102 protein-coding genes and 2 pseudogenes (1 of these 104 running past the window's edge) are annotated in these 115,343 nt (G+C 58.5%); 35 read left to right on the top strand and 69 right to left on the bottom strand.

Features of this window, described 5'->3' with window-relative positions; genetic code table 11:
• Positions 1-398, bottom strand: the beginning of a protein-coding gene (aegA, locus tag ABLU50_RS05410) for a formate-dependent uric acid utilization protein AegA (protein ID WP_004201961.1). Its footprint begins 1,585 nt before the window's first position; only the first 398 of its 1,983 coding nucleotides appear in the window; its start codon is at positions 396-398; its stop codon lies beyond the left edge, outside the window.
• 376 nt (positions 399-774) lie between these two features.
• On the opposite strand from aegA, the gene acrD reads away from it, so the two are divergent.
• Complete coding sequence (acrD, locus tag ABLU50_RS05405; protein ID WP_004201959.1) at positions 775-3,888, top strand: multidrug efflux RND transporter permease AcrD; 3,114 nt, start codon at positions 775-777, stop codon at positions 3,886-3,888.
• Positions 3,889-4,015: 127 nt separating this feature from the next.
• Here the strand turns inward: acrD and ypfM are convergent, their stop codons facing one another.
• Positions 4,016-4,075, bottom strand: a complete 60-nt coding sequence (gene ypfM, locus ABLU50_RS05400) for a protein YpfM (RefSeq protein ID WP_100181659.1) — start codon at positions 4,073-4,075, stop codon at positions 4,016-4,018.
• A 366-nt stretch (positions 4,076-4,441) separates the two neighbouring features.
• Here ypfM and ABLU50_RS05395 point away from each other — a divergent pair, with 366 nt between their 5' ends.
• Genes ABLU50_RS05395 through ABLU50_RS05385 form a run of 3 tightly spaced genes read left to right on the top strand, consistent with a single transcriptional unit; the run spans position 4,442 to position 6,156 of the window.
• Positions 4,442-4,795 (top strand): ArsC family reductase, encoded by a 354-nt coding sequence (locus ABLU50_RS05395; RefSeq protein WP_023290610.1) that lies wholly within the window; start codon positions 4,442-4,444, stop codon positions 4,793-4,795.
• 3 nt (positions 4,796-4,798) lie between these two features.
• Complete coding sequence (gene dapE, locus ABLU50_RS05390; RefSeq protein ID WP_004201953.1) at positions 4,799-5,926, top strand: succinyl-diaminopimelate desuccinylase; 1,128 nt, start codon at positions 4,799-4,801, stop codon at positions 5,924-5,926.
• A gap of 26 nt (positions 5,927-5,952) precedes the next feature.
• Positions 5,953-6,156, top strand: a complete 204-nt coding sequence (locus tag ABLU50_RS05385; RefSeq protein ID WP_002913768.1) for a YpfN family protein — start codon at positions 5,953-5,955, stop codon at positions 6,154-6,156.
• A gap of 48 nt (positions 6,157-6,204) precedes the next feature.
• Here ABLU50_RS05385 and ypfH read toward each other — a convergent pair whose 3' ends face one another.
• The 6 genes from ypfH to dapA all read right to left on the bottom strand — a co-directional run bounded on the left by ypfH (position 6,205) and on the right by dapA (position 12,856).
• A complete protein-coding gene (gene ypfH / locus ABLU50_RS05380) occupies positions 6,205-6,900 on the bottom strand; it encodes an esterase (protein ID WP_023318858.1) in 696 nt (231 codons plus the stop codon).
• Positions 6,901-6,976: 76 nt separating this feature from the next.
• Positions 6,977-8,980, bottom strand: a complete 2,004-nt coding sequence (locus ABLU50_RS05375) for a GNAT family N-acetyltransferase (protein ID WP_087832047.1) — start codon at positions 8,978-8,980, stop codon at positions 6,977-6,979.
• 9 nt (positions 8,981-8,989) lie between these two features.
• Positions 8,990-9,865, bottom strand: a complete 876-nt coding sequence (locus ABLU50_RS05370) for a neutral zinc metallopeptidase (protein ID WP_087832046.1) — start codon at positions 9,863-9,865, stop codon at positions 8,990-8,992.
• A gap of 119 nt (positions 9,866-9,984) precedes the next feature.
• Entirely contained in the window at positions 9,985-10,698 is a 714-nt protein-coding gene (gene purC / locus ABLU50_RS05365; RefSeq protein WP_002913801.1) for a phosphoribosylaminoimidazolesuccinocarboxamide synthase, read from the bottom strand.
• 228 nt (positions 10,699-10,926) lie between these two features.
• Positions 10,927-11,961 carry an outer membrane protein assembly factor BamC gene (gene bamC, locus ABLU50_RS05360; protein WP_004201942.1) on the bottom strand — a complete coding sequence of 345 codons (1,035 nt, stop codon included), beginning with the start codon at positions 11,959-11,961 and terminating at the stop codon, positions 10,927-10,929.
• Between the two features lie 16 nt (positions 11,962-11,977).
• Positions 11,978-12,856, bottom strand: coding sequence for a 4-hydroxy-tetrahydrodipicolinate synthase (dapA, locus tag ABLU50_RS05355; RefSeq protein ID WP_017900447.1), 879 nt, complete (start codon positions 12,854-12,856; stop codon positions 11,978-11,980).
• A 153-nt stretch (positions 12,857-13,009) separates the two neighbouring features.
• On the opposite strand from dapA, the gene ABLU50_RS05350 reads away from it, so the two are divergent.
• Positions 13,010-13,576, top strand: coding sequence for a glycine cleavage system transcriptional repressor (locus tag ABLU50_RS05350; protein ID WP_002913804.1), 567 nt, complete (start codon positions 13,010-13,012; stop codon positions 13,574-13,576).
• A 3-nt stretch (positions 13,577-13,579) separates the two neighbouring features.
• A complete protein-coding gene (gene bcp / locus ABLU50_RS05345; RefSeq protein WP_004201935.1) occupies positions 13,580-14,050 on the top strand; it encodes a thioredoxin-dependent thiol peroxidase in 471 nt (156 codons plus the stop codon).
• 60 nt (positions 14,051-14,110) lie between these two features.
• Here the strand turns inward: bcp and ABLU50_RS05340 are convergent, their stop codons facing one another.
• Complete coding sequence (locus ABLU50_RS05340) at positions 14,111-15,175, bottom strand: AI-2E family transporter (RefSeq protein WP_004201933.1); 1,065 nt, start codon at positions 15,173-15,175, stop codon at positions 14,111-14,113.
• A 54-nt stretch (positions 15,176-15,229) separates the two neighbouring features.
• Entirely contained in the window at positions 15,230-15,346 is a 117-nt protein-coding gene (locus ABLU50_RS05335; protein ID WP_032425793.1) for a hypothetical protein, read from the bottom strand.
• 51 nt (positions 15,347-15,397) lie between these two features.
• Here ABLU50_RS05335 and bepA point away from each other — a divergent pair, with 51 nt between their 5' ends.
• The 3 genes from bepA (at position 15,398) to ABLU50_RS05320 (ending at position 18,280) form a co-directional block, all read left to right on the top strand.
• Positions 15,398-16,861: a beta-barrel assembly-enhancing protease gene (gene bepA, locus ABLU50_RS05330; RefSeq protein WP_004201932.1), complete on the top strand. Its 1,464-nt coding sequence runs from the start codon at positions 15,398-15,400 to the stop codon at positions 16,859-16,861.
• Between the two features lie 9 nt (positions 16,862-16,870).
• Positions 16,871-17,230, top strand: a complete 360-nt coding sequence (gene arsC / locus ABLU50_RS05325; protein WP_004201931.1) for an arsenate reductase (glutaredoxin) — start codon at positions 16,871-16,873, stop codon at positions 17,228-17,230.
• Positions 17,231-17,356: 126 nt separating this feature from the next.
• Positions 17,357-18,280, top strand: a complete 924-nt coding sequence (locus tag ABLU50_RS05320; protein ID WP_032456455.1) for an Rpn family recombination-promoting nuclease/putative transposase — start codon at positions 17,357-17,359, stop codon at positions 18,278-18,280.
• On the opposite strand, the gene ABLU50_RS05315 is transcribed toward ABLU50_RS05320, so the two are convergent.
• The 5 genes from ABLU50_RS05315 to bglK form a co-directional block, all read right to left on the bottom strand.
• A complete protein-coding gene (locus ABLU50_RS05315; protein ID WP_020947395.1) occupies positions 18,277-18,978 on the bottom strand; it encodes a DnaA inactivator Hda in 702 nt (233 codons plus the stop codon). The genes ABLU50_RS05320 and ABLU50_RS05315 overlap by 4 nt on opposite strands.
• A 98-nt stretch (positions 18,979-19,076) precedes the next feature.
• Entirely contained in the window at positions 19,077-20,363 is a 1,287-nt protein-coding gene (gene uraA / locus ABLU50_RS05310; protein WP_017900445.1) for a uracil permease, read from the bottom strand.
• Between the two features lie 86 nt (positions 20,364-20,449).
• Positions 20,450-21,076: a uracil phosphoribosyltransferase gene (upp, locus tag ABLU50_RS05305; RefSeq protein WP_004201927.1), complete on the bottom strand. Its 627-nt coding sequence runs from the start codon at positions 21,074-21,076 to the stop codon at positions 20,450-20,452.
• A 226-nt stretch (positions 21,077-21,302) separates the two neighbouring features.
• Positions 21,303-22,733, bottom strand: coding sequence for a 6-phospho-beta-glucosidase (locus ABLU50_RS05300; RefSeq protein WP_087832045.1), 1,431 nt, complete (start codon positions 22,731-22,733; stop codon positions 21,303-21,305).
• Between the two features lie 9 nt (positions 22,734-22,742).
• Complete coding sequence (gene bglK, locus ABLU50_RS05295) at positions 22,743-23,636, bottom strand: beta-glucoside kinase BglK (protein ID WP_017900443.1); 894 nt, start codon at positions 23,634-23,636, stop codon at positions 22,743-22,745.
• A gap of 263 nt (positions 23,637-23,899) precedes the next feature.
• On the opposite strand from bglK, the gene purM reads away from it, so the two are divergent.
• The 4 genes from purM (at position 23,900) to ppx (ending at position 29,351) form a co-directional block, all read left to right on the top strand.
• Complete coding sequence (gene purM / locus ABLU50_RS05290; protein WP_023318861.1) at positions 23,900-24,937, top strand: phosphoribosylformylglycinamidine cyclo-ligase; 1,038 nt, start codon at positions 23,900-23,902, stop codon at positions 24,935-24,937.
• Positions 24,934-25,575, top strand: coding sequence for a phosphoribosylglycinamide formyltransferase (gene purN, locus ABLU50_RS05285; protein ID WP_004201920.1), 642 nt, complete (start codon positions 24,934-24,936; stop codon positions 25,573-25,575). The genes purM and purN overlap by 4 nt, the downstream gene beginning before the upstream one ends.
• 179 nt (positions 25,576-25,754) lie before the next feature.
• Positions 25,755-27,815 (top strand): polyphosphate kinase 1, encoded by a 2,061-nt coding sequence (gene ppk1 / locus ABLU50_RS05280; RefSeq protein WP_002913838.1) that lies wholly within the window; start codon positions 25,755-25,757, stop codon positions 27,813-27,815.
• Between the two features lie 3 nt (positions 27,816-27,818).
• Positions 27,819-29,351 carry an exopolyphosphatase gene (gene ppx / locus ABLU50_RS05275; RefSeq protein ID WP_004201914.1) on the top strand — a complete coding sequence of 511 codons (1,533 nt, stop codon included), beginning with the start codon at positions 27,819-27,821 and terminating at the stop codon, positions 29,349-29,351.
• Positions 29,352-29,406: 55 nt separating this feature from the next.
• Here ppx and ABLU50_RS05270 read toward each other — a convergent pair whose 3' ends face one another.
• Positions 29,407-31,635, bottom strand: coding sequence for an EAL domain-containing protein (locus tag ABLU50_RS05270; RefSeq protein ID WP_087832043.1), 2,229 nt, complete (start codon positions 31,633-31,635; stop codon positions 29,407-29,409).
• Positions 31,636-32,005: 370 nt separating this feature from the next.
• Between ABLU50_RS05270 and ABLU50_RS05265 the strand changes: the two genes are divergently transcribed.
• Positions 32,006-32,179, top strand: coding sequence for a YfgG family protein (locus ABLU50_RS05265; RefSeq protein ID WP_017900441.1), 174 nt, complete (start codon positions 32,006-32,008; stop codon positions 32,177-32,179).
• Between the two features lie 97 nt (positions 32,180-32,276).
• On the opposite strand, the pseudogene ABLU50_RS05260 reads toward ABLU50_RS05265, so the two are convergent.
• Positions 32,277-33,189, bottom strand: a pseudogene (locus ABLU50_RS05260) (LysR family transcriptional regulator).
• 73 nt (positions 33,190-33,262) lie between these two features.
• Between ABLU50_RS05260 and ABLU50_RS05255 the strand changes: the two are divergent.
• Positions 33,263-34,483, top strand: coding sequence for an MFS transporter (locus ABLU50_RS05255; RefSeq protein WP_087832041.1), 1,221 nt, complete (start codon positions 33,263-33,265; stop codon positions 34,481-34,483).
• 138 nt (positions 34,484-34,621) lie between these two features.
• Here the strand turns inward: ABLU50_RS05255 and guaA are convergent, their stop codons facing one another.
• Positions 34,622-36,199: a glutamine-hydrolyzing GMP synthase gene (guaA, locus tag ABLU50_RS05250; RefSeq protein WP_004201905.1), complete on the bottom strand. Its 1,578-nt coding sequence runs from the start codon at positions 36,197-36,199 to the stop codon at positions 34,622-34,624.
• A gap of 67 nt (positions 36,200-36,266) precedes the next feature.
• Positions 36,267-37,733 (bottom strand): IMP dehydrogenase, encoded by a 1,467-nt coding sequence (guaB, locus tag ABLU50_RS05245; protein WP_087832040.1) that lies wholly within the window; start codon positions 37,731-37,733, stop codon positions 36,267-36,269.
• A 158-nt stretch (positions 37,734-37,891) separates the two neighbouring features.
• Here guaB and xseA point away from each other — a divergent pair, with 158 nt between their 5' ends.
• Complete coding sequence (gene xseA, locus ABLU50_RS05240) at positions 37,892-39,283, top strand: exodeoxyribonuclease VII large subunit (protein ID WP_087832039.1); 1,392 nt, start codon at positions 37,892-37,894, stop codon at positions 39,281-39,283.
• Here xseA and ABLU50_RS05235 read toward each other — a convergent pair.
• The 12 genes from ABLU50_RS05235 to ABLU50_RS05180 all read right to left on the bottom strand — a co-directional run bounded on the left by ABLU50_RS05235 (position 39,267) and on the right by ABLU50_RS05180 (position 57,342).
• Entirely contained in the window at positions 39,267-39,485 is a 219-nt protein-coding gene (locus tag ABLU50_RS05235; RefSeq protein ID WP_004201901.1) for a zinc ribbon domain-containing protein, read from the bottom strand. The genes xseA and ABLU50_RS05235 overlap by 17 nt on opposite strands.
• Before the next feature lie 49 nt (positions 39,486-39,534).
• Entirely contained in the window at positions 39,535-40,614 is a 1,080-nt protein-coding gene (locus ABLU50_RS05230) for a Gfo/Idh/MocA family oxidoreductase (protein ID WP_057216600.1), read from the bottom strand.
• A gap of 117 nt (positions 40,615-40,731) precedes the next feature.
• Positions 40,732-42,210 (bottom strand): ribosome biogenesis GTPase Der, encoded by a 1,479-nt coding sequence (gene der / locus ABLU50_RS05225; protein WP_004144309.1) that lies wholly within the window; start codon positions 42,208-42,210, stop codon positions 40,732-40,734.
• A gap of 113 nt (positions 42,211-42,323) precedes the next feature.
• Positions 42,324-43,502, bottom strand: coding sequence for an outer membrane protein assembly factor BamB (bamB, locus tag ABLU50_RS05220; protein ID WP_004201895.1), 1,179 nt, complete (start codon positions 43,500-43,502; stop codon positions 42,324-42,326).
• 10 nt (positions 43,503-43,512) lie between these two features.
• Positions 43,513-44,133: a YfgM family protein gene (locus tag ABLU50_RS05215; protein ID WP_004201892.1), complete on the bottom strand. Its 621-nt coding sequence runs from the start codon at positions 44,131-44,133 to the stop codon at positions 43,513-43,515.
• Positions 44,134-44,167: 34 nt separating this feature from the next.
• Entirely contained in the window at positions 44,168-45,442 is a 1,275-nt protein-coding gene (hisS, locus tag ABLU50_RS05210; protein ID WP_004201891.1) for a histidine--tRNA ligase, read from the bottom strand.
• Between the two features lie 91 nt (positions 45,443-45,533).
• Positions 45,534-46,655 carry a flavodoxin-dependent (E)-4-hydroxy-3-methylbut-2-enyl-diphosphate synthase gene (gene ispG / locus ABLU50_RS05205; protein ID WP_087832037.1) on the bottom strand — a complete coding sequence of 374 codons (1,122 nt, stop codon included), beginning with the start codon at positions 46,653-46,655 and terminating at the stop codon, positions 45,534-45,536.
• Between the two features lie 26 nt (positions 46,656-46,681).
• A complete protein-coding gene (gene rodZ / locus ABLU50_RS05200) occupies positions 46,682-47,674 on the bottom strand; it encodes a cytoskeleton protein RodZ (protein WP_048295284.1) in 993 nt (330 codons plus the stop codon).
• A gap of 276 nt (positions 47,675-47,950) precedes the next feature.
• Positions 47,951-49,117 carry a bifunctional tRNA (adenosine(37)-C2)-methyltransferase TrmG/ribosomal RNA large subunit methyltransferase RlmN gene (locus tag ABLU50_RS05195; protein WP_002913894.1) on the bottom strand — a complete coding sequence of 389 codons (1,167 nt, stop codon included), beginning with the start codon at positions 49,115-49,117 and terminating at the stop codon, positions 47,951-47,953.
• Positions 49,118-49,475: 358 nt separating this feature from the next.
• A complete protein-coding gene (ndk, locus tag ABLU50_RS05190; RefSeq protein ID WP_004144312.1) occupies positions 49,476-49,907 on the bottom strand; it encodes a nucleoside-diphosphate kinase in 432 nt (143 codons plus the stop codon).
• A 160-nt stretch (positions 49,908-50,067) separates the two neighbouring features.
• On the bottom strand, positions 50,068-52,392 hold the full coding sequence (pbpC, locus tag ABLU50_RS05185; protein WP_087832036.1) for a peptidoglycan glycosyltransferase PbpC: 2,325 nt from the start codon (positions 52,390-52,392) through the stop codon (positions 50,068-50,070).
• Positions 52,393-57,342: an alpha-2-macroglobulin gene (locus tag ABLU50_RS05180; protein WP_087832035.1), complete on the bottom strand. Its 4,950-nt coding sequence runs from the start codon at positions 57,340-57,342 to the stop codon at positions 52,393-52,395. It lies immediately after the preceding gene.
• 206 nt (positions 57,343-57,548) lie between these two features.
• Here ABLU50_RS05180 and sseA point away from each other — a divergent pair, with 206 nt between their 5' ends.
• From sseA to ABLU50_RS05165, 3 genes are all read left to right on the top strand, one after another.
• Positions 57,549-58,406, top strand: coding sequence for a 3-mercaptopyruvate sulfurtransferase (gene sseA, locus ABLU50_RS05175; RefSeq protein ID WP_087832034.1), 858 nt, complete (start codon positions 57,549-57,551; stop codon positions 58,404-58,406).
• Between the two features lie 163 nt (positions 58,407-58,569).
• Complete coding sequence (locus tag ABLU50_RS05170) at positions 58,570-59,220, top strand: DUF5066 family protein (RefSeq protein WP_087832207.1); 651 nt, start codon at positions 58,570-58,572, stop codon at positions 59,218-59,220.
• 101 nt (positions 59,221-59,321) lie between these two features.
• Positions 59,322-60,164 carry a hypothetical protein gene (locus ABLU50_RS05165; protein WP_087832033.1) on the top strand — a complete coding sequence of 281 codons (843 nt, stop codon included), beginning with the start codon at positions 59,322-59,324 and terminating at the stop codon, positions 60,162-60,164.
• Between the two features lie 66 nt (positions 60,165-60,230).
• On the opposite strand, the gene sseB is transcribed toward ABLU50_RS05165, so the two are convergent.
• From sseB to trmJ, 11 genes are all read right to left on the bottom strand, one after another.
• Positions 60,231-61,007, bottom strand: a complete 777-nt coding sequence (gene sseB / locus ABLU50_RS05160) for an enhanced serine sensitivity protein SseB (RefSeq protein ID WP_004201877.1) — start codon at positions 61,005-61,007, stop codon at positions 60,231-60,233.
• A 96-nt stretch (positions 61,008-61,103) separates the two neighbouring features.
• On the bottom strand, positions 61,104-62,390 hold the full coding sequence (gene pepB, locus ABLU50_RS05155) for an aminopeptidase PepB (protein ID WP_004201874.1): 1,287 nt from the start codon (positions 62,388-62,390) through the stop codon (positions 61,104-61,106).
• Between the two features lie 107 nt (positions 62,391-62,497).
• Positions 62,498-62,698, bottom strand: coding sequence for a Fe-S cluster assembly protein IscX (iscX, locus tag ABLU50_RS05150; protein ID WP_002913954.1), 201 nt, complete (start codon positions 62,696-62,698; stop codon positions 62,498-62,500).
• Between the two features lies 1 nt (position 62,699).
• The gene (gene fdx, locus ABLU50_RS05145; protein ID WP_004201872.1) at positions 62,700-63,035 is read right to left on the bottom strand and encodes an ISC system 2Fe-2S type ferredoxin; all 336 of its coding nucleotides are present in this window, start codon (positions 63,033-63,035) and stop codon (positions 62,700-62,702) included.
• Between the two features lies 1 nt (position 63,036).
• The gene (gene hscA / locus ABLU50_RS05140; RefSeq protein WP_323084103.1) at positions 63,037-64,887 is read right to left on the bottom strand and encodes a Fe-S protein assembly chaperone HscA; all 1,851 of its coding nucleotides are present in this window, start codon (positions 64,885-64,887) and stop codon (positions 63,037-63,039) included.
• A 15-nt stretch (positions 64,888-64,902) separates the two neighbouring features.
• The gene (gene hscB, locus ABLU50_RS05135; RefSeq protein ID WP_004201868.1) at positions 64,903-65,418 is read right to left on the bottom strand and encodes a co-chaperone HscB; all 516 of its coding nucleotides are present in this window, start codon (positions 65,416-65,418) and stop codon (positions 64,903-64,905) included.
• 74 nt (positions 65,419-65,492) lie between these two features.
• Positions 65,493-65,816 carry an iron-sulfur cluster assembly protein IscA gene (iscA, locus tag ABLU50_RS05130; RefSeq protein ID WP_002913979.1) on the bottom strand — a complete coding sequence of 108 codons (324 nt, stop codon included), beginning with the start codon at positions 65,814-65,816 and terminating at the stop codon, positions 65,493-65,495.
• 17 nt (positions 65,817-65,833) lie between these two features.
• The gene (iscU, locus tag ABLU50_RS05125) at positions 65,834-66,220 is read right to left on the bottom strand and encodes a Fe-S cluster assembly scaffold IscU (protein WP_002913991.1); all 387 of its coding nucleotides are present in this window, start codon (positions 66,218-66,220) and stop codon (positions 65,834-65,836) included.
• A 26-nt stretch (positions 66,221-66,246) separates the two neighbouring features.
• Positions 66,247-67,461 (bottom strand): cysteine desulfurase, encoded by a 1,215-nt coding sequence (iscS, locus tag ABLU50_RS05120; RefSeq protein WP_017900428.1) that lies wholly within the window; start codon positions 67,459-67,461, stop codon positions 66,247-66,249.
• Between the two features lie 178 nt (positions 67,462-67,639).
• Positions 67,640-68,131 carry a Fe-S cluster assembly transcriptional regulator IscR gene (gene iscR / locus ABLU50_RS05115; protein WP_002913993.1) on the bottom strand — a complete coding sequence of 164 codons (492 nt, stop codon included), beginning with the start codon at positions 68,129-68,131 and terminating at the stop codon, positions 67,640-67,642.
• Positions 68,132-68,383: 252 nt separating this feature from the next.
• Positions 68,384-69,118: a tRNA (cytosine(32)/uridine(32)-2'-O)-methyltransferase TrmJ gene (gene trmJ / locus ABLU50_RS05110; protein ID WP_004201864.1), complete on the bottom strand. Its 735-nt coding sequence runs from the start codon at positions 69,116-69,118 to the stop codon at positions 68,384-68,386.
• Positions 69,119-69,238: 120 nt separating this feature from the next.
• On the opposite strand from trmJ, the gene suhB reads away from it, so the two are divergent.
• Complete coding sequence (gene suhB / locus ABLU50_RS05105) at positions 69,239-70,042, top strand: inositol-1-monophosphatase (protein ID WP_002913995.1); 804 nt, start codon at positions 69,239-69,241, stop codon at positions 70,040-70,042.
• Between the two features lie 46 nt (positions 70,043-70,088).
• Here suhB and ABLU50_RS05100 read toward each other — a convergent pair whose 3' ends face one another.
• From ABLU50_RS05100 to ABLU50_RS05090, 3 genes are all read right to left on the bottom strand, one after another.
• Positions 70,089-70,925: a hypothetical protein gene (locus tag ABLU50_RS05100; protein ID WP_087832032.1), complete on the bottom strand. Its 837-nt coding sequence runs from the start codon at positions 70,923-70,925 to the stop codon at positions 70,089-70,091.
• A 99-nt stretch (positions 70,926-71,024) separates the two neighbouring features.
• The gene (locus tag ABLU50_RS05095; RefSeq protein ID WP_004201862.1) at positions 71,025-72,005 is read right to left on the bottom strand and encodes a nickel/cobalt transporter; all 981 of its coding nucleotides are present in this window, start codon (positions 72,003-72,005) and stop codon (positions 71,025-71,027) included.
• Positions 71,996-72,634 (bottom strand): DUF1007 family protein, encoded by a 639-nt coding sequence (locus ABLU50_RS05090; RefSeq protein ID WP_087832031.1) that lies wholly within the window; start codon positions 72,632-72,634, stop codon positions 71,996-71,998. Before ABLU50_RS05090 ends, ABLU50_RS05095 begins: the two co-directional genes overlap by 10 nt.
• 124 nt (positions 72,635-72,758) lie before the next feature.
• Between ABLU50_RS05090 and csiE the strand changes: the two genes are divergently transcribed.
• The gene (gene csiE, locus ABLU50_RS05085) at positions 72,759-74,036 is read left to right on the top strand and encodes a stationary phase inducible protein CsiE (protein ID WP_032431112.1); all 1,278 of its coding nucleotides are present in this window, start codon (positions 72,759-72,761) and stop codon (positions 74,034-74,036) included.
• Here csiE and ABLU50_RS05080 read toward each other — a convergent pair.
• Positions 74,033-75,169, bottom strand: a complete 1,137-nt coding sequence (locus ABLU50_RS05080) for a 3-phenylpropionate MFS transporter (protein ID WP_087832030.1) — start codon at positions 75,167-75,169, stop codon at positions 74,033-74,035. The two genes, csiE and ABLU50_RS05080, sit on opposite strands and share 4 nt — an antisense overlap.
• A 300-nt stretch (positions 75,170-75,469) precedes the next feature.
• Between ABLU50_RS05080 and ABLU50_RS05075 the strand changes: the two genes are divergently transcribed.
• Positions 75,470-75,892, top strand: coding sequence for a DoxX family protein (locus ABLU50_RS05075; protein WP_004201855.1), 423 nt, complete (start codon positions 75,470-75,472; stop codon positions 75,890-75,892).
• A gap of 55 nt (positions 75,893-75,947) precedes the next feature.
• Here the strand turns inward: ABLU50_RS05075 and glyA are convergent, their stop codons facing one another.
• On the bottom strand, positions 75,948-77,201 hold the full coding sequence (glyA, locus tag ABLU50_RS05070) for a serine hydroxymethyltransferase (protein WP_002914027.1): 1,254 nt from the start codon (positions 77,199-77,201) through the stop codon (positions 75,948-75,950).
• Positions 77,202-77,526: 325 nt separating this feature from the next.
• Here glyA and hmpA point away from each other — a divergent pair, with 325 nt between their 5' ends.
• Entirely contained in the window at positions 77,527-78,717 is a 1,191-nt protein-coding gene (gene hmpA / locus ABLU50_RS05065; protein WP_087832028.1) for an NO-inducible flavohemoprotein, read from the top strand.
• A 74-nt stretch (positions 78,718-78,791) separates the two neighbouring features.
• Here the strand turns inward: hmpA and glnB are convergent, their stop codons facing one another.
• The 5 genes from glnB to purL all read right to left on the bottom strand — a co-directional run bounded on the left by glnB (position 78,792) and on the right by purL (position 87,136).
• Positions 78,792-79,130, bottom strand: a complete 339-nt coding sequence (gene glnB / locus ABLU50_RS05060) for a nitrogen regulatory protein P-II (RefSeq protein WP_002914032.1) — start codon at positions 79,128-79,130, stop codon at positions 78,792-78,794.
• 65 nt (positions 79,131-79,195) lie between these two features.
• Entirely contained in the window at positions 79,196-80,533 is a 1,338-nt protein-coding gene (gene glrR, locus ABLU50_RS05055) for a two-component system response regulator GlrR (RefSeq protein WP_004201849.1), read from the bottom strand.
• Positions 80,520-81,206, bottom strand: coding sequence for a two-component system QseEF-associated lipoprotein QseG (qseG, locus tag ABLU50_RS05050; protein ID WP_004201847.1), 687 nt, complete (start codon positions 81,204-81,206; stop codon positions 80,520-80,522). The genes glrR and qseG overlap by 14 nt, the downstream gene beginning before the upstream one ends.
• Positions 81,207-81,235: 29 nt before the next feature.
• A complete protein-coding gene (locus tag ABLU50_RS05045; protein WP_087832206.1) occupies positions 81,236-82,657 on the bottom strand; it encodes a HAMP domain-containing sensor histidine kinase in 1,422 nt (473 codons plus the stop codon).
• Positions 82,658-83,248: 591 nt separating this feature from the next.
• Positions 83,249-87,136 (bottom strand): phosphoribosylformylglycinamidine synthase, encoded by a 3,888-nt coding sequence (gene purL / locus ABLU50_RS05040; RefSeq protein ID WP_087832027.1) that lies wholly within the window; start codon positions 87,134-87,136, stop codon positions 83,249-83,251.
• A 175-nt stretch (positions 87,137-87,311) separates the two neighbouring features.
• Between purL and mltF the strand changes: the two genes are divergently transcribed.
• A complete protein-coding gene (gene mltF / locus ABLU50_RS05035) occupies positions 87,312-88,928 on the top strand; it encodes a membrane-bound lytic murein transglycosylase MltF (RefSeq protein ID WP_087832026.1) in 1,617 nt (538 codons plus the stop codon).
• On the opposite strand, the gene tadA is transcribed toward mltF, so the two are convergent.
• On the bottom strand, positions 88,925-89,434 hold the full coding sequence (tadA, locus tag ABLU50_RS05030) for a tRNA adenosine(34) deaminase TadA (protein WP_023318886.1): 510 nt from the start codon (positions 89,432-89,434) through the stop codon (positions 88,925-88,927). The genes mltF and tadA overlap by 4 nt on opposite strands.
• A gap of 62 nt (positions 89,435-89,496) precedes the next feature.
• Complete coding sequence (yfhb, locus tag ABLU50_RS05025; protein ID WP_017900418.1) at positions 89,497-90,132, bottom strand: phosphatidylglycerophosphatase C; 636 nt, start codon at positions 90,130-90,132, stop codon at positions 89,497-89,499.
• 211 nt (positions 90,133-90,343) lie between these two features.
• Here yfhb and ABLU50_RS05020 point away from each other — a divergent pair, with 211 nt between their 5' ends.
• Positions 90,344-91,192 carry a MurR/RpiR family transcriptional regulator gene (locus tag ABLU50_RS05020; RefSeq protein ID WP_004201837.1) on the top strand — a complete coding sequence of 283 codons (849 nt, stop codon included), beginning with the start codon at positions 90,344-90,346 and terminating at the stop codon, positions 91,190-91,192.
• Positions 91,193-91,248: 56 nt separating this feature from the next.
• Positions 91,249-91,509 carry a YfhL family 4Fe-4S dicluster ferredoxin gene (locus tag ABLU50_RS05015; RefSeq protein WP_004144350.1) on the top strand — a complete coding sequence of 87 codons (261 nt, stop codon included), beginning with the start codon at positions 91,249-91,251 and terminating at the stop codon, positions 91,507-91,509.
• A gap of 12 nt (positions 91,510-91,521) precedes the next feature.
• On the opposite strand, the gene acpS is transcribed toward ABLU50_RS05015, so the two are convergent.
• The 11 genes from acpS to rpoE form a co-directional block, all read right to left on the bottom strand.
• Entirely contained in the window at positions 91,522-91,902 is a 381-nt protein-coding gene (gene acpS, locus ABLU50_RS05010) for a holo-ACP synthase (RefSeq protein ID WP_004201835.1), read from the bottom strand.
• The gene (pdxJ, locus tag ABLU50_RS05005) at positions 91,902-92,633 is read right to left on the bottom strand and encodes a pyridoxine 5'-phosphate synthase (protein WP_004201834.1); all 732 of its coding nucleotides are present in this window, start codon (positions 92,631-92,633) and stop codon (positions 91,902-91,904) included. Before pdxJ ends, acpS begins: the two co-directional genes overlap by 1 nt.
• A gap of 11 nt (positions 92,634-92,644) precedes the next feature.
• Positions 92,645-93,382, bottom strand: coding sequence for a DNA repair protein RecO (gene recO, locus ABLU50_RS05000; RefSeq protein WP_064183412.1), 738 nt, complete (start codon positions 93,380-93,382; stop codon positions 92,645-92,647).
• Between the two features lie 11 nt (positions 93,383-93,393).
• Positions 93,394-94,299: a GTPase Era gene (era, locus tag ABLU50_RS04995; RefSeq protein ID WP_017900415.1), complete on the bottom strand. Its 906-nt coding sequence runs from the start codon at positions 94,297-94,299 to the stop codon at positions 93,394-93,396.
• Positions 94,296-94,976, bottom strand: a complete 681-nt coding sequence (gene rnc / locus ABLU50_RS04990; RefSeq protein ID WP_002914065.1) for a ribonuclease III — start codon at positions 94,974-94,976, stop codon at positions 94,296-94,298. The genes era and rnc overlap by 4 nt, the downstream gene beginning before the upstream one ends.
• 249 nt (positions 94,977-95,225) lie before the next feature.
• Positions 95,226-96,200: a signal peptidase I gene (lepB, locus tag ABLU50_RS04985; protein WP_004201827.1), complete on the bottom strand. Its 975-nt coding sequence runs from the start codon at positions 96,198-96,200 to the stop codon at positions 95,226-95,228.
• A 15-nt stretch (positions 96,201-96,215) separates the two neighbouring features.
• On the bottom strand, positions 96,216-98,015 hold the full coding sequence (lepA, locus tag ABLU50_RS04980) for a translation elongation factor 4 (RefSeq protein ID WP_004201823.1): 1,800 nt from the start codon (positions 98,013-98,015) through the stop codon (positions 96,216-96,218).
• 185 nt (positions 98,016-98,200) lie between these two features.
• A complete protein-coding gene (rseC, locus tag ABLU50_RS04975) occupies positions 98,201-98,680 on the bottom strand; it encodes a SoxR-reducing system protein RseC (RefSeq protein WP_004201822.1) in 480 nt (159 codons plus the stop codon).
• Positions 98,677-99,633 (bottom strand): sigma-E factor regulatory protein RseB, encoded by a 957-nt coding sequence (gene rseB, locus ABLU50_RS04970; RefSeq protein ID WP_004201821.1) that lies wholly within the window; start codon positions 99,631-99,633, stop codon positions 98,677-98,679. Before rseB ends, rseC begins: the two co-directional genes overlap by 4 nt.
• Entirely contained in the window at positions 99,633-100,283 is a 651-nt protein-coding gene (gene rseA, locus ABLU50_RS04965) for an anti-sigma-E factor RseA (protein WP_004201820.1), read from the bottom strand. Before rseA ends, rseB begins: the two co-directional genes overlap by 1 nt.
• A gap of 32 nt (positions 100,284-100,315) precedes the next feature.
• Positions 100,316-100,891, bottom strand: coding sequence for an RNA polymerase sigma factor RpoE (gene rpoE / locus ABLU50_RS04960; RefSeq protein ID WP_002914074.1), 576 nt, complete (start codon positions 100,889-100,891; stop codon positions 100,316-100,318).
• A gap of 420 nt (positions 100,892-101,311) precedes the next feature.
• Here rpoE and nadB point away from each other — a divergent pair, with 420 nt between their 5' ends.
• Positions 101,312-102,931 carry an L-aspartate oxidase gene (gene nadB / locus ABLU50_RS04955; protein WP_004201819.1) on the top strand — a complete coding sequence of 540 codons (1,620 nt, stop codon included), beginning with the start codon at positions 101,312-101,314 and terminating at the stop codon, positions 102,929-102,931.
• On the opposite strand, the gene ABLU50_RS04950 is transcribed toward nadB, so the two are convergent.
• Positions 102,916-103,653: a tRNA1(Val) (adenine(37)-N6)-methyltransferase gene (locus tag ABLU50_RS04950; protein ID WP_017900411.1), complete on the bottom strand. Its 738-nt coding sequence runs from the start codon at positions 103,651-103,653 to the stop codon at positions 102,916-102,918. The genes nadB and ABLU50_RS04950 overlap by 16 nt on opposite strands.
• A gap of 131 nt (positions 103,654-103,784) precedes the next feature.
• Between ABLU50_RS04950 and srmB the strand changes: the two genes are divergently transcribed.
• A complete protein-coding gene (gene srmB, locus ABLU50_RS04945) occupies positions 103,785-105,116 on the top strand; it encodes an ATP-dependent RNA helicase SrmB (RefSeq protein ID WP_004201817.1) in 1,332 nt (443 codons plus the stop codon).
• Between the two features lie 44 nt (positions 105,117-105,160).
• On the opposite strand, the gene grcA is transcribed toward srmB, so the two are convergent.
• Positions 105,161-105,544 (bottom strand): autonomous glycyl radical cofactor GrcA, encoded by a 384-nt coding sequence (grcA, locus tag ABLU50_RS04940; protein ID WP_002914084.1) that lies wholly within the window; start codon positions 105,542-105,544, stop codon positions 105,161-105,163.
• A gap of 311 nt (positions 105,545-105,855) precedes the next feature.
• Here grcA and ung point away from each other — a divergent pair, with 311 nt between their 5' ends.
• Positions 105,856-106,545: a uracil-DNA glycosylase gene (gene ung, locus ABLU50_RS04935; protein WP_004201816.1), complete on the top strand. Its 690-nt coding sequence runs from the start codon at positions 105,856-105,858 to the stop codon at positions 106,543-106,545.
• Between the two features lie 56 nt (positions 106,546-106,601).
• Here ung and ABLU50_RS04930 read toward each other — a convergent pair whose 3' ends face one another.
• Positions 106,602-107,687, bottom strand: a complete 1,086-nt coding sequence (locus ABLU50_RS04930) for a tRNA/rRNA methyltransferase (RefSeq protein ID WP_087832025.1) — start codon at positions 107,685-107,687, stop codon at positions 106,602-106,604.
• Between the two features lie 203 nt (positions 107,688-107,890).
• On the opposite strand from ABLU50_RS04930, the gene trxC reads away from it, so the two are divergent.
• From trxC to ABLU50_RS04905, 5 genes are all read left to right on the top strand, one after another.
• Positions 107,891-108,316, top strand: a complete 426-nt coding sequence (gene trxC / locus ABLU50_RS04925; protein WP_002914091.1) for a thioredoxin TrxC — start codon at positions 107,891-107,893, stop codon at positions 108,314-108,316.
• 69 nt (positions 108,317-108,385) lie between these two features.
• Positions 108,386-109,084 carry a tRNA-uridine aminocarboxypropyltransferase gene (gene tapT, locus ABLU50_RS04920; protein WP_087832024.1) on the top strand — a complete coding sequence of 233 codons (699 nt, stop codon included), beginning with the start codon at positions 108,386-108,388 and terminating at the stop codon, positions 109,082-109,084.
• 34 nt (positions 109,085-109,118) lie between these two features.
• On the top strand, positions 109,119-111,770 hold the full coding sequence (pat, locus tag ABLU50_RS04915; protein WP_023318891.1) for a protein lysine acetyltransferase: 2,652 nt from the start codon (positions 109,119-109,121) through the stop codon (positions 111,768-111,770).
• 120 nt (positions 111,771-111,890) lie between these two features.
• Positions 111,891-113,246 (top strand): CDP-diacylglycerol--serine O-phosphatidyltransferase, encoded by a 1,356-nt coding sequence (gene pssA, locus ABLU50_RS04910; protein ID WP_004201812.1) that lies wholly within the window; start codon positions 111,891-111,893, stop codon positions 113,244-113,246.
• 41 nt (positions 113,247-113,287) lie between these two features.
• Positions 113,288-113,611 (top strand): YfiM family lipoprotein, encoded by a 324-nt coding sequence (locus tag ABLU50_RS04905; protein WP_004201811.1) that lies wholly within the window; start codon positions 113,288-113,290, stop codon positions 113,609-113,611.
• Between the two features lie 3 nt (positions 113,612-113,614).
• On the opposite strand, the gene ABLU50_RS04900 is transcribed toward ABLU50_RS04905, so the two are convergent.
• A complete protein-coding gene (locus tag ABLU50_RS04900) occupies positions 113,615-114,913 on the bottom strand; it encodes an MFS transporter (RefSeq protein WP_004201810.1) in 1,299 nt (432 codons plus the stop codon).
• Between the two features lie 179 nt (positions 114,914-115,092).
• Here ABLU50_RS04900 and ABLU50_RS04895 point away from each other — a divergent pair.
• A pseudogene (locus tag ABLU50_RS04895) lies at positions 115,093-115,343 on the top strand (hypothetical protein); the annotation flags it as partial.

Here is a 115,343-nt window from a genome sequence, read left to right as displayed (position 1 = left end):
CAGGCCGGTCCCGCCTCGCGGCCCGCGCACAGATCGCATTTCTGCGCGCTGGCTTTCACCTGGCCTGCGGCCTGCGGCGTCACCACCACCTCCATCACCCCGAACGGGCAGGCCACCATGCAGGATTTACAGCCAATGCATTTCTCCTGACAGACCTGAACGCTGTCGCCAGTCTGGGCGATGGCGCCGTTGGGGCAGCTGCGGAGGCAGGGGGCGTCTTCGCAGTGGCGGCAGGTGATGGCGTTACGCTGCCCCTCTGCTTTAATCACGGTGATACGTGGCAAAAAGCGCTGCGGGGTCAGCGCATGTTGCTCCTCGTTATGCGCCATTACGCAGGCCACTTCGCAGGCCTGGCAACCGATACATTTTCGGCTATCGCTCAATATAAAGTGGTTCATGGCTTCCTTTTGTCTTATTGGTGAATAACCCCTTAATGCGCATGCCTATTTATTACCCGACAAGACGAGGCCGGAACAATGTTCATTTGCCCAGGATACCCTTTTTCTGGAAAGAATCCGTTTTGGATCAATTTTTTTGACTTATATGAAATCAGGTTTCACACCGGCAAGAGATAATGCGTTCCCGGGTGCGGCGGGCGAAGCGGTGTGGCCGACCTGGCGGCACGAAAGGTCGATGTTTCTTTACGATACGGCAAAAGCAACATGATAAATTACACTATCTCCTTAATTTCTCCACGATTGCCGGAGGCGCTGGCGCTAAAGTGGCACAGGCTGTGCAATAACAAGAACATGTGCATATGAGGTTTTCATTCTGATGGCGAATTTCTTTATCGATCGCCCCATTTTTGCGTGGGTGCTGGCAATCCTGTTATGCCTGACGGGCACCCTTGCCATTTTGTCGCTGCCAGTTGAACAGTATCCCGATCTGGCCCCGCCGAATGTACGGGTTACAGCCAACTATCCTGGCGCCTCCGCACAAACCCTGGAGAATACCGTCACCCAGGTTATCGAACAGAATATGACTGGCCTCGATAACCTGATGTATATGTCATCCCAAAGCAGCGCCACCGGCCAGGCGACCATCACCCTCAGTTTTACCGCCGGTACCGACCCGGACGAAGCGGTACAGCAGGTGCAAAACCAGCTGCAGTCGGCGATGCGTAAACTGCCGCAGGCGGTGCAAAACCAGGGGGTTACGGTACGCAAGACCGGCGATACCAATATCCTGACCCTCGCCTTCGTCTCCACCGACGGCAGTATGGATAAACAGGATATCGCCGACTACGTCGCCAGTAACATTCAGGACCCGCTCAGTCGCGTCAACGGCGTGGGGGATATCGACGCCTACGGCTCGCAATACTCAATGCGCATCTGGCTCGATCCGGCAAAGCTCAATAGCTTCCAGCTGACCACCAAGGATGTTACCGACGCTATCAGTTCGCAGAACGCCCAGATTGCCGTCGGCCAGCTCGGCGGCACGCCTTCCGTGGATAAGCAGGCGCTGAACGCCACCATCAACGCGCAATCTCTGCTGCAAACCCCCGAACAGTTCCGCAATATCACCCTGCGCGTCAATCAGGATGGCTCAGAGGTGACCCTCGGCGATGTCGCTACCGTGGAGATGGGGGCGGAGAAGTATGACTATCTTAGCCGCTACAACCGCCAGGCCGCCTCTGGCCTGGGAATTAAGCTCGCCTCCGGCGCCAACGAAATGGCCACCGCGGAGCGTGTGATCGCTCGCCTCAATGAGCTCTCGCAGTATTTCCCGCACGGGCTGGAATATAAAGTCGCCTACGAGACCACCTCCTTCGTGAAGGCTTCTATTACCGACGTGGTGAAAACCCTGCTGGAGGCGATCCTGCTGGTTTTCCTCGTGATGTATCTTTTCCTGCAGAACTTCCGCGCCACTCTGATCCCGACCATCGCCGTACCGGTGGTGCTGATGGGCACCTTCGCGGTGCTCTATGCCTGTGGTTACAGCATCAACACCCTGACGATGTTCGCGATGGTGCTGGCGATCGGCCTGCTGGTGGATGACGCCATCGTGGTGGTGGAGAACGTTGAGCGCATCATGAGCGAGGAAGGCCTGTCGCCGCGGGAGGCCACCCGCAAATCGATGGGACAAATTCAGGGCGCGCTGGTGGGGATCGCGATGGTGCTGTCGGCGGTGTTTGTGCCGATGGCCTTCTTCGGCGGCACCACCGGCGCTATCTATCGCCAGTTCTCTATTACTATCGTCGCGGCGATGGTCCTCTCGGTGCTGGTGGCCATGATCCTCACCCCGGCCCTTTGCGCTACCCTGCTCAAGCCGATTAAACCAGGTGAATCCCATGAGCGAAAAGGCTTCTTCGGCTGGTTCAACCGCACCTTTAACCGCAGCGCCAGCCGCTATGAAACTTTCGTCGGCAAGATCCTTCACCGCTCGCTGCGCTGGATGCTGATCTACATCGTCCTGCTCGGCGGGATGGTATTCCTGTTCCTGCATCTGCCCACTTCGTTCCTGCCGCTGGAGGATCGGGGGATGTTCACCACCTCGGTACAGTTGCCGAGCGGCAGCACCCAACAGCAGACGCTGAAAGTGGTACAGAAAGCGGAAGATTACTTCCTCAATAACGAGAAGCAGAACGTCGAGTCAGTGTTCGCTACCGTTGGCTCCGGCCCCGGCGGCAACGGGCAGAACGTAGCCCGCATGTTTGTGCGCCTCAAAGACTGGGACCAGCGCGATCCGCAAACCGGCTCCTCCTTTGCCATTATTGAACGCGCCACCAAAGCGTTTAATCAGATCAACGAAGCCCGGGTCATCGCCAGCAGCCCGCCGGCAATCAGCGGCCTCGGCAGTTCGGCAGGCTTCGACATGGAGCTGGAAGATCACGCCGGTAAGGGGCACGATGCGCTGATGGCGGCGCGCGATACGCTGCTTGAGCTGGCGGCTAAAAACCCGCTGTTGACCCGCGTCCGGCATAACGGGCTCGACGACAGCCCGCAGCTGCAGGTCGATATCGATCAGCGTAAAGCTCAGGCGCTGGGCGTCTCCATTGACGACATCAACGATACGCTGCAAACCGCCTGGGGGTCGAGCTACGTCAACGACTTTATGGATCGCGGGAGGGTAAAGAAAGTCTACGTCCAGGCGGCGGCGAAATATCGGATGCTGCCTGACGATATCAATCTCTGGTACGTCCGCAACAGCAGCGGCACGATGGTGCCGTTCTCGGCCTTCGCCACCTCGCGCTGGGAGACCGGTTCGCCGCGCCTGGAGCGCTACAATGGCTACTCGGCGGTGGAGATCGTCGGTGAAGCGGCGCCGGGCATCAGTACCGGTACCGCGATGGACATGATGGAGAAGCTGGCCGCGCAGCTGCCGACCGGCTTTGGCCTCGAATGGACCGCCATGTCCTATCAGGAACGCCTCTCCGGCGCTCAGGCGCCGGCCCTGTACGCGATTTCCCTGCTGGTGGTGTTCCTGTGCCTGGCGGCGCTGTACGAGAGCTGGTCGGTGCCGTTCTCGGTGATGCTGGTGGTTCCGCTCGGGGTGATTGGCGCTCTGCTGGCGACCTGGATGCGCGGCCTGGAGAACGACGTTTACTTTCAGGTGGGCCTGTTGACGGTGATCGGCCTGTCGGCGAAAAACGCCATTCTGATCGTCGAGTTCGCCAATGAGCTTAACGAGAAAGGCCAAGATCTGCTCAGCGCCACGCTGTCGGCCTGCCGTCAGCGCCTGCGCCCTATCCTGATGACCTCGCTGGCGTTTATCTTCGGCGTGCTGCCGATGGCCACCAGTACCGGCGCCGGTTCCGGCAGCCAGCATGCGGTCGGCACCGGGGTGATGGGCGGGATGATCTCCGCCACCGTGCTGGCCATCTTTTTCGTACCGCTGTTCTTTGTGCTGGTCCGTCGCCGCTTTCCGCTGAAGGAGCGTCCGCAATAAACCGTCGGGCGACGGCGGCGAGCCGTAATAACAGAAAAGGCGACCTGGATGGTCGCCTTCTTTATGTGTTCAGAACCATGACGCGCTTATTTACGTCGCGTTATTCCCCTGCTCACATTGCGGAAATTTATTTACGAAGCATGCCTTCAATAAAATCTTTCCAGTTCCCCAGTTCATGTTCAATCATAATAGCCTCTCTTATTATTATGGTCGATTCTATATAACTTCATTGCTGATGGGAAGTTGTGCTCCCCTATTGCTCTGATTGTCTTGTGGACCGCTGACAGAGATAAAACCTCTGGTTGCCGCCACTATGCCGTCTCGTATGTAAAAATTATGTGACACAGAGCACCATCAGGCAACATTTTAGTCATATTGTTATTGGCCTCACATCATGCCCGCGATTGGGCGAATTTTAATCACCCTAACGCATTGCATAAGTTACCTGGTAAAAAGTTATATTTATTCATCTGAATCACGTATTATTTCAATAAGGCTTATATATTCGGAAATATCTGAGTTACCCGCTTAATTGAATGTTAAAGGTTTATCTATGCTCACCATGTACGGAATTAAAAACTGCGATACTATTAAAAAAGCCCGCCGCTGGCTGGAAGCACATCAAATTGACTATCGCTTCCATGACTACCGCGCCGATGGCCTCGACCGCGCGCAACTGGATACCTTTATTGCCGAACTGGGCTGGCAGGCGCTGCTGAACACCCGCGGCACCACCTGGCGCAAACTGGACGAATCGCTGCGCAACAGCATCGATAATGCCGATGCCGCCGCCGCATTGATGCTGGAAATGCCGGCGATCATCAAACGCCCATTGCTCTGCGCGCCCGGTCGTCCTATGCTGCTGGGTTTTAGTGAAGCAAGTTATCAGCAGTTTAACGAGGTATAGTCTATGTCTTGCCCGGTCATTGAGCTGGCTCAGCAGCTTATTCGCCGCCCTTCCCTTAGCCCCGATGATGCGGGATGCCAGGCGTTAATGATTGAACGCCTGCGTGCGATCGGCTTTACCGTTGAACCGATGGATTTCGGCGATACGCAGAACTTCTGGGCCTGGCGCGGCCACGGCGAGACGCTGGCCTTCGCCGGCCACACCGACGTGGTCCCGGCAGGCGACGCCGACCGCTGGATCAATCCACCGTTCGAACCTACCATCCGCGACGGGATGCTGTTTGGCCGCGGGGCGGCGGATATGAAAGGCTCGCTGGCGGCGATGGTGGTTGCCGCAGAGCGTTTTGTCGCGCAGTACCCGAACCATCGGGGCCGGCTGGCGTTTTTGATCACCTCTGATGAAGAGGCCAGCGCGAAAAACGGCACCGTCAAAGTGGTGGAGACGCTGATGGCGCGTAACGAGCGTCTGGACTACTGTCTGGTCGGCGAACCCTCCAGTACCGAAGTGGTCGGCGATGTGGTGAAAAACGGCCGCCGCGGCTCGCTGACCTGCAACCTGACCATTCACGGCGTACAGGGCCATGTCGCCTATCCGCACCTTGCCGATAACCCCGTCCATCGCGCCGCGCCGATGCTGGCGGAGCTGGTCAATATCGAGTGGGATAAAGGCAATGAATACTTCCCGCCGACCAGCATGCAGATTGCCAACGTGCAGTCCGGTACCGGCAGCAACAACGTGATCCCTGGCGATATGTTCGTCCAGTTCAACTTCCGCTTCAGTACGGAACTGACTGACGAGACGATCAAAGCCCGGGTGGTCGCCCTGCTGGAAAAATACCAGCTGCGTTACAGCGTGGAGTGGTGGCTCTCCGGACAGCCGTTCCTTACCGGACGGGGCAAGCTGGTGGATGCGGTCGTCAATGCCATTGAGCACTATAATGAGATCAAACCGCAGCTGTTAACCAACGGCGGCACCTCAGACGGACGGTTTATCGCGCGCATGGGGGCGCAGGTGGTTGAGCTGGGCCCCGTGAACGCCACGATTCACAAAATTAATGAATGTGTGAACGCCGCCGACCTGCAGCTGCTGGCGCGGATGTATCAACGCGTAATGGAACAGCTGGTCGCCTGACGTACTGACGTAAAGAGGAAGCGCGCATGGAATGGCTTATTAAACACTGGTGGATTCTGGTGCTGGTCTTTTTGGTGGGGGTAATTATCAACGTGATTAAAGATCTAAACCGCGTTGACCACAAAAAATTCCTCAACAACAAACCCGATCTGCCGCCGCACCGTGATTTTAACGATAAATGGGACGATGACGACGACTGGCCGAAGCACGACCAGTCGAAGAAACCGTAAGTTTGCCGTTATCCCGGTAGCGCCCGCCTGTAACCCCGCCCGCCGGGGTTACAGCATTTCGATGATATCGTCCCCTTTCGGCGTACTGCCGCTCAGCGCCTCATCAAAATAGTGCTTCGGCACGGTATAGCGCAGTCGCTCGATCGCGAACTGCATGCTGCGATCGTCAATGGCATGCCCCAGATCGTCCACAATATCTAAGGTCACGTCGCCCCCCGCCTGCAACAGCGCCTCCTGTGCCGACACCGCCCACGCCAGATCGATAACCCGATCGTCACCACCGTGGATCAGGTGAATGGTGGTGGCCGTCGTTGCGGTAACCGGTAGCGTCGCGTAGCGGCCATTAAAGGCGATCACCCGCGAAGCCAGATCCGGCGCCGCTTTGATGCTCTCCAGCGACATGATCGCCCCCTGAGAGAAGCCGATCAGCGCGGTGGCCAGCGGGCTGATGCCGCTCTTTTCCTGCCAGTAGCGCACAATTTCAATAAAGGTCGGCATAATGGCGTCGATACGCTGCTGACGATTCTCTTCCGTCACTCCCTGCACCGAAAACCACTGCCGACCGTCAGGGCCGCAAGGCTCCACCCCGCCAATGCTCACGATCAGCGCATCAGGAAACTGCGGCGCGAACCAGCTGCCAATTTGCCCCATGGAGACCGGGTTATCCCCCACGCCATGAAACAGCAGCAACAGCTGTTGCGCAGGCGTCACAGGGCTTTGAACAATAAAATGATCGTGTTTCATGGCTGTCTCCTTAGTGTATGCGGGCAGTGTACGCCGCTCGCCAGATATGACCATGCCATTTAACTGAATGAGTTAGTTAAAAAAATTGCAGGTTCGCCACCTGCTGATGCAGCGCCTCGGCGCGCGCTGCATCGAGGAAGCGCAAGGCGTCAGCGGCCTCCTGACGCCATCTCGCCAGCAGGGCTTTACGCCCTGTTAGCTGCAGCGCGGCGCAGAGTTCGGCCTCTTCTTCCCCCTGCAGACGCCCGCGCAGGGCCGGCAACGGGATGTCGACCTGCAACAGCAGGCGATTGAGGCAACCCAGCGCCGCGGCCAGCGGGCGATGGGCGAAGGCAAAGCTCGCCGCTTCCAGCCAGTCCTCATCACTAAGCATAGCCCCTGAAACGGCCGGCAGCGGCGCGGACGCTTGCCGCCACGGGCGCAGCCAGTATTCATCACGCTGTAGCCGCTGTGCCTCCCGTTGCGCGAGCTGATGCCCCGCTGCAGTCAGCGGGAACAGAGCCATCGCGGTATAGCACCCGCTGCTGGCCTCGCGATGGGTGCCCAGCCGCACGAGAAAAAACCCACAGCGTTGCCAGAAGCGCCACAGCTCAGGGGTATAGCCAAAGCTGACGGAGAGATAATCATAACCTACGGCATCGGCGGCGATATCGGCAATCATCTGTTGCCCCAGCCCTTCGCGCTGGCGGGCGGGGTGGATGGCGATCCGACTGACCCGCAGCCCGCGCAGGGTCGCCGCCAGGGGAGTGCCGCCATGCGCCGCCAGCGACTGGGCGACCAGGTTCCCGCGCGGCCGGCGAAAACCCGCCCACACCGCCCGGCTGAGTTCGGGAGAAAGTCCCCCTTCGGCCACCAGCCATAGGGCGCCCGCCACCGCACCGCCGGCGCGAGCGCAGCGGAAAGCCTGGCCTGGAGCGTCCATCATGCGCCGCAGATCGAGAGGAGAAGTGCGGTAATGCGCCCCGGACAACAGCTGGTACATCGCCTCCGGCAGCGCCGGCCGCGTTTGCCAGCTGGACTGATTGACCGCCTCCAGGACTACCTCCCCCGTCGGCGCGTCGCGAAATGCCTCATCGCTGAAGATCAGCAGCTGGCTGATGGCCGACTCCAGCGGGCAGCCTGCGGCCCAGCGGATCGGCGCACTCAGGCTGAACAATTGCAGATGGGGCAGGCTGGCGCAAAATTTCAGCAGGAACCCGCGACCGGTGCCCTCATAACCCTGCACCGTCGTGGTAAGTAGCGTGCGGGGAAAACGGCTAACCAGCTGCCGGAGAAGCGGAGCCGGTATGGCCGCAGCCTCATCGACAATCAGCCAGGACGCCTTTTCCTTCGACGACAGCAGCGCATCAGGAGCCATAAAGCGAAACGCCTCGCCGGCAAAGCTCGCCAGGACGTCGACGGCGCTGCGGGTCGGGGCGGTGACGATGGCCTCGCCCGCGAGCTGGCGCAGCAGCATGCCCGCGAGGGCGGATTTGCCTCGCCCTCGTTCAGCCGTCACCGCTGCGATACCAGGCGGCAGACGCAATAATTGCCCAAGGATCGCCGCCTGTTCGGCCAGCGGGTGACCATCGGCGGGATGCCAGTCAGGGCGCCGGACGGCCAGAGGGAGCCGCGGCGAGTCCGACTGCCGCCAGAGCAGCACCTCGGGGTCGGCGATAAACTGCCGACAGCAGCGGAGAACAAAATTGGGGGTAGAGATCGGGTCGGGCGTATCGCTCCAGCGCAGGGAGTCCTCATCCACCCGGGATGGCCAGTCGGCGAAAGAGGGCGTCAGCAGCACCAGCCAGCTTCCCGCCCGCAGCGTACCGCTCAGGGCCGCCAGGGCGGCCACATCAAACCCGCGCCGGGCATCGAAAAAGGCGTGCATCACTTCCCGCCCCAGCAGCGTCTTCAGGGCGCCAGGCGCCACGCCGGGGGCAGAAACCGGCTCGGAGCCCACCCACAGGCCATCGCCGGCGAGCCTCTCCCGCAGCGCCTGCGCCTGCTGCAGCGTCCAGGCCTCGTCGCCGCTGAGCACCAGCAGGCGGCGAATCCCCTCCCGCGCCATCTGCGCGGTGAGGTCAAGCAGCGCGTCCATCATCAGGGGCGATTACAGCGCGCTGCCGAAGGTATTGCACTGTGCCGGGTCGCCGCTGTCGAAACCGCGTTTGAACCAGGTGTAGCGCTGTTTCGAGGTGCCGTGGGTAAAGCTGTCCGGTACCACCCGCCCCTGGCTCTGCTGCTGCAGACGGTCGTCGCCGATGGCCTCGGCGGCGTTTAACGCCTCCTGCAGATCGCCGGTTTCCAGAATATCCTGCTGCTGCATATTATGCCCCCAGACGCCGGCGAAGCAGTCTGCCTGTAGCTCCATCTTAACCGACAGCCGGTTGGCTTCGGCCTCGGTGGCATGCTGCTGTTGCTGGCGAACCTTCGGCTCAATGCCCAGCAGTTTTTGTACGTGATGACCCACTTCATGGGCAATGACGTACCCCTGGGCAAAATCGCCATCGGCGCCCAGTTTATTTTTCATCTCATCGTAGAATGACAGGTCGATATAGACCGTACTGTCGGCAGGACAGTAGAACGGCCCCATCACCGACTGGCCGGTACCGCAGCCGGTACGGGTCGCGCCGCGGTAGAGCGCCAGCTTTGGCTGAGGGTACTGGCGGCCCATCTTTTCAAAAATCGGTCCCCAGGTATCTTCGGTGGTGGCCAGGATCACCGAAGTAAACTTCGCCGCTTCATCGTCTTTCGGACTGATGGAGCGCTGCGTGGAGGTCTGCTGCTGCGGCATCGGTTCGCCGGTCAGCATGCCGGTCAAATCCACGCCGTAATAGCCCGCCACCAGCACAATAATCAGCAGTACAATGCCGCCCTTCCCGCTCGGCAGACGGAAGCCGCCGCCCCCGCCGCCGCCAAACGGCGAGCCTGATTGTCCACGTCGATCTTCAACATTGTCGCTTTCGCGACGCCCTTGCCAGCGCATAAGCACCTCATTCCCTGTTATGTATCAATAGCAGAGATCGTAGGCGGTTCAGCACAGGATTACCACAGGAAACAGCAAGAGACGCCAGAAGATGAGGCCATCTTCTGGCGGCGGGCGGGTTAGTCGAGCTTAACGCCCAGGCGATGAGCCACTTCTTCGTAGGCTTCGATCAGGCCGCCAAGGCTCTGGCGGAAGCGGTCTTTGTCCATTTTATCGAGGGTGTTTTTGTCCCACAGGCGGCTGCCGTCCGGCGAAAACTCATCGCCCAGGACCACTTCGCCTTTGAACAGACCAAACTCCAGCTTAAAGTCCACCAGAATCAGACCGGCGTCATCGAACAGCTTTTTCAGCACGTCGTTGGCTTTGTAGGTCAGCTCGCGCATCCGCGCCAGATTCTCTTTGCTCACCCAGCCGAAGGTTTCGCAATAGGAGTCGTTGACCATCGGATCGTGCATGGCATCGTTTTTCAGGAACAGATCGAACAGCGGCGGATTCAGCTCGATTCCTTCTTCAATGCCTAAACGTTTTACCAGCGAGCCTGCCGCACGGTTACGCACCACGCACTCCACCGGCACCATATCCAGTTTTTTTACCAGGCATTCGGTATCGGAGAGCAGCGCTTCCATCTGGGTAGGGATGCCCGCTTCTGCCAGTTTGCTCATAATGAAGTGGTTGAACTTGTTATTCACCATGCCTTTACGATCGAACTGCTCGATGCGCGCGCCATCACCTGCTGACGTATCGTTACGGAATTCCAGTACCAGCAGGTCCGGATTATCGGTGCTGTATACTGTCTTCGCCTTACCACGATACAACTCAGCTTGCTTTTTCATCTTTCACTACTCCAGTGATATTGAGCCTAAAAATACGTTTCCACCTATACACAAAATCATTCAAAGTGCATCGAGGCGGCAACTGAGCGAATCCCCAGGAGCTTACAAAAGTAAGTGACTGGGGTGAACGAAGGCGGCCAACAAAGAGGCAATTTGAAGGATGATGTGTATACGCACACGTTTGCGTCACTATATATTAAAAGGGCCGGATTGCTCCAGCCCTTTCGTTTACTTGTTAAATGCGGCCTGGAATACGGCTACCAGGGCGTCATTTTGCGACTGCGTCAGGGTGTGGCCTTTCGGGTCGATGAACTGCAGGCTACTGCGGTTATCGAGATCGCCGACCTGAAGTTTGTAGTCACCGGAGGCCAGCTGCGGGTCGCGTGCGCCCAGCTCCTGCCAGCTGCTGTCAGACAGCGGCTTGTAGGTCAGCGCCATGCTGCCCTGAGAGCGCGTGCTGTCGGTCACTTTCATCCCCACTTTCTCGAGGGCGCCTGGCAGACGCTGCCACACCATGTTAAACGGCGCGCGAACAACGAGCATCGGCAGACCCGTATCGTCGGCAGCGCTCTGCACGTCGAAGGTCGCGCCCGCGCTGCGCTGGGCGGCGTTCTGGGCGCTGGTGGCGTTCATGTCCAGGCCTTCCGAAATGACGTTCAGCATGGCGGTGCTGTAGCGCTGCAGTGACGCCGGATCGGCAACCGGTTTACCCGCCTGCTCCAGATTCACCAGCTTGACCACCACCGCTTGCTGATAGCCCTGCGGTTTGACGGAGATTTGATAACGACCGCGATACTGCTGATCTTCATCAAGACGGTTCCACTCAACCCAGTCGGTGTTCAGCGTCTGGCTCGCATCATCGCGCTTGGCGATAACGTAGTTCTTCGACTGAAGAATGCTGGTAACCTGCGCCCACAGCGAACCGCTGCGGCCGTTCTCGACCATCAGCGTCGCGGTATCGCCGTTGAACTGGGTGCGGGCGCCGCTAACCAATGCCAGCGGCTGCGCCGGCGGGCGAATGTCCAGCGCCTTGCCGACCGCGCCGGTGCTGTTGGCCACCGGAATGTTATAATCACCCACCTGAATCGGCAGGATCATCCCCGCCGGCGCGTGAAGTTCGCTCAACGGTGACGCCTGTAAATAGGCCTCATCACCGCTCACCTGACGCTTATAGCGCGAGTCGGAACTACAGGCCGCGAGGAGTAGAACCAGCGAAACACCCGCAACCTTCGCCAGGCGCGACTTCTGTACTGAGTAAGCCATCAAATCTCCCTAAACTTTACAGCAAACCGGCATGCTTCAGCGCGGCGGTAACGGCTTCACGACCCTGGTCGGTGATAGGCGTCATCGGCAAGCGCAGCGTATCGGTCGCCACAAGACCCAACGCCTTGCATCCCCATTTCACCGGGATAGGATTGGGTTCGACAAATAATTTTGTATGCAATGGCATCAGACGCTGGTTAATCGCCCGGGCTTCGGCAAATTGACCCGCCAGCGCCAGACGGCACATGTCGGCCATTTCGCGCGCCGCCACGTTGGCGGTGACGGAAATCACGCCCACGCCGCCGAGCTGCATGAAGTCCATACCGGTCGCATCGTCACCGCTGAGCAGAATAAAGTCGTCTGAAACCAGCTCTTTGATCTGGTGAACGCGACTTAAGTTCCCTGTTGCTTCCTTAATACCGACAATATTTTTAATTTCCGCCAGACGGCCAACGGTTTCCGGCAGCATATCGCAACCGGTACGGGACGGCACATTATACAGAATTTGCGGCAGGTCAGTATGTTCGGCGATAGCTTTAAAGTGCTGGAACAGGCCTTCCTGGGTAGGACGGTTATAATAAGGAGTGACCGTCAGGCAGCCGACAACGCCGCTGTCGTTAAAACGCTTGGTCAGGCTAATCGCCTCTGCGGTTGCATTGGCTCCCGTTCCAGCGATCACCGGGATACGCCCGTCAGCCAGTTCCAGCGTCATCATCACCACGTCGCCATGCTCTTCATGGCTCAGCGTTGCGGATTCACCGGTAGTCCCTACCGAAACGATCGCCGAGGTTCCGTTGGCGACATGGTAATCAATCAGTTTTTTCAGGCTTGTCCGGCAGACATTACCGTTTTCATCCATCGGCGTGACAAGCGCTACAATACTTCCCGTGAACATGGGCCATCCTCAGAGCAGAAGTGCGACAAGATTCTCAATGTTACGTTTGGAGCTGCAATAAAAGCAAGAGACCCGACGCCATCAGGGATGTTGTATGGCGGTTTTTTTTATGCTTTCCTAATGTTACCTCACCTTTTTAAAGGAAGAACAGGTTTGACAGCCTCATTACAACACTATCTGGTTATTACCGCCCTGGGGGCTGACCGTCCCGGCATCGTGAATACGATCACTCGCCACGTCAGCAGCTGCGGTTGTAATATCGAAGACAGCCGGCTGGCCATGCTCGGTGATGAGTTTACGTTTATCATGCTGCTTTCCGGGTCGTGGAATGCGATTAACCTGATCGAATCAACCCTGCCGCTGAAAGGCGCGGAGCTGGAGCTGTTGATCGTGATGAAACGCACCACCGCGCGCCCCCCGCAGGCCATGCCAAACACCGTCTGGGTCCAGGTTGAGGTGCCGGACTCACCGCATATCATCGAGCGCTTCACTGCCCTGTGCGATACATGGAATATGAATATCGCGGAACTGGTTTCCCGCACGCAGCCGGGAGACGGTGATTCCGCGCAGCTTTTTATTCAGATAACTGCCCACAGTCCTGCGACGCAAAATGCAGCAAATATCGAACAAGCGTTCAAAGCCCTATGTACAGAACTCAACGCACAAGGCAGTATTAACATCGTTAATTATTCACAGCATGATGAACAGGATGGAGTTTAACCCATGACCCCACTGAAAGCCGGTGATCTTGCACCGAAATTTAGCTTACCGGACCAGGACGGCGAGGAAGTAAATTTAACCGACTTCCAGGGACAGCGTGTCCTGGTTTATTTTTACCCGAAGGCCATGACCCCGGGCTGCACCGTCCAGGCGTGCGGCTTGCGCGACAACATGGACGACCTGAAGAAAGCCGGTGTGGAAGTGCTGGGCATCAGCACCGATAAACCGGAAAAGCTCTCCCGCTTCGCCGAAAAAGAGCTGCTGAACTTTACGCTGCTGTCTGATGAAAACCATCAGGTTTGCGAGCAGTTTGGCGTCTGGGGCGAAAAATCCTTTATGGGGAAAACCTACGACGGGATCCACCGTATCAGCTTCCTCGTCGATGCCGATGGCAAAATCGAACACGTCTTTGATGACTTCAAAACCAGCAATCACCACGACGTGGTGCTGAACTGGCTGAAAGAAAACGCCTGATGCAAAGCAAGACGCCGGGTGAGAGAACCTCGCCCGGCGTCTTTTTTTATCCTCAATGCCTTAGTCGTCGTCGACCACCAGGCCATCCGGCCAGGCATGCACCACCGCTTTAATCAACGTGGCCAGCGGAATGGCGAAGAAGACGCCCCAGAACCCCCACAAACCGCCAAAGATCACCACCGACAGGATAATCACCAGCGGGTGCAGATTCACCGCTTCCGAGAACAGCACCGGGACCAGCAGGTTGCCGTCCAGCCCCTGAATAATCAAATAGACCGCGAACAGACTCCAGAACTCGGTGCCCGCGCCAAACTGAAACAGCGCCACCCCCACCACCGGAATGGTCACCACAAATGCACCGATATAGGGGATCAGCACCGAGAAGCCCACCAGCACCGCCAACAGCAGCGAGTAGTTGAGGCCGAAAAGGATGAAGCCTATCCAGGTGGCGACGCTGACGACAATCATCTCCAGCACCTTACCGCGAATGTAGTTGGTGATTTGCTGGTTCATCTCCTTCCATACCTGCCCGGCCAGGCCGCGGTTGCGCGGCAGCACGCGGCGTACCGCGTTGAGCATCTGCTCTTTATCCTTCAGCAGGAAGAAGACCATCAGCGGCACCAGCACCAGATAGACCGCCAGCGTAAGCAGCCCCACCAGCGAGGCGAGAGAATACTTGACCACCGAGTCGCCCACCGTCAGCATCCGGGTGCGCATATTTTCCGCCATCGCATCGATGATGCCGGCATCCATTAACGCCGGATAGCGCCGCGGCAGCGTGGCGGCAAAATCAGAGAGCTTGTTGAGCATGCCCGGCATATCGCGGATAAGGTAGATCCCCTGCTGCCAGGCCACCGGCAGCACCACGAAGGCCAGCAACAGCAGGATGCCCACGAAGAGGATCAGCACCAGCGAGGTCGCCCAGGTGCGCGACAGACCGATGCGCTCCAGGCGCACGGTCGGCCACTCCAGCAAATAGGCCAGCACGATAGCCACCAGTAAAGGGGCCAGCAGGCCGCTGAAAAAGAACATGATGCCGAAACCGGCAAGCAAAATAACCAGCAGCGCTATCGCCTCAGGGTCGCTGAATCGACGGCGGTACCACTGCATTAACATCTCGAGCATAAAACCTTCCCTGAAGCGCAAAGCGGCGACAAACGGAGGAATTGTATCGAAATGTCACAAAAAAGACTTCGCTTTTTGATGCGCAGCAGACAAACCCGTCTCCGCCGTGAAGAACCTATTTTCAATGTGTCTAACGCCAGCTAAACTCGCTGGGATGCGGCCAGGGAACATTGCGTCGCACAATCGGTCAAACTGGCACACCCACATTACAGGACAGAGGTTATGTTCAGGCAGTTGAAGAAAACGCTGGTGGCGACCGTGATCGCGTCGCTGACGCTGGGTTCGTTAGGCCCTGCTTTTGCTGACTCCGCAGATACCCTGCCGGACATGGGGACCTCCGCAGGAAGCACACTGTCGATTGGTCAGGAAATGCAGATGGGGGATTACTACGTCCGCCAGCTGCGCGGCAGCGCGCCGCTGATCAACGACCCTCTGCTGGTGCAATACATCAACGGGCTGGGCATGCGTCTGGTCTCGCATGCGAATTCGGTGCGCACCCCGTTCCACTTCTACTTGATTAATAACGACCAAATCAACGCCTTCGCCTTCTTCGGCGGCAATGTGGTCCTCCACTCGGCCCTGTTCCGCTATTCCGATAATGAGAGCGAACTGGCCTCTGTCATGGCGCACGAAATTTCCCACGTTACGCAGCGGCATCTTGCCCGCGCAATGGAAGATCAGAAGCGCAATGCGCCGCTGACCTGGGTCGGCGCGCTGGGTTCAATTCTGCTGGCGATGGCCAGCCCGCAGGCCGGGATGGCGGCGCTGACCGGGACGCTGGCCGGTACCCAACAGGGCATGATCAGCTTCACCCGCCAGAACGAAGAAGAGGCCGACCGGATTGGTATTCAGGTTCTGCAACGCTCGGGATTCGACCCACAGGCTATGCCGATGTTTATGGGTAAACTGCTTGATGAGTCGCGCTACTCGACGCGGCCGCCGGAAATGCTGCTCACCCACCCTCTGCCGGAAAGCCGGCTTGCCGATGCTCGTAACCGCGCCAACCAGATGCGCCCGGTTGTCGTGCAGTCCTCAGCGGACTTCTATCTGGCGAAGGCGCGTACCCTCGGAATGTACACCAACGGCGACAATAAGCTGGGCACCGATCTGCTCAACGCCTGGGATAAAGGCAATATCCGCCAGCAGCATGCCGCGCAGTATGGCCGCGCCCTGCTGGCGATGGAAAGCAACAACTTTGACCAGGCGCGCAAAACGCTGCAGCCGCTGCTCAGCGCCGATCCGCAAAATCCCTGGTATCTCGATCTGGCTACCGATATCGACCTCGGGCAGAAGAAAACCGGCGACGCCATCAACCGCCTTAAAAACGCCCGCGAGCTGCGCACCAATCCGGTGCTGCAGTTGAACCTGGCCAACGCCCTGCTGCAGGGTGGCCAGCCCGGGGAAGCGGCGACCATCCTGAATCGTTATACCTTTACCTATAAAGAGGATGGCAACGGCTGGGACCTGCTGGCTCAGGCGGAAGGCGCCCTGGGCAATCGCGACCAGGAGCTGGCGGCGCGGGCAGAAAGCATGGCGCTGGTCGGCCAGCTGGAACAGGCGATTTCCCTGCTCAGCAGCGCCAGCTCGCAAGTGAAACTCGGTAGTCTGCAGCAGGCCCGCTACGATGCCCGCATCGACCAGCTACGTGAGCTACAGGCCCGCTTCCGCCCCTACCAAAAAATGTAAGGAGACCCCATGACCGACGCGGTAAAAATTTACCATAACCCACGCTGCTCGAAGAGCCGCGAAACGCTGAGCCTGTTGAAGAGCCACGGCATCGATCCTGAGGTGGTGCTTTATCTTGAGACGCCACCGGATGCCGGGACGCTGCGTCAACTGCTGCAGCTGCTGGGTATGGAGAGCCCCCGCGAGCTCATGCGCCAGAAAGAGGATCTGTATAAATCGCTCAATCTTGCCGACCCGGCGCTCAGCGACGCGGCGCTGATACAGGCGATGGTCGCCAATCCTAAGCTTATCGAACGCCCCATTGTCGTTAGCCGCGGCCAGGCGCGTATTGGCCGACCGCCGGAGCAAGTCCTCGAGATCGTAAGCTAACCCACCCGCGCCGCGCTATCGCGGCGCTTTTTTACGTAGCCGATTCCAGATCTTCCACGCCAATCCCTCCCGCCCGCCTTGCAGTGCTACTGTTCATCTATCGCTCAATCCACTGGACGGATGAACATGAAAAAACCAACCTCAACGCCTCATGATGCCGTATTTAAGAGCTATCTCTCCCATCCTGATACCGCCCGCGATTTTCTGCGGCTGTACCTGCCCGAGACGCTGCTTAAGGTGTGCGATCTGCGTACGCTGCATCTCGAGTCCGGGCATTTTGTCGAAGACGATCTGCGTCCCTTTTACGCCGACATTCTGTATTCCCTGAAAACCACGGCGGGAGACGGCTATATTTATGCGCTTATCGAACACCAGAGCACGCCCGATCGGCATATGGCCTTTCGTCTGATGCGCTACGCCATCGCCGCCATGCAGCGCCACCTTGATGCCGGCCACGATCGGCTGCCGCTGGTGATCCCTGTTCTCTTCTACCACGGTCTGGTGAGCCCCTACCCGTTCTCGCTGCGCTGGCTCGATGAATTCGTCGCTCCGGAGCTGGCCGGCCACCTTTATCACGAGGCGTTTCCGCTGGCGGACATTACCGTCATTCCGGATGACGACATTGCCACCCATCAGCGCATGGCGACGCTGGAGTTACTGCAAAAACATATTCGACAACGCGATCTGGCGCAGCTCCTCGACAAGCTGAGCGAATTATTATTGACTGGTCTGGCGACGGAATCGCAGGTACAAGCCCTGATGCACTATCTGGTGCAGGCAGGCAACGCGCGAGAGCCGATCAAGTTCATTCGCGAGCTGGCGTTACGTACGCCGCAGCACAAGGAGACGTTGATGACAATTGCGGAATATCTGGAACAACAAGGCCTGGAGCGGGGCCTGGCGCAGGGCCTGGCGCAGGGCCGTCAGGAAGGCCGGAAGGAAGAGGCGCAGCGTATCGCCGCCGCTATGCTACACAGTGGCCTGGCGCGCGATCTGGTCGCCCGGTTGACCGGGCTGACGGAGGAGGAACTGACTCCGCAGGCGGACTAGAGTTTAAGGATCTCTTTCACGAAGGGGATCGTCAGCTTGCGCTGAGCGGTAATCGAGGCATGATCCAGCTGATCGAGGGTCATAAACAGCGAGCGCATTTCGCGATCCAGCCGCTTCAGCAGGAAGCGGCAAACGTCCTCCGGCATCTCGAAGCCGCGCAGTCTGGCGCGCAGCTGCAGGGCCTGCAGCTTGTCTTCATCCGACAGCGGCTGCAGCTTATAGATCTGCCCCCAGTCAAGCCGCGAGGCGAGATCCGGCAGACCAAGATTCAGTTGCCGCGGCGGCCGGTCCCCGGTGATCAGCAGACGGGTTTTACCTGATTCCAGGATCCGGTTGTAGAGATTAAAGATGGCCATTTCCCAGGGCTCATCCCCGGCGACGCACTCGATGTTATCGATGCAGACCAGCGCCAGCTGTTCCATCCCCTCCAGCACCTCCGGCACAAACCAGGTGCGTTTATCCAGCGGCACGTAGCCCACGGCATCCCCGCGCTGGGAAAGCTCGGCGCAGGCGGCATGTAACAGGTGACTGCGACCCGCCCCTTCACGTGACCAGATATAAATATACCCGCTGTGTTCCTGGCGCAGTACGTTCTGGAGGGCAGCAAGTAGGGAAGGATTATCACCCGGCCAGAAACTCGCGAAGGTTTCGTCGTCAGGAAGATACAGTGGCAAAGAGAGCTGTGCCGGTGCGTTCAGATGGACCTCAACATAGGCTTACAGAAAAACGCGAAGAGTTTATCACAGATTTAGGTCAGGAGAGAACCGGGCGGGATCGCCGCCCGGCCAGACGATCGTTATTTAACCTCTTCGCTATCCGCGGCGTCGAGAACCACCTCTTCCGGACGCAGGACGCTGATAAGCTTGAAAATCAGGCTGAGCGCGATACCGACGATGGTGGCCAGCGCCATCCCTTTCAGCTCAGCGGCGCCGATGTGCACTTTGGCACCGCTGACGCCGATGATCAGGATCACGGAGGTGAGAATCAGATTCTGCGCCTTGCTGTAATCCACCTTCGATTCAATCAGTACGCGGATCCCTGAGGCGCCGATTACCCCGTACAGCAGCAGCGACACGCCGCCCATCACCGGCACCGGGATGATCTGGATCGCCGCCGCCAGTTTGCCGACGCAGGAGAGCAGAATCGCAATGATCGCCGCGCCACCGATAACCCAGGTACTGTAGACGCGGGTAATCGCCATCACGCCGATATTTTCCCCGTAGGTGGTGTTAGGCGTCGAGCCGAAGAAGCCGGAAACGATCGTCGACAGGCCATTGGCAAACATCGAACGATGCAGGCCCGGGTCGCGGATCAGATCGCGTTTGACGATATTAGCCGTCACCACCAGGTGACCGACGTGCTCGGCAATCACCACCAGCGCAGCGGGCAGAATGGTGAAGATGGCGAACCATTCAAAACGCGGCGTGTAGAAGGTTGGCAGCGCGAACCAGTGCGCTTCGGCGATCGGGGTGGTATCGACCACGCCCATCACAAACGACAGCGCATAGCCCACCAGAACGCCAATCAGGATCGGGATAATCGCCAGGAAGCCGCGGAACAAGACCGAACCAAACACCGTCACCGCCAGGGTCACCATCGAGATAATAATGGTTTTACTGTCCGGCGACTGGCCGTCGGCCGGCAGCAGTCCGGCCATGTTGGCCGCCACGCCCGCCAGCTCCAGACCGATAACCGCCACGATGGCCCCCATCGCCGCCGGGGGGAACATCACATCCAGCCAGCCGGTACCGGCTTTTTTGACAATAAAGGAGACGAGGCAGAACAGCACGCCGCACATAATGAAACCGCCCAGCGCCACTTCATAGCCCAGCGGCAGCAGGAGCAGCACTGGAGAGATAAAGGCGAAACTCGATCCCAGATACGCCGGGATTTTGCCTTTACAGATAAAGAGGTACAGCAGCGTACCAATACCGTTGAACAGCAGCACGGTGGCCGGGTTGATGTGGAACAGGATTGGCACCAGCACCGTTGCGCCAAACATGGCAAACAGGTGCTGCAAACTAAGCGGGATAGTCTGTAAAAGCGGCGGTCTTTCACTCACCCCGATAGCACGGCGCGTCATAGTGTTTTCCTCTGAGATGGTTAGTTATGTGTGTTTTATTCAAAAAAAAGCCGACTCTCAAAGTCGGCTTATTTATCGTTATGCGATTATTTCGTACCAAAGATCTTGTCGCCGGCATCGCCGAGACCGGGAATGATGTACCCGTGCTCGTTCAGTCCCTTATCGACAGAGGCGGTGTACAGCTCAACGTCCGGGTGCGCTTTCTCCAGCGCGGCAATTCCTTCCGGCGCCGCCACCAGTACCAGCACCTTGATGCTGGTGCAGCCGGCGTTTTTCAGCAGATCGATAGTGGCGATCATCGACCCACCGGTGGCCAGCATCGGGTCAACCACCAGCGCCATACGCTCATCGATGTTGGACACCAGCTTCTGGAAGTAAGGTACCGGCTCGAGGGTCTCTTCATTGCGATAAATACCCACCACGCTGATACGCGCGCTCGGCACGTGCTCAAGTACCCCTTCCATCATGCCGAGGCCTGCGCGCAGGATTGGCACGACGGTAATTTTCTTGCCCTTGATCTGCTCAACTTCCACCGGGCCGTTCCAGCCTTCGATGGTCACTTTCTCGGTCGCCAGATCGGCGGTGGCTTCATAAGTCAGTAAGCTGCCCACTTCAGAGGCGAGTTCACGGAAGCGTTTGGTGCTGATGTCGTGCTCGCGCATCAGGCCCAGCTTGTGTTTGACGAGTGGGTGTTTGACTTCCACAATCTTCATTCTCTTTCTCCTCTGAGGGGCAGCCACAAAAAAAATCGCGGGATTATACCGCTTTTTTCGGATTAGGCCATACCCATCTTGCTTGACGTATATCAAGCAAAGTGATTTAGAGACAAAAAAACCGGAGGCGAGGCTCCGGTTTTAGCGCGGGGTTCTGCCGGGCGGCGCTAACGCTTACCCGGACCGCAAACCCCGCCGGCCCGATAAGCGCAGCGCCACGGGGGAATTATAGCTGCTCCCCGTTGCTGGCAATCACCTTCTTATACCAGTCGAACGACTTCTTCTTACTGCGCTCCAGCGTGCCGTTGCCTTCATTATCTTTATCCACGTAGATAAAGCCGTAGCGTTTTTTCATCTCCCCCGTTCCGGCGGAAACCAGATCGATACAGCCCCACGGGGTATAACCCATCAGATCGACGCCATCCTCGACCACCGCCTTTTTCATCTCCGCGATATGGGCGGAGAGATAATCGATACGGTACTGGTCATCCACGCTGCCATCCGCTTCACGAACATCGATCGCGCCAAAACCGTTTTCGACAATAAACAGCGGTAGCTGATAGTGATCCCAGAACCAGTTCAGCGAATAGCGCAGGCCGACCGGGTCAATCTGCCAGCCCCAGTCCGACTTTTTCACGTACGGGTTGGAGACCAGGCTGGTGGTTTCATCATAATCGAGCAAGGGGTTGTCTTCGGTGGCTTTGGTGGCGAAGGACATATAGTAGCTAAAGCCGATGTAGTCGACACAGCCTTCGGTTAACGCCTGACGATCGGCTTCGGTGATGTCCAGGCTAAAGCCGCGGCGGGCAAAATAGTTGAGCAGATGCTGCGGATAGCGGCCGCGGACGTGGACATCGGCGAACCAGTACCGACGGTGCATGGCGTTCATCGCCATCATCATATCGTCCGGCGCGCAGGTCAGCGGATAGATAGGGCACATGGCGATCATGCAGCCTATCTGCAGAGCAGGGTTGATCTCGCGCGCCGCTTTCACCGCCAGGGCGCTGGCCACCAGCTCATAATGTGCGGCCTGGTACATTACCGGTTCCCGATCTTCACCCGGCAAATACTTCAGACCGGAGTTGGTGAAAGGGGCGAAGTCCTCATGGTAGTTAGCCTGGTTGTTGATCTCGTTGAAGGTCATCCAGTACTTCACTTTATGCTGATAGCGGGTGAAGACGACCCTGGCGAAGCGCACGAAAAAGTCGATCAGCTTGCGGTTACGCCAGCCGCCGTACTCGGTGACCAGGTGATAGGGCATTTCAAAATGCGACAGCGTAATGACCGGTTCAATACCGTGTTTCAGACATTCGTCGAACAGATCGTCATAAAATTGCATGCCAGCCACGTTCGGCTCCTGTTCATCGCCCTGCGGGAAAATACGCGTCCAGGCAATCGAGGTGCGGAAACATTTGAAGCCCATTTCGGCAAACAGCGCCAGGTCCTGCGGGTAGCGATGATAAAAATCTATCGCCTCATGGTTCGGGTAGTTTTTTCCCGCCACCACGCCGTCGGTGATTTCCCGCGGCACGCCGTGGGCGCCGGCGGTCATCACATCCGCCACGCTGACCCCCTTGCCCCCCTCCTGCCAGCCGCCCTCTAACTGATGCGCCGCCACCGCGCCGCCCCACAGAAAACCTTCTTTAAATCCGGACATAGTCTCTCCCTAAGGTCGATCGTCGCCAGGCGAACGATAGTGCTGATTGAAATGGTAAACCGCGCCAATCAGGCCGGCATCGTTGCCGTGACTGACGGTATCGAGATAGTCGGCAATGCCGAACCAGGCCAGATGCTGGCGCAGCAGCGTCAGAAATCCAGGACGTTCCACAACGCCGCCGCCGATAAAAATGGTCTGCGGATCGAAGATATTGACGAGGTTATAAAGGCCATGGCCCAGGCCATTGAAGAACTCGGCGACCAGACGCTGGCAAACCGGGTCGCCGGCGTCATAGCGGTCAAAAATCATTTCGCCAGTGACGCTATCCAGCGGCGCGCCAATATGTTCTGCATAGCGATAGCGCAGCACCCGCAGGGTGCAGTTTTCATTCATCGAGTAGCGACGGGGATCGCGTCCGCCGGGACGATCGGTAAGCATATAGCCGAACTCGCCGGCGCGAAAACGCGCCCCGTGGATCAGCTGATGTTGGCAAAAAATCGCTCCACCGATGCCAGTGCCGATAGTGAGCACCAGAAAATTGGCCATCTCCGCCGCTTTACCCTGCCAGCGCTCGGCCAGCAGCACACAGTTGGCGTCGTTTTCCACCGAGACCGGCAGCCCGGTTCGCGTCTCGAGCCATGATTTCATGGCGAAGTTATCAAATCGACGGATAGCGCCGCCCATGGTGATAAATCCGCTGTGCGGATCGACATAGCCCGGCGCGCTGATGGCAATGCCTTCGCATGACGGGTGGGCCGCCAGCCACGACAGCATGGTCTGTAAGATATGATCGCCATCGCTGTCATTGATTGACTGCTTCGCGGTTTCCAGCAGCCTGCCGTCGCGGGTCATGACGCCCATCTTTAACGCGGTGCCACCGATATCAAATGCCGCAATCTTCATTCATCCCTCCCCTGTCGAACATAAATCACCGGTAATCCATACGGCGATCAATCACAGAAACCGGTTTCAGTAATATGATGGGTATTACCTGACACTGAGGCAAGCACAAGGCTGTACCCGGTTTCATTTTCGTGAGCAGTATCAAATTTGACCATCCGCCAACGGTTTTACGCCGACTGTAAAGCAGGCTCGCAAACGTTTGCTTTCCCTGTTAGAATTGCGCCGATTTTTCTTGCTTACCGCAAACGCGTGGAGACTTCGCAGTGACCGACAAAACCTCTCTCAGCTATAAAGATGCCGGCGTGGATATTGATGCAGGCAACGCTCTCGTCGACCGTATTAAGGGCGTGGTGAAGAAAACCCGTCGCCCGGAAGTGATGGGTGGACTGGGCGGATTCGGCGCGCTGTGCGCACTGCCGCAGAAATACCGCGAGCCGGTACTGGTCTCCGGCACCGACGGCGTCGGTACCAAGCTGCGTCTGGCAATGGATCTGAAGCGTCACGACACCATCGGCATCGACCTGGTCGCCATGTGCGTGAACGACCTGGTGGTTCAGGGCGCTGAACCGCTGTTTTTCCTTGATTACTACGCCACAGGTAAACTGGACGTCGATACCGCAGCCAGCGTCATCAACGGTATCGCCGAAGGCTGCCTGCAGTCCGGTTGCGCGCTGGTGGGCGGTGAGACCGCAGAGATGCCGGGGATGTACCACGGCGAAGATTACGACGTGGCGGGTTTTTGCGTCGGGGTGGTGGAAAAATCAGAAATCATCGACGGCAGCAAAGTCGCTGACGGCGATGTGCTGGTGGCGCTGGCCTCCAGCGGCCCGCACTCTAACGGCTATTCGCTGGTGCGTAAGATTATTGAAGTTAGCGGCGTTGACCCACAGACCACCGACCTTGACGGCAAACCGCTGGCCGACCATCTGCTGGCGCCGACCCGCATCTATGTGAAATCGGTCCTCGACCTGATTGCCAGCGTTGACGTCCACGCCATCGCCCATCTGACCGGCGGCGGCTTCTGGGAAAACATCCCGCGCGTACTGCCGGACAACACCCAGGCGGTGATTGATGAGTCTTCCTGGCAGTGGCCGTCCGTCTTCAAATGGCTGCAAACCGCCGGTAACGTCAGCCAGCATGAGATGTACCGTACCTTTAACTGCGGCGTGGGGATGGTTATCGCCCTGCCGGCAGCAGAGGCAGACAAGGCCATTGCCCTGCTGAACGAGAAAGGTGAAAACGCGTGGAAAATCGGGTATATCAAAGCCTCCGATTCCGAACAGCGTGTGGTCATTGCATGAAAAACATTGTGGTGCTGATTTCCGGTAGCGGCAGTAATTTGCAGGCGATCATCGACGCCTGTGGCCGGAAACAGATAAACGGCACCCTGCGTGCGGTATTCAGTAACAAGGCCGATGCGTTCGGCCTTGAGCGCGCGCGCGCGGCCGGGATCCCGGCCCACGCGCTGGCGCAAAGTCAGTTTGCCGACCGGGAAGCGTTCGATCGTCAGCTGATGCATGAAATTGACGCCTATGCCCCGGATCTGGTGGTGCTGGCGGGCTATATGCGTATCCTTAGCCCGGCCTTTGTCAGCCACTATCAGGGACGACTGCTGAACATCCACCCTTCGTTACTGCCGAAGTATCCTGGCCTGCATACCCATCGCCAGGTGCTGGAAAACGGTGACGAGGAGCATGGGACCTCGGTGCACTTCGTCACCGATGAGCTGGATGGCGGTCCGGTTATCCTGCAGGCCAAAGTGCCGGTCTTTGCTGGCGACAGCGAGGAAGAGGTCACGGCGCGGGTACAGACCCAGGAACATGCCATTTATCCGCTGGTGATCAGCTGGTTCGTCGAGGGGCGTCTGCGCATGGTGGGCAACCACGCCTGGCTGGATGAACGACAGCTTCCCCCTCAGGGCTATGCCGCTGAAGAATGAACAACAGCCCCGCCTTTCTCCATCGCGGGGCTTTTTTTTAATTAAAATTGTTTATTAATCAAACATCTCACAGAAATAATTCTTCTTACTGTCATATAGTTGTGACACAGTAAATCGCTATGCAGAAAAATTCGTCATAATAGTCTACGTCCTGTGAGTAAAACGGAGTGTGAGCGGTAATGGGCCAGGAAAAGCTATACATCGAAAAAGAACTCAGCTGGTTATCTTTTAACGAACGCGTGCTGCAGGAAGCGGCGGACAAAAGTAACCCGCTGATTGAGCGCATGCGCTTCTTAGGGATCTACTCCAACAACCTTGATGAGTTTTACAAAGTGCGCTTCGCTGAGCTTAAGCGCCGGATTATTATCAGTGAAGAACAAGGCAGTACCGCCCATTCTCGCCACCTGTTAGGCAAAATCCAGGCCCGCGTTCTGAAGGCCGATCAGGAATTCGATAGTCTGTATAACGAACTGCTGCTGGAGATGGCGCGCAACCAGATCTTCCTGATCAACGAGCGCCAGCTGTCCGTCAATCAGCAGGCCTGGCTGCGCAACTACTTTAAACAGTATTTGCGGCAGCATATCTCGCCGATCCTGATTAACCGCGAAACGGACCTCGTGCAGTTCCTGAAAGATGATTACACCTATCTGGCGGTGGAGATTATCCGCGGGGAAAACATCAACTATGCCCTGCTGGAAATTCCGTCGGATAAGGTCCCGCGCTTCGTAAACCTGCCGCCGGAAGCGCCTCGCCGCCGTAAGCCAATGATCCTGCTGGATAACATTCTGCGCTATTGCCTGGACGACATTTTTAAAGGCTTCTTTGATTACGATGCGCTGAACGCCTACTCGATGAAAATGACCCGTGACGCCGAGTACGATCTGGTGCATGAGATGGAGTCGAGCCTGATGGAGCTGATGTCCTCCAGCCTGAAACAGCGCCTGACCGCCGAGCCTGTTCGCTTCGTCTACCAGCGCGATATGCCGGACGCGATGGTCGAAATGCTGCGCGATAAGCTCTCCATCTCCAACTATGACTCAATGCTGCCGGGCGGCCGCTATCACAACTTCAAAGACTTTATCGGCTTCCCGAACGTGGGTAAGGCCAATCTGGTCAATAAACCTATGCCGCGCCTGCGTCATCTGTGGTTTGATAAATTCCGCAACGGCTTCGACGCCATTCGCGAACGCGATGTGCTGCTCTACTACCCCTATCATACTTTTGAGCATGTGCTGGAGCTGCTGCGTCAGGCCTCGTTCGACCCCAGCGTACTGGCGATCAAAATCAACATCTACCGCGTGGCCAAGGATTCGCGCATCATCGACGCGATGATCCACGCCGCCCACAACGGTAAAAAAGTCACCGTAGTGGTGGAGCTGCAGGCGCGTTTTGACGAAGAGGCCAACATTCACTGGGCGAAACGCCTGACGGAAGCGGGCGTCCACGTTATCTTCTCCGCGCCGGGCCTGAAAATCCACGCCAAGCTGTTCCTGATCTCGCGTAAAGAAGGCGATGAGGTCGTGCGCTACGCCCACATCGGCACCGGTAACTTCAACGAGAAGACCGCGCGGATCTATACCGACTATTCGCTGTTAACCGCCGATGCGCGCATTACCAATGAAGTTCGCCGGGTGTTTAACTTTATTGAAAACCCCTACCGCCCGGTCAGCTTCGATTACCTGCTGGTGTCGCCGCAGAACTCGCGTCGTCTGCTGTATGAGATGATCGACCGCGAGATCGCCAATGCGCAGAACGGGCAACCGTCCGGTATTACCCTGAAGCTGAACAACCTGGTGGATAAAGGACTGGTAGACAGACTGTATGCCGCCTCCAGCTCCGGCGTGCCGGTCAATCTGTTAATCCGCGGCATGTGCTCGCTGATCCCCGGTCTGGAAGGCATCAGCGAAAATATTCGCGTCATCAGCATTGTGGACCGCTTCCTCGAGCATGACCGGGTCTATTGTTTTGAAAACGGTGGCGATAAGCAGGTCTGGCTCTCCTCTGCCGACTGGATGACGCGTAATATCGATTATCGCATCGAAGTTGCCGCCCCGCTGCTCGACCCGCGCCTGAAACAGCGGGTGCTGGATATTTTTGATATCTTGTTCAACGATACGGTAAAAGCGCGCTATCTTGATAAAGAACTGAGTAATCGCTATGTGCCGCGCGGCAATCGCCGTAAAGTGCGCGCTCAGATGGCGATTTACGATTATCTCAAATCACTCGAACAACCCGACTAACCTATGCCAATAAACGAAAAAACCCCTCGGCCGCAGGAGTTCGCTGCGGTTGACCTTGGTTCGAACAGTTTTCATATGGTGATCGCCCGTGTCGTCGACGGCGCCATGCAGATCATCGGACGCCTGAAACAGCGCGTACATCTGGCCGATGGCCTCGATGAAAACTCGGTGTTGAGCGAAGAAGCCATGACCCGCGGGCTGAACTGCCTGTCGCTGTTTGCCGAACGCCTGCAGGGGTTCTCCCCTTCCAGCGTCTGCATCGTCGGGACGCATACGCTGCGCCAGGCGACCAATGCGGCAGAATTTCTTAAACGCGCGGAAAAAGTGATCCCCTACCCGATCGAGATCATCTCCGGTAATGAAGAAGCGCGCCTGATTTTTATGGGCGTGGAGCACACGCAGCCGGAGCGCGGCCGTAAGCTGGTGATTGATATCGGCGGCGGTTCGACCGAGCTGGTCATCGGTGAAGATTTTGAGCCCCGCCTGGTGGAAAGCCGTCGCATGGGCTGCGTGAGTTTCTCCCAGGCCTACTTCCCCGGCGGGACCATCAATAAAGAAAATTTCCAGCGCGCTCGCCTGGCGGCGGTGCAAAAACTGGAAACCCTGGCCTGGCAGTTCCGTATTCAGGGCTGGACCGTGGCGCTGGGCGCCTCCGGTACCATTAAAGCCGCCCAGGAAGTGCTGGTGGCTATGGGCGAGAAGGACGGGTTTATTACGCCGGAGCGCCTCGAAATGCTGGTCAGTGAACTGCTGAAGCATAAAAACTTCGACGCGCTCAGCCTGCCCGGCCTCTCGGAAGATCGTAAAGCGGTCTTTGCCCCGGGGCTGGCCATTCTGTGCGGCGTATTTGACGCGCTAGCCATTAAAGAGCTTCGTCTGTCTGATGGCGCGCTGCGTGAAGGCGTGCTGTACGAAATGGAAGGCCGCTTCCGCCACCAGGATATTCGTAGCCGTACGGCGCAGAGTCTGGCGAATCAGTACAACATCGATCGCGAACAGGCGCGCCGGGTGCTGGAAACCACCACCCTTATGCTGGAGCAGTGGCAGGAGCAGAATCCCAAGCTGGCCAATCCGCACCTGGCGGCGCTGTTGAAGTGGGCGGTGATGCTCCATGAGGTGGGCCTGAATATTAACCACAGCGGCATGCACCGCCACTCGGCCTATATTCTGCAGAACAGCGACCTGCCGGGCTTCAACCAGGAGCAGCAGATGCTGATGGCCACCCTGGTGCGCTATCATCGCAAAGCGATAAAACTCGACGATCTGCCGCGCTTTACGCTGTTCAGGAAAAAGCAGTTTCTGCCGCTGATCCAGCTGCTGCGCCTCGGCGTGCTGCTGAACAACCAGCGTCAGGCCACCACCACGCCGCCGACGCTACGGCTGCAGACGGAAGCTCACCACTGGACGCTGACCTTCCCGCACAACTGGTTTAGCCAGAATGCGCTGGTGCTGCTGGATCTGGAAAAAGAGCAGCAGTACTGGGAAGGTGTGCCGGAGTGGCTGCTGAAAATTGCGGAAGAAGAGCCAGACGCCTGATCGCCTCTATGGATATCATGCGAGCCGGGCCATCGCGCCCGGCTTTTTTACGGCTTCAGGCGCTCATCCCCTCCGCCAGCTGCGTCAGAGGCACCGGGACGCCAATATCATAGCCCTGCATATAATCGATCCCCAGCGCGATGACCGCCTGGCGTATCTCCGGCGATTCAACATATTCGGCCACCACCTGCATGTTCTTCATCCGCGCCAGACGACAGATTGAATCCACCACCTGGTAATCAAGACTGCTGGCGAGCAGATTGCGAATAAAGCTGCCGTCGATTTTAAGAATATCGACGTTCATCGTTTTTAACCGCGCATAGCTGGCGTAGCCGGTACCAAAATCATCGATAGCTACCCGGCAGCCCAGTGCCCGCAGGTGCTCTAATGTCTGGCAAACTAGCTCGGGGTTGCTGAGCGCATAGTTTTCGGTCAGCTCGAAAATAATCTGCCATGGCTCAATGTTGTAGGCCTGCAGCAGGTTTTCGACCTCCTCGGGAAACTGACTGCGGCTCAACGAGACCGGAGAGAGGTTGATCGCCAGCCGCAGACCGGGCAGCGCCCGCCGGTTGGCATCCATAAAGGCCAGGGTATGCTCAATGACCCACTGATCCACGCGCGTGGACAGCCCAAACTCGTGCGCCACCGGCAGGAACTCGTTGGGCCCCGTCAGTTCGCCCGACTCGCCTTTCATCCTCAACAACACTTCATGGTAATTGTCGCCGCGAATGCCCTGGATAGGCTGCGCCATCAGGACAAAATAGTCTTGCTCCAGCGCCTTGAGGATGCGGTTCATCATCGCCACTTTGTCTTTCAGATCCTGCTGGACATGCCCGGCGCCGCGGCGCTGCAAATTCTCCGGATGGCCGCTGGCCAGCGACATGTCGGCAATCGTGTTCAGCTCGCCAAGCAGCAAATACAGATGCTTCACCGGCGAGCGGACGTTGCAATAGCTCATGCCGATCCGCGGCTGCAGGGGGACCCCGTCCCAGTGAAAACGGAACTGTCGCAAGGAGCGCTCAATTAAGTGAATGCGCGCTTGGTGCCCTTCGCTGTTGAGACGAAACACTAAATCGTGACCGGCAAGATGATATACCGCTTCGTTCGGCGCCAGCAGCGCACGCAGGTGATTCGCCAGCATTTGCTTATACTGAATACGCAACAGCACCCCGTAGTGGCGGCCCAGCAGTTCAAGCTCAGGAATACGCAAAAAACAGAGCGTCGACCAGCTTGCGCCGTTCAGCGCCCGGCTCAGCGCCCGCAGATTCGGCATATGTACTACCGGGTCGAGGAAGGCCATCTGTCGGACGCGGGCGTAGATCAGCCGCTGCTGTGTTGCCAGCATCGCCGTATAGGCGACAATAAACGAGAACACCAGGTAGCTTGACGAGGTGATCGCCAGCTGAGTGTTATAACTTGGATAAATAGGTAAATAACGGTAATGAAAATGGATCACGGCGATCAGTACCGGCGTCCATATCAGCGAGATAAAGCGATAGCCAAAACGCATCGCCCCCCACAGCATCACCGGCATCAATAAGGATAATGTATAATTTGTACTAAATATGGTGCTGGTATCATTAAGCGGCATCAATAATAGCCCCAGCAACAGGGTTAATATCGCCGCCCAACTGATGATTTCAATTTTCTTTATTTTTGGATCAATTTGTAAGCGAACCTGAGAAATATACCCGCGCAAATAAAAAGGGTTACGAATTACCCGCAGTAGTAAATAACATAACGGTACGCCGGTCAGGCACCCCACCATCAGCGCCTGAAAGGTGATTAACGACCGTAAACTAAACGGCGAGACGCCGGTCATATCCGTTGTGCGCGGATGTAGCCCCAGATACTCGGCGATCTGCGACAAAATCAGAAAAATGACCGAAGGGAGCAGCATTTGCCAGAACAGACGATGCGGCATCAGCCTGACGTTACCGTGCGATACCTGCTGCCGTTGGGGAACAAAGATGCGATATCCGCCCCAGCAGAGCACGCAGGGGATCAGAAAATGGAACAGTACGCCAACGGCCTGCTCCGGCGTCATACCCCGGGCCAGCGTTAGCAGCAGACCAACGATAATTCCGGGGATCGCCGCCCAGCCGAAAAACATCATCAGGCTGAGCACCAGCGCCAGGGGAAGATAATAAAGATAAACCATATGCCCATTCAGCATGGTATATGTATTCATCCCTCTGGCAAGGGGTAATAATAACACAGGCAGGAGAAGCGGTAAGGCCCACCATTTGTCGCGATATTGTTGATAGTATTTTAATAAATTCATAGGTGCTCTACAGAGAGCCTCTGATCCTGCGAGGCATATTCAGGCAGGCATCCAACCACCCCATGCTGACCGCATAAGTAATAACGATACGGTAACGTCCGCTGATTTTAGTGGTGAAGAGAATGAGGCTGTTGATGTAAATCAACAAATGCTGACACCAACATTAATAAAACTTATTTTTTCAGCTTTTCGCAGCTAATAAAGAGAGCATGTAAATACGAGGATTATCTTATATAACATTAATTAATGTTTTCACTGCCGCACTTTTACATCTGCATCAATTGACCCCACCTCGTTCCTGTGCCTTAATACCCCCATCGCCCATCTTCGGGTATACTTCAAGGAACCTTTTGTGAGTCAGGCACCCAGTATGCGTAAACGACATCGATTTAACCGTCGCATGACCCGTATCGTACTGCTTATCAGCTTTCTCTTCTTCTTTGGACGCTTTGTCTACTCCTCCATCGGCGCCTGGTATCATCACCAGGATAAAAAAGCGTCGCAGGAGTCAACGCTCACCGTCGAGCCCTCCGCCCGCGAGTAACCCGTTGATCCTGATGCCGGATACGCCTCTATCCGCAGGCAGAGACGCCCGTTTCCAAGGCACTATCCCTGACGAGGCATGTTTTGCCGCTGACGATTTATAAGCGCACGGCCTGCAGCAGACGCAGCATTTCCGCCATTCCTTTGGTAATCACTTTATCCTGACGCATGACAACCGCCAGCTGACGGTACAGCGACGGGGCCAGAGAATGTACCGTTAAGCCATAGCGATCCTCCGCCTGCTCTACCGCCATGCGGGGCACAATACTGTAGCCCAGCCCGGCCCGCACCATGCGTTTGATCGCCTCGATGCTCCCCAGCTGCATCACCGGCGTGACCGCCAGGCCCGCCGAACGGAACCAGCGGTCAATCAGATCCCGCGTGCCGCTGCCCGCCTCGAAGGCAACGAGCGGCAGCGCCTGCAGCTCCTCAGGGGTACACACCGCCGGGATCCCCGCCTCGTGGCTGGGATGGATGACCACGAACTCCTCGTCCACCACGGCGGTCACCGCCAGACTGCGTCCCTGAACGGGCAGCGTGACCAGCCCAAGATCGAGCCGGTTTTCCTCCACCGCCCGGACGACATCCAGCGTGTTGCCGGTGGTCACCCCCACCGTCAGCAGTGGGTGCTGCTGACGAAGATGCTGCAGCAGCGGCGGAAGAAGATGAATGCAGGCCGTCGCGCCGGTCCCCAGGGTCAGTGAGCCATTAACTTCCTGACTAAATGCACTGACCGACTGCACCGCGCTATTCACCGCCCGCTCGATCTGCTCGCTGTGGGCCAGCAGCGCCATTCCCGCCGCCGTCGCCTTGATCCCGCGCCCGGTGCGCTCCAGCAGTCGGGTCTGTAAAAATTGCTCCAGCTGACGCACCTGCAGGCTGACGGCAGGCTGGGAGATCCCCAGCGCGTCGGCGGCGGCTGAGAAGCTGCCGCGCTGTACGACCAGCCGGAAGGTCGCCAGGTTTCCCAGGTTCAGTGTTGTCATGCAAAGTTTCTCTTATACCGCGCATAAGGTGGCCGCTCTGCCAGAACAATAGCCTGCCGGGTATGCTCAGGACAACTCTCTTAACGGAATGAAAAACCATGGGAACACCGGCTATTCCCCGACGTCTCGCCTTCACCGCGGGCGCTCAGCAACTGATCAACTGGGGTATCTCTTTTTATATGCCCGGCACCTTTGCCGGAGCTATCGCCGCCGACAAGGGATGGAGCTCGCCGCAGATCTATCTTGGCCTGACGCTTGCGATGCTGATCATGGCGGCGCTCTCCCCGCTGGTCGCCAGGCTGCTGGCTCGCTTTGGCGGACGACTGGTGGTCACCAGCGGAACCTTACTGATAGCCGCCAGTTGCGCGATGATGGCCTGGAGCCCTTCGCTGGTCGGCTGGTACGGCGCCTGGCTGCTGACCGGCGTCGGCATGCGGCTGTCGTTGTATGATGCCCTGTTCGCCGCGGTAGTGAACCTTTACGGCCAGCAGGCGCGGAAAACCATCTCTCAAATCACCCTCGCCGGCGGTCTGGCCTCTGCCCTCTTCTGGCCGCTGGGGGAGGCTTTACTCACCGTGATGTCCTGGCAGGATGCCCTGCGGGTCTATGCGCTGTTTGGCCTGCTGAGCGCATGGCTGAGTTATCAGCTGCCTCGTCAGCGGCTCGGCTCATCGACGAAAGCGAAAGCCCCAACAGCGGATGGCGATCGGCGTAACGGCATACGTTATGCGCTCTTTATTGCGCTGATCACCTTCATCTCCACCGGCACCTCCACCCATCTGCCGGAGTTTATCAGCCACTTTGGCCTGCCGGTTGCCATCGGAATGCTGTGGGGATTTGGCCAGACAGGCGCCCGGCTGGGGGAAGTGCTGGCCGGTCGACGCATCACCCCGCTCGCGCTGACGCGTTTTACCGCGCTCGCCATGCCGCTCTGTTTTCTCCTTGGTGTCAGCAGCACGGCGTATGCCGGGTGCGCAGCCGGGTTTGTGCTCGGCTATGGCGCGATAAATGGGCTGGTGACGATTGTGAAAGCGACGCTGCCGCTGGCGCTGTTTAGCGCAGAAAGCTACGCCAGCCGCACGGGTCTCCTGCTGATCCCCGGGCAACTGATGGCGGCGGCCGGCCCCTTTACCTATGCATGGCTGAACCATCGGCTGGGTATCGTGGGTGGAATGTGGATTTCCACCGGGTTAACGCTGATCGTTGCCGGACTGGCGCTGGCGATGGCGCGCTCGGTGGGTAAAACAGAGCCGGACAAGCGTCCAGCCCTCTGCCCGGGGGCAAAACGTGGGCCGGCTGAACATCTGCCGGAACCATAACCGGGTACATTCACCGGGGACACAGGATACCACCCAGTGATAGATAGCGGTGAGGGATGATGGGTTTGAAGCTGGGCATAAATTAAAAAACCCTCTGTAACAACAGAGGGTTTCATTTTATTCAACTAACGCCGGGGATTATTCCCACTCGATCGTTGCTGGCGGCTTACCGCTGATGTCATACACCACGCGGGAGATACCGTTCACTTCATTGATAATGCGGTTAGAGACGCGGCCGAGGAAATCATACGGCAGGTGCGCCCAGTGCGCGGTCATGAAGTCGATGGTTTCCACCGCACGCAGGGAAACCACCCAGTCGTATTTACGGCCATCGCCCATCACGCCGACGGAGCGAACCGGCAGAAATACAGTGAACGCCTGGCTCACTTTGTTGTACAGGTCAGCTTTGTGCAGCTCTTCGATGAAGATAGCGTCCGCGCGACGCAGCAGGTCGCAGTACTCTTTCTTCACTTCGCCCAGCACGCGCACGCCGAGGCCCGGGCCCGGGAACGGATGACGGTAGAGCATATCGTACGGCAGACCCAGCTCCAGACCGATCTTGCGCACTTCGTCTTTGAACAGCTCACGCAGCGGCTCAACCAGCCCCATCTTCATCTCTTTCGGCAGGCCGCCCACGTTGTGGTGAGACTTGATGACGTGCGCTTTACCGGTGGCGGAAGCGGCAGATTCGATAACGTCAGGATAGATGGTGCCCTGCGCCAGCCATTTGACGTCGTCCAGCTTCAGCGCTTCTTCGTCGAACACTTCCACGAAGACGCGACCGATGATCTTACGTTTCGCTTCCGGATCGCTTTCACCTGCCAGCGCGTCGAGGAAGCGCTGCTCGCCTTCCACGTGAACGATGTTCAGGCCAAAGTGGTCGCCAAACATCTCCATCACCTGCTGGGCTTCGTTCAGACGCAGGAGACCGTTATCCACGAATACGCAAGTCAGGTTTTTGCCGATGGCGCGGTGCAGCAGCATCGCGGTCACCGAAGAGTCCACGCCGCCGGAGAGGCCGAGGATTACTTTGTCATCGCCAACCTGCTGGCGAATACGCTCAACGGCGTCGTCGATGATTTTCGCCGGGGTCCACAGCGCTTCGCACTGGCAGATGTCGCGCACGAAGCGCTCCAGCATACGCATACCCTGACGGGTGTGGGTCACTTCCGGGTGGAACTGCACGCCGTAGAAGCGTTTTTCTTCGTTGGCCATAATGGCGAACGGGCAGTTGTCGGTGCTGGCGACGGTGACGAAGTCAGACGGGATGGCGGTGACTTTGTCGCCGTGGCTCATCCACACGTCCAGCAATGGTTTGCCGTCCGCGGTCAGGGAGTCTTCGATACCGCGCACCAGCGCGCTGTCGTTAACCACTTCAACCTGCGCGTAGCCAAACTCACGCTCGTTAGAGCCTTCGACATGGCCGCCCAACTGCATCGCCATGGTCTGCATACCGTAGCAGACGCCAAATACCGGCACGCCGGCTTCAAACACATACTGCGGCGCGCGCGGGCTGTTCTCTTCGGTGGTGCTTTCCGGGCCGCCGGAAAGAATGATGCCGCTTGGATTAAATTCGCGGATCTGTGCTTCCGTGACATCCCATGCCCACAGCTCACAGTAGACGCCCAGTTCACGCACGCGACGCGCCACCAGCTGAGTATACTGTGACCCGAAGTCGAGAATGAGAATGCGATGTTTATGAATGTTTTCCGTCATTGACGCTAATTCCGAGGCAAGTGAAACAGAGTAAATAAATCGCCCGACGCAAGGTCGGGCGAAGAAATCAGGAGCCCAGGCGGTAGTTCGGGGACTCTTTGGTGATGGTCACGTCGTGAACGTGGCTTTCCTGGATGCCCGCACCGCTGATGCGTACGAATTCAGCTTTGGTACGCAGCAGGTCAATGGTACCACAGCCGGTCAGCCCCATACAGGAGCGCAGGCCGCCCATCTGCTGGTGAATGATCTCTTTCAGGCGGCCTTTATAGGCCACGCGGCCTTCGATACCTTCCGGCACCAGTTTGTCAGCGGCGTTATCGCTCTGGAAGTAGCGGTCAGAGGAACCTTTCGACATCGCGCCGAGGGAACCCATCCCGCGATAGGATTTGTAAGAGCGACCCTGATAGAGTTCGATTTCGCCCGGGGATTCTTCGGTACCGGCCAGCATGGAGCCGACCATCACTGCCGCCGCACCGGCCGCGATCGCTTTGGCGATGTCGCCGGAGAAACGGATACCGCCGTCGGCGATAACCGGAATTCCGGTGCCTTCCAGCGCTTCCACCGCGTCGGAAACGGCAGTGATCTGCGGCACGCCTACGCCGGTCACGATACGGGTAGTACAGATGGAGCCCGGGCCGATGCCTACTTTCACCGCACTGCAGCCGGCTTCCGCCAGCGCGCGCGCGCCTGCGCCAGTGGCGACGTTGCCGCCGATGATCTGCAGGTCTGGGTATTTCGCACGTGTTTCACGAATACGTTGCAGAACGCCTTCGGAGTGGCCGTGAGAGGAGTCAATCAGCAGGACGTCAACGCCCGCTGCCACCAGCGCGTCAACGCGCTCTTCGTTGCCCGCGCCGGCACCAACCGCAGCGCCTACGCGCAGACGGCCCTGCTCATCTTTACAGGCGTTCGGTTTACGTTCCGCTTTCTGGAAGTCTTTTACAGTGATCATCCCGCGCAGGTGGAAGCTCTCATCCACAACCAGCGCTTTCTCAACGCGTTTTTCGTGCATCTTAGCGAAGACCACTTCACGGCTTTCGCCTTCACGCACGGTGACCAGACGCTCTTTCGGGGTCATATAGACGCTGACCGGCTGGTTCAGATCGGTAACGAAACGCACGTCGCGGCCGGTGATGATGCCGACCAGCTCGTTCTCTTCGGTAACCACCGGGTAGCCGGCGAAGCCGTTACGCTCGGTCAGCTCTTTCACTTCACGCAGGGTGGTGGTCGGCAGAACGGTTTGCGGGTCGGTGACCACGCCGGACTCATGTTTCTTCACGCGGCGAACTTCTTCCGCCTGGCGATCGATGGACATGTTTTTGTGAATAAAGCCGATGCCGCCTTCCTGTGCCAGGGCAATAGCCAGACGCGCTTCCGTTACGGTATCCATGGCTGCGGAGAGCATAGGAATATTCAGACGAATGGTTTTCGTCAGCTGAGTGCTGAGATCGGCTGTATTCGGCAGAACGGTAGAATGAGCGGGAACGAGGAGGACGTCGTCAAACGTCAGGGCTTCTTTAGCGATACGTAGCATGGGCAATATCTCGACCAGGGTGGATAAATATTGCCGTGGCATTATACAGAGCGTAACCGATTGCATCTACCCTTTTTTGCAAATAATACTTGCCATCCCCTCTGAGCGCGTTACTATCGACTGAATAACCTGCTGATTTAAAGTTTGATCTTGCTCACATGTTACCCTCTCAATCCCCCGCAATTTTTACCGTAAGCCGCCTCAATCAGACGGTGCGTCTGCTGCTTGAGCGCGAAATGGGCCAGGTTTGGATCAGCGGCGAGATCTCTAACTTCAGCCAGCCTTCTTCCGGCCACTGGTACTTCACCTTAAAAGACGATAACGCCCAGGTGCGCTGCGCGATGTTCCGCAACAGCAACCGCCGGGTCACGTTCCGCCCGCAGCACGGGCAGCAGGTGCTGGTTCGCGCCAACATCACCCTGTATGAGCCGCGCGGCGACTACCAGATTATCGTTGAAAGCATGCAGCCCGCCGGCGAAGGGTTGCTGCAGCAGAAGTATGAGCAGCTGAAAACGCAGTTAACCGCGGAAGGGCTGTTCGATCAAAAACATAAGCAGGCGCTCCCCTCCCCCGCCCGCTGCGTTGGGGTCATCACCTCGAAAACCGGTGCCGCGTTGCACGATATTCTCCATGTCCTCAGGCGCCGCGACCCCGGGCTGCCGGTGATCGTCTACCCGACCGCGGTTCAGGGTGACGATGCTCCCGGGCAGATTGTGCGCGCCATCGCGCTGGCGAACGCGCGCCGGGAGTGTGACGTGCTGATTGTCGGACGCGGCGGCGGTTCGCTGGAGGATCTGTGGAGTTTTAACGATGAGCGGGTGGCGCGAGCTATCTTCGCCAGCCAGATCCCTATCGTCAGCGCCGTTGGCCATGAAACCGACGTCACTATCGCTGATTTTGTTGCCGACCTGCGCGCGCCGACCCCTTCTGCCGCCGCAGAGATCGTCAGCCGCAATCAGCAGGAGCTGCTGCGCCAGCTGCAGGCCGGGCAGCAGCGGCTGGAGATGGCGATGGACTATTTCCTCGCCAGTCGCCAGCGCCGTTTTACCCAGTTGTTCCATCGTCTGCAGCAGCAGCACCCGCAGCTGCGGCTGGCCCGCCAGCAGACCGCTCTGGAACGCCTGCGCCAGCGGATGCGCATCGCCGTGGAATCGCAGCTTAAACGCGCCGATCAGCGGCAAAAGCGTACTGTTCAGCGCCTGAATCACTACAACCCGCAGCCGCGCATCCACCGGGCGCAATCGCGCCTCCAGCAGCTGGAATACCGGCTGGCGGAAACGATGCGTGGCCGCCTCAGCGAGCGACGTGAACGGTTTGGTCACGCGGTGACCCATCTGGAGGCGGTGAGTCCCTTAGCCACCCTGTCGCGCGGCTATAGCGTCACTTCGGTGAGCGACGGCACGGTACTGAAGCAGACAAAACAGGTCAAAACCGGCGATCTGCTCACCACCCGCCTGAAAGACGGCTGGGTCGAAAGCGAAGTGAGGCAGATTGCGCCGGTGAAAAAAACGCGGGCCAGAAAGCCATCGCCGCCTAAACCAGCGGAATAAACTCCACCCGTTTTTTCGAGATCAGGCCATGCCCGTGCTGGCAAAAGTAATCCACCGCGCCGCACGCTTTCAGCACCTCCAGCGGCTGGTGGCATTCCGGGCAGCGCGCCTCAAGGGCAAATACCCTTTCGCACTGAGCGCAATGCGCGCTGCTGCCTTTGACATCTAACGGCGCGTGGCACAGAGGGCAATCAAGTTCCATAACCATTCCTTTCAACGTTTATCTGCATCTATTTTACCATGTTCCGGGTTTAATGAGGGCCGCGTAATTGCTGCTGTAACCTGAGCAGCCACTCCACTTCCTCAAGCCGACGCCGCGTCAGCCCGGCCACGCTTTCGGGCGCCCGGGTAAACACATTCTCCGCGCCAAGGATCTGCTCATCGAGACAGTGCGCATAGATCGCTCCGGGCCGGGTCCAGCGCTGGATCCGCTCACCGTCCTGTAGCGTCGCCACCTCGCCATCAGGGGCGCGATCGAGGGCGAGCATTCGCCCATCCCGGAGCCCTATCCGCATTCCCTTTTGCCCGCCCGCGGGGCCAGCATATTTGTTAAGCCAGATATTCAGCGGGATATCGCCCAGGCGTCCCTGCAGATGCGCCTCTCCCTCGGCGGTGACCATATCCCCATGAGCAATGTCCCGGCCGAGACGGTCTTTCACCGCCCGGACGGCGAGGTCCAGCGTCACATCGCCTCCGCAGCCGAACAGGGTTTCACGCAGCATCGCCAGGACATGGGTACCGATATCGAGGATCACACCGTCGGGATGACGCAGCTGCCGGGTATCCAGCTCGCCGGTGGCAAAGTTGAGCGCGACCGGTTCTCCGGCAGCGTTAAAGCCGCTTGGCTCCAGCAAATAGCCTTCGATCCAGACGATATCCTGCGCTGAAAGGTGCGGCGGCGGCAGGCCGCTGGCCTCCTCTTCCGCCTGCCACGGCGGAGCAAGAGCGTTCAGCGCTAACCCACGCGCCATCCAGTGGTCGAGGGCCAGCACGCGACCGGCCTCCCTGGCCGGCGCCAGCAGCGTCCGCAGCCGGGCGGCCTGCTCAAGGTTGGCCACAATCGGTTTCTCCACCACGATACGGGGAATGGCGCTGGCTAACGCCCTCTCCAGCACGGGCAGGTGCTGGAGAGATGAGGTGGTAATGAAGAGCGTATCCAGGGGTTCGGCCAGTAGCGCCGACAGCGAATTGCGGCGCTGGATCCCCGGCAGCGCTCTGCTGCAGTCCAGGTCATAGCCCTGGCAGCTATCAATACGGTATCCCAGGCGGCGCAGCGCCGGTAAATAGGCAGTTTCTACCACCGCGCCAAGGCCGATAAAACCAATCTGCATAATAAGTCCACTTTTGAGCCGGTCTGTTCCCGGCGAAGTATCGCGGGATTATGGCGGAAAGTTTTGACTTTTACCGGCGCGGCGGCCACAAAAAACCCGCCGAAGCGGGTTTAATGATTATTTGCTTTTCTTGATGTGCTTGATCAGGCGCTTACGTTTACGCATCTGGTTCGGCGTCAGGGTGTTGCGCTTGTTGGCGAACGGGTTTTCCCCTTCCTTGAACTGGATACGGATTGGCGTGCCCATCACGTCCAGGGATTTACGGAAATAGTTCATCAGGTAGCGCTTGTAGGAATCCGGCAGATCCTTCACCTGGTTACCGTGGATCACCACGATAGGTGGGTTGTAGCCCCCGGCGTGGGCATATTTCAGCTTCACGCGTCGGCCGCGAACCAGCGGTGGCTGATGATCTTCCGCCGCCATGTTCATGATCCGGGTCAGCATCGCGGTGCTTACGCGGCGGGTAGCGCTATCGTAGGCTTCACGTACCGATTCAAACAGGTTGCCGACGCCGCTGCCGTGCAGGGCAGAGATGAAGTGCACCCGGGCAAAGTCGATAAAGCCCAGACGATAGTCGAGGGTCTCTTTCACCTGCTCCTTCACTTCCTGGCTCAGACCGTCCCATTTGTTGACGACGATTACCAGGGAGCGACCGCTGTTGAGGATAAAGCCCAGCAGCGACAAATCCTGATCGGAGATGCCTTCACGGGCATCAATCACCAGCAGCACGACGTTGGCGTCTTCAATCGCCTGCAGGGTCTTGATGACCGAGAATTTCTCCACCACGTCAGTAATTTTGCCGCGCTTGCGCACCCCGGCGGTATCGATGAGCACGTATTCGCGCTCGTCACGCTGCATCGGGATGTAAATGCTGTCGCGGGTAGTGCCCGGCATATCGTAAACTACCACGCGATCTTCGCCGAGGATGCGGTTGGTGAGCGTCGATTTACCGACGTTGGGACGTCCGACAATCGCCAGTTTGATCGGCAGATCCTGCGGATTGAAGTCATCTTCAGGCTCTTCTTCCGCTTCACCGTTCTGCTCAGCTTCGAATTTTGCCCAGTATTCGGCGTCTTCATCCACCTCTTCCTGCGGATTAACCTCATCTACCCATGGCAGCAGGGCCTGCTCCAGCAGGCTGGTCACGCCGCGGCCGTGCGAAGCGGCAATAGGATAAATATCGCCCAGGCCAAGCGACCAGAAGTCCGCCATCGCCTGGTCGACGTCGATGCCGTCGGTTTTGTTAGCCACCAGGAAGGTGGGCTTTTCACGAGAGCGCAGGTGTTTAGCGATCGCGATGTCCGCCGGCATCAGGCCCGCGCGCGCATCGACCATAAACAGCACTACATCGGCCTCTTCGATTGCCAGCAGCGACTGCTCCGCCATCCGGGTTTCCACGCCCTCTTCCGTACCATCAATACCACCGGTATCGATACAGATGAATTCGCGGCCTTCGACTTCGGCCCGACCGTACTTACGGTCACGAGTCAGCCCCGGGAAATCCGCAACCAGCGCATCACGAGTGCGCGTCAGGCGGTTAAAGAGCGTGGATTTTCCAACGTTAGGGCGCCCGACAAGCGCGACCACAGGTATCATGTTAAATGCCTCATACAATCACTAAGCAACATCGTCATAACGACGTTTTTAAAAAAGTCAAAACGGCCCCTGTCTGCCAGGGGCCGTTTCTTAATCACTCACGACAGCGGTAATTAACGCGTAATCGCGTACAGCGTACCGTCTTTCGCCTGGATCAGCAGTCGACCATCGGCCACAACCGGGTCGGTCAGGAAGCCGGAGCTGTCCACTTTCTGCTGCGCCACAAAATGGCCATCTTCCGGGTTCACCCAGTGCATATAGCCTTCGCTATCGCCGACCACCAGATTGCCATTATACAACACCGGCGCGGTCAGCAAACGGTGCAGCAGATCGCTTTGTGTCCACAGGGTCACGCCGCCATCGGTAGTCAGCGCCAGCAGGCGGTCATTCTGGTCAACCAGATAGATACGGTTGCCATCGACGATGAAATCATTCACCGAACCCAGCTCGCGTTTCCACATAATCTGGCCGCTACGCAGATCCAGCGCGGTCAGGTTACCGTTATAAGCCAGCGCATAGACAACGCCGTTGACGATAATCGGCGTGGTGTCGACGTCGCTCAGACGGTCGATTTCCGTCGGCCCAGTGGCCGTGGAAATACGCTGCTGCCAAATCATCTGCCCCTGCTGCATCAATACCGCGCTGACGCGGCCATTGTCGCCGCCCACGATCGCCGCGCCGTAGGCGGTGGCCGGAGCGGATTCGCCGCGCAGGGAGAGCGCAGGCATATCCAGGTTCACCGTCCATTTCACGGCGCCATCGGTCTCATTCAGCGCCTGCAGCTGGCCGTTACTGGTGTGGACCAGCACCATGCCATCGCTCACCACCGGGCGCGACAGCGCTTCGCCGGCGACGCGGGTTTGCCAGGCCACGGTACCATCGCTGGTATTCAGCGCATACAGCTGCGCTTTTTCACTGCCGATATAAACATGGCCGCCCGAGACGGTCACACCGCCGGAAAGCAGCGCCGGGGTACGCGAGAACCAGCCATCTTTCTCCGCCAGATTCACCGACCATACCTCTTTACCATCGTCGGCGTTCAGCGCTTTGACGGTGCCTTTACGGTCAGCGGCATAAACCACGCCGTCGGCGAAGGCCGGATGAAGGTTAGAGTAAAATTCGCCGATACCATCGCCAACCGAGGTGCTCCAGGACGTGGACGGCGTAAACTGGTTTTCTACCGTCGGCAGCGGTGACATTTTCACCACATCTTCTTCGCTATTAAACAGCGAACACCCGCTCAGCAAGGTAACGGAAAGCAGCCCTGGCAACAGTAATTTACGCAATTGCATCGAGTCCCTCTCAGATGGACAAATTATTCATTTTCATACGCATCATTTCGCTGAGCGCAGGAGAAGCATCGCTTTTCACGCCAGCTTCCCACGCCGCACGGGCCCCTTGCTTATCGCCTTTGCTCAACAGAATTTCGCCGCGCAAATCAGCCACAATAGCGGTCCAGCCTTCACCTTTAATGCTGTCGAGGGTTTTCAGCGCCGCATCAGCCTGCTTCATCTGCAGTTGAACGCGGGCAAGACGCATACTGATAACCGATTTCAGATTATCATCAGACGCGGCAGCCAGCCCCTGCTGAAGCTGCTTTTCGGCGTTCGGCAGATCGTTCTGTTCAACAAAATGCTGTGCCAGCTCGAGAGAAGCGAAGGCGCCGTAGGTATTTTTATTGTCAGCCGCGAACTTCTCCGCCCCTGACAGCACTTCTGGCGTATTTGATTTCAGCGCGGAAGTCGCCTGTTCGTAAGCCAGCGACGCGTCTCTGGCGGTATCCTGCTGATGGGAGGTCCAGTAGCGCCAGCCAACCAGCGCGCCAATCCCTAAAATCACCCCGACCGCCAGCGCTTTGCCGTTTTCGGCAAAGAAGCGCTTCAGCGCATCGACCTGATCGTTCTCGTTGTTAAAAGTTTCCACGCAGTCCTTCTCCTGACTAATAATTCCCGGGAGATTAACCCAGAAGTGTGCGCAAATGCGCGGCAACGCTCTCCTGCGTTACGGTAGTTTGCTCACCTGAGCGTAAATCCTTCACTACCACGTTTCCGTCAGCGATCTCTGACTCACCCAGCACCAGCGCGACGCGTGCGCCCCACTTATCAGCGCGGGCGAACTGCTTCTTAAAGTTGCCGCCACCGTGGTTGGTCATCAGTTTCACGCCCGGTAGCGCATCGCGAACCTGCTCAGCCAGACGCATGGCGGCGGACTGAGTATCGGTTCCGGAGGCTACCAGGTATATATCGACAACAGGATCGGCTTTAAATTCCGGATTCACTGCCTGGACCAGTAAAACAAGACGTTCCAGACCCATGGCGAAGCCCACGCCCGGGGTGGCACGACCGCCAAGCTGCTCAACCAGACCGTCATAACGGCCGCCGGCGCAGACGGTGCCCTGGGAACCGAGACTGGTGGTCACCCACTCAAACACGGTGCGGTTATAGTAGTCGAGACCGCGCACCAGGCGCTGGTTGACGGTATAGCGGATCCCGGCATCGTCAAGCAACGCGCACAGGCCGGCAAAGTGGGCTTTCGACTCTTCGTCGAGATAATCGCCGAGCGCCGGCGCGTCGTTCAGCAGCGCCTGCACGTCCGGGTTTTTGGAGTCCAGCACCCGCAGCGGGTTGGTATACATCCGGCGTTTGCTGTCTTCATCAAGCTTATCGGTAAACTGCTCGAGATAAGCCACCAGCGCGTCGCGGTAGTTGGCGCGGGCTTCCAGCGAACCGATGGAGTTCAGCTCAAGGCTGACGTGATCGGAGATGCCCAGCTCACGCCACCAGCGCGCGGTCAGCATGATCAGCTCCGCATCGATGTCCGGCCCCTGCAGGCCAAAAACTTCGGCGCCGATCTGATGGAACTGGCGGTAACGGCCTTTCTGCGGACGCTCGTGGCGGAACATCGGCCCGACGTACCACAGGCGCTGTTCTTGATTGTACAGCAGACCATGTTCGATGCCGGCTCGTACGCAGCCCGCTGTCCCTTCCGGACGCAGCGTCAGGCTGTCGCCGTTGCGGTCCTCAAAGGTGTACATCTCTTTTTCAACCACGTCGGTCACTTCGCCGATCGCGCGTTTGAATAACGGGGTCTGCTCTACAATCGGCAAACGGATTTCGCTGTAACCGTAGCTACCGAGCACCTGCTTCAGTGAGCCTTCAATGCGCTGCCAGAGAGCGGTTTCGCCCGGCAGATAATCGTTCATGCCACGGATGGCTTGAATGTTCTTTGCCACGTTTATTCTCTTTATATATACAAAAATGAACCCCGGCGCCTCGCGCCCGCAGGTTCAATCATACACGGGAAGCGTATCGCTTCCCAACACGTTATTTTGCTTCAAGCTGTTGAACGTCAATCCGACGGGCTTCATCGAGCATCGAGGCTTTGGCGCGGATCCGCGCTTCAAGCTGGTCGATCATGTCGTTGTTGTCCAAGCGATCTTTACGCACGCCGTCTTCATACAGGCCGCTTTTCTTGTTGCCGCCGGTCACCCCGAGGGTGGAAACCAGCGCTTCGCCCGGGCCGTTCACCACGCAGCCGATGATCGAAACATCCATCGGGGTGATGACATCTTCCAGACGTTGCTCCAGGGCGTTCACCGTACCGATAACGTCAAACTCCTGACGCGAACAGGTCGGGCAGGCGATGAAGTTAATACCGCGGGAACGGATACGCAGCGATTTGAGGATATCGAAGCCAACCTTGATCTCCTCCACTGGATCCGCCGCCAGCGAGACGCGCAGCGTATCGCCGATCCCTTCGGACAACAGCAGCCCAAGACCGATCGCCGATTTCACCGCGCCGCTGCGCGCACCGCCCGCTTCGGTGATCCCGAGGTGCAGCGGCTGATCGATCTGTTTCGCCAGCAGGCGATAAGACTCTACCGCCAGGAAGACGTCAGAGGCTTTAACGCTGACTTTAAACTGATCGAAGTTAAGGCGATCGAGATGATCAACGTGGCGCATAGCGGATTCGAGCAGCGCCTGCGGCGTCGGCTCGCCATATTTTTCCTGCAGATCTTTTTCCAGCGAGCCGGCGTTGACGCCAATGCGGATCGGGATGTTTTTATCCCGTGCGCAATCTACGACCATGCGGATGCGCTCTTCATTGCCGATGTTGCCTGGGTTGATACGCAGGCAGTCGACGCCATATTCTGCGACTTTCAGCGCAATACGGTAGTCAAAGTGGATATCGGCGACCAGCGGGACATTGACCTGCTGTTTGATCAGTTTGAACGCCTCGGCGGCGTCCATCGTCGGAACAGAGACGCGGACAATATCCGCGCCTACGCGCTCTAACGCTTTGATTTGATTTACGGTCGCAGCCACATCAGTGGTGCGCGTATTGGTCATTGACTGAACGGCGATGGGAGCCCCATCGCCAATTGGCACATTACCAACGTAAATACGTTTAGATTTTCTACGTTGAATCGGAGCCTGGTTATGCATGAAAAATCTCCCGCGTTACCCGTCTGTTACTGCGCCGGTGATGATTCGGCATTAAGGGTCAGACGCGCAACCTGGTTAGTTCTGATAAAACGACTTAAATCGACAGGCTTGCCCAGATACTGGATCTCTACCGCAGCCGGGGCGCCAATTTTCAGCTTATACGGCGCCTGACCGCTCAGGTTCAGGTTTCCGCCTTTACGCTGCAGGCCGCTGAACAATTTTTTGCCGGTGGCATCGCTCACTTCCAGCCAGCAGTCGGCGGAAAAGTTCATCACCAGATCCTGCGCCGATGCCGCCGGGTTCGTCACGTTCGCCTGATTGGTCGGCAACGGCGTGGCCGGGGTAGCCGGCGCCGTCGGGGCTGCGCCTGCGGTATCGACATTGGCCTGGGAAGGCGCGACAACGGCGTTATTGTCCGCTGGCGTCTGAGCCGGTGCGCTGGTGGTCGGGGCGCTGGCGGTATCGGTTGGCGCGCTGTTCGCAGCGCTATCGGCGGTCGGGGCTGCCGGGGCGCTGGTATCCAGCGGCACGCTCTGGCTACTGGTGTCGCCGCTGTTCAGCTCAGCGGAAGACTGATCGGCCATGGTGGAGATCTCTTCCTGCTGCGCCTTATGGTCTTGCCACCACCAGGCGCCGCTCAGGCCGATAACCACAAACAGCACCAGCCAGGTGAAGCTCATCAGCCAGCCGTCGCGTTTTTTGCGACGTTTACCTAAAGAGAAGCTCTGCATTGGCGCGACTTTCGCCGCACGGATGGGCGCTTGCTTGGCCATCATCGGCAGCAGCTCGTCTTCTGGAATATGTACGAGGCGAGCATAGGAGCGGATGTACCCGCGCAGGAAGGTGGAAGCGAGGTCGGCAGGCGCCTTATCGTCTTCAATATCACGAACCGTGGACACCTTCAGGCATAAGCGTTCTGCCACCGCTTGCTGGCTAAGTCCGAGTTGTTCGCGGGCGTGACGCAGACGCGCGCCCGTGGTGTTTGCTTCTTGATGATCTTGAGTGGCTTCAGTATTCATTCGCTACAACTACTGGTACGTGAAATTTAAAGTTCAGCGCGGGAAAAAGCCGGCGCCGCGAGACATCTGTGGTACGTCAGCCTCACAGTATAGGACTGTCAGCCGCGCGATCACAGAGACGAATCAAAATTGAATGCTAAGCGGTTGTTGTGCCGCTACATACTGCCTCAAAGTCGACAAAAACGCACCGTAATTATTAACCGAATCAGCGTATTTCGCCTGGCTATTGGTCATAAATATGGCCCGTGCCGCCTGCGCTGCACGGGCCATCATTTGTCAGACCGCTTTTACGTCAATCGCTTCGCCCTGCATCCGCTTACGCAGCGTGCGCTTGGTACGGTCGATAACATCGCCCGCCAGCTGACCGCAGGCGGCGTCGATATCGTCGCCGCGCGTTTTACGCACGATGGTCGTAAAGCCGTACTCCATCAGGACTTTGGAGAAACGGTCGATGCGGCTGTTGGAGCTGCGGCCATACGGCGCGCCCGGGAACGGGTTCCATGGGATCAGGTTGATCTTACACGGCGTATCTTTCAGCAGCGCCGCCAGTTCGTGGGCGTGCTCGGTGCCGTCGTTGACATGATCCAGCATCACGTACTCGATGGTCACCCGGCCCTGGTTGGCGTTGGACTTCGAAATATAGCCGCGCACCGAGTTGAGGAAGGTCTCGATGTTGTACTTTTTGTTGATCGGGACGATTTCGTCACGAATAGTATCGTTCGGCGCGTGCAGGGAGATCGCCAGCGCGACGTCGATCATATCGCCGAGTTTATCCAGCGCCGGCACCACGCCGGAAGTCGACAGGGTGACGCGACGTTTGGAGAGGCCAAAGCCGAAATCGTCGAGCATGATTTCCATCGCCGGAACGACGTTGTTGAGGTTCAGCAGCGGCTCGCCCATGCCCATCATCACCACGTTGGTGATCGGACGTACGCCGGTGGTCTTCACCGCGCCGACGATTTTCGCCGCGCGCCAGACCTGGCCGATAATTTCGGAAACCCGCAAGTTGCGGTTAAAGCCCTGCTGGGCGGTGGAGCAGAATTTACACTCCAGCGCGCAGCCTACCTGGGAGGAGACGCACAGGGTGGCGCGGTCTTCTTCCGGAATATAGACGGTCTCGACGCGCTGATCGCCAACGGCAATCGCCCATTTGATGGTCCCGTCGGTTGAGCGTTGTTCTTCAACTACTTCCGGGGCGCGGATCTCCGCCACTTCTTTCAGTTTACTGCGCAGGACTTTGTTGATGTCAGTCATCTCATCAAAGTCGTCGCAGCAGTAGTGATACATCCATTTCATCACCTGATCGGCGCGGAAAGGCTTCTCGCCCATGTTTTTGAAAAACTCGCGCATCTGCTGACGGTTTAAATCCAGCAGGTTGATTTTGGCATCTTTGTTCGGCACCGTCAGAGCGGCGGTATCAGGCGTGACAATTTGTTCAGACATAATGTTTTCCGGCCTCGTTATTACACGTTATGGCCCCAGGTGGGTTGAAAAAGAAACGCCCCGGAGAGCGACAGCTCGTCCAGGGGCGCTATATTCTACAAATTCTGGCGCATCATTGCCACGTTTGCACAAAGCAATGATAAAAAATCTGTAACTGACTGCTCAATCCTCTAAGGCTTTTCGATTGTCGCAAGGCGGCAAGCAAGTGACAAATTCGTCGGGAACGAATTTGACCAGCCGTAGGCTGGCCTCCGGTGAGAGGCAGGAGCCTCTCATTAATCCCCGGGAGCATAGATAACTATGTGACCGGGGTGAACGCGCGCAGCCAACGCCGCGACGGTCGAAAAGACGACGAGGATTAGCGAGTGCGCGGGCAAACCTCGCCTTCAGCAAAGAAGAACGCGATTTCGCGAGCAGCGGATTCTACAGAGTCGGAACCGTGGGTGCCGTTCTCGGTGAAGCTGTCAGCGTAGTCAGCGCGCAGGGTACCCGCCAGCGCGTTTGCCGGGTTGGTCGCGCCCAGCAGGTCACGGTGACGCTGAACCGCGTTTTCGCCTTCCAGGACGGAAACCACGATCGGGCCGGAGGTCATGAACTCAACCAGACCGTCGAAGAACGGGCGACCTTCGTGCTCAGCATAGAAACCACGAGCCTGCTCAACGGTCAGGTGCAGCATTTTAGTGCCGACGATTTTGAACCCTGCAGCTTCAAAGCGGGAAAAGATGCTGCCAATAACGTTTTTTGCCACCGCGTTTGGTTTGATGATGGAAAAAGTACGTTCAATAGCCATGATTACCTCTAATTAAATGTTCTGTTGTTGCACATACGATCGTATGGCCTGGCGCGCATTATAATGAGCATCCCCGCCCCTGCCTACGGATGAAGGTAACATTTTGTTAAAATAAGATGAGTATTGAAAATACAAACCGCCAACAACAAATTTACCCTGGTTATTGCAGGGTGAAACGCGCGGCCGCCGTTTGCCCTGCCTCATCCATCACCACCAGCTGCCACTCGCCGGGCTTATCCAGGGTTAGCGTGGTTCTCGCGCCGGCGGCATCTATCGGCTGGCCGTTGATAAACCACCAGCGCCGACCTTCCCCACCGCTGGTTTGCAGGGGCAACATCACCCGCGCCTCGCCCGGCAGACGTTTAATCACCGCCCCCTCGCGGACCCCGGAGAGCACCAGCGGTGCGACATCCTGAGTTTGCAGCGGCGGACATGCCCTTGATGCCGGCCCCAGACGCGCGGCGCGACGCTCACCCGGCGGTAGCCAGGGCTCCAGCGGCAGCGGCCAAACCTCAACCACCGTTTCGCGCGCCCCGGGACAATCCGCCGCCACCCGTTCGCCGTGTTCATTACGCCACACCGGGAAGCGGATCCCGCGCACGCCCTCCTGCCCCGGCAGCAGCAGGGTCGGCGGCTGGCTGTCTTCCAGCAGCCAGCTGGCCAGGCGACGACGGCAGTTGCTGTCGCCCGCCGGCAGCGCCTGGCCGCCGGGCCAGCAGAGCGTCCCGCGGCTGACCGTTGCCGGGCGCGGATCGACCGGCAGGCCGCCGCGGCTCATCGCCGGGCGGGCGAGCAGCAGATTATTGACCTGATTGAGCAGCGGCACCGCGCTGGCGAAACCAAACTGCCCCACCACCGGCGTACCGTCCGGACGCCCGGTCCAGATGCCTATCAGATAACGCGCATTGAGGCCCACCGCCCATGCATCGCGATACCCGTAGCTGGTGCCGGTCTTCCAGGCCAGCGGCACCACTTGCGGGAGTGAGGCATCGGGAACCGGTTGCGCTTCGCCGGCCAGGATGCGCCGGACGATCCACGCCGCCCCCGGGGATATCAGCGCCCTTTCCACCAGCGGGTCTCCGGGCTTCATGCGCAGCCGCGCCGCCTTCCCGTGGCGGGCAAAGGCGCTGTATGCCGCGACGATATCTTCCAGCCTCGCCCCGGCGCCGCCGAGGATCAACGACAGATTTGGCTCGGCACCGGCGGGCAGCATCAGGGGCAACCCGGCATTGCGCAAATTCGCCGCGAAACGTTTGGGCCCGTAGGCTTCAAGCACCTGGACCGCCGGTAGATTCAGGGAGCGCACCAGCGCCTCGCTGGCGCTCACCGGGCCGTGAAAGCCGCTGTCAAAGTTACCGGGGCGATAATCGCTAAAGCGCCGCGGCACATCCTGCAATAACGACGACGGATGAATCAGCCCCTCATCTATCGCCAGCGCATAAATGAAGGGTTTCAACACCGACCCCGGCGAACGGACCGCCGACGCCATATCAATGTGGCCAAAGCGGCTGTCGTCCGTAATATCCGCCGAACCCACCCAGCCGCGGACTTTCATATCCGTGTGATCGACCACGACCATCGCCAGCGAACTGCGCGGCGGCAGGCGCGATTTCCAGTTCAGCGCCAGATCCTCAAGCTGCCGCTGGAGTCCGGCATCGAGGGTCGTCACCACCTTTTCATCACCACTGCTCGCCAGCGCCCGACGGGCGAAGAGCGGCGCCAGCTGCGGCATCTGGCGCGGAAACAGCCACACCGGCTCCTCCATCGCCTCCTTTACCGCCTGCTCCGGCCAAACGCCCTGACTGACCATACGCGCAAGCACTTTATCGCGCGCCGCCTGGGCCCGCTGCGGCCAGCGGTCCGGACGTAAACGGCTGGGCGCCTGGGGCAGCACCGCCAGCAGCGCCGCCTCGCCGTAGCTAAGCCTGGCAGGCGGCTTCCCGAGATAGGCCCAGCTGGCCGCGCCGATACCCTGCAGGGTGCCGCCAAATGGCGCGCGGTTCAAATAGAGGGTCAGAATGTCGCTTTTTGACAGATGCCACTCCAGCTGCAGCGCACGCCACAGCTGGCGCAGCTTGCCGCCGAAAGTGCGGGGGTGGGGATCGAGCAGGCGCGCCACCTGCATGGTAATCGTGCTGCCGCCGGAAATGACCCGCCCGGAGGTGAGATCCTGCCAGGCGGCGCGCACTACAGCGAAGGGATTGACCCCCGGATGGCGCCAGAACCAGCGGTCTTCATACTGGATGAGCGCCTGAAGATAACGCGGCGACACGTCGGCGAGAGTGACCGGATAACGCCAGACGCCCTGCGCGTCGGCAAACCGCCACAGCGGCGTCCCGTCTTCCGCCACCACCACGCGGGCGGGCGTAACGTCCCGCAGCGGCAGCGGCCACAGGCGATCGGCCGCCAGCACCGCCAGCCACAGCAGAAAAATAAACGCCGCCAGCCCGCGCCAGCAGCGTTTTACCTGAGGCAATACGCGCATTTACGGCGTCACGGTGAGCGGGCCGCTAGCCGCTCCGGTCGCCCGCCACTGCGGCACATACATCGATTCCACCTTCGGCTGCGGGACCTGGTAAGTGCCCGGCGTCACCGCTCGCGCCAGATAGACCAGCGTCACCGGCTGACCTTCATTGACCGCGACTGCGGCGACGAAGCGGTCATCGCGGAACTCGATATGCTGAATATCCGCCTGCTGCATCTGGTTAAGCAGGTTTTGCACCGCTTCGCCATTCTCCTGCAGGCTGGCGCTGCTGTTGGCCAAATTCTGGTTTTCCAGCTCCAGACCTGCTGGCAACAGATCAACCACCAGCGCGTCAGGCACGTTGCGTTTGGCGGTCACCTCCAGCTTGACGAGTACCAGTTCGCCGCTGCGCAGTGATGACAGCGATTTCTGCTGCCCCTGGGTATCGAAAATAGTTCGTTCAATCCCCAGGACGTTACCGCCCGGCTGCGGCGCGCTTTGCGGATAGCCGCTGCTGTCAAGGCGCAGCCACAGCGGTTGACTGCCGGTGTTGCTCACCTGCAGTGCCGCCAGCCGATCGCCGTCGAGGTTGCGGGTTTGCGCTTTGTCGCCGGTCAGCGGCTCCGCCTGCAGCGAGGTTTGCGCCTGCCAGCTGCCCGGCAGGTCGGCCAGCGGCCGTCCGGCAAGGAACAGGGCGTTGGTTTCCTGGGTCGACAGCCAGCGCTGGCCATAGGCCTCTTCCGACAGCGTGCTCAAAAGCTGATTTTGCACCTCCGGCAGCAGCTTATTCTCTTCCAGCAGCGCCAGCTTCAGGGCGTCATCGCGAAGCGGGCTACCGTAATCGCCCAGCCAGCGTTTCTCATCCTGACGCGGGGTGGCAACCGCCAGCTTCAGCGCGGCGTCGCCGCGCGGCGCATCGCCCATGGTTTTCAGCGCGATGCCGAGCTGCAACAGCGGCAAGCCGGATCGCGCCTGGTCGTGACGGCTCCAGATTTCACGTAAGGCGCCGAGGGGGGCTTTTTGCTGACGCGCCAGCACCAGCGCGGCATAGGCCTGAGCGGCAAAGCGGCTGGCCTGGGCGTCGTCGCTGTAGCGTACGGTCATCAGCCCCGGCTCCTGCAGGTAGCGCAGCAGGCGTTCATTGCCTTTATTGATAGCGTTGACCGGCACGCTGTAACCCTGCTCGCCGGCGCGAACGAGGAAATCCATGGCGTAAGCGGTCAGCCAGTACTCTTCCGGCCCCTCTTTATCCCATAGCGCAAAGCCGCCGTTTTCCAGCTGCATCTGCAGCAGGCGCGAGATGCCAACATCGATTGCCGCGCGGCGTTTTTCGTCGCTATCGCCGCTGATGCCCAGCGCCTTTAGCTGCGCCGCGCTGGTATACAGGGACGGGAACAGGCCGCTGGCGGTCTGCTCAAGGCAGCCATAAGGATAGGCTTTCAGATCGCGGATATAGCGCGCGAGATTCAGCGGCGGCTTGCCGCTGAGCAGCAGCTGGCCCTGCAGCGTCTGCGGGGCGAAACCTGCCGATTGTGCCGCTGGCGCCTGCCAGCTTTCGCCGGGCTGCAGCACGGCGCCGCTGTTGACGGTCTGCGCCGGGAACGCCGGACGAACGCCGATTTTCCACTGTTTCTGCAGCGGGGCGAAGGTTTCCCCCGGCAGGCTCAGGCCGCTGATCGTGGCGTTCACCTGGCCATCGCCGAAGCCCGCCAGCGCGCTCACCGGCACAAACAGCGTGCTGCGTGCCCCCGGCGCCAGCTGCACCGGCGGCAGTTGACCCTCGGTCAAGGACACCAGCCCGCTGGCGGCAAGATGCACCTGCAGGGTTTGCGGTTTATCGGTCAGGTTGCTGAGATCCAGCGCCAGACGCGTAGTGTCGCCGCTGGCGAGGAAGCGCGGAGTGTTCAGCTCGGCGATGACCGGGGCGGCCACCACCACTTTATCTTCGCTGCTGCCAAAGTCATTCGCCGTCCAGGCCTGAGCCATCACCCGCAGTTCGCCGTTAAAATCACCGATCGGCAGCGTCACCGTCCCTTCGCCCTGATCGTTCAGCACCACCGGCTGCGCTTGTTGGGCGATGATGGTCACATGATTAACCGGCGGTTTACCGCCACGTTTTAACTCGTCGCCATCGCCGCCGAAGCGCAGGCTGGCCACACGTCCCTGTCCTTCAATGACCTGGCCGTAAATATCATAGATATCCGCCCCATAACGTTTCTGGCCAAAGAAGGCGTTCCACGGATCCGGGGTGGCGTAATCGGTAATATTCAGCACCCCGCTATCGACCGCCGAGAGCAGAACGTTCACCTGTTTCGGCGCCTCGCCCTCTTTGACGCTGGCTTTCACTTTCACCGTCAGCGGCTGGTTGGGGCGCATTTTATCCGGGGCCTCCAGCGCCAGCGTCAGGCGACGGTTTTCATCGCCCAGCGGCAGATGCAGCAGGCCCACCGCGCGTTTCGGCGTCGCCGAGCGGGATTTATCGCCAGGACGAACCACCAGCGTGCTGAGGTAGAGGTCGTGGCGATTCCAGGCTTTATCCACCGGGATCGAGAGGTCCATCCCCTCGGCAGGTACGTCAATCTCCTGCCACCACAGCGGCCCTTCGCTGGATTCCACCATCGCGTAGCCTTTACCCGCCGCCGGGGCAGCAATGTGCAGCCTGATGGTGTCACCCGGCTTATAGCTCGGTTTATCCAGCTTCATGGTGACCCGGTCCGGGCGCGCTGCGCCGGTGCCTTCGCTGTTATCCTGCCAGCTGTAGCCCGCCCAGAAGCGCACGCTGCTGACGACATCGTCCGGTCCTCTCACCTCCAGGCGATAGGAGCCCCACTCTACCGGAAAGCTCACTTTACCGATCTGGCCGGCCTGCAAATCCAGCGACTCCTCGCCCTCCTGCAGATCTTTTTGATCGAACTGCGACTGCCAGCCTTCGCTGTCGGACCAGTTCCAGTAATAATCGCGGCGCTCGCGGATCAGCCGTACCTGCAGGCCGGAAACGGCTTTTTTCTCGCCTTTGGCGTCGGCATAGACGATATCAAACGCGGCGTTGCTGTTTTCATCCACCACCGGCTGCTTCACCGTAGTGTCAGTGCGGTAGTCGTAAACGTCCTTCAGGGTAAATTGCGGGCGGATCCCCGGCAGCGCCTCGGCAGGCCAGATCGGCTGCATAACCGTACGGGTGACCGGACGCCCGCCGGACTCCAGCAGGCTCGCCTGCAACACCACCTGCAGCGGCGAATGGCTATCCTGCCACTGGCTTGAGGTGGTCACTTCACCATGGCCGTTTTCATCCAGCGTCAGCTGGACTTCATCAAGGCTGCGGGAGAGATTTTCTTCCGCGATATCGCCGAACTGGAAGCCCGGCAGAGCGGCGACGGCGTCGCGCAGCGGGCGCAGGAACAGTTTGCCCTGCAGCTGGTTGCCGCTGGCCGGCGCGCCGTAGAGATAAGCGCCGCTGACGCCAAAGGCGACATCGGCATTCGGCGCGACAGGCGCCGCCTGCGGCGTCAGCTTCAGCGCCATGCGTTCCGGCATGAAGTCTTCGACGTGGAAATCCCATTCGCGGGGCTGATTGTCGCCAGTGCTGGCGCGAATGTGCCACATGCCGGTGGCCGCGCCGCTGTCGAGCGGATAAGTAAACTGGTACAGGCCGTTAACCGGCTTGCTCATCACCGAGCGGATCACCTGGCCATCCGGCTGGACCACCTCCAGCTTCACCGGCTGTTCCGCCAGCGGCTTGCCGTCGCTATCGCGCAACAGCGCATTGAGGATCACCGTTTCGCCCGGACGATAGAGATCCCGTGGGCCAAACATAAAGAACTGTTTACTGAAGCCAGGCGCGCCGGCAATGGAGAACTCCGCCAGATCCAACGCCGGCAGTTTGAGGTCAAGGAGCGTGGTCTGCCCCTCTTTGCGCGCCAGCAGCAGCGCGGCTTCTTTATCGGTTTGCAGGGTGACGTGGCCCTGGCTATCGCTTTTCGCCTGCGCCAGGGTCTGCCCTTTGGCGTTGAGCAGCTGGACGTCGATACCAGACTGGGCGGCGCCGTTTTCCAGGCTCTGGGTAAAGACGTCCAGCCGGTTGTGGTAACGATGCGCCGACACGCCGATGTCGCTAAGGGTAAACAGCGTCGCCGCGTTGCTGTAGCTATAATGACCCGCCGGGTTCATGACCGCCACGTAGACGCCAGGCTGCTGGAGCGGCTTGATGTCGCTCAGCGGCAGCAGCAGCTTTTCGCGGGTATTGCGCGCCGGATTGAGGTCAAAGCGGCCGCTGTATACCAGATCGGCCATCTTCAGCAGCTCGTCGGATTCCCAGTTGCTTAATGAATTGCGGTATTCCCACTGACTGACGAAGGCCGAGAGCGATTCCGGCTTAATGCGGAAGAAGTTCACGTCGACGTTATCAACGTTCAGCGCCATCACCGGCAGCCCGGCGATCACGTTGCCCGGCAGCAGCGAGCCGCGGCTGGCAAACCCAACGCTTGGCGCGATATCACGGGTGGTCAGAGTCTTCTCGAATGGTTTATCGAGCGTCGCCTTGTTCAGGGCGACCAGCGTCGGGTCGACCGAGACAATCAGCTCGCGCTTTGGCTCCAGATGACGCAGACGCAGCTCTTTGAGGTTCGGCGCCAGCTCCCAGGCGCCATCTACCTTACCGCTCTTCTTATCCACCAGGTGTACGCTGCGGGAGAAATCCTGGTCCGGCTGCAGCGGCACGGAAAAGGTCAGCACCAGGGTCGCGGCGCCATCCAGCTGCACCTCCGAGGCGTCGAGCAGCGTCAGCGCTTTGCCCTGACTTTTTTCCGCCAGCGCCGCCAGCTGGGCGCTGTCCGGTTTTGCCGCCGCGCCAGGGCCGCTATCGGCGGCCGGCGTCGGGGCCGTAGCCTGCGGTGCACCGCTGTCATCACACCCGGTTAATGAAAATGCGGTAAGGAGCGCCAGTGACAGCGCCGCTAAACGAAATGGTTTCATCCTTCTAACCCCTCGGCCGGTGGGCCTGATGCAAATTATCACTTTTTATTATGCGTTAAGGCGGCGCTTCTCAACAGTGATGACGCGGGTTTCTGCCGATTAATCAGAAAAGTGCCGTGACGTCGTCCCCACTCTGGCGTCCTTAACTTGTCAGCACCCGATAAAACGCCGACAATTCAGTCATGAATAGTAAAACGGAGGCACCTATGTCCACCTCGTTTTTTGTCGCCGCCGACTGGCTGGCGGAACATATTGATGACCCGGAGATCCAGATTATCGACGCCCGCATGGCGCCCGCCGGACAGGAGGCCCTGCGCGATATGGCCGCGGAGTACCGCGCCGGCCATGTGCCGAACGCGCTGTTTTTCGATATCGAGGCGCTGTCCGATCACACCAGCCCGCTGCCGCATATGATGCCGCGCGCCGAGGCGTTTGCCGTCGCCATGCGCGAACTGGGCGTCTGCAGCGATAAGCACCTCGTGGTTTATGACGAAGGCAATCTGTTTTCCGCGCCTCGCGCCTGGTGGATGTTGCGCGCCTTTGGCGTGGAGAAGGTGTCGATTCTGGCCGGTGGACTGGAGGGCTGGCGCCGCGACGAACTGCCGCTGGAACAAGGGGTGCCGGAGGTGGCCGAAGGGGAATTCGACGTGCGCTTCGATCCTCAGCAAATTAAGCGCCTGACCGACGTGCTGCTGGTCAGCCATGAAGGGTCGGCGCAGATTGTCGATGCGCGTCCGGCGGCCCGGTTTAACGGCCAGGCTAACGAACCGCGCCCGGGCCTGCGGCGCGGGCATATTCCCGGCGCGCTTAACGTGCCGTGGACGGAGCTGGTGATTAACGGCGAGCTGAAGACCGTCGACGAGCTGAACGACATCTTTTTGCGTCAGGGCGTCGATTTTGACCGGCCCATTATCGCCAGCTGCGGCTCCGGCGTGACGGCGGCGGTGGTGGTGCTGGCGCTCACCACGCTTGGCGTGAACGGCGTCTGCCTGTACGACGGCTCATGGAGCGAATGGGGGGCGCGCAGCGATCTGCCGATTGAACCGGCTCCTGCCGCTCAGTAAACGCCGCATGGCCGCGGGCCCCTGGTCCGCGGCCACTAAATAATTTCTGATTTTCCCCGCCTCTTTCTCCTGCCAGCCGCTAAACCGGTTACTCTGTGCTGCCGCAGGGCTTGCGCCTGCCGGGTTCGCTTTACTGCCGCCCACTATATAAGGAAATTGAATGATGGCTTTTTCATTACCGGATCTCATGGATGTCGTACACAAGCACAACCGCAATCCCACCCCGAAACCGATGCCCGTAGACGAAGTGGATCGCCTGCGAGTACGGAAATACCGCGATCCGCAAAATAGCGAAACCGTGGCACTTCCGGAAAGTTTGAAAGCGCTGCTGGCTTACGATTGCCAGCTGACAAGCCCCCACGGTCAACGGGTGCTGGAATCGGTTCTGGACGCCATTGATGAACATGGCGTCCTGCTTTCCGACTCGCTGGATGAAGATGCTTATTATATGAATGGCCTTGATATGATCGGGCTGGATATTGAAGAGCTGATGCCCGTCTGGAACAACGATCCGCGTCTTCCTGCCCTGATTCGCCTCTGCCATCCTGGGGATCAGCAGGTATTTATCTATGTCACCGAGCGTGATGAACAGGGTGAATATCCTGTCGTCCGCTTCGAGGGTAAAGAGAATGACCTTTGGCTGGCAGAATCGTCACTGATTGAATATCTGCAGGAGATTTTTGCCGGTGGAGAGGAGAGCCACGACGAATGGCAGCATCAGCAAGCCCTCAACCAGGCACGCGATGGCGCCTTGCTGGAGCTGGAATATCTTCATGAGGATCTTTACGCCAGGCTCGAAGGTTGCCCTGACTAATTCACCATCTCCCGCCGAAAGCGCGCTTAACGGGCGCCGTCGGGGCCAGCTCCAGGAGGGAGCGCTTAATCCCTAACCTGATGTCACCACAAGGAGTGAAAATGGCATTAGTCTCCAACCCACATTCTGCTTATTCCCCGCGCCTTCCCTGGCTGGGGGGCATCGCTGGCCTGCTGGTCGGCGGCGCGATCCTCTATTTTTGGCCGCAATGGAACCGAACATGGTTAAGCCTGGTTCCTGCGCCCGTTTCCGTCTATACCCGCTTTCTCGGCGTCACTTTGGCAGACGTCCCGCTGATCACCTATGGTCATCAGGCGCTGCTGGGTTTTCTGATGGTGCTGCTCGCGCCCGGTTATGGTAAATCGACGCTTGCCGCATGGATGATGCACAACCCGGCGTCAAGCCGCCGCTGGCCCGGCGAGGTACTCCGTGCCTGGGTGACGAAATTTGGCCTGCTGGTCATGGTCTTTTGCAATCTGTTCTTTTTGTCCCGGGTCGGATCCGGGACCCTGGCGTTATATATTTTTATTCTCCAGCACATCAGCGTTGCCGCGGCGGTGACGTCAGGAGGGCTGCTGCTGCGTGACGCCCGACGTCTGGCCCGCACATTCGATGCTCAGCTGGCGGATCTGCGCCTTCTGATGCTCCTCACCCTCGGATTCCAGACGATTTTGCCGGCGCAGATCGCGCTGATGAGCGCCCGGGGCGTGAATACGCCGCTGGGCTGGTATATTGTCAGCGCGCAGATGGTGGGGGTGTTACTGGCGTTTATGCTGGTCGCCGGGCTGGTAGCAGCGCTACGCTATCTGTTGGGAGAGGAAAGGTGCCGGGCCTGGCGCGGGGATATGGCGCTCTTCAACGGCATCGTCACATTGTGCGTGACGGGATTTCTGCTCTATCACATGGTGTCAGCCTATCCGCGGATCGTTGCCGCCCTGCATTAATCTTTGCCAACCCGCTTTTGCATCGAGCTGAAAGTATAGCGAAACCGGGGGCTGCCGCCCCCGCTGTCAGATAATGCGGTTTTGTTTGAAATCGCGCAGGAAGCTGCCCCAGCGCTTTTCATAGAACGGCGTGATATGGGCAATCATAAAGTGGCTGATGCCCTTCTCGCCGTCTACCACCTGGCAAATATCGATCGGCTCATCGCCGGGCAGGGTATCGGTGGCCACGCTGCCGGTGGTCTGAATAATGGACTCGATATCCCCTTCCGCTTCAATGCCGATAAGCAGATTAGCAGGCGCGTCGGCGTGCTCTTTGATCGAGCACAGGAACGCCCGCTTGACGGTTTTCAGCGTTTTGAACAGCGTGGTCAGCGAATCCACCATCTGCGCCGGCGGCTCGGCGACTTCAGACAGCAGCAGCGCTTCGCCCCCCTCCAGCACCGTCTGGGTGCTGAGCGGGCTGCCCTCTTCCCCGAGCAGATGGCTGATTTCCCGCGGGGTGAATTCTTTACCGCTCGGCAGCTTCGGGTTGAGGAACAGCGATTCGCCGAGAGTCATCGCCATCAGCGTGCGGGCCGGCATCATCACGAAAGCCTGTTCGTCTTCCACCGCCTGCTGCAGAGCCTCCAGCGAAGTGAAGAACGGAATGACCGACGTGCCGTCATCTTTTTCCCAGTGCTGCAGATCCAGCGCGCTATCTTCGACAATCTGCTCGCCATCGGCTGCGCTGCCCGGTACCCAGACGGTGGCCTCAAGCAGCGCGCTGAAAAATGCCGGACGATGAGCGGGCTCGGTAGCCGCTTTTTCCAGCAGGGTTTCTAATTCGTTTTTGGTTTCGGACATAGTTTGGCTACTTCAAAAATCGCCCGGCGGCGCGACGTCCGCACGGGCCTGCGGATTTTCCAGGCCGGGTAAGCGTAGCGCTACCCGGCAAGGCCATTACTCAGCCGTCAGCAGATTGGCGATAGTACGTACGCCAAGCCCCGTCGCGCCCGCCGACCACTGCTCAACGGCCGATTTGCGGTAGGTTGCCGAACAGTCGATATGCAGCCAGCCCTGGTGGTAGTTTTCCACGAAGTGGGACAGGAAGCCCGCCGCGGTGCTGGCGCCGGCCGGATAGGCGGCGCTGCCGGTATTGTTCAGTTCCGCGAAGTTAGACGGCAGCTGATTACGGTGGAATTCGGCCAGCGGCAGACGCCAGAACGCTTCATTTTCCGCCTGGGCGCTCGCCAGCAGGCGATTCGCCAGCGCATCGTCAAAGCTGAACAGCGCGTGGTAGTCGTTGCCGAGGGCGGTTTTCGCCGCGCCGGTCAGGGTGGCGGCATCGACGATCAGCTCAGGCTTCTGCGCCGAAGCGTCAATCAGGCCATCCGCCAGCACCAGACGACCTTCGGCGTCGGTGTTCATCACTTCGACGGTTTTGCCGTTGCGATAATGAATAATATCGCCCAGTTTGAAAGCGTTGCCGCTGATCAGGTTGTCGGCGCAGCACAGATAGAGCTTCACGCGCTTATTCAGCCCGCGGGTAATGGCGAAAGCCAGAGCGCCGGTGACAGTCGCCGCGCCGCCCATATCGGACTTCATTGAATCCATAAAGGCGCTCTGTTTGATGCTGTAGCCGCCGGAATCAAAAGTGATGCCTTTACCTACCAGACAGGCGTATACCGGGGCTTCTTTATCGCCGGTCGGGTTATAGTCCAGCGCCAGCAGAACCGGCGGACGCTCGGAGCCGCGGCCGACGGTGTGCAGGCCGAGATAGCCCTGCTCACGCAGATCTTCGCCTTTGGTGATGCGATAGCTCATCTTTTCGCCCGCCACGCTGCACAGCAGGTCAACGGCGCGCTGCGCCAGCTGTTCCGGGCCCAGCTCTTCCGCCGGCGCATTGATGGTGTCGCGCACCCAGTCAATAATGGTCAGACGGTTATCCAGCTCGCTTTTCTGCACATCGTCCAGGGTCGGCCATTCAACTTTTCGGGTGCCTTTCGGGCCTTTATAGCCCGCCCAGAACGCCCACGCGCGGTCGGTGTTCCAGCCTTCGCCGCTTAACGCGACATGCTTGATGCCCATGCCGTCAATTTTACGCGCCGCGCGCTGAATCAAGCCCAGGTCGTCCTTACCGTTGAGATGCAGGGCAATGCCATCATTATTAATGCTGTAAGACGCCTTCTCTCCCCAGCGCGCATCGGCTGGCTGAGTGGAAAGCGTAATCTTCATGGCTTCGGTCATTATCATTATCCTTCTTAGCAAACGGGCCACCGTATGGCAGCCCGTAACGTTCTCTCGCTCGATGATTCATCCGACTTTATACCGCCGCATAAATCATGACGCGAAAATTATTCGGCTTCGTCTAACCAGACTAACAGAATCGCCTCGAGAATTTTTTCATTGGATGCGTTCGGATCATCATCAAACTCTTCCAGATCGCAAATCCACTGATGCATGTCGGTAAAGCGAACGGTTTTTGGGTCGAGGTCAGGGTAAGCGTCATACAGCGCTTCGCCGATTTCACGACTGTCGGTCCATTTCAGTGCCATATTAGTGCTCGCGTGCGTGGTTGATGGTGTAACGCGGGATCTCAACGACCAGATCTTCGTCGGTGACGCGCGCCTGGCAGCTCAGGCGGCTGTCAGGCTCCAGTCCCCAGGCTTTATCCAGCATATCGTCTTCATCTTCGGTACTTTCCGCCAGCGAGTCAAAGCCTTCACGCACGATGCAGTGGCAGGTGGTGCAGGCACAGGATTTTTCGCAAGCGTGTTCAATCTCGATGCCGCTACGCAGCGCCGCATCCAGAATAGTCTCACCGGTCTCAGCTTCCACAACGATGCCATCCGGACACAGGTCCTGGTGGGGCAGAAATACAATTTTTGGCATTTTAAACCTCGTCCACGGATTGGCCTTTCAGCGCGATACGGACCGACTGATCCATACGGCGGGCGGCGAATTCCTGGGTTTGTGTGTCGATATTTTTAATCGCTTCTTTAATGGCGTCGGCGTCGTCGCCTGCCGCGGCGGCGCGTACCTGCTCCGCAGCAGCATCGATAGCCTGACGCTCCGCGGCGCTTAACAGCGCGGCGTCGGCGGCCAGCGCGCTTGTCAGGCTTTCCAGGACGCGTGCGGCTTCTACTTTCTGTTCAGCCAGCATGCGCGCCTGAATATCCTGTTCGGCGTAGCTCATCGAATCTTTAATCATGGTGGCGATTTCGCCATCGGTCAGACCGTAAGACGGTTTCACCTGAATAGAGGCTTCCACGCCGGTCGATTTTTCCATCGCCGTGACGCTCAGCAGGCCATCGGCATCCACCTGGAAGGTGACGCGAATATGCGCCCCGCCCGCCGGCAGCGCCGGGATACCGCGCAGCGCAAAGCGCGCCAGCGAACGGCAATCCTGCACCAGCTCACGCTCGCCCTGCATCACATGAATGGACATCGCCGTCTGGCCATCTTTGAAGGTGGTGAACTCCTGGGCGCGGGCCACCGGAATGGTGGTATTACGCGGGATCACTTTCTCCACCAGACCGCCCATGGTTTCCAGCCCTAACGACAGCGGGATAACGTCGAGCAGCAGCAGTTCGCTGTCCGGCTTGTTGCCGACCAGAATATCGGCCTGGATCGCCGCGCCAATGGCGACGACTTTGTCCGGGTCAATGGCGGTCAGCGGGGTACGGCCGAAGAATTCGCCTACGCGCTCACGCACCAGCGGCACGCGGGTCGAACCGCCGACCATCACCACTTCCAGCACCTCTTGCGCCTCAACGCCAGCGTCTTTCAACGCCCGGCGGCAGGCCATTAACGTGCGTTTTACCAGCGGGGCGATCAGATCGTTAAACTGGCTGCGGGTAATATCGCCCTGCCAGCCGCCGACCTCAACGTGCGCCACCTCGGCATCGCTAAGGGCAATTTTCGCCGCGATGGCGGCATCCAGCAGCTCACGCTGCAGGCGGTTGTCGCTACGGTCGCTGAAGCCCGCCTGCTCGCGCAGGTAGTCCGCCAGCAGATGATCGAAATCATCCCCGCCGAGGGCCGAGTCGCCGCCGGTAGCCAGCACTTCAAACACCCCGCGGCTTAAGCGCAGAATAGAGATATCGAAGGTACCGCCGCCGAGATCGTAGACCGCAATCACCCCTTCCTGGCCGGAATCAAGGCCATAGGCGATAGCCGCCGCGGTCGGTTCATTAAGCAGGCGCAGCACGTGCAGACCCGCCAGACGCGCCGCGTCTTTGGTCCCCTGACGCTGGGCGTCATCAAAATAAGCGGGAACGGTGATCACCACGCCGTCGAGCTCGCCGGCCAGCGCTTCAGTGGCCCGGGCAGCCAGCGCTTTCAGAATATCGGCGGAGACGCGAATCGGGTTCAGCAGGCCGCCGGCGGTCTGGATCATCGGCAGGCCGTTTTCACTGGCCTGCAGCTGATACGGCAGATGCGGATAGCGATGTTGGATATCGGCGAGGGAGCGCCCCATCATCCGTTTCACGGAGCTGATGGTGTTGGCGGGATCCTGGGCGGCGTTCAGCCGGGCGTCATAGCCGACAGTCAGCCCCGATGCGTGGTAGTTCACCACCGACGGCAGCAGAGAGCGGCCTTGATGATCGGGCAGAGTCTCGGCCTGGCCGCTACGCACGGTAGCCACCAGAGAATTGGTGGTGCCCAGGTCGATACCGGCCGCCAGACGACGCTGGTGCGGCGCGGCGCTCAGGCCGGGCTCACTAATTTGTAATAAGGCCATAATTGCTTCCGAAAATTAAAAATCGAGCAGTTTTTCTTCGAGTTCTTCAGCACTGCTGCGCAGTTTATCGAGGAAACGGAGCTTACGCACCGTGTCCGCCGCCGCCTCCCAGCTCTCATTATGCAATTGGTCAACCATCAGCTGATGGCGGGTATCAAACAGCGCTTTCACTCGTTTGATAAAGCTTTCCAGCCGCGCTTCGTCTTTCGCCTGGCCGATCTCATCCAACTCTTCGCGCAGTTCCAGCTGTTCCATCAGGAACGCGGTATCGCGAACGGTATGCTGCTCGCTGGCCAGATCGAAGCCATGCAGCGAGAGGAGGTATTCTGCGCGGGTCAGGGGATGGCGCAGCGTCTGCCAGGCCTGGTTAATGGTGGCGGAATACTGAACCGCCGCAAGCTGCTCCGCAGCGGGCGCGCTGGCAAATTTATCCGGATGGTACTGGCGCTGCAGATCCTGATACCGGACAGCCAGTTGTTCAAGCGAGAGGGTATAGCTGGCTGGTAACCCGAAGAGGGTGAAATAGTCCATAGTAACCTCAGGGTCATGCATCTAAACGAAAACCCCACGCGCGGCGTGACCGCGGTGGGGTTGGGGTGTACCGATTATACGTTAAAGCTTTCGCCGCAGCCGCACTCATCTTTGACGTTCGGGTTGGTGAACTTAAACCCTTCGTTAAGGCCTTCTTTGACGAAGTCCAGCTGCGTGCCGTCGAGGAATTGCAGACTTTTGCCGTCGATCACGACCTTCACGCCTTTGTCTTCAAACACGGTGTCTTCAGCCGCCGGCTCGTCAACAAACTCCAGTACATAGGCCATACCTGAGCAGCCGGAGGTTCTCACGCCCAGGCGCAGGCCAAACCCTTTTCCGCGGTTTGCCAGGAAGGCATTGACTCGCGCTGCTGCACTGTCGCTAAGAGTAATCGACATAACAAAACCTCAACTAATTATTTTGCTTCACGTTTGCTTTTGTAATCCGCAATCGCGGCTTTAATCGCGTCTTCCGCCAGAATAGAGCAGTGAATTTTCACCGGCGGCAGTTCCAGTTCATCGGCGATATCGGTGTTCTTGATCGCCTGCGCTTCGTCCAGGGATTTACCCTTCACCCACTCGGTGACCAGGGAGCTGGAAGCGATAGCGGAACCACAACCGTAGGTCTTGAAGCGCGCGTCTTCAATGATACCTTCATTGTTGACTTTAATCTGCAACTTCATCACGTCGCCGCAGGCCGGCGCGCCGACCATGCCGCTGCCGACGTTCTCGTCGCTGTTGTCAAAAGAGCCGACGTTGCGCGGGTTCTCGTAATGATCGATAACTTTTTCGCTGTATGCCATGATGAATTCTCCTTATTGGTGCCGAATTAGTGATGTGACCATTCAATACTGTTCAGATCCACGCCCTGTTTGAACATTTCCCACAGTGGAGAAAGCTCGCGCAGACGGCCAATGGATTTACGAATCAGGTTGATGGCGTAGTCAATCTCTTCTTCGGTAGTGAAACGACCTAAAGAGAAACGAATAGAACTGTGCGCCAGTTCATCAGTCATGCCTAACGCGCGCAGCACGTAGGATGGCTCAAGGCTCGCGGAAGTACAGGCTGAACCGGAGGAAACCGCCAGGTCTTTCAGCGCCATAATCAGCGACTCGCCTTCAACATAGTTGAAGCTGACGTTAAGAATGTTCGGCGCGCCCTGCTCAAGGTCGCCGTTGAGGTACACTTCTTCCATATCCTTCACGCCGTTCCACAGACGGTTGCGCAGCGTGCGCAGACGCGCCATCTCGCTTTCCATCTCTTCTTTGGCGATACGGTAAGCTTCACCCATGCCGACGATCTGGTGAACAGGCAGAGTACCGGAACGCATACCGCGCTCGTGGCCGCCGCCGTGGATTTGCGCTTCGATACGAATGCGCGGCTTACGACGCACGTACAGCGCGCCGATGCCTTTCGGACCGTAGATTTTGTGACCGGAGAAGGACATCAGGTCCACTTTCAGCTGGCTGAGATCGATAGGCAGCTTGCCCACGCTCTGGGTGGCGTCTACGTGGTAAATGATACCGCGGGCGCGACACATCTCGCCGATGGTAGCGATATCCTGCACCACGCCGATTTCGTTATTCACATGCATGATGGAAACCAGGATGGTATCGTCACGCATCGCCGCTTCCAGCTCTTTCAGATCGATAATCCCGTTGCTCTGCGGCGCCAGGTAGGTCACTTCGAAGCCTTCGCGCTCCAGCTGACGGCAGGTATCCAGAACCGCTTTATGCTCGGTTTTGCTGGTGATGATGTGCTTGCCTTTTTTCTGATAAAAGTTGGCAGCACCCTTGATCGCCAGGTTGTCGGATTCAGTCGCACCAGAGGTAAAGACGATTTCGCGCGGGTCGGCACCGACCAGCTCGGCAATCTGATTGCGGGCGATATCAACCGCCTCTTCAGCCTGCCAGCCAAAACGGTGGGAACGAGAGGCCGGGTTACCAAAGGTCCCGTCCATGGTCAGGAACTGCATCATTTTCTCGGCAACACGCGGGTCCACCGGCGTGGTTGCGGAGTAATCGAGGTAAATCGGTAATTTCATTGCTCTTAAACTCCGTACATCACTCAATGCAAGGAATCAGGCAACCGGCTTGATGTACGACCGAGTACACGGAATGTCGGAGCATCCCGGCCTGATTCTGAAAGCTCTTTATAATCGTTGTCCCGCCGTTTCGCGCTGCCTCGCCCTGTCAGCCGCAGCCCGAAACGGGACGGGTCACTCAGGCGCGCAGTTTAACGTCGATCGCGTCCTGGGTGCGCGCATTGCGCTGGGTTTCGTGCTGATGCTGACGACCGGAAACATCGAGGATCTCCTGGTTATTCACCAGTTCTCCGAGGGTGATATTGTTCAGGAAGCCGGTCAGACGCTCGCTCAGATCGCGCCACAGCGCGTGAGTCAGGCATTTATCGCCGCCCTGACAGCCGCCCTTGCCCTGGCAACGGGTGGCGTCAACGGATTCGTCCACGGCGCTGATGACTTCGCCGACGGCGATACTGCCGGCATCTTTACCTAACAGATAACCACCGCCTGGGCCACGAACGCTGGAAACCAGGCCATTTTTACGCAGGCGAGAGAACAGCTGTTCCAGATAGGAAAGCGAAATTCCCTGACGCTCTGAAATATCTGCCAACGGCACCGGGCCCGTTTCAGAGTTGAGCGCAACGTCAAGCATCGCGGTCACGGCATAACGCCCTTTAGATGTCAGTCTCATGTCTTACTTAACCTCAAACTCGCCCCTGGCCGGGCTTTTTATTAATATGGGTATTGCATAGCAGGGCCAAGTCTGACATTCCCGAGTAATTTGGTCAACTATTTACTTGACTGTTTTAGTCAGGTATTTGGCTTTCAGTGCCGTTATTAATTTCGAGCCGCTCCCGGGGTCGGCCAAAGGCCTCGCCCGGGCTACAACAGAGATGTAGATTCGTAGGCCGGATAAGCGAAGCGCCATCCGGCGTTAACGCTCTTACTTACCTTTATTCTGCTGCTCAATAGACGCCAGCATGCCGCGCAGGATGTTCAGCTCCTGGCTTTCCGGACGCGCGCGGGTGAACAGACGACGCAGCTTGTTCATCACCTGCCCCGGATGATTCGGGCGGATAAAGCCCGTCGCCAGCAGCGTCTGCTCAAGATGACCGTAGAAACGCTCCAGGTCATCCACCAGCGGGTACGGTGCTTCTTCGTGCTCAACCGCCGGCTGCGCTTGCTCCTGCGCCGCCAGCCAGGCCATTCGCACTTCGTAGGCGATAACCTGCACCGCCATCGCCAGGTTCAGCGAGCTGTACTCCGGGTTGGCGGCGATGGCCACATGGTAGTGACACTTCTGCAGTTCATCGTTAGTCAGGCCAACGCGCTCGCGGCCAAACACCAGCGCCACCGGCGCATGCTGGCCTTCGGCGATGCTTTTCAGACCGCATTCGCGGGGATCGAGCATCGGCCACGGCAGCGTGCGGGAGCGCGCGCTGGTGCCAACCACCAGGCTACAGCCCGCCAGCGCTTCATCAAGGGTATCGACGATCTGTGCGTTGCCAATGACGTCGCTGGCGCCCGCGGCCAGCGCAATGGCCTGGGAATCAGGCTTCACCAGCGGATTGACCAGCCACAGGTTGGTTAAGCCCATGGTTTTCATCGCGCGGGCAACGGAGCCCATATTGCCGGTGTGGGAGGTTTCTACCAGTACGATTCGAATATTTTGCAGCATTATGGTTCTTCGGCTAAAGATTATTCGGGCATGCTACCATAAAACGGAGACATAAGCAGATTTCGCTGTTATTATATGCGCCGTTTTTTCCCGTTCTTTAACATCCAGTGAGAGAGACCGATGCATCCGATGCTGAACATCGCCGTGCGCGCCGCGCGCAAGGCGGGTAATTTAATTGCCAAACACTACGAAACGCCAGACACCGTAGAAACCAGCCAGAAAGGCAGCAATGATTTTGTGACCAACGTCGATAAAGCCGCCGAAGCGATTATTATCGAAACCATTCGCAAATCTTACCCGCAGCACACCATTATCACCGAAGAAAGCGGTGAACACGCTGGTGAAGAGCAGGATGTTCAATGGGTTATCGATCCACTGGATGGCACCACCAACTTCGTTAAACGTCTGCCGCACTTCTCTGTTTCCATCGCCGTACGCATCAAAGGCCGTACTGAAGTCGCGGTGGTTTACGATCCGATGCGTAACGAACTGTTCACCGCGACCCGCGGCCAGGGCGCGCAGCTGAACGGCTACCGTCTGCGCGGCAGCAACGCTCGCGACCTCGACGGCACCATCATCGCGACCGGCTTCCCGTTCAAGGCGAAGCAGCACGCCACCACTTACATGAATATTCTCGGCAACATGTTCACCGAATGCGCCGATTTCCGCCGTACCGGCTCCGCCGCACTGGATCTGGCCTACGTTGCCGCCGGCCGCGTTGACGGTTACTTTGAAATCGCCCTGAAACCATGGGATTTCGCCGCAGGCGAGCTGATCGCTCGTGAAGCAGGCGCTATCGTGTGCGACTTCACCGGCGGTCATAACTATATGCTGACGGGCAACATCGTTGCCGGTAACCCGCGCGTGGTAAAAGCGATGCTGGCGAACATGCGCGAGCAGCTGAGCGATGCGCTGAAGCGTTAATCTCTTACTGATGTCAAAAAGGAAGCCGCGGCTTCCTTTTTTTATGTCATGACAGCATCCTCAGGATCTGGCGAATCACCGCATTACCGCCAATACAGAGCACCGTCAGGCCGCTAAATAAGGCCAGCGGTCCGCGCCAGCGCAGGCAGCCCTGCGGCCCCAGCCAGCACCGGAAACACAGCGCTATTCCTACCGTCGCCAGGCGAGCGAGCAGCACGCCCACCATCGCCGGAACCAGCAGCAGCCATCCCCACAGCGGCAGCTCATACTGCTGCGCACTGAGTAAGATCCATACCAGCTGAAACGGCAGATAAAAACTCAGGGCAAAGATCAGCGGAATGCGAATATTGCCTGCCGGTGCGGCAACGCCTTTAACGCCGCGCCAGCCGTCGCGCAGCAGTATTGCTGCCAGCACCAGCGTGGCCAGATAGCAAACGTCGTTACAGATGCCCGCAATCTGCATTAGCCTGTCGCTGCTTAGCTTACTCATAAACGCGAAACGCCAGAAAATGATCACCAGAAAACCGAACTGCAACGCCCAGCTGCGTAAGATCCAGTCGACCATCTCCCGCGGCGAGGGTTGGTTATGCACAGCCCAGGCGACGATGGGCAGTTTACTGTGCCCGGGATGGCAAAAGGCCAGCACGAAGCCTGACAGCGTCAGGGTGGCGTAGGCCACCAGTGGGATATCCGCGACACTCGCCACCCCGAATCGCATAACATACGGCATGGCGTGGTAGACGCGCACCAGATCGGACGGCCACCAGCTGGCCAGGGCTGGAAACCAGAAGACGATCGCCAGGCCCGCCAGCAGCCCGGCGGCGCCGGCGCAGCCATAATAGAACCGCCCGCTCTGCGCGGGAGAAACGATATTTGCGGCCATAACGACTCCTTGTCATCCGCCGAAAAGCGGAAAACTAGAGCATCGCCGCTTCAGCGGCAAGCGCCGGCGCCCACTTTCGGATTTGCGCCCGACGCCTGGCTAAAACGGACGGATCCCGCCGCCGGCCGGGACGGCGCTGAACCACATCACGCCTGCCGCCGCCAGCAAAATGACGCCGCCGGCCAGCGCCAGCGTCAGCCAGCCCACCTGACGCCACAGCGGCGGCGCCTGATGCTGACCCAACTTCACCGCCAACTGGCGAAAACTGTGCACCAGCAGCGCCAGCGCCGTGATGGTCAACGAGGTTCCCGCCGCCATCGCCAGCGCCGCCGCCATTCCCCAACTGAACACCCCGATCACCTTGCTGAACAGCAGGACCATGATCGCCCCCGAGCAGGGACGCATGCCCATCGACAGGACAATCACGGTGCGAGCCCGCCAGTCGTCGCCGGCCTGCAGCTGCTCCGGGGCCGGGAGATGCTGATGCCCGCAGCCGCAGTGTTCGTTATGAACATGATGCGGGGTGAACGCGGTAAACGTTGGCCGGCTCAGCAGCAGACGCAGCTTTTTCAGCGCCCGCCAGCAGAGCAGCAGACCTAACGCGCCCACCAGCAAATAGCTACCCTTCTCCAGCCAGAAACTGCTGAGATGCAGCTGGCGCGCTGGCAGCTGCAGTAGCGCCAGCACCACCACCACCAGCGCGATAGCCACCAGCCCCTGCAACAAAGAGGCGGCCAGCGTCAGGTTAATACTCGATTTCAGCTTTGAGGGATGGGTGGCAAGCCAGGTCGTAATGACAATTTTGCCGTGGCCGGGCCCTAAGGCATGCAGCACCCCGTAAACGAAGCTGAATCCAAGCAGCGACAGCCCCGCCGCAGCCGGGTTCTCCGCCACCGCCTGCAGCAGGCGGCTGAGCTCCAGATTGAGCGCGCGCTGCCAGACCGCGCTCTGCATCAGCACCTGCGGCCAGGCCAGCCACAGCCAGATGCCGCCCGTTACGCTCACGGCCAGCAGCAGCGCCAGCGGCCACAGCGCTTTCCAGCGCGAAGTTCGCGCGCGGGGGGTAAAAATTACTGACATGTCAGCGTCACCTTCTGGGCAAAATAGCTGCCCAGCGCCATATCCTCAGGCGGCGCATCCGCTTTATCCAGCGACTGGGCGTATGAGAGCATTTTGTCATTCGGTTTTGGCGTCATCACCGTTGCCTTACAGACGGCCTGCAGCGCGGCGGGCAGGGTAAAATCGCTATCTTTGTCATAAAACATATCGACATAGTAGGTCGGATCGAAAGTGGAAAAGGTAAACGTCTGCCCGGCAACGGGTTGCGGCGTCGCCAGCGGCAGGGTGAAGGTCAGTACCGCCTGCAGGCCGTCGCGCTCAAGGCCGTAGCCGTCGGGGCGATTGTCAAATTTCACCCGCTGGCCGTTGTGCCACAGCTCGCTGAAATAGTGCTGGCCGAGCACGTTGGCCATCACCTCCGCCGCCAGCTTTTTCCACACTTCGCTGCCCGGTTTAGCGTTTCCGGCGTCGTAAAGCAGATCCGATGAGGTTATTTCATCCATTGTCCAGCGCATTTTAAAGGCGCTCAGCAGGCCGTCTTTGACCACCGGCTCGCTCTGCAAACTGATGAAGCTATGCGGATGCGCAGCGGCTGTCCATGATAAAACCATGAAAAACGCCGCGCTGGTGCATTGTTTCACTCTGTTCATCTGTTCCTCACGTGAAAAATTCTGTGAACTTCGCCAGCAATCCTGAGCTAAAGCGGGCGCACTTCCCTGCCCCCGCCGCCGTCATTGTCTATCCTTAGCGGAAACCCTAACTGGAACTTACCAGATGATGACCGTCATTGAACCACCATCTGCGCTTTCCAGTCCACAGCGCCGTAGCCAGGTGCTCCTGATGTTTTATCTGCCCGGACAGTCGGTAACGACTGAACGGCTTGGCAGAATCAACCTCGTTGATGAGACCACGGCCCGGCAGGATATCGAGGAGACCGGACGCGAAATTCAGCGTTACCACCGCCTGACCCTTCGGTCACAGGTGGACGGCAGCTATCGGATTGAAGGCGCCGCGCTCGACCAACGTTTATGCCTGCTGCATGCGCTGCGGCGGGGCCTGCGCCTGTGCCCGCAGTTCGTTAACCATCATTTTACCCCGGCGCTGAAAACGCAGCTTAAACAGGAAGGCATCGCCCGTACCTTGTACGATGATACCAACCTGCAGGCGCTGGTGAACCGTTGCGCGCGAGCGCTCAATCGCCAGTTCGACTGCCGGGACGTCCAGTTTCTGCGCCTGTACCTGCAGTACTGCCTGCTTGAGCATCACCGGGGCTATTCACCCGACTTCAATGATGAACAGCAACGCTGGGCGCAGACCGCCGCTGAGTTCACTCTGGCGCAGGAGATTGTCCGCCACTGGCAGCGCCGGGTCGGCGCTCCGCCGCATGTCGGAGAGCCTTTTTTCCTCTCGCTGCTGTTTATGATGCTCAAAACCCCCGATCCGCTTCGCGATGGTCACCCGCAGGATCGACGCCTGCGGCTGGCTATTTCCGGCCTGATCCACCGCTTCCAGATGCTCGCCGGCAGGTCGTTCAGTGACGAGCAGGGGCTGAGCGACCAGCTTTATATTCACTTGTCGCAGGCATTGATCCGCAGCGTGTTTGCCATCGGCATCGACAGCACGCTCACGGAGGAAGTGAGCCGGCTCTATCCTCGTTTACTACGCACCACCCAGGCGGCATTGAGCGAATTCGAGGAGGCCTGGCACGTCCGTTTTAATGAGGAAGAGACCAGCTTAATCGCGGTGATCTTTGGCGCCTGGCTGATGCAGAAAAGCGACCTGCACGAGAAGCAGGTTCTGCTGCTGACCGATGATAATCCGGATATGGAAGCGGCCCTGGAGCGGCAGCTGCGCGAACTGACGCTGCTGCCGCTGAATATCAAATACCAGAGCGTAGAGCGCTTTCAGAAGGAAGGCGCGCCCAAAGGGGTGACGCTTATCGTCACTCCCTATGCGACGGCGCTGCCGCTGTTTTCACCGCCGCTGATCCACGCGGAGAACTGCTTCACCGAACGCCAGCAGCAGCATATCTGCGCGATGCTCGAGGACTAGGCCGCCACCGCTTTTGGCCGAATAGCCATCGCCGGGAGCGTCAGCAAGGCCATCACCCAGAATACGCCCTGGTGCAGGTGCTGATAGAGGAAGCCGGCGAAGACGGTCATAATGGCGATACTCCCGCCCATCGCCACCGCGGAGTAGACGGCCTGCAGACGGATCACTTCGCTACCCTGACGGGCGGCGATATAGCGCATCGCCGCCAGATGACACACCGTAAAGGTCCCGCAGTGAAGGATCTGCGCGAGGATAAGCCCCGGCAGCGCTGTGGTCCAGCCCATCAGCGTCCAGCGAACCAGCCCGCACAGGGCAGAGAGCAGCAGCAGATCCCGCGCGCTGAAGCGGCGGAACACCTTTTTACTCAGCGCGAAGATCACCACTTCCGCCACCACACCTAACGACCACAGATAACCGACCGCCGAGGCCGAATAGCCGGCCTGCTGCCAGTAGATGGCGCTAAAGCCATAGTAGGCGGCGTGCGCCCCCTGCAGCAGACAAACGCAGGCGAGAAAGCGCCAGCTTTGGCGCACCAGCGTCAGCCAGGCCGCCATTCCGGCCCCCTGCTGCTGGCGCGACGCCCCCTGAGGCATCACCGACGGCTTAAGCAACATGCCGAGCAGCATCGAGGCGACGCCCAGGCTTAGCATCAGCAGGATCGCCCGGTAATCGAACAGGCTCACCAGCTTACCGGTCAGCGCCGAACCAATCACAAAGGCGATGGAGCCCCATAGCCGCACCCGGCCATAGTCCATGGTGATCTGCTTTTGCCAGGTATTGGCCAGAGCATCCGTCAGCGGCACCAGCGGTGAAAAGAACAGGTTGAAGCCGATGATAATCGCCAGCAGCCATGCTACGTGGGTGCCGGCCCAGAAGGCCAGCGCGAAGAGCAAGGTTAACAGCGCCAGCACGCGCAGCGCGGCGATCAGCCGGGAGGGATCGCTCACCCGCGGGGCAATCAGCAGACTGCCGAGAAAACGGGCCACCAGACCGGCGCCAAGCAAAATGCCGATGGTTTCCGGGGTCAGCCCGTTGCCGGCCAGCCAGACGCTCCAGAAGGGCAGAAAAATACCGTAGCTAAAAAAGTAAGTGAAATAACTGAGCGCCAGCCAGCGCGTGGAGTGCAAGACCATGATTTCCTCCCGAATGGTGGCGATAGTCTGGCGATAAACCCCATCGTGAGTAAACCTGTGTCTCACTCTCTATATGGAAGTTGAGTACATTTGTCTTTAAATCGTGACGCGCATCACGGAGCACTCCCCACTCCGTCACCGGTTGTATTAAATAAAATCCGATAACCGGGCATCAAAGTGCGACCAACGATACGGCGAAATCCTAATGAAACGAAGCGCGACATTATTATTTTCCTGCTATGGCGGCTGGCAACTTTGTGTATTACGTTTAAATCACACGTCTCTCATAACGAGCTGATTATGAACACACTCCGCTATTTTGATTTTGGCGCATCCCGCTCTCTGCTACTGCTCATCGCCCGCATCGCCGTGGTGGTTCTGTTTCTACTTTTTGGCTACCCCAAACTGCTGGGCTTTAGCGGTACGGTGCAATACATGGCCGCCTCCGGCGCGCCGATGCCGACCCTGGCGGCGATTATCGCCGTCATTATGGAAGTGCCTGCCGCGATTTTAATTGTGCTGGGCTTTTTCACCCGCCCGCTGGCGGTCATCTTTATCTTCTACACCCTCGGCACGGCGGTGATTGGCCATCACTACTGGGATATGACTGGCGATGCGGTATTGCCGAACATGATTAACTTCTGGAAAAACGTCAGCATCGCCGGCGCCTTTCTGCTGCTGGCAATCACCGGCCCAGGGGCAATCTCCCTCGACCGTCGCTAATCTGCAGATGCAAAAAAGGCCGCAAACGCGGCCTTTTTGATGTCAACGCTAACGCTTACGCGTAAACCGGGAAGCGGGCGCAGATATCCAGCACTTTGCCTTTCACGCGCTCAATGACCGCGTCGTCATTGATATTGTCCAGCACGTCACACATCCAGCCAGCCAGCTCTTTGACTTCCGCTTCTTTAAAGCCGCGACGAGTCACAGCCGGAGAACCGATGCGGATACCGGAGGTCACGAACGGGCTCTTCGGATCGTTCGGCACGCTGTTTTTGTTGACGGTGATGTTGGCGCGGCCCAGGGCAGCGTCAGCTTCTTTACCGGTCAGGTTTTTATCCACCAGGTCCAGCAGGAACAGGTGGTTCTCAGTACCGCCAGAGACCACTTTGTAGCCGCGGTTCAGGAACACTTCCACCATTGCTTTGGCGTTTTTCGCAACCTGCTGCTGGTAAACTTTAAACTCTGGCTCCATCGCTTCTTTCAGCGCCACCGCTTTCGCCGCGATAACGTGCATCAGCGGGCCGCCCTGCGCGCTTGGGAATACCGCAGAGTTCAGCTTCTTATACAGCTCTTCGCTACCGCCTTTCGCCAGGATCAGGCCGCCGCGCGGACCCGCCAGGGTTTTGTGGGTGGTGGTGGTCACGACGTGAGCATGCGGAACCGGGTTCGGGTATACGCCAGCGGCAATCAGGCCTGCCACGTGCGCCATATCGACGAACAGGTAAGCGCCGATGCTGTCGGCGATTTCACGCATTTTTGCCCAGTCAACGATACCGGAGTAAGCGGAGAAACCACCGATGATCATCTTCGGTTTGTGTTCCTGAGCCTGCTTCGCCATGTCGTCGTAGTCAATTTTGCCGGACTCATCAATACCGTAAGGGATGATGTTGTACAGTTTGCCGGAGAAGTTAACCGGGGAGCCGTGAGTCAGGTGGCCGCCCTGCGCCAGGTTCATACCGAGCACGGTGTCGCCCGGCTGCAGCAGCGCGGTGTAGACGGCAAAGTTAGCCTGGGAGCCGGAGTGCGGCTGGACGTTAGCATAGTCAGCGCCGAACAGCTCTTTCGCGCGGTCGATAGCCAGTTGCTCAACCACGTCGACGTATTCGCAGCCGCCGTAGTAACGCTTGCCCGGATATCCTTCAGCGTATTTGTTGGTCAGCTGAGAGCCCTGCGCCTGCATTACGCGCGGGCTGGTGTAGTTTTCGGAGGCGATCAGTTCGATGTGCTCTTCCTGACGTACTTTTTCCTGCTCCATAGCCTGCCACAGTTCGGCATCATAATCGGCAATGTTCATTTCACGCTTTAACATCCGCATCTCCTGACTCAGCTAACAATAAAATTTCGGCCTAAAAAGGCGGTCCGATTGGACAACGGCCCACAGTATAACCGAATCATTCTGTGATAACAGGTCTTGACAAAGGATTTTACGCAAACGTTTGGCTCCGCATGACACAAGGCTTTGAGCAATAACGCCTCTCTCAGTATCAACGGATTTCTTTTCAGGATTGTGATGCAAATTCTTCATGTTGTAACTGCAACGGCGGAAAGTGTTAAAGAACCATTTACAAGGCAGGGTTATTTCCTTAAGATGCATTTAAAATACATCATTAAGATAACACCCAAGGAAGCACACTATGCTCGACGCTCAAACCATCGCTACGATCAAAGCCACCATCCCCCTGCTGGTAGAGACTGGACCAAAGTTAACCGCCCATTTCTACGATCGGATGTTCGCGCATAACCCGGAGCTCAAAGAGATCTTCAATATGAGCAACCAGCGCAACGGCGACCAGCGTGAAGCGCTGTTCAACGCCATTGCCGCCTACGCCAGCAATATCGATAACCTGCCTGCCCTGCTGCCGGCGGTGGAAAAGATCGCCCAGAAACACACCAGCTTCCAGATCAAACCGGAGCAGTACAATATTGTTGGCAGTCATCTGCTGGCGACCCTCGATGAAATGTTCAGTCCGGGCCAGGAAGTGCTCGATGCCTGGGGTAAAGCCTACGGGGTGCTGGCGAACGTCTTTATCGGCCGCGAAGCCGAGATCTATCAGCAAAACGCCCGTAAAACCGGCGGCTGGGAAGGGACCCGCGCGTTCCGCATCGTGAAGAAAACCCCGCGCAGCCAGCTTATCACCAGCTTTGAGCTCGAGCCGGTTGATGGCCAGCCGGTCGCCGATTACCAGCCTGGCCAGTATCTGGCCATCTGGCTGAAGCCGGAAGGCTTCGAATATCAGGAAATTCGCCAGTACTCCCTGACCCGCAAAGCGGACGGCAAGGGCTACCGCATCGCGGTTAAACGCGAGGAAGGCGGCCAGGTTTCCAGCTGGCTGCATAACCATGCCAGCGAAGGCGATGTGGTCTATCTGGCCGCGCCGGCCGGGGACTTCTTCCTTAACGTCGAACCGCAGACGCCGGTCACCCTGATCTCCGGCGGCGTCGGGCAAACGCCGATGCTGGCGATGCTGGATGCGCTGGCGAAGAGCCATCATCAGGGTCAGGTGAACTGGTTCCATGCGGCGGAAAATGGCGAGGTCCACGCCTTTGCCGATGAGGTGCAGGCGCTCGGCGCGGCGCTGCCGGCGTTTACCGCTCACGTCTGGTATCGCAACCCGAGCGAGGCTGACCGTCAGGCAGGACGTTTTGATAGCGAAGGTTTGATGGATTTAGCGGCGGTGGCGGAAACTATTCGCGACCCGCAGATGCAGTATTATCTCTGCGGCCCGGTAGCGTTTATGCAGTTTGCAGCGAAGCAGCTGGTAGAATTAGGGGTCAATAAAGACCACATTCATTACGAATGCTTCGGCCCGCATAAGGTGCTGTAAGCCCCGACGCCGCGGGGATTTGTAGGCCGGGTAAGCGCAGCGCCACCCGGCAATACTGCAGCGAGCGGCGAGCGTTAAATCGCCGCGTCGTCTTCTTCGCCGGTACGGATACGAATGACCCGCGCCACGTCGAAAACAAAGATCTTGCCGTCGCCGATTTTACCGGTCTGCGCGGTACGGATGATGGTATCCACACAGGTATCGACGATATCGTCGGTTACTACGATTTCAATTTTCACTTTCGGCAGAAAGTCCACCATATATTCCGCGCCGCGGTAGAGTTCGGTGTGCCCTTTCTGGCGGCCAAAGCCTTTCACTTCCGTTACCGTCATCCCGGTGATGCCGACTTCGGCCAGCGCTTCACGCACATCATCCAGTTTGAAAGGTTTAATAATCGCATCAATCTTTTTCATGGTGTTCCTGTCTTAGTCGCGTAACCGGTTGCTTACCGTATCATATCTTGCGCTATGTTGCGGAGCTACTCTTTAAAGTCATTGGCGTCGAGCTCATGGCGCGACAGCAGCTTATAGAATTCGGTGCGGTTGCGTCCAGCCATCCGCGCGGCGTGGGTGACGTTGCCCCTGGTAATCTGCAGCAGCTTGCGCAGGTAGTTCAGCTCAAACTGATTGCGCGCTTCCACGAAGGTCGGCAGCGCCGTGTTCTCGCCTTCCAGCGCCTGTTCCACCAGCGCATCGCCGATCACCGGCGACGAGGTCAGGGCCACGCACTGCTCAATCACGTTCACCAGCTGGCGCACATTGCCCGGCCATTTGGCGGCCATCAGCCGCTTCATTGCATCGCTGGAAAATGCCCGCACGAACGGCTTATGGCGATCGGCGGACTGACGCAGCAGATGGTTGGCCAACAGCGGAATATCTTCCGTGCGTTCGGAGAGCGGCGGGATCTTCAGGTTAACCACATTGAGGCGATAAAACAGATCTTCGCGAAACTCGCCCCGGGCCATTGCCTTCGGCAGGTCGCGGTGGGTGGCGGAGATGATCCGCACGTTGATCTCAATATCGCGGTTGCTGCCGAGCGGGCGAACCTTACGCTCCTGCAGGACGCGGAGCAGCTTCACCTGCAGGGCGACAGGCATATCGCCGATCTCGTCGAGAAACAGCGTGCCGCCTTCGGCGGCCTGGAATAACCCTTCGCGGTTGCTGACCGCGCCGGTAAAGGCGCCCCGCGCATGGCCGAACAGTTCGGACTCGAGCAGCTGTTCCGGCAGCGCGCCGCAGTTAATCGCCACGAAAGGCTTGTCATGACGCGGGCTGGCGTTGTGGATCGCCTGGGCGACTATCTCCTTCCCGGTCCCGCTCTGGCCGTTAATCAGCACGCTGACGTCGGACTGCGCCACCATCCCGGCCTGCTCGAGCAGGCGCAGCATCAGCGGGCTGCGGGTGACAATCGCCTGGCGCCACGCTTCGTCGGTGGCTGGCGATCGCTGCTCCAGCGCCTCATCAATGGCTTTATACAAGGCGTCTTTATCAACTGGCTTGGTCAGGAAGCTGAAGACGCCCTGCTGGGTGGCCGCCACCGCGTCGGGGATCGAGCCATGGGCGGTGAGAATGATCACCGGCATGCCGGGCTGCCCCTTCTGGATCTCACTGAACAGCTGCAGGCCGTCCATTTCATCCATCCGCAGATCGCTAATAACCAGATCCACTTTCTCACGTCCCAGCACGCGCAGCGCTTCCGGTCCGCTCTCGGCGGTGACCACGCTATAGCCTTCGCTGACCAGACGCATGCCGAGCAGCTTCAGCAGCCCCGGATCGTCATCCACCAGCAGCAAACGCGCCGGTTTACGGATCGTCATGGATCACCTCCGGTACTTTTTCGCTGCCGAAATTGCCGCCCGGCTTGCGGCTGGAGAGCTGGCGTTCAATATCCGTCAGATTCTCCAGCTTACGGGTGGTCAGCTCCAGCTGCTGGCGCAGCGACTGCTCCTGCTGGCGCAACGTCTCCAGCTCGCTATCGCTGGACTGCTGAAGCTTCGCGTAGCGGGCTCGCTCCTCCACCAGCTGCAGCTGACGGGTCTGCCCGTCGCGCCAGAGCTGATATAGCGGGCGGACCTGAACGGCGATTTGCGGGCTGAAGGTGTCGAGACGCGCCACCAGCTCGCGGCGCTCGTCAGGGGTAATTTTGGCATCGGCAAGCAGAATGCCGCGGCGGAATGCGTCCTGCCAGCTGTCGTCGGTATGGCGTTTCGCCTCCGCTCGCGCCTGCACCGGCGCGAGACGATCGGCGCAGTCAATGCCCCGCAGCCAGTAGAGGGGGTTTTTGTCGCTGGCATCGCTGCTGTGCGCCCAGATATCAGCGCAGTCCACGGCGACAAAATCGGCCACCTGGTGCTGCGCCTGCCCGGGGGCGGCGGCACCTTCCGCACTATGCGGCGAGAAGCCGGCGGAACACCCCGCCAGCGTCAGACAAGCAATGCCTGAGAGCAGCCATCCGCTAAGGGAACGGCGCCAGGCCAGGAATTGGGACATAGTTCCCCGATATCGATTCATTAGTTGGATTATTCCGGCGCTGAGGGAAGCGTAATGCGAAAACAGACCTGCCCGGCGGGGGCGTCAACCAGACTGAGTTCCCCTTGCATCTGACGGACACAGTCGCGGGCGATGCTTAACCCCAGCCCACTGCCTTTAACGGCCCCTTTACGCTGGTGGCTTCCCTGGTAAAAAGGCTCAAAAATCATATTCTTTTCCGCGGCCGGGATCGGTTCGCCGCTGTTGGCGACATCAATACGCACCTGCTCTCCGTGCCGGTAGCTATGGATACGAATGTTACCGGATTCAGCGCCATAGTGCACCGCATTGGAGTAGAGATTATCCATTACGCTTATCAATAGCGCAGGCTCCGCCAGACAATGCCGCGCCCGCAGCGCCAGCTCGGTATGCATCAGTTTAGCCCGCGCAGGCAAACTGTGCGCCGCCACGACGTTTTCCACCAGCTCCACCAGGTCCACTGCTTCCCGGGCTACCGGGCCGTCGGCCTGTTTGCGGTTGTAGTCCAGCAGCTGTTCAATCAGCTTTTGCAGGTTGCGGCTGCTGCTGTCGAGGATCTCGACGATCTCCTGCTGCTCCGGCGTCAGCGGTCCGGCGACCCGGTCCGCCAACAGCTCGGTGCCTTCACGCATACTGGCCAGCGGGGTTTTCAGCTCATGCGACAGATGGCGAAGAAACTGATGCCGCTGCGACTCCAGCCATGCCAGGCGCTCGCTGAGCCAGATGATGCGCTTGCCCACCGAGCGCAGCTCGCGCGGGCCAGTAAACAATGCCGCGTCGTCCAGCGACTTCCCTGCGCCCAGCTGATTGATCATTCTTTCGATACCTTTCACCGGGCCGATGATCATGCGGGTGAAAAGCAGCACCAGCGCCAGGCTCAGCAGAAACAGCACCAGCGCCTGCCAGCCGAAAAACTGGCCGCGCTCGGCAATCTCCTGCTGCAGCTGCTGGCCGCGGGAATAGACCACCGCCCGGGTAGCCTGGACCATGTCGCTGTTATTACTGGCGAAAACTTCCAGTCTGGCGGCTGCCTGGGCGTCAGGGCCGCTGTTGTTACACTGCAGCTGCGCCAGATCGCTGACATCCTGGCGCAGCGCCTGCCAGAGCTTTTCGTCCGGCAGCACGCCGGCGTGCGCGTCCAGCATCTGGCTGTAGCGCTGCCGCTGGTTTTGATAGACGCGCGCCAGCGTCGGATCGTCCAGCACGCAGTACTGGCGATAGCTGCGTTCCATCTCCAGCGCGGCATTGATCATCGCCTCGCTGCGGCGGGCATCGACCAGCGTCGTACGGTTGATATGCGCCGCCTGGGCGCTGAGGGCATTGAGGCTCTGCCAGGCCTGCCAGGCCAGCACCAGTAACGGCAGCAGGATCAGCACAAAGGAGAGCGTCACCAGCTGACGCAGCGAACGGGGAAAAAGAGAGAGTCGCTTCAAAGGTGTGGTCTCAATCATTAGCTCTGGTCGATGCTAACTGAGGAGCGCGCCGGAGAAAAGCGATACCCGTCGCCACGGCGCCGCAGAAACAACAAAGCCAGGCGCAAGGCCTGGCTTTGTTCAGGAATGAGGCGGTGCCTTACTCGACGTTTCGCCCGATGTCTGATAAAGCCAGGCTATTATCAGGAGTTGGACGGCAGGCACCTGTTTGTGCATCATTCGAAGTTTATGTAGCGCGTCCCGAAGGGGCTGACATAAGAAGGTGAATGAGCCACTGGTTATTATTATGCATGAACTATGCCACCTTTCCAAACATTTTATTAACACATTGATATATATGGCTTTAACCATAAAAGCCAGCCACCCCAGCGCAGTACACTTTTTATCCATAGCGTCGCCAATTAGCGACACCAAATGTATCCCCGGTTACTCATCATTTAAATCAATAACTTAAGTGTCGCCTTTTGGCGACACTGCAATATGCCGGTTGTCGGTGATTCCCGACACCCTGGCGTGCTGGCCGTCACAGATAAAAAAAGCCCCCTGCCTGAGCAGGGGGCCGATACGTTCGCGTGACACGCTGCGGGAAAATTAACCCAGCTGTTTACGCGCATTGCGGAAGATACGCATCCACGGGCTGTCTTCGCTCCAGTTTTCCGGGTGCCAGGAGTTGCTTACGGTGCGGAAGACGCGTTCCGGGTGCGGCATCATGATGGTCGCGCGCCCGCTTTCGCTGGTCACGGCGGTGATACCGTTCGGGGAACCGTTCGGGTTCGCCGGATAGGTTTCGGTCACTTTGCCGAAGTTATCCACGAAGCGCAGCGCCACCAGGCCTTTGCTCTCCAGCTGGGCCAGATGCGCGCTGTCGCGCACTTCCACCTGACCTTCGCCGTGGGAGACCGCAATCGGCATCTGTGAGCCAACCATGCCTTGCAGCAGCAGAGACGGGCTTTGCGTCACTTCCACCAGGCTGAAGCGCGCTTCAAAGCGGTCAGAGTGGTTGCGCACAAAGCGCGGCCACAGGTCGCTGCCCGGGATCAGCTCGCGCAGATTGGACATCATCTGACAGCCGTTGCACACGCCGAGCGCCAGGGTCTGCGGACGATGGAAGAAGGTCGCGAACTCATCGCGCACGCGCTCGTTGAACAGAATCGACTTCGCCCAGCCTTCACCTGCCCCCAGCACGTCGCCGTAGGAGAAGCCGCCGCAGGCCACCAGGGCATGGAAATCGCCGAGACCGGTGCGGCCCGCCAGCAGGTCGCTCATATGCACGTCAATGGCGTCAAAGCCGGCGCGATGGAAGGCCGCCGCCATTTCAACGTGAGAGTTGACCCCCTGCTCGCGCAGGACGGCCACTTTCGGACGCGCGCCGGTGGCAATGTACGGTGCGGCGACATCGTCATTAATATCAAACGAGAGCTTCACATTGAGGCCCGGATCAGCGTCGTTGGCTTTCGCCTCGTGCTCCTGATCGGCGCAGGCCGGGTTGTCGCGCAGACGCTGCATCTGCCAGGTGGTTTCCGCCCACCACATGCGCAGCGTGGTGCGGCTTTCGCTAAACACCGTCTGACCGCCGGCGGTCAGCACGAAGCGATCGCCCTCGACCGCTTTACCGAGGTAATGCACACAGTCCGCCAAACCGTTAACCGCCAGAATGGCTTCCACCGCCTCACGGTCTGCGGCGCGGACCTGGATCACCGCCCCCAGCTCTTCGTTGAACAGCGCCGCCAGACGGTCGTCGCCCAGCGCGGCGATATCCGCCTCCACACCGCAGTGGCCGGTAAAGGCCATTTCCGCCAGGGTGACCAGCAGGCCGCCGTCGGAGCGGTCGTGGTAGGCCAGCAGTTTACGCTGCGCCACCAGGGCCTGCATCGCATCCCAGAAGCCTTTCAGCTGCGCGACATCGCGCACGTCAGCCGGCTTGTCGCCGAGCTGGCGATAGACCTGCGCCAGCGCCGTCGCGCCCAGCGCGTTGTGCCCTTTACCGAGGTCGATCAACAGCAGGGCGTTATCTTCCGTCGAGAGCTGCGGCGTGACGGTATGACGAACATCTTCGACACGGGCGAAGGCGGAGATCACCAGCGACAGCGGAGAGGTCATCTCACGCTGCTCGCTGCCTTCCTGCCAGCGGGTTTTCATCGACATTGAGTCTTTGCCGACCGGAATGGTCAGGCCCAGCGCCGGGCACAGCTCTTCGCCCACCGCTTTCACCGCCTCATACAGGCCAGCGTCTTCGCCCGGGTGGCCGGCAGCGGCCATCCAGTTAGCCGACAGCTTCACGCGGTTCAGCTCGCCAATCTGCGTGGCGGCGATGTTGGTCAGCGCTTCGCCAACCGCCAGACGACCGGAGGCGGCGAAGTCCAGCAGAGCAACCGGGGCGCGCTCGCCCATCGCCATCGCTTCGCCGTAGTAGCTGTCGAGGCTGGCGGTGGTTACCGCGCAGTTGGCCACCGGGATCTGCCACGGGCCGACCATCTGGTCGCGAGCGACCATGCCGGTCACGGTGCGGTCGCCGATGGTCACGAGGAAGGTTTTCTCGGCCACCGTCGGCAGGTGCAGTACGCGGTTAACCGCGTCGGCGATGGTGATCGGTTGGCGATCCAGCGCGCTGCCCTGGGCTTTCAGGGTCTGCACGTCGCGGGTCATTTTCGGCGTTTTGCCAAGCAGGACGTCCAGCGGCAGATCGATCGGCTGATCGTTAAAGTGGCTGTCGCTCAGGCTCAGGTGCTGCTCGGCGGTGGCTTCGCCGATAACCGCATAAGGCGCGCGCTCGCGGCGGCACAGCTCGTCGAACAGCGGCAGTTGCTCCGGGGCGACCGCCAGGACATAACGTTCCTGCGATTCGTTACACCAGATCTCCAGCGGGCTCATGCCTGGCTCATCGCTCAGGATATCGCGCAGCTGGAATTTACCGCCGCGGCCGCCGTCGCTGACCAGCTCCGGCATGGCGTTGGAGAGACCGCCGGCGCCGACGTCGTGGATAAACAGGATCGGGTTGGCGTCGCCCAGCTGCCAGCAGCGGTCAATCACTTCCTGACAGCGACGCTCCATTTCCGGATTGTCACGCTGGACGGAGGCGAAATCGAGGTCGGCATCGGACTGGCCGGAGGCCATGGAAGACGCCGCGCCGCCGCCGAGGCCGATGTTCATCGCCGGGCCGCCCAGCACGATCAGCTTCGCGCCGACGGTAATCTCGCCCTTCTGCACGTGCTCGCCGCGGATGTTGCCGATACCGCCGGCCAGCATGATCGGTTTGTGGTAGCCGCGCAGCTCTTCGCCGTTATGGCTGGTGACTTTCTCTTCATAGGTGCGGAAGTAGCCGTTCAGCGCCGGACGACCAAATTCGTTGTTAAACGCCGCGCCGCCCAGAGGGCCTTCGGTCATGATGTCCAGGGCGGTGACGATGCGATCCGGTTTCCCGAAATCTTCTTCCCACGGCTGTTCGAAGCCCGGGATGCGCAGGTTGGAAACCGAGAAGCCCACCAGACCCGCTTTCGGCTTCGCGCCGCGGCCGGTGGCGCCTTCATCGCGGATCTCGCCGCCGGAGCCGGTTGCCGCGCCCGGCCATGGGGAGATGGCCGTCGGGTGGTTATGGGTTTCCACCTTCATCAGAATGTGCGCCGGCTCCTGATGGAAGTCGTAGCGCCCGGTCTGGTGGTCGGCAAAATAGCGCCCCACTTCAGACCCTTCCATCACCGCGGCGTTGTCTTTATAGGCCGACAGGACGTAGTCCGGCGTTTTTTCGAAGGTGTTTTTGATCATTTTGAACAGCGACTTCGGCTGCTGTTCGCCGTCGATGATCCAGTCGGCGTTGAAAATCTTGTGGCGACAGTGCTCTGAGTTCGCCTGGGCGAACATGTACAGCTCGATGTCGTTCGGATTGCGTCCCAGACGGGTAAACGCGTCCTGCAGGTAGTCAATTTCGTCATCTGCCAGCGCCAGACCCAAACGGAGGTTGGCGTCAATCAGCGCCTGACGCCCTTCGCCCAGCAGGTCAACGCTGGTCACCGGCGTCGGCTGATGGTGAGCGAACAGCTTTTCGCCCGCTTCCAGCGCGTCGAAGACGCTCTCCATCATGCGGTCGTGCAGTTCCGCCGCCACCGCGGTCCACTGCGCTTCGCTCAGGGTCGAGGCTTCAACATAATACGCCACGCCGCGCTCCAGACGCACAACCTGAGCCAGGCCGCAGTTATGGGCGATATCGGTAGCTTTAGAAGACCAGGGAGAGATGGTGCCAGGGCGAGGGGTCACGAGCAGTAATTTACCGGTCGGGGTATGGCTGTTTAAGCTCGGGCCATATTTAAGCAGTCGCGCCAGGCGCTCGCGATCGTCAGCGCTCAGCGGGGCGTTCAGATCGGCAAAATGAATATACTCGGCGTATATGGCGCTTACCGGAAGGTTGGCCGCCTGAAATCGTGCCAGCAGTTTATTAATACGGAATGCCGACAGTGCAGGTGAACCACGCAAAATTTCCATCATAAGTCTCTCGTCTTCGAAGCTTTCAGGGTGAGCCAGGGGGGGAAACGGGCGTCATTATAGTGAATCCTGCGCCCCGACGAAACCGTTTGCGTAGAAATAAAATCATTGATGCTGTTTATCAATAAATGTGACGCCTATCGCGAATAAGTTGCCAACTGGCGCATTCTTAAGCAGAATGCCGCTCATTCGACGACAACCTTGCGTTTTTTCCGGACATCGCCTGCTGAGGAACCTGAAGCTGCAGAAGATTAACGCGCTGAAAAAATTAAAGATTAATTATCTGCTGATCGGCATTGTCACCCTTTTGCTGGCGGCTGCCCTGTGGCCGTCGATCCCCTGGTCCGGTAAACCCGAGAACCGGGTGGCGGGTATTATCGCTCGCGGCGAGCTGCGCATCAGCACCATCAACTCGCCGATGACCTTTGCCACCATGAACAATAAAACGTTCGGCCTGGACTACGAACTGGCGAAGCAGTTTGCCGACTACCTCGGCGTGACGCTTAAGATAACCGTCCGGCAGAACATCAGCCAGCTGTTTGACGACCTCGACGACGGTCAGGCCGATATGCTGGCTGCCGGGCTGGTCTATAACCAGGAGCGGGTGAAAAACTATCAGGCCGGCCCCACCTACTATTCTGTTTCGCAACAGCTGGTCTACCGCGTCGGCAATACCCGGCCGCGCAGCCTCGCGGCGCTGACCGCCGAGCAGCTCGCCATCGCTCCGGGTCACGTGGCGATCAACGACCTGCAGACCTTAAAAGCCGAGAAATACCCGGATCTTGCCTGGCGCGTGGACGAAAAACGCGGCACCACGGCGCTGATGCAGGCGGTGATTGACGGCAAACTCGATTACACCATCGCCGATTCGGTGGCTGTCAGCCTGTTTCAGCGCGTCCATCCGGAGCTGGCGGTAGCCCTCGATATCACCGACGAACAGCCGGTCACCTGGTTCAGCGCCCGGGACGATGATAATTCCCTGTCGGCGGCGATGCTTGATTTCTTCAACAACATCAATGAAGACGGCACCCTGGCGCGCCTGGAGGAGAAGTACCTCGGCCACGGCAACGATTTTGATTACGTCGATACCCGCACCTTCCTGCGCGCGGTGGAAAACATTCTTCCGGAGGTGCAGCCGCTGTTTGAAAAGTACGCCCGCGAGATCGACTGGCGCCTGCTGGCCGCCATCGCCTGGCAGGAATCCCACTGGGATCCACAGGCCACCTCTCCTACCGGCGTGCGCGGCATGATGATGCTCACGCGCAATACGGCGCAAAGTCTGGGGCTGACTGACCGGACCGATGCGGCGCAGAGTATCGACGGCGGCATGCGCTATCTACAGGATATGATGGATAAAGTGCCGGATTCGATCCCGAAAGATGAACGCATCTGGTTTGCGCTGGCCGCTTACAATATGGGCTATGCCCATATACTGGACGCCATGGCGCTCACCCGCAAACAGAAAGGCAATCCTAACAGCTGGGCGGACGTTAAGCTGCGTTTACCGCTGCTGAGCCAGAAACCCTATTACAGCAAACTAAAATACGGCTATGCCCGCGGCCATGAGGCCTACGCCTATGTGGAAAACATCCGCAAATATCAGATAAGCCTTGTCGGCTATTTGTCAGAGAAGGAGCGCCAGCAGCAGCAAACGCTGGCCCTGGCGGAAGATTACCCGGCCGTGCTCCCCAATGAGCTCGAACAGCCGCAGGAGACCACCCTGCCCTTTTTCAAGTTTCGCGCCGATAAACAGATGGATAATGCCCGGATGAAACTCCCGGGCCACCTGTATTAACTTTCCCCGTTCTGCTCCCGGGCTTTCTTCAGCGCTTTTTTCTCTTCCCGCCGCCAGCGGAAGAAGTCGCTCAGCATGGCAGAGCAGGACTCCGCCAGCACGCCTTCGCTAATCTCAACCCGATGGTTCATTCCCGGGTGGTGCAGAACATCCATCAGCGAGCCGGCGGCGCCGGTCTTGGCATCCCTGGCGCCAAACACCAGGCGGGCGATACGGCTGTGCACCATCGCCCCCGCGCACATCACGCAGGGCTCGAGGGTAACGTACAGCGTGGCGTCGATCAGGCGGTAGTTTTGCAGCACCAGTCCGCCCTGGCGTAAGGCCATAATTTCCGCATGGGCGGTAGGGTCGTGACGGCCTATCGGCCGGTTCCAGCCCTCGCCAATGACCTGATTGTTATGCACCAGTACCGCGCCCACCGGCACCTCGCCCTCTTCCCAGGCGCGCTTCGCCAGCGTCAGGGCATGACGCATCCAGTATTCATCATTGAGTTCGAGGTCAGACACAGCGGCCACTCCAGCAGAAAAAGCGGGGCGCATTATACATGGGAGCTATCAATTACACACTATTACTCCAGCTGCTGCAGCTCTCCCTGCGGGGTGACCCGCCAGCGATGCTGGCAAAAGCCGAGCAACGGGTTATCCTGCTCACTGTCGCTATAGCCGCTATACAGCTGCAGCGGTGCGCCAATCTTTTTCTCCAGCTGCACCACCTTTTCATGGCCCAGGCAGCGCAGGGTCAATACCCAGCCGCCCCAGCGGCGCGCGGTGCGGCTGGCTATCAGATTCACCCGCGGCAGCCAGAGGGTATCGCGATAGACCTGTTCCACCAGCGACTGCGGCGAGCCGGTGATCAACCAGACGTCGGCATCGGTACTGGTCAGGTAGGCCGTCAGCCGCGCATGAACCACGGGAAACGCTGTCACATGATGACGAAACCAGCCGACAAACTCCGCTTCCAGCCGCTTCAGTACCGCCTCGCGACGGCCAAAGGTTGACGCCCATAGCAGGAGGCTCATCGGCCAGCGCGCCGCCCGCCCGCACACCGCCAGCCCGGCAAGGATCGCCGGCCCCATCGCCACCACCAGCAGCAGGTTCAGCGGCAGATGGCGCAGCAGGTAGCGCAGAAAACTGCCGAACATATCCTGTTGATGCAAGGTTCCGTCCAGATCGAAAAACACCACTCTCCGTTCACTGTGCTGCAAACTGCCCCCTTCTCTCAGGATTCGCTTCTCGTTAGGGTAAGCTTAACAGTCTTATGCCATGAAGAGGGAAAACATCCCTGCCGTTAAGGAAGAATTAAATTAGCAGGCGAAGGAAAAATTGTGGCTTATGAATTTTTAATTCGTGGTATACCCCTTATAATCGAATAAAAATTCTTTCAGTCACGAGCCGGACGGCTCCAGCGGAGCTCCAATGAACTGTTTAACGCGTATTCGTCAGCGCTATCCCACCCTGGCGGCGAGCGACAAAAAGTTGGCCGATTTTATTCTGAGCCAACCCGATGACACCCGGCACCTCAGCTCGCAGCAGCTGGCGGCGGAAGCCGGGGTGAGTCAGTCCAGCGTGGTTAAATTTGCCCAAAAACTGGGGTTCAAAGGCTTTCCGGCGCTGAAGCTGGCGCTGAGTGAAGCGCTGGCCAGCAGCCCGGATCCGCACTCCGTCCCGGTACATAACCACATTCGCGGTGACGACCCGCTGCGTCTGGTGGGCGAGAAACTCATCAAAGACAATGTCGCCGCCATGCATGCCTCGCTGGACGTCAACACTGAAGAGACGCTGCGGGAAGCCGTCACGCTGCTGCGCAACGCCCGGCGGGTGATCGTCACCGGGATTGGCGCGTCCGGCCTGGTGGCGCGTAACTTTAGCTGGAAGCTGATGAAGATCGGCGTCAACGCTGTCTCTGAGCAGGATATGCACGCCCTGCTGGCGACGGTGCAGGCCATGTCCAGCGACGATCTGCTGCTGGCGATCTCTTACTCCGGCGAGCGTCGGGAGATCAATATGGCGGCCGGTGAAGCGCTGCGCGTCGGCTGTAAGATCCTGGCGATCACCGGCTTTAGCCCTAACGCCCTGCAGCAGCAGGCGACCCACTGCCTGTATACTATCGCCGAAGAGCAGGCGACGCGCAGCGCGGCCATCTCCTCCACCAGCGCGCAAATGATGCTCACCGACCTGCTGTTTATGGGGCTGGTGCAGCAGGATCTGGAGCGGGCGCCGGAGCGCATTCGCCATAGCGAAGCGCTGGTGAAAAAGCTGGTCTGAGCAGAAAATGGGCGTATAATGCCCGCCCTGTTTGTGTTGTTTCTGAGATTTTCCTGATGGCGCTGTTAATTACCAAAAAATGCATCAACTGCGATATGTGCGAGCCGGAGTGCCCCAATGAGGCCATTTCGATGGGTGACAGCATTTATGAAATTAACAGCGACCGCTGCACCGAATGCGTGGGCCATTACGATACGCCCACCTGCCAGAAGGTGTGCCCGATCCCGAATACTATTCTGAAAGATCCGGCACACGTCGAGAGTGAAGAACAGCTGTGGGATAAATTCGTCCTGATGCACCACGCAGATAAAATTTAACCGCCGTCGCGCTTAGCTTTCGACAATCACCGTGGCGCAGGCGTAATGGCGCTCATCGGCGAGCGTGACATGAATATGGCTCACCCCCAACCGTTCCGCCAGCCGTTGCGCCTCACCCCATAGCCGCAGCTTCGGCTTGCCCAGCTCATCGTTGTAAACTTCGAACTGATTAAAGGCCAGCCCGTTGCGGATCCCGGTCCCCAGCGCTTTCGCCGCCGCTTCCTTGACCGCAAAGCGTTTCGCCAGGAAACGCACCGGCTGCTGATGCTGCTCCCAGATACTCCATTCATGGTCGCTCAGCACCCGGCGGGCAAGGCGATCGCCGCTGCGGGCGATCACCGCTTCGATGCGGGCGATCTCGACGATGTCGGTACCCAGCCCGAGAATGGCCATTAGCCGCGCGCTTCCAGCATCAGACGCTTCATTTCCGCGACCGCCTCTTTCAGGCCGCTCATCACCGCGCGGCCAATAATCGCGTGGCCGATATTCAGCTCATGCATTTCCGGCAGCGCAGCAATCGCTTTCACGTTGTGATAGGTCAGACCGTGGCCGGCATTGACCTTCAGGCCGAGGCTGGCGGCATAGGTGGCCGCTTTGGCAATACGTTCCAGCTCCTTCGCCTGCTCGGCGTCGGTTTTAGCATCGGCATAGCAGCCGGTGTGGATTTCGATATAGGGCGCGCCAACGTCCGCTGCCGCTTTGATCTGCGCTTCATCCGCATCGATAAACAGGGAGACCAGGATGCCGGCATCCGCCAGGCGTTGACAGGCATCACGCATCTTGTCGCGCTGGCCGGCGACGTCCAGCCCGCCTTCGGTGGTCACTTCCTGGCGCTTCTCCGGCACCAGGCAGCAGAAGTGCGGTTTGGTTTCGCAGGCGATCGTCAGCATCTCTTCGGTGACCGCCATTTCAAGATTCATGCGGGTGTGCAGCGTCTGGCGCAGGATACGCACATCGCGATCGGTGATATGGCGGCGGTCTTCGCGCAGATGCACGGTAATGCCGTCGGCGCCGGCCTGTTCGGCAATGAAAGCCGCCTGAACCGGATCCGGGTAGGCGGTGCCGCGGGCGTTACGCAAGGTCGCGATATGGTCAATATTGACCCCTAACAGTAATTCAGCCATGACAATCCTCGTTAATCATTCTTCGTATTATCCGCTCGCGCCTTTCGCGCGGGCATAAACTGGCGAAACAATTCCCGGCTCTTGAGCGGTTTGCCGCCGAGATAAGGCTTCAGGGCGATACGGGTAAAGCGCTTCGCGGCGCGCAGCGTATCAACATCAGGAAACTCGCGACTCGCCAACGCTTTCAAATGGTGCCCGGTAAACGTGTTGTTATCAATCACCAGGCTGGCAATAAAGCCTTTTTCTTCGCGATAGCGGTAGGTCATGGTATCGTCCACCGGCTCGCCGCTCCCGGCGCAGTGGAGAAAATCCACGCCATAGCCCAGGTGCCCGAGCAGTGCCAGCTCAAAGCGCCGTAGCGCAGGCTCCGGCGAGCCGCTGGTCCCAGCGAGCGCCTGAATGCAGTGCAAATAGTCAAAAAAGAGTTCGGAGAAGCGCGTTTCGTGCTCCAGCACACGGGAGATAAGCTCGTTAACGTAAAGACCGCTGTAGAGGGTGATGCCGCTGAGCGGCAGCGCCAGCGAGACAGCTTCCGCGCTGCGCAGGGTTTTGACTTCGCCGCGGCCGCCGAAGCGAACCAGCAAGGGGGTAAAGGGCTGTAAAGCGCCTTTAAGATTCGAGCGTTTGGAGCGTGCGCCCTTGGCAACCAGGCGCACGCGACCGGATTCTTCCGTGAAGACGTCCAGCATCAGGCTGGTTTCGCTCCACGGTCGGCTATGCAGGACAAAGGCGCGCTGCCATCCATCCACGTTGCGTTAACTCAGAGGTCGTCAACATAACCGAGACTGCGCAGGGCGCGCTCGTCATCGGCCCAGCCGGATTTCACTTTAACCCACAGCTCGAGGTGCACCGGCGCTTCAAACATCTCCTGCATGTCCTTACGCGCTTCGATACCGATGGTTTTGATTTTGGCGCCTTTGTTGCCAATCACCATCTTCTTCTGCCCTTCACGCTCGACGAGGATCAGGCCGTTGATGTCGTAACCGCCGCGCTCGTTGGTCACAAAACGTTCGATTTCCACGGTGACGGAGTACGGCAGCTCAGCGCCAAGGAAACGCATCAGTTTTTCACGGATGATTTCGGAGGCCATAAAGCGCTGGGAACGATCGGTAATATAATCTTCCGGGAAGTGATGGATCGCTTCCGGCAGATGCTTACGCACGATCGCCGCGATGGTGTCGACGTTGGTCCCCGTTTCCGCCGACATCGGCACGATATCAAGGAAGTTCATCTGGCTGGCGAGGAACTGCAGGTGCGGTAACAGATCCGCTTTTTCCTGCACGTTATCTACCTTGTTGACCGCGAGGATCACCGGCGCTTTCGCGTCGCGCAGCTTGTTGAGCACCATCTCGTCGTCCTGCGTCCAGCGGGTGCCTTCCACCACGAAGATGACCAGTTCAACATCGCCAATCGAGCTGCTGGCCGCTTTGTTCATCAGGCGGTTAATGGCGCGCTTCTCTTCCATATGCAGGCCCGGAGTATCGACGTAAATCGCCTGATACGGCCCTTCGGTATGGATGCCGACGATGCGGTGACGGGTGGTCTGCGCTTTACGGGAGGTGATCGAGATCTTCTGCCCAAGCAGCTTATTCAACAGCGTGGATTTGCCAACGTTTGGACGACCCACGATGGCGACAAACCCACAATAACTTTTTTCTTCGCTCATTCCAGCTCCAGCTTTTTCAGCGCCTGTTCGGCGGCAGCCTGCTCCGCCTTACGACGGCTGGAACCTGTGCCAACCACCGGTTCACTCAGGCCACTGACCTGGCAGTGGATAGTAAATTCCTGATCGTGCGCTTCGCCGCGCACCTGGACCACCAGGTAGGACGGCAGCGGCAGATGACGACCCTGCAGATACTCCTGCAGACGCGTCTTCGGATCCTTTTGCTTATCGCCCGGGCTGATTTCGTCCAGACGAGTCTGGTACCAGGAGAGAATTAAGCGTTCAACGTTCTGAATATCGCTGTCGAGGAAAACCCCGCCAATTAACGCTTCAACGGTGTCCGCGAGAATCGATTCGCGACGGAAACCGCCGCTTTTCAGTTCGCCCGGCCCGAGGCGTAAGCATTCGCCCAGCTCAAACTCGCGGGCGATTTCCGCCAGCGTGTTGCCGCGCACCAGCGTCGCGCGCATACGGCTCATGTCGCCTTCATCCACGCGAGGAAAGCGATGATACAGCGCGTTAGCGATCACGAAACTTAAAATGGAGTCGCCTAAAAATTCCAGGCGCTCATTATGTTTGCTGCTGGCACTGCGGTGAGTTAATGCCTGTTGCAACAGCTCCTGATGATGAAAAGTGTAGCCCAGCTTTCGTTGAAGCCGATTAATTACGATGGGGTTCATGCGTTACCAATAAATGAATGCGTCAAAGATGCAGCACACGAAACCGACCTGAGCATACGCTTCAAACAGGAAGTTGAAACAGACCAATACGCTTTCGTGTGCAGTGTCACCCGGCAGAGCGACAACCAAAAACTTCGGGGGGATATTCTATACGCAACGACACGGGATGTCGTTAGTTTGAATGGATTTAAATACTAAATAATTCACGCCGCTGCGATAACAGCAGCGGCGTGAATTCAGCAGATGAAATTAATGAATTCCACCAATGCGCGATAACCGCACACCGGTCGGCCATTCACCTTCCTGCTTTTCAAAACTCATCCAGATAGCGGTGGCTTTTCCGACCAGGTTTGCTTCCGGCACAAAGCCCCAGTAACGGCTGTCGGCGCTGTTATCCCGGTTGTCGCCCATCATGAAGTACTGACCCGGCGGCACAATCCAGGTGGCCAGCGGCAGACCGCTCTGATGGTAATACATGCCAGCCTGATCCTGAGCAATCGGCACCATCAGAATACGATGTGTGACGTCGCCCAACGTCTCCTGACGCTCGGTGAGGCGAATGCCGTCGGCTTTGGTTTCGCCCTTCGGCAGCTGCCAGAAACCGCTGCTCGCCTCGCCGCCGTTGCTGCGGGAGAAGGTCTGAACGAAATCGCTCGGCTCCACGTTGGAGTAAGTCACCGGCAGCGCGTTGCCGCAGGCCTGTCCGGAGCTACAGCCCGGCTGAATAGTGACCTGCTTGGCAATCGGATCGTAGGTGACCTTATCCCCCGGTAGCCCCACCGCGCGCTTGATGTAGTCCAGGCGCGGGTCTTCCGGATATTTAAACACCACGATGTCGCCGCGCTTCGGATGACCCGTCTCGATCAGCGTTTTCTGGTAGATAGGATCTTTAATGCCGTAGGCAAATTTCTCCACCAGGATGAAATCGCCAATCAGCAGAGTCGGCATCATCGAACCGGATGGGATCTGGAACGGCTCATAAATGAATGAACGTACCACCAGAACGATCGCCAGCACCGGGAAAACTGATGCGCCGGTTTCCAGCCAGCCCGGTTTCGGACCGACTTTCTTCAACGTCTTTTTGTCCAGTTGCTCGCCGGTCGCTGCCTGAGCAGCGGCCTGACGCTCACGACGTTTCGGTGCAAAAATAAACTTGTCCAGGCACCATAAAACGCCCGTCACCAGGGTTGCAATCACCAGGATCAGGGCAAACATGTTCGCCATGCCAACTCCTTAGGGTTATTTGCCGTCTTTACCAACGTGCAGAATGGCGAGGAACGCTTCCTGTGGCAGTTCAACGTTACCGACCTGCTTCATACGCTTCTTACCTTCTTTCTGCTTCTGCAGCAGCTTTTTCTTACGGCTGACGTCACCGCCGTAGCATTTCGCCAGCACGTTTTTACGCAGCTGTTTCACGGTAGAGCGCGCGATGATGTGGTTGCCGATGGCCGCCTGAATCGCGATGTCGAACTGCTGACGCGGAATAAGATCTTTCATCTTTTCCACCAGCTCGCGGCCGCGATACGGCGCGTTATCGTTGTGGGTGATCAGCGCCAGCGCATCGACGCGCTCGCCGTTGATCAGCACATCGACGCGTACCATGTTCGACGCCTGGAAGCGTTTGAAGTTGTAGTCCAGCGACGCATAGCCGCGGGAGGTAGACTTCAGACGGTCGAAGAAGTCGAGCACCACTTCCGCCATCGGGATTTCGTAGGTCAGCGCCACCTGTTTACCGTGGTAAACCATGTTGGTCTGCACACCACGTTTCTCCACGCACAGAGTGATCACGTTGCCGAGGAACTCCTGCGGCAGCAGCATGTGGCACTCGGCGATCGGCTCGCGCAGCTCCTGAATATTATTCAGCGGCGGCAGCTTGGACGGGCTGTCGACGTAGATAACTTCTTTGGAGGTGGTCTCCACTTCGTAAACTACCGTCGGCGCGGTGGTGATCAGGTCGAGATCGTATTCACGCTCCAGACGCTCCTGAATGATCTCCATGTGCAGCAGGCCGAGGAAGCCGCAACGGAAGCCGAAGCCCAGCGCGGTAGAACTTTCCGGCTCGTAGAACAGAGAGGCGTCGTTGAGGCTCAGTTTGCCCAGCGCGTCGCGGAAAGCTTCATAATCATCGGAGCTCACCGGGAACAGGCCGGCATACACCTGCGGTTTCACCTTCTTAAAGCCAGGCAGCGCTTTGTCTGCCGGGTTGCGGGCGGCGGTCAGGGTATCGCCCACCGGCGCGCCGAGGATGTCTTTGATCGCGCAGACCAGCCAGCCTACCTCGCCGCATTTCAGCTCGGTACGGTCAACCTGTTTCGGGGTAAAGATGCCCAGACGGTCGGCGTTATAGACCTGGCCGGTGCTCATGACCTTGATCTTATCGCCCTTGCGCATGGTGCCGTTTTTAATCCGCACCAGCGACACCACGCCGAGGTAGTTATCGAACCAGGAGTCGATAATCAGCGCCTGCAGCGGCGCGTCCGGATCGCCTTCCGGCGGCGGAATATCGCGCACCAGACGCTCCAGCACGTCGGTCACGCCGACGCCGGTTTTCGCCGAGCAGCGCACCGCATCGTGGGCATCGATCCCGACGATATCTTCAATCTCGTCCGCTACGCGCTCAGGGTCGGCCGCAGGCAGGTCGATCTTGTTGAGTACCGGAACGACCTCCAGGTCCATCTCCATGGCGGTGTAGCAGTTGGCCAGGGTCTGGGCTTCTACGCCCTGCCCGGCGTCAACCACCAGCAGCGCGCCTTCGCACGCGGCGAGGGAACGGGAGACTTCATAGGAGAAGTCCACGTGGCCCGGGGTGTCGATAAAGTTCAGCTGATAGGTCTCACCGTCGTTGGCCTTATAGTCCAGGGTGACGCTCTGCGCCTTGATGGTGATCCCGCGTTCGCGCTCAAGATCCATGGAATCCAGAACCTGGGCTTCCATTTCACGATCAGAAAGGCCACCGCAAATCTGGATGATACGGTCAGACAGCGTCGACTTACCGTGGTCGATGTGAGCGATGATCGAAAAGTTACGTATATTCTTCATATTTAGAGTTAATTATGCCTTACGAGTATCATGAGGCCGCTGTACTGTGCCTGACGTTTTTTAATCCGAAAACGCCGCATTCTACACTACATCCTTGAAACCAGGAAATGCTGTTAGATCCAGCATAACCGCAGAAATTGTGGCGTTGTAACAGGAAGGGTAAATACAGATAAGGGCCAGTGAAATCACTGACCCATGTCGGAGGAAGGCGTTTCGATACGCACCAGATCCGGCGGCAACGCGACGCTCAGGATCACCGGCTGCCACGACTGGCGCGCTGCCAGCTGCGGCGACAGACCGCGCGCCACCAGGAACCCGCCGACGCCGCCCAGCAGCGCGCCGCAAAGTGACGCGATATCGCTGGCAAACAGCACCTGGAAAATCGACGCCATCACAAACAGCCCCACCAGCGGCGCCATGTAGACCAACAGCGCCGAACCCAGCAGACTGCTCTCGGCGATCCCCAGCTCCACTTTTTGCCCCGCCGTCAACGGCTGCTCGCAGGGCACGCTGATGGTATGGCTGGTCTGCGGCCCCAGCTTGTTTAATACCCGGCTGCCGCAGCCGGCGCGGGAGGCGCAACTGCTGCAGGAGGCTTTAACGTCGCAGTGCACCTGCGCCACGCCGTTATGCCAGGAAACCACGGTGGCCCACTCTTTGATCATTGTACTGCCTTGAATTTAATGCTGTCTGAGATACGCTTCGCCGTCTGCGGCGGCAGTTCGCCCACCACGGTGATCTCCGCGTTATCGCGTACCGTCGTGCTGACGGTACGTCGGCCGGTGCGCAACAGCTGGTCGCTGCTGGCCGCGGTGGCGCGGTTGATATTGATCGAGAAGCTGAACAAACCGTCGGAATAGAGACGTGATTCTACCGGACCATCAAAGGTGGGTAGACGACGCTGGCTGCTGGAAACCTCAGTCATGCCCTGAGGGAGCCACGTCGGCGCCCAGTTGAAGTTGGCTTTGTCGCCCCCTTCAGGCACCGACAGCTGCGGCGGCAAATTCGCTTTTGCCAGCGTCTCCATGCTGGCGCTGACGTTATCGCCAACGTTGAAAGAGACGACCCGGAACTGCTCCAGCGTTTCACCGTCGCGGTCGAGTAAATCGACGCGCAGCGGCAGCTTAGTCTCAGCGTCCAGCCAGGCGATAAAGCTATAGCGCGTGCCGTCGCGAGCCACGACGCGGATCACGTCGCAGAGGCGGTCGGCGATACGGGTACGGCCCACGGAGATAAAATCATAGGCTGCGCTGAGACGTTTGAAATCGCTGTAAACCAACGACGGCAGCGAATCGACGATATAGTCGCCGTTCAGGGTGAACGGATCGAGGCCGGGTTCAAAATAGCTGATTTCCGTACCGCGCAGGACCACTTCCCGGCGCGGACCGTCCAGCTGCAGAAGCTGCGCCAGCGGTTGATTGTTCAGTCGCGCGTGACGATAGCGCAGCGACTCAACGCCTTGTTTGCTGATGCTGACGAACGAGAGCTCATAGTTGAGGGACTGGCTGGCCAGGTTCATCTGCTGCAACAACGCCCCGGACGATGTATCAGCCGAGGCGTTGACAGAGAACAACAGACTGCCTGCCATGAGCGACATGGCACACCAAAGTTGCTTCATTACTGCGATTGCGTTCCTAAAGTTTGATAACCCGGCACCTGGACTGCGGCCTGCTGAGTCTGGGCCTGGCCAAACTGAAGCTGCTCAGCGTGCAGGCGGCGCTGCAGTTCGTAGTCCTGCAGCATGGCGTTAATCCGCCGGCGCTGTTCCTGGACCTGAGCCTGCTGGCCGCTACCTGCTGATGCGTCAGCCGGTACGCCAAGACTTACCGGGCTCGCTTTGCCCATCATTGGCAGCGTATTGAACACCGGCGCCTCTGGCTGCTGAGCGGCATCAGACTGCCCATTATAGTGCTGGACGCCGACGATAACCGCAAGCGATACGCAGGCGGCAACGCCCATCTGGGTCAGTGAGCTGGCCCACGGACGCACTTTGTTCCAGAACGGCATCTGCCGCCACTGGTGTGGTGCGGGCTGAGATTCAGGAATAAGCGGCGCCGTCTGACGAACGGGCTCATTTTCAATGGCGGCCATCACCCGGGCGGAGATATCAAATTGCAGCACCTCTGCGGTATCGCCACGCAGCGTATCGCGGATAAGGTGGTAACTCTCCCAGGTTTTTTGCATCTCAGAAGAACGACTCAGCTCGTTGAGCAGTTCGTTATCCAGCGTTTCACCATCCATTAAAGCCGAAAGTTTTTCTTTCTGCATGCCTGATACCCTTTTCCAGTATTCCGCTATCGTCAACGCCTGATAAGCGGTTGAACTTTATTATCAATAGCTTCTCGCGCCCGGAAGATACGCGAACGCACCGTCCCAACCGGACAATCCATGATAGCGGCTATCTCTTCATAGCTCAGGCCATCCAACTCCCGTAACGTAATTGCCATGCGTAAATCTTCCGGGAGCGATTCAATGGTACGAAAAACTATTTGTCTCAGTTCTTCTGACAACATTAAGTTCTCAGGGTTCGAAATTTCTTTCAACGCTCCGCCGCTTTCGAAGTTTTCCGCCTCGTTGGCGTCAACATCGCTGGACGGCGGACGGCGTCCCTGAGCAACCAGATAATTCTTCGCCGTATTGACGGCGATACGGTATAACCAGGTGTAAAAAGCGCTATCTCCCCGGAAAGAGTCCAGCGCACGCCATGCCTTAACGAACGATTCCTGAACGACGTCAGCGATATCGCCCGGCGGTACATAGCGGGAAACCAGGCTCGCGACCTTATGCTGATAGCGCACTACCAGCAAATTAAACGCTTTCTGATCTCCTTTCTGGACCCGTTCAACAAGGACCTGATCCGTTAACTGCTCGCTCATCCGAGGTAATGTCTCCCCAAACCCAATTCCCATGCGTCTTCAAAACACCACCCAAAATCTGCATTATGAGCAAGCTGACTGTTGGAGTGTATGAAAACAATAAAGTTCCGTTACGCTTTTTGTTTTTTGTCTGGCAACGGCGGCAGATCGTTATCAATCATTATATGCCCTGGTTGCTAAACGATAGGTTAGTCAATAAGAAAAAGCGCAGGCCCGTCTGAAGGGTATCGTAACACGGCGTTTATTTCACTATAAAATCCAATGCTATCAACCTGCCACGCGTCTCATTTTCGCCGTGCTCCAGACCGTTTCCGCTCGCCTGCTGTTTAGCCGTCACAACGCCCGCCAAAAAAAATGTACGATTCCTCACGAGCTGGTGCTATTGTGAGCTAAATGTGTTTAGTAAATTAAACAAAGACAATGAATACCACTCCTGACTTCTCTTGTGATGTGTTGATTATCGGCAGCGGCGCTGCCGGCCTCTCCCTTGCGCTGCGCCTGGCAGAGCACAGTTCGGTGACCGTGCTGAGTAAAGGGCCGATCAGCGAAGGTTCCACGTTCTATGCCCAGGGCGGGATTGCCGCCGTTTTCGACGAGACGGACAGTATTGAATCCCATGTCGAAGATACCCTGATTGCCGGCGCAGGGTTATGCGATCGCCATGCGGTCACCTTCGTCGCCAGCAATGCCAGATCATGCGTCCAGTGGCTTATCGATCAGGGCGTATTGTTTGACACTCAGGTCCAGGCCAATGGCGAAGAGAGCTATCATCTCACGCGCGAAGGGGGCCACAGCCATCGGCGCATTCTCCACGCCGCCGACGCTACCGGCAAAGCGGTGGAGACGACGCTGGTCGATAAAGCCCTCGCCCACCCCAATATCCGCATCCTTGAGCGCAGCAATGCCGTCGACTTGATCGTATCGGATAAGATTGGCTTGCCAGGCACGCGCCGGGTGGTCGGGGCGTGGATCTGGAACCGCAATAAAGAGCGCGTGGAAACCTGCAGCGCGAAGGCGGTGGTGCTCGCCACCGGCGGAGCCGCCAAGGTTTATCAATACACCACTAACCCCGACGTCTCTTCCGGAGACGGTATCGCGATGGCCTGGCGGGCGGGCTGCCGGGTGGCAAATCTGGAATTTAATCAGTTTCACCCCACCGCGCTGTATCATCCGCAGGCGCGCAACTTCCTGCTTACCGAAGCGCTGCGCGGCGAAGGCGCCCACCTTAAACGCCCGGACGGTACCCGCTTTATGCCGGACTTTGACGAGCGCGGCGAGCTGGCCCCACGCGATATCGTCGCCCGCGCCATCGATCATGAGATGAAGCGCCTTGGCGTGGACTGTATGTTCCTTGATATCAGCCATAAACCCGAGGCGTTTGTTCGCCAGCACTTCCCGATGATTTACGAGAAGCTGCTCGGCCTGGGAATTGATTTAACCAAAGATCCGGTACCGGTCGTCCCTGCCGCACATTACACCTGCGGCGGCGTGATGGTGGATGATAATGGCCGCACCGACGTCGATGGGTTATACGCTATCGGCGAAGTCAGCTATACCGGGCTGCACGGCGCGAACCGTATGGCCTCGAACTCGCTGCTGGAGTGCCTGGTTTACGGCTGGTCCGCCGCGGAAGATATTGCCCGACGCCTGCCGCTGGCCCAGAAGGTTAGCACCCTGCCGGCGTGGGATGAAAGTCAGGTGGAGATCCCGGATGAACTGGTGGTTATCCAGCATAACTGGCACGAGCTGCGGCTGCTGATGTGGGATTACGTGGGGATTGTGCGCACCACCCGCAGGCTGGAGCGCGCCCTGCGGCGCATTACCATGCTGCAGCAGGAGCTGGATGAGTATTACGCCCGCTTCCGCGTCTCGAATAATCTGCTGGAGCTGCGCAATCTGGTGCAGGTGGCGGAGCTTATCGTACGCTGCGCGATGTTGCGCAAAGAGAGCCGCGGTCTGCATTACACCCTCGATTATCCGCAGTCGCTGCCGAACAGCGGCCCGTCGATACTGTCGCCCCTGGCTCACATAAAGAGATAAAAATCCTCGGTCAGAGCGGTAAAGCCTTCAGAATACTGCTGCTCTGGCCCGCGAATCGCCAGCCTGTCGCTGAAACACTCCCCCGCCGTCGGGGAGAAAGCCAGCAGCACCCGGTGCGGCGGCCGCAGCTCGGTCTCCGCCACGTCAGTGCGCAGTCGCAGGTGCCAGCCCATCGCGGTTGCCCGTTCGATAAACGCATTACCGATATCTACCGGCAGCACCACGCAAAAAAAGCCTTCTTCGGTGATATGTTCAGCGGCGCAGGTCAGCAGAGAAGCGTGATCGAGCGTAGTGGTATACCGCGCCTGCTCCCGCTGCGAGGTGGCGCAAGGCACCCCTTCCGCAAAAAAGGGCGGGTTACTGATTATCAGTTGATAGCGTCGGGTCTGCGGCGGCTGCCACTGATGAATATCGGCCTGACAGACCTCAACCCGCGCAGCCCATGGCGACGCGAGAGCATTTTCCTGCGCCTGGGCGGCGGCCTCTGCGTCCAGTTCAACCGCATCGACACATACATCATCGCCGGTACGCTGGGCGAGCATTAGCGCCAGCAGGCCGCTGCCCGCGCCAATATCCAGCACATGCTTCACCCCGGCAATCGGCGCCCAGGCACCGAGCAAAATGCCGTCGGTACCCACCTTCATCGCGCAACGATCGTGGGCGATAAAAAACTGTTTGAAGGTAAAACCATTGCGCGGCAGCGCAAACTTCGACTGAGACATCCTCAATAACCTTGCCGACAAAAACTCCTGAACGTAAGGCTATGCACAATACCGGAGAACAGATAGCCTTACAAACAGATGAACATTACGTCAGTAACGTCTATAATCGGCGGCCCACTCAGAGGTAGAACATGACTGTAACGACTTTTTCCGAACTTGAACTCGACGAAAACCTGCTGGAGGCCCTCCAGGATAAAGGTTTCACTCGCCCGACAGCCATTCAGGCCGCCGCTATTCCGCCTGCGCTCGATGGCCGTGACATCCTCGGTTCAGCGCCGACCGGCACTGGTAAAACGGCGGCGTATCTGCTGCCAGCGTTGCAGCACCTGCTCGATTTCCCGCGTAAGAAATCCGGCCCGCCGCGTATTCTTATCCTGACGCCGACCCGCGAGCTGGCGATGCAGGTGGCTGACCACGCCCGCGAGCTGGCAAAGCATACCCATCTGGATATCGCCACCATTACCGGCGGCGTAGCCTACATGAACCACGCGGAAGTGTTCAGCGAAAACCAGGACATCGTGGTCGCCACCACTGGTCGCCTGCTGCAGTATATAAAAGAAGAGAACTTCGACTGCCGCGCCGTCGAGACCCTAATCCTCGATGAAGCCGACCGCATGCTGGACATGGGCTTTGCGCAGGATATCGAAACCATCGCCGGTGAAACCCGCTGGCGCAAGCAGACCATGCTGTTCTCCGCGACGCTCGAAGGCGATGCGATCAAAGACTTCGCCGAACGTCTTCTGGAGGAGCCGGTTGAAGTTTCCGCTAACCCTTCGACTCGCGAGCGCAAGAAAATCCATCAATGGTACTACCGCGCTGACGATATCGAACATAAAACCAAACTGCTGGTGAATCTGCTGCAACAGCCGGAAGCTACCCGCGCTATCGTCTTTGTGCGCAAGCGCGAGCGCGTGCATGAGCTGGCCAACTGGCTGCGTGAAGCCGGGATTAACACCTGCTGGCTGGAAGGCGAGATGGTGCAGGCCAAGCGTAACGAAGCCATCAAGCGTCTGACCGATGGCCGCGTAAACGTGCTGATCGCTACCGACGTCGCCGCCCGCGGTATCGATATTCCGGACGTCAGCCACGTCTTTAACTTCGATATGCCGCGCACCGCCGACATCTATCTGCACCGTATCGGTCGTACCGGGCGTGCAGGTAAGAAAGGCACCGCGATTTCGCTGGTTGAAGCGCACGACCACCTGTTGCTGGGCAAGATCGGCCGCTACGTTGAAGAACCGCTGAAAGCTCGGGTGATTGATGAATTGCGACCAAAAACCCGCGCGCCAAGCGAGAAGCTGACCGGTAAACCATCGAAGAAAGTGCTGGCGAAACGCGCCGAGAAAAAAGAGAAAGAAAAAGAAAAGCCGCGGGTGAAAAAGCGCCACCGCGATACAAAAAATATCGGTAAGCGCCGGAAACCAAGCGCAGCCGGGACGCCATCAGCGCCCAACGAAGAGTAAAAAAACGCCGGGTTATCCCGGCGTTTTCACATCTGGCGTTAGCCTTACAGGCTTTCGGTAAAGGTACGAGCGATAACGTCGCGCTGCTGTTCCGGCGTCAGGGAGTTGAAGCGCACCGCGTAGCCAGAAACACGAATGGTCAGCTGCGGATATTTTTCCGGATGCTCAACCGCGTCCAGCAGAGTTTCACGACGCAGCACGTTAACGTTCAGGTGCTGACCGCCTTCCACGCGAACTTCTGGTTTCACGTCTACCGGGATTTCACGGTATTCGATTTCACCCAGTTTGCTGACCGCCACCACGTCATCTTCCGCAAAACCACCTTTGGCGCACAGGCAGCGCGCTTCGCCTTTTTCGCTATCCAGCAGCCAGAAAGAGTTCAGCAGGTCGTCGTTTGCCGCTTTAGTAATTTGGATACCAGTAATCATTTGATGCCTCCCAGGCAGTGTTTATTCGATTTTGGCCTCTTCGCGGCCAATTGGTAAAACCATTGTTGTATGAGTGTATATATATCAGCCGTACCCTCGGCATTCTTTGATGTAAATCAATAAAAACCACTCACTCTAAGTGGGTATGCAAGGATTTTATTGTTTTACATCAAGTTACGCCATGCGCCGCTATAAATAATTTTGTAAATTTTCAATTTTTTTTGCATGAAGGCTCGCGTTGAGCCGTGCCGATTTTGTTCTGTAGAAAGAAGCCGTTAAGCTATAGCAATGACCCTTTGCAGGAGAGCAAGATGACCACCCCTTTAACCTGGCATGACGTGCTGGCGGATGAAAAGCAACAACCCTATTTTCTCAATACTCTGAAGACCGTCGCCGAAGAGCGCCAGTCCGGGATCACCATCTATCCACCGCAAAAAGACGTCTTCAATGCGTTTCGCTTTACCGAACTGGGCGATGTCAAAGTCGTCATTCTCGGCCAGGACCCCTATCACGGCCCGGGGCAAGCCCACGGTCTGGCGTTCTCGGTTCGCCCGGGCGTCGCCATCCCGCCCTCGCTGCTAAATATGTACAAAGAGCTCGAGGCCACTATCCCTGGCTTTACCCGCCCTACCCATGGTTACCTGGAAAGCTGGGCGCGCCAGGGAGTGCTCCTGCTGAATACGGTCCTGACCGTCCGCGCCGGGCAGGCGCACTCGCATGCCAGTCTCGGCTGGGAGACGTTTACCGATAAGGTTATCGCGTTAATCAATGAGCATTGCGAGGGGGTGGTCTTCCTACTGTGGGGCTCCCATGCACAGAAGAAAGGCGCGATTATCGATCGCCAGCGCCACTGCGTGCTGAAGGCGCCGCACCCGTCACCGCTCTCTGCACATCGCGGCTTCTTTGGCAGCAACCATTTCGTGCAGACCAATCAGTGGCTGACCGAGCGCGGCGAAGCGCCGATTGACTGGATGCCGGTCCTTCCCGCCGAAAGCGAGTGATCGACAGCCATAAAAAAAGCCAGCATCAGCTGGCTTTTTTTATTCAGGGACAGGTATTACGCCTTGTTCTGACGCCACCACTCCGCCAGCAGAACGCCGGTCGCCACAGAGACGTTCAGGCTTTCGACATTGCCGGTACCATCGATGGCGACGCTGAGGTCCGCGCTGGAGATCGCTGCATCCGACAGGCCATCGCGCTCCTGACCTAACACCAGCACCATTTTTTTCGACAGCTCGGCTTTAAACAGCGGGGTACCATTATGGCTGGAGGTCGAGACAATCGCGTAGCCCGCCTGACGGAATTGATCAAGAGTATCGATGAAGCTGTCGCCGGTGATCGGCTCAACATGTTCCGCACCGCCTTCCGCCGTACGGATCGCCGCGCCGGACTCCAGCACGCCGGCATCCTGAACCACAACGCCCTTCACGCCGAAGTGCGCGCAGCTGCGCATGATCGCCCCGAGGTTGTGCGGGTTACCCACGTCTTCCAGCGCCAGAACGCAATCTTCTTCTGCGGCCTTCGCGACCCACTGGGCAACAGAGGTGCCGTGACGTTTTTTGATCAGGAAGCAGACGCCGCCGTGGTGATCGGTCCCGGAGGCTTTCGCCAGCTCGGCTTCATCAACCACATGATAGGCTTTACGGTTAGCCGCCATCCAGCGCAGCGCCTCTTTAAAACGCGGCGTCACGCTTTGGATAAACCAGGCGCGGACAATAGCTTCCGGGCGGCTCTGGAACAGGGCCTGACAGGCGTTTTCACCATACACGCGGGTCTCTTCCGCGCGCTGGCGACGCAGTACTTCCGGATCGATAAAGCTCTTCCCGCTGATCCCGCCGTGATCTTCTTTTACCGGCGTCTCATCGCCAGGGGCGCGGGAAACGGTACGCCACGGGGACGCATCGTCACGATGAAAATCATCGCGCTTGCGCTCATCACGCTTGCGGTCATCGCGTTTACGATCGTCACCGCGGCTGTTTCGTTCGTCACGCGCAGGGCGGCTGCGGCCGTCAACACGAGATTTTCCTGGACGACCTCCCCCTTTCCCGGTACGTGGGTTATGGGTGCGTTTGTCAGAATCATCATCACTGCGGACATACATCACTTTGACCTTGCCGCTTTTATTTTTCAGTTCGTCGCTCATCAATTTTCTCCACCTGCGCTGCGCGAAGCGCGCAGATTACCCGATGTGTCATCGCTTCGCCATGATTTCGTTTAAAAGCCGGCCTCTATTGCACTCATCGAACAAAACGCATTGTCCTTAAATAACACTTAATCGATAATATGTAACATCACAGAAACATATCGGCCACGTGCCACGTTGCAACCCATAACCAGAGGTTAGTTATGAATACCGTTTGTGCCAGTTGTCAGGCTCTGAACCGCCTCCCGGACGATCGTAGCGCGGATGGCGCAAAGTGCGGACGCTGCGGTCACGATCTTTTTGACGGCGACGTCATCAACGCGACCGGGGCAACGCTGGATAAACTCTTAAAGGACGATCTGCCGGTCGTTGTTGATTTCTGGGCGCCATGGTGCGGTCCCTGCCGTAGCTTCGCGCCGATCTTTGAAGACGTTGCGGAAGAGCGTAGCGGGAAGATGCGCTTTGTGAAAGTTAACACCGAAGCGGAACGTGAGCTTAGCGCACGGTTTCGTATCCGCAGCATCCCGACCATTATGATGTTCAAAAATGGCGAAGTGATCGACATGCTCAATGGCGCGGTGCCAAAAGCGCCATTTGATAGCTGGCTGAACGAAGCCGGACAGCAGTAATCCTTCCGGGGCACCGCTTGTGCCCCGTTTTAGCCTCTGCGACAATAGCGCTTTTCATTAGCGACTCCCATGACTGATAACGCTGTCCTTCGCCTGCGCGCCGAACGTCTCGCGCGAGCCACCCGCCCTTTCCTTGCGCGCGGCAATCGCATCCGCCGCTGCCAGCGCTGTCTGCTGCCGCTCAAGCAGTGTCTGTGCGCCACGTTAACGCCGGCGCAGGCCACCAGCCGCTTTTGCCTGGTGATGTTTGATACGGAGCCGATGAAGCCCAGCAACACCGGTCGGCTCATCGCCGATATTCTGCCGAATACCGAGGCTTATCAATGGTCGAGAACCGAGCCGCCGCAGGGGCTGCTTGATCTGGTCGCCCATCCCGATTACCAGCCGATGGTGGTGTTCCCCGCCTCCTACGCCGGGCCGGAGCGCCAGGTCCTGAGCGCGCCGCCGTCTGGCAAACCGCCGCTGTTTATCATGCTCGACGGCACCTGGACCGAAGCGCGTAAAATGTTCCGTAAGAGCCCTTATCTGGACGCGCTGCCGATAATCTCCGTCGATCTGTCCCGCATCTCAGCCTACCATCTGCGCGAGGCGCGCGCCGACGGACAATATTGTACCGCGGAAGTGGCCATCGCCCTGCTGGACCTGGCGGGCGATGCACCGGCCGCCGCAGCGCTTGGCGAACACTTCACCCGCTTCCGGACCCGTTACCTGGCGGGAAAAACCCAGCATAAGGGCAGTATCACAGCGGACCAGGTGGAAAACGTTTAAAATCATTCGGTCACTGGGATGAAAGGAGACCGGTATGAGCCAACGAGGCCTGGAAGCACTGCTGCGACCAAAGTCCATCGCCGTTATTGGCGCATCAATGAAACCGCAGCGCGCTGGCTATCTCATGATGCGCAACCTGCTAGCCGGTGGCTTCAATGGCCCGGTGCTGCCGGTGACCCCCGCCTGGAAGGCGGTGCTCGGGGTGCTGGCGTGGCCCACCATCGAGAGCCTGCCCTTTACGCCGGATCTGGCGGTACTCTGTACCAACGCGCGGCGTAATCTCGAGTTGCTTGAAGCCCTGGGGCAGAAAGGCTGCAAGACCTGCATCATTCTTTCTTCGCAGCCTGAGCAGTATCCGGCGCTGCTGGCGTGCGCCACCCGCCATCAGATGCGCCTGCTCGGCCCCAACAGTCTCGGCCTGCTGGCGCCGTGGCAAGGGTTGAACGCCAGCTTTTCGCCAGTGCCGATCCATCGCGGTAAACTGGCCTTTATCTCGCAATCGGCTGCCGTCTCCAACACCATCCTTGATTGGGCGCAACAGCGCGAGATGGGGTTTTCCTACTTCATCGCGCTGGGTGATAGTCTGGATATAGATGTCGATGACCTGCTGGACTTTCTGGCCCGCGACAGCAAAACCAGCGCCATTTTGCTCTACCTTGAGCATCTCAGCGACGCGCGCCGGTTTGTTTCCGCCGCGCGCAGCGCCTCGCGAAACAAGCCGATCCTGGTGATTAAAAGCGGCCGTAGTCCCGCGGCTCAGAAGCTGTTGCACGTCAACTCCGGGATGGATCCGGCATGGGATGCGGCCATCCAGCGTGCTGGTCTACTGCGGGTCCAGGATACCCATGAGCTCTTCTCCGCCGTAGAAACCCTGAGCCATATGCGCCCGCTGCGCGGTGAAAAACTGATGATCGTCAGCAACGGCGCGGCGCCGGCGGCGCTGGCGTTGGATGAGCTTTGGCTGCGTAACGGTAAGCTGGCGACCCTCAGCGAGGAGACGCGCGACGCCCTGCGCCAGGCGCTGCCGGGCGGCGTCGAGATCGCCAACCCACTGGATCTACGCGATGACGCCAGCAGCGAACATTATCAGCGGGCGGTGAATATTCTGCTTAACAGCCAGGACTATGACGCGCTGCTGGTGATCCACTCTCCCAGCGCCGCCGCGCCGGGCACCGAGAGCGCCCTGGCGCTGATCGACGCCCTGAAGCACCATCCGCGTGGCAAATATGTCACCGTGCTGACCAACTGGTGCGGCGAATTCTCCTCCCAGGAGGCGCGACGGCTGTTTAGCGATGCCGGCCTTCCCACCTACCGTACGCCGGAGGGGACCATCACCGCCTTTATGCATATGGTCGAGTACCGCCGTAACCAGAAACAGCTACGCGAGACCCCCGTGCTGCCGGACTCGTTAACCGCCAATACCAGCGAGGCGCATGCCCTGCTCCAGCAAGCGATCGATGACGGCGCCACCACGCTGGATACCCACGAGGTCAGCCCGGTACTCCGGGCCTACGGCATCCACACACTGCCAACCTGGATCGCCGCTGACAGCGCGGAAGCGGTGCATATTGCTGAGCAGATAGGCTATCCGGTTGCGTTGAAGCTGCGTTCCCCGGATATTCCGCACAAATCAGAAGTACAGGGGGTCATGTTGTATCTGCGTACCGCGGCAGAAGTGCAGCAGGCAGCGGATGCGATGATCGATCGCGTCAGGCTGGCCTGGCCCCGGGCGCGCATTCATGGCCTGCTGGTGCAGAGTATGGCCAATCGCGCCGGCGCCCAGGAGCTGAGAGTGGTGGTTGAGCACGATCCTCTCTTCGGCCCGTTGATTATGTTGGGCGAAGGCGGCGTGGAGTGGCGGGCCGAGGACCAGGCCGCCGTGGCGCTGCCGCCGCTGAATATGAACCTGGCGCGTTATCTGGTGATCCAGGCGATCAAAAATAAGAAGATCCGCGGCCGCAGCGCATTGCGACCGCTGGATATCGCGGGCTTAAGCCAGCTGCTGGTTCAGGTCTCGAACCTGATCGTCGACTGCCCGGAGATCCAGCGCCTGGATATTCATCCCCTGCTCGCCTCCGGCAACGAGTTTACGGCGCTGGATGTTACCCTTGGGCTTGCACCCTTCAGCGGCGACAGTGAAAGCCGTCTCGCTATTCGTCCCTATCCGCACCAGCTGGAGGAGTGGGTGGTGATGAAAAATGGCGATCGCTGTCTGTTCCGGCCGATCCTGCCGGAAGATGAACCGCAGCTGCTCGCGTTTATCGCCCAGGTCACCAAAGAAGATCTCTATTATCGCTATTTTAGTGAGATCAACGAATTTACCCATGACGACTTAGCCAATATGACCCAGATCGACTACGATCGAGAAATGGCGTTTGTCGCAGTCAGGACCACCGCGGAACAGAGCGAGATCCTTGGCGTGACGCGGGCGATCTCCGACCCTGATAATATTGATGCCGAGTTTGCTGTGCTGGTCCGTTCAGATTTGAAAGGGTTAGGCCTGGGCCGAAGGCTGCTGGAAAAGCTGATCGCCTATACGCAAAGCCATGGCCTGCAACGGCTGAATGGGATTACGATGCCGAATAACCGAGGCATGATCGGCCTCGCCAGAAAGCTGGGATTCACCGTTGATATTCAGCTGGAAGATGGGATTGTCAGTCTGTCGCTGCCCCTGAATCAGGGATAATCGCGCGACGCTGACCGCAATTGTTGACCACATTAGCGGGTAGTAATGGTATTATTGCCCGCTTACGTCGTCTGCATGGTACAGAAGACCCTTCAATAAACAGAGAAGAAACGCACTGTGATGTTGTCAAAATTTAAGCGTAATAAACATCAACAACACCTTGCCCAACTCCCTAAGCTTTCTCAGTCAGTTGATGATGTAGAGTTCTTTTACGCCCCTGCGGATTTCAGGGAAGCGTTACTGACCCGGATTGCCAACGCCACTCAGCGTATATGCATTATTGCGCTCTACCTGGAGCAAGATGATGGCGGAAAAGGAATTTTGCAGGCCCTGTATGACGCCAAGCGTCAGCGTCCGCAACTGGATGTTCGCGTCCTCGTGGACTGGCACCGCGCTCAACGTGGCCGTATCGGCGCCGCCGCCTCCAACACCAACGCCGACTGGTATTGCCGGATGGCCACTGAAAATCCGGGCGTAGAGATCCCCGTTTACGGCGTGCCGATTAACACCCGGGAGGCGCTCGGCGTTCTCCATTTCAAAGGCTTTATTATCGATGACTGCGTCCTCTACAGCGGCGCCAGCCTGAACGATGTTTATCTGCATCAGCATGATAAGTACCGCTATGATCGCTATCAGTGCATCCGAAACGGCAAAATGGCGGACGTCATGTTTGACTGGGTCGACAATAATCTGGTTCAGGGACGCGGTGTGAATCGTCTCGACAGACCGGATCGGCCAAAAAGTCCGGAAATCAAAAACGACATTCGCCAGTACCGTCAGGAGCTCCGCGACCGCAGCTACCATTTTGTCGGCACCGCCGGTGACGAAGAACTCTCCGTCACCCCGCTGGTAGGCCTGGGGAAATCCAGCCTGCTGAACAAAACTATCTTTCACCTGATGCCCTGTGCCGAGCACAAATTAACGATCTGCACCCCCTACTTCAACCTTCCTGCCGTGCTGGTAAGAAATATCATCCAGCTGCTACGCGACGGTAAACAGGTGGAGATTATTGTCGGCGATAAAACCGCTAACGATTTCTATATTCCCGAAGATCAGCCGTTTAAAATCATCGGCGCGCTTCCTTATCTGTATGAAATCAACCTGCGGCGTTTCCTCAGCCGGCTGCAGTATTATGTGAATACCGATCAGCTGATCGTACGCCTGTGGAAGGATGACGATAACAGCTACCACCTGAAAGGCATGTGGGTTGACGATGAGTGGATGCTGCTCACCGGCAACAACCTTAACCCGCGCGCCTGGCGACTCGATCTGGAAAATGCCATTCTGATCCACGATCCAAAGCAGCAGTTGGGGGCCATGCGGGAGAAAGAGCTGAAGCTCATCCGCACCCACACCACGGTGGTGAAACATTATCGGGATCTGCAAAGTATTGCCGACTACCCAGTGAAAGTGCGTAAACTGATCCGCCGACTGCGGCGGATCCGCATCGACCGGCTGATCAGCCGTATTCTCTGACAATCAGCCCCGCCTCGACGGGGCTTTTTTCTGGAAGCACTATGCGTACAATAATCGTGATTGCTTCGCTGATGTTAACGGGCTGCAGCCACATGGCAAATGATGCATGGTCCGGTCAGGACAAAGCCCAGCATTTTCTGGCCTCGGCGATGCTGTCTGCCGCGGGCAATGAATATGCGCAACATCAGGGTTACAGCCGGGACCGCAGCGCCGCTATCGGCCTGATGTTTTCTGTCAGCCTCGGCGCCTCAAAAGAGCTTTGGGACAGCCGCCCGGCAGGGAGCGGCTGGAGCTGGAAGGATTTCGCCTGGGATGTAGCCGGCGCGACCACCGGCTACGCTGTGTGGCAACTGGCGCACCAGTAGCGGCTAAAGACGCAGGCCTTTGCCCTTGCGATGCAGCATCAGGGAGACCAGGAAGGCGATGGCCGCCATCACCGTTACGTACCAGTAAAAAGCGTGCTCTATCCCCGCAGATTTAAGCGACAGCGCGACATACTCCGCCGAGCCGCCAAACAGGGCATTCGCGACGGCATAGGAAAGCCCTACCCCAAGCGCGCGAACCTGCGCCGGGAACATCTCGGCCTTCAGGATGCCGCTGATCGAGGTATAGAAACTGACAATCAGCAAGGCGCAGATCACCAGGCCGAAGGCAGCATAGGGGGAGCTCACTTTTTGCAAGGCGCTCAGGATAGGCACGGTAAATAATGTCGCCAGTACGCCAAAGCACAGCATGGAGGTACGGCGGCCTACTTTATCCGAAAAAGCGCCGAACAGCGGTTGAACCAGCATATAAACGAACAGCGCCGCAGTCATGATCACGCTGGCGGTGCTGGCCGTCATTCCCGCCGTGTTGACCAGATACTTTTGCATATAGGTAGTAAAGGTATAAAAGGTCAGCGATCCGGCGGCGGTAAAGCCCAACACCATCACGAAGGCCCGGCGATTACGCCACAACCCTTTAAATGAGCCAGCCTCTTTCAGCGCCCGGGTCTCCTGCTTCGAGGTTTCGTCCAGCTGGCGACGCAGCCACAGCGCGACGATGGCCAGTACTGCCCCGAGAGCAAAAGGAATACGCCATCCCCAGGCATGCAGATCTTCGTCGCTCAGCACCTGCTGGAGCGCCACGACCACTAATACCGCCAGTAGCTGTCCGCCAATTAACGTGACGTACTGGAAAGAGGCATAGAAGCCTTTCTTTCCTTCAATCGCCACTTCACTCATATAGGTCGCGCTGGTGCCATATTCTCCACCGACCGACAGCCCCTGGAACAGACGGGCCAACAGAAGCAACGCCGGAGCCCAGGTGCCGATGACTGCATAGCCCGGCAGGCAGGCAATTACCAGTGAACCAAAGCACATCATGCAGACCGAAATAAGCATGGAAGTTTTACGTCCGCGGCGGTCGGCGATCCGACCAAACAGCCAGCCACCGATAGGACGCATCAGAAATCCGGCGGCGAATACGCCTGCCGTTTGTAAAAGTTGAGTGGTGGTATTTCCGGATGGAAAGAAGATATGGGCAAAATAGAGCGAGCAGAATGAGTAGACGTAAAAATCAAACCACTCAACCAGATTTCCCGAGGAAGCGCCAACAATTGCCCAAATACGACGACGGGTGTCAGCCTGCTCCGGCGCGGCCCGTTCGGTAATGCTACTCTCTGTCATTGTTATATTGCTCCAGCAAAGACTGCAATCTGTCTTGTCGGGCGTACCACGTCACGCAGACAAATTAGTTAGTAAACTAAATGTTATATAATTGTTATATCTTTATATGTGATTGCATTCACATTTTTTTTCGTAAGCACGGTTTTCGCGATCAACGCCAGTGCAGGAGCAAGGAAAAAGTGGATTATGGCGAAGGGATTGCCACGACGGGGTTTTATGTTGCTTTGAATGAAGATGATGAACTGGATATGGTGGGGTTTTCGCCGGAGGCGGTGCTGCGCACCCCTGGCCGGGCTACCGGGGAGGCATGCCGGCACCCTCGCCGGATGACACAAACGCAAAAAAGCTCAGCCTTCCGACTGAGCTTTCTGCTTTATTTGATGCCTGGCAGTTCCCTACTCTCACATGGGGAGACCCCACACTACCATCG

Origin of the sequence: Klebsiella sp. GG_Kp173, from assembly GCF_040062415.1 — a bacterium.
Classification (GTDB): domain Bacteria; phylum Pseudomonadota; class Gammaproteobacteria; order Enterobacterales; family Enterobacteriaceae; genus Klebsiella; species Klebsiella quasipneumoniae.
Note: the sequence above shows the minus strand (reverse complement) of the source record. Positions and strands in the feature narration are given on the sequence as shown.

What these genes read in the sequence shown, in the direction of transcription:
- acrD (WP_004201959.1), top strand. Translation starts at nt 775, where the DNA reads ATGGCGAATTTCTTTATCGATCGCCCCATTTTTGCGTGGGTGCTGGCA.
- ABLU50_RS05395 (WP_023290610.1), top strand. Translation starts at nt 4,442, where the DNA reads ATGCTCACCATGTACGGAATTAAAAACTGCGATACTATTAAAAAAGCC.
- dapE (WP_004201953.1), top strand. Translation starts at nt 4,799, where the DNA reads ATGTCTTGCCCGGTCATTGAGCTGGCTCAGCAGCTTATTCGCCGCCCT.
- ABLU50_RS05385 (WP_002913768.1), top strand. Translation starts at nt 5,953, where the DNA reads ATGGAATGGCTTATTAAACACTGGTGGATTCTGGTGCTGGTCTTTTTG.
- ypfH (WP_023318858.1), bottom strand. Translation starts at nt 6,900, where the DNA reads ATGAAACACGATCATTTTATTGTTCAAAGCCCTGTGACGCCTGCGCAA.
- ABLU50_RS05375 (WP_087832047.1), bottom strand. Translation starts at nt 8,980, where the DNA reads ATGATGGACGCGCTGCTTGACCTCACCGCGCAGATGGCGCGGGAGGGG.
- ABLU50_RS05370 (WP_087832046.1), bottom strand. Translation starts at nt 9,865, where the DNA reads ATGCGCTGGCAAGGGCGTCGCGAAAGCGACAATGTTGAAGATCGACGT.
- purC (WP_002913801.1), bottom strand. Translation starts at nt 10,698, where the DNA reads ATGAAAAAGCAAGCTGAGTTGTATCGTGGTAAGGCGAAGACAGTATAC.
- bamC (WP_004201942.1), bottom strand. Translation starts at nt 11,961, where the DNA reads ATGGCTTACTCAGTACAGAAGTCGCGCCTGGCGAAGGTTGCGGGTGTT.
- dapA (WP_017900447.1), bottom strand. Translation starts at nt 12,856, where the DNA reads ATGTTCACGGGAAGTATTGTAGCGCTTGTCACGCCGATGGATGAAAAC.
- bcp (WP_004201935.1), top strand. Translation starts at nt 13,580, where the DNA reads ATGACCCCACTGAAAGCCGGTGATCTTGCACCGAAATTTAGCTTACCG.
- ABLU50_RS05340 (WP_004201933.1), bottom strand. Translation starts at nt 15,175, where the DNA reads ATGCTCGAGATGTTAATGCAGTGGTACCGCCGTCGATTCAGCGACCCT.
- ABLU50_RS05335 (WP_032425793.1), bottom strand. Translation starts at nt 15,346, where the DNA reads ATGTTCCCTGGCCGCATCCCAGCGAGTTTAGCTGGCGTTAGACACATT.
- bepA (WP_004201932.1), top strand. Translation starts at nt 15,398, where the DNA reads ATGTTCAGGCAGTTGAAGAAAACGCTGGTGGCGACCGTGATCGCGTCG.
- arsC (WP_004201931.1), top strand. Translation starts at nt 16,871, where the DNA reads ATGACCGACGCGGTAAAAATTTACCATAACCCACGCTGCTCGAAGAGC.
- ABLU50_RS05320 (WP_032456455.1), top strand. Translation starts at nt 17,357, where the DNA reads ATGAAAAAACCAACCTCAACGCCTCATGATGCCGTATTTAAGAGCTAT.
- uraA (WP_017900445.1), bottom strand. Translation starts at nt 20,363, where the DNA reads ATGACGCGCCGTGCTATCGGGGTGAGTGAAAGACCGCCGCTTTTACAG.
- upp (WP_004201927.1), bottom strand. Translation starts at nt 21,076, where the DNA reads ATGAAGATTGTGGAAGTCAAACACCCACTCGTCAAACACAAGCTGGGC.
- ABLU50_RS05300 (WP_087832045.1), bottom strand. Translation starts at nt 22,733, where the DNA reads ATGTCCGGATTTAAAGAAGGTTTTCTGTGGGGCGGCGCGGTGGCGGCG.
- bglK (WP_017900443.1), bottom strand. Translation starts at nt 23,636, where the DNA reads ATGAAGATTGCGGCATTTGATATCGGTGGCACCGCGTTAAAGATGGGC.
- purN (WP_004201920.1), top strand. Translation starts at nt 24,934, where the DNA reads ATGAAAAACATTGTGGTGCTGATTTCCGGTAGCGGCAGTAATTTGCAG.
- ppk1 (WP_002913838.1), top strand. Translation starts at nt 25,755, where the DNA reads ATGGGCCAGGAAAAGCTATACATCGAAAAAGAACTCAGCTGGTTATCT.
- ppx (WP_004201914.1), top strand. Translation starts at nt 27,819, where the DNA reads ATGCCAATAAACGAAAAAACCCCTCGGCCGCAGGAGTTCGCTGCGGTT.
- ABLU50_RS05270 (WP_087832043.1), bottom strand. Translation starts at nt 31,635, where the DNA reads ATGAATTTATTAAAATACTATCAACAATATCGCGACAAATGGTGGGCC.
- ABLU50_RS05265 (WP_017900441.1), top strand. Translation starts at nt 32,006, where the DNA reads ATGCGTAAACGACATCGATTTAACCGTCGCATGACCCGTATCGTACTG.
- ABLU50_RS05255 (WP_087832041.1), top strand. Translation starts at nt 33,263, where the DNA reads ATGGGAACACCGGCTATTCCCCGACGTCTCGCCTTCACCGCGGGCGCT.
- guaA (WP_004201905.1), bottom strand. Translation starts at nt 36,199, where the DNA reads ATGACGGAAAACATTCATAAACATCGCATTCTCATTCTCGACTTCGGG.
- guaB (WP_087832040.1), bottom strand. Translation starts at nt 37,733, where the DNA reads ATGCTACGTATCGCTAAAGAAGCCCTGACGTTTGACGACGTCCTCCTC.
- xseA (WP_087832039.1), top strand. Translation starts at nt 37,892, where the DNA reads ATGTTACCCTCTCAATCCCCCGCAATTTTTACCGTAAGCCGCCTCAAT.
- ABLU50_RS05235 (WP_004201901.1), bottom strand. Translation starts at nt 39,485, where the DNA reads ATGGAACTTGATTGCCCTCTGTGCCACGCGCCGTTAGATGTCAAAGGC.
- ABLU50_RS05230 (WP_057216600.1), bottom strand. Translation starts at nt 40,614, where the DNA reads ATGCAGATTGGTTTTATCGGCCTTGGCGCGGTGGTAGAAACTGCCTAT.
- der (WP_004144309.1), bottom strand. Translation starts at nt 42,210, where the DNA reads ATGATACCTGTGGTCGCGCTTGTCGGGCGCCCTAACGTTGGAAAATCC.
- bamB (WP_004201895.1), bottom strand. Translation starts at nt 43,502, where the DNA reads ATGCAATTGCGTAAATTACTGTTGCCAGGGCTGCTTTCCGTTACCTTG.
- ispG (WP_087832037.1), bottom strand. Translation starts at nt 46,655, where the DNA reads ATGCATAACCAGGCTCCGATTCAACGTAGAAAATCTAAACGTATTTAC.
- rodZ (WP_048295284.1), bottom strand. Translation starts at nt 47,674, where the DNA reads ATGAATACTGAAGCCACTCAAGATCATCAAGAAGCAAACACCACGGGC.
- ABLU50_RS05195 (WP_002913894.1), bottom strand. Translation starts at nt 49,117, where the DNA reads ATGTCTGAACAAATTGTCACGCCTGATACCGCCGCTCTGACGGTGCCG.
- ndk (WP_004144312.1), bottom strand. Translation starts at nt 49,907, where the DNA reads ATGGCTATTGAACGTACTTTTTCCATCATCAAACCAAACGCGGTGGCA.
- pbpC (WP_087832036.1), bottom strand. Translation starts at nt 52,392, where the DNA reads ATGCGCGTATTGCCTCAGGTAAAACGCTGCTGGCGCGGGCTGGCGGCG.
- ABLU50_RS05180 (WP_087832035.1), bottom strand. Translation starts at nt 57,342, where the DNA reads ATGAAACCATTTCGTTTAGCGGCGCTGTCACTGGCGCTCCTTACCGCA.
- sseA (WP_087832034.1), top strand. Translation starts at nt 57,549, where the DNA reads ATGTCCACCTCGTTTTTTGTCGCCGCCGACTGGCTGGCGGAACATATT.
- ABLU50_RS05170 (WP_087832207.1), top strand. Translation starts at nt 58,570, where the DNA reads ATGGCTTTTTCATTACCGGATCTCATGGATGTCGTACACAAGCACAAC.
- ABLU50_RS05165 (WP_087832033.1), top strand. Translation starts at nt 59,322, where the DNA reads ATGGCATTAGTCTCCAACCCACATTCTGCTTATTCCCCGCGCCTTCCC.
- sseB (WP_004201877.1), bottom strand. Translation starts at nt 61,007, where the DNA reads ATGTCCGAAACCAAAAACGAATTAGAAACCCTGCTGGAAAAAGCGGCT.
- pepB (WP_004201874.1), bottom strand. Translation starts at nt 62,390, where the DNA reads ATGACCGAAGCCATGAAGATTACGCTTTCCACTCAGCCAGCCGATGCG.
- iscX (WP_002913954.1), bottom strand. Translation starts at nt 62,698, where the DNA reads ATGGCACTGAAATGGACCGACAGTCGTGAAATCGGCGAAGCGCTGTAT.
- fdx (WP_004201872.1), bottom strand. Translation starts at nt 63,035, where the DNA reads ATGCCAAAAATTGTATTTCTGCCCCACCAGGACCTGTGTCCGGATGGC.
- hscA (WP_323084103.1), bottom strand. Translation starts at nt 64,887, where the DNA reads ATGGCCTTATTACAAATTAGTGAGCCCGGCCTGAGCGCCGCGCCGCAC.
- hscB (WP_004201868.1), bottom strand. Translation starts at nt 65,418, where the DNA reads ATGGACTATTTCACCCTCTTCGGGTTACCAGCCAGCTATACCCTCTCG.
- iscA (WP_002913979.1), bottom strand. Translation starts at nt 65,816, where the DNA reads ATGTCGATTACTCTTAGCGACAGTGCAGCAGCGCGAGTCAATGCCTTC.
- iscU (WP_002913991.1), bottom strand. Translation starts at nt 66,220, where the DNA reads ATGGCATACAGCGAAAAAGTTATCGATCATTACGAGAACCCGCGCAAC.
- iscS (WP_017900428.1), bottom strand. Translation starts at nt 67,461, where the DNA reads ATGAAATTACCGATTTACCTCGATTACTCCGCAACCACGCCGGTGGAC.
- iscR (WP_002913993.1), bottom strand. Translation starts at nt 68,131, where the DNA reads ATGAGACTGACATCTAAAGGGCGTTATGCCGTGACCGCGATGCTTGAC.
- trmJ (WP_004201864.1), bottom strand. Translation starts at nt 69,118, where the DNA reads ATGCTGCAAAATATTCGAATCGTACTGGTAGAAACCTCCCACACCGGC.
- suhB (WP_002913995.1), top strand. Translation starts at nt 69,239, where the DNA reads ATGCATCCGATGCTGAACATCGCCGTGCGCGCCGCGCGCAAGGCGGGT.
- ABLU50_RS05100 (WP_087832032.1), bottom strand. Translation starts at nt 70,925, where the DNA reads ATGGCCGCAAATATCGTTTCTCCCGCGCAGAGCGGGCGGTTCTATTAT.
- ABLU50_RS05095 (WP_004201862.1), bottom strand. Translation starts at nt 72,005, where the DNA reads ATGTCAGTAATTTTTACCCCCCGCGCGCGAACTTCGCGCTGGAAAGCG.
- ABLU50_RS05090 (WP_087832031.1), bottom strand. Translation starts at nt 72,634, where the DNA reads ATGAACAGAGTGAAACAATGCACCAGCGCGGCGTTTTTCATGGTTTTA.
- csiE (WP_032431112.1), top strand. Translation starts at nt 72,759, where the DNA reads ATGATGACCGTCATTGAACCACCATCTGCGCTTTCCAGTCCACAGCGC.
- ABLU50_RS05080 (WP_087832030.1), bottom strand. Translation starts at nt 75,169, where the DNA reads ATGGTCTTGCACTCCACGCGCTGGCTGGCGCTCAGTTATTTCACTTAC.
- ABLU50_RS05075 (WP_004201855.1), top strand. Translation starts at nt 75,470, where the DNA reads ATGAACACACTCCGCTATTTTGATTTTGGCGCATCCCGCTCTCTGCTA.
- glyA (WP_002914027.1), bottom strand. Translation starts at nt 77,201, where the DNA reads ATGTTAAAGCGTGAAATGAACATTGCCGATTATGATGCCGAACTGTGG.
- hmpA (WP_087832028.1), top strand. Translation starts at nt 77,527, where the DNA reads ATGCTCGACGCTCAAACCATCGCTACGATCAAAGCCACCATCCCCCTG.
- glnB (WP_002914032.1), bottom strand. Translation starts at nt 79,130, where the DNA reads ATGAAAAAGATTGATGCGATTATTAAACCTTTCAAACTGGATGATGTG.
- glrR (WP_004201849.1), bottom strand. Translation starts at nt 80,533, where the DNA reads ATGACGATCCGTAAACCGGCGCGTTTGCTGCTGGTGGATGACGATCCG.
- qseG (WP_004201847.1), bottom strand. Translation starts at nt 81,206, where the DNA reads ATGTCCCAATTCCTGGCCTGGCGCCGTTCCCTTAGCGGATGGCTGCTC.
- purL (WP_087832027.1), bottom strand. Translation starts at nt 87,136, where the DNA reads ATGATGGAAATTTTGCGTGGTTCACCTGCACTGTCGGCATTCCGTATT.
- mltF (WP_087832026.1), top strand. Translation starts at nt 87,312, where the DNA reads ATGCCGCTCATTCGACGACAACCTTGCGTTTTTTCCGGACATCGCCTG.
- ABLU50_RS05020 (WP_004201837.1), top strand. Translation starts at nt 90,344, where the DNA reads ATGAACTGTTTAACGCGTATTCGTCAGCGCTATCCCACCCTGGCGGCG.
- ABLU50_RS05015 (WP_004144350.1), top strand. Translation starts at nt 91,249, where the DNA reads ATGGCGCTGTTAATTACCAAAAAATGCATCAACTGCGATATGTGCGAG.
- acpS (WP_004201835.1), bottom strand. Translation starts at nt 91,902, where the DNA reads ATGGCCATTCTCGGGCTGGGTACCGACATCGTCGAGATCGCCCGCATC.
- pdxJ (WP_004201834.1), bottom strand. Translation starts at nt 92,633, where the DNA reads ATGGCTGAATTACTGTTAGGGGTCAATATTGACCATATCGCGACCTTG.
- era (WP_017900415.1), bottom strand. Translation starts at nt 94,299, where the DNA reads ATGAGCGAAGAAAAAAGTTATTGTGGGTTTGTCGCCATCGTGGGTCGT.
- rnc (WP_002914065.1), bottom strand. Translation starts at nt 94,976, where the DNA reads ATGAACCCCATCGTAATTAATCGGCTTCAACGAAAGCTGGGCTACACT.
- lepB (WP_004201827.1), bottom strand. Translation starts at nt 96,200, where the DNA reads ATGGCGAACATGTTTGCCCTGATCCTGGTGATTGCAACCCTGGTGACG.
- lepA (WP_004201823.1), bottom strand. Translation starts at nt 98,015, where the DNA reads ATGAAGAATATACGTAACTTTTCGATCATCGCTCACATCGACCACGGT.
- rseC (WP_004201822.1), bottom strand. Translation starts at nt 98,680, where the DNA reads ATGATCAAAGAGTGGGCCACCGTGGTTTCCTGGCATAACGGCGTGGCG.
- rseB (WP_004201821.1), bottom strand. Translation starts at nt 99,633, where the DNA reads ATGAAGCAACTTTGGTGTGCCATGTCGCTCATGGCAGGCAGTCTGTTG.
- rseA (WP_004201820.1), bottom strand. Translation starts at nt 100,283, where the DNA reads ATGCAGAAAGAAAAACTTTCGGCTTTAATGGATGGTGAAACGCTGGAT.
- rpoE (WP_002914074.1), bottom strand. Translation starts at nt 100,891, where the DNA reads ATGAGCGAGCAGTTAACGGATCAGGTCCTTGTTGAACGGGTCCAGAAA.
- nadB (WP_004201819.1), top strand. Translation starts at nt 101,312, where the DNA reads ATGAATACCACTCCTGACTTCTCTTGTGATGTGTTGATTATCGGCAGC.
- ABLU50_RS04950 (WP_017900411.1), bottom strand. Translation starts at nt 103,653, where the DNA reads ATGTCTCAGTCGAAGTTTGCGCTGCCGCGCAATGGTTTTACCTTCAAA.
- srmB (WP_004201817.1), top strand. Translation starts at nt 103,785, where the DNA reads ATGACTGTAACGACTTTTTCCGAACTTGAACTCGACGAAAACCTGCTG.
- grcA (WP_002914084.1), bottom strand. Translation starts at nt 105,544, where the DNA reads ATGATTACTGGTATCCAAATTACTAAAGCGGCAAACGACGACCTGCTG.
- ung (WP_004201816.1), top strand. Translation starts at nt 105,856, where the DNA reads ATGACCACCCCTTTAACCTGGCATGACGTGCTGGCGGATGAAAAGCAA.
- ABLU50_RS04930 (WP_087832025.1), bottom strand. Translation starts at nt 107,687, where the DNA reads ATGAGCGACGAACTGAAAAATAAAAGCGGCAAGGTCAAAGTGATGTAT.
- trxC (WP_002914091.1), top strand. Translation starts at nt 107,891, where the DNA reads ATGAATACCGTTTGTGCCAGTTGTCAGGCTCTGAACCGCCTCCCGGAC.
- tapT (WP_087832024.1), top strand. Translation starts at nt 108,386, where the DNA reads ATGACTGATAACGCTGTCCTTCGCCTGCGCGCCGAACGTCTCGCGCGA.
- pat (WP_023318891.1), top strand. Translation starts at nt 109,119, where the DNA reads ATGAGCCAACGAGGCCTGGAAGCACTGCTGCGACCAAAGTCCATCGCC.
- pssA (WP_004201812.1), top strand. Translation starts at nt 111,891, where the DNA reads ATGTTGTCAAAATTTAAGCGTAATAAACATCAACAACACCTTGCCCAA.
- ABLU50_RS04905 (WP_004201811.1), top strand. Translation starts at nt 113,288, where the DNA reads ATGCGTACAATAATCGTGATTGCTTCGCTGATGTTAACGGGCTGCAGC.
- ABLU50_RS04900 (WP_004201810.1), bottom strand. Translation starts at nt 114,913, where the DNA reads ATGACAGAGAGTAGCATTACCGAACGGGCCGCGCCGGAGCAGGCTGAC.